An 82,519-nucleotide genomic window follows, 5' to 3' on the forward strand; every position below is an offset into this window, starting at 1 on the left:
CCCCAGCTGGGATTAGAGCCGGGCGGTTGTTTTGCGCATCAGCGCGGTTGAAGCAATGGGCTGCGTAGCGGAGCCCGTAGGGCGTAGCGAAGCAGTCCATTGCTTATTCAGTTCGGCGGCGAACGCCGCCGGTGTTGCGTAGCCAAGGGACGAGTGCGGTCTCTCGCGGTTGTAGTCCTCGACCCAGGCAGCGATCTCGACCCGGGCATGGGCAAGGCTCATGAACAGGGTCTCGTTCAGCAGCTCGTCGCGCATGCGGCCGTTGAAGCTCTCGACGTAGCCATTCTGCATCGGCTTGCCCGGAGCGATGTAATGCCACTCCATGCCGATCTCGCCGCACCATGCGAGCACGGCATTGCTGGTAAGCTCGGTGCCATTGTCGCTGACGATCATGCCCGGCTTGCCGCGCTGGGCGATCAGCTGGGTCAGCTCGCGCACGACACGGTGCCCGGAGATCGAGGTGTCCGGCACCGCTGCCAGGCACTCTCTGGTCACATCATCGACAACGTTGAGCACGCGGAACCGCCTGCCAGAAGCTATCTGGTCATGAACAAAGTCCAGGCTCCAGCGCTGGTTCGGCAGCGCCAGCACCGGAGCAGGTGCTCTGGTGCCGACAGCACGCTTGCGGCTGCGTCGTCGCCTCACCGCCAGACCTTCCTCCTTGTAAAGCCGCTGGGTCTTCTTCCGGTTGATCGTCACGCCCTCCCGACGCAGCAGGATATGTAAACGGCGATAGCCGAACCGGCGGCGCTGGTTGGCCAGCCCACGCAGCTTCTCGCGCAGATCGGCATCATCGTCCCGTGTGGAACGGTAGCGCACGCTCTTGCGATCAGCATCGATGACACGGCACGCCCGCCGCTCGCTCATCCCATGACACGCCTGGAGATGAGCGACCGCTTCCCGCTTAGCGGCGGGCGTCACCACTTTTTTGAGAGCAAATCCTTCAGCGCCACGTTGTCCAGCATCGTGTCGGCCAGCAGCCGCTTGAGCTTCGCGTTCTCGCTCTCAAGTTCCCGCAGCCGCCGGGCCTCGGATACCTCCAGCCCGCCATACTTGGCCTTCCAGTTGTAGATCGTCGCTTCAGACACCCCGTGCCGCCGGGCCAGATCAGCGGTCTTCGCCCCCGCCTCTGCCTCCTTCAGCACCCCAATGATCTGCTCTTCTGAAAACCTCTTGCGCTTCATCGTCTGTCCTTCCTTCAGGCCAGACTCTAATCGAGCGTGGAGGAAAATCAGGGGGTCACGTCACTGCGCGACATTCCCGCAGCGCGCCCCTTCACAGTAATTGGCCCAAGCCGCCATAAGCTCGCGGCGTTTTTCCAGCATAGTTCCACGTTGATATGCGGCAACGGTCTTGTCGCTCACCACGTGCGCCAGCGCCGCCTCTGCCAGATCGGAAGGCCAGTTGGTTTGCTCGGCAACCCAATCGCGGAAGGTAGAGCGGAAGCCGTGCGCGGTAACGTTCAGCCCCATGTCGCGGAGCGCCTTTGTCAGCGTCATGTCGGAGAGGGGCTTGCCGCGCTTCTGGCCCGGAAAAACAAGGTCGGTGTATTCGCGGCGATGCGCTTTCATCCGCTCGAAAAGCGCCACCGCTTGCGGGGAGAGCGGCACCACGTGTTCGCGTCCTGCCTTCATCCGCTCGGCTGGCACCGTCCACGTTGCCGCATCCAGATCAAGCTCGCCCCAAGTCATCATCCGCACCTCGCCCGAACGTGCGGCAGTCAGGATAACAGCTTCGAGTGCCAGCCGCCCCATGCTTTCGGATTCCCGTAATTTACGCGTAAATACGGGAAGCTCGGCATAGGGGAGCGCGGCATGGTGCTTGGGCTTGGCGCGCTGCCTTGGGAGCGCCTTGTCGATCACAGGCAAGGCCAGCCCGCTTGTCCGGTAGCCCTTGGCGACTGCCCAATCGATCACGGCATTGATACGCTGGCGCAGCCGCCGTGCGGTTTCCGGCTTTTCCAGCCATATCGCCGCGAGGCAGTCGCGCACCGCTGCCGCGTCGACGTCCGCCACCGAACGATTGCCGAAAGCAGGCACCGCATAGGTTTCGAGCGTGTTGAGCCATTGCGCCGCGTGCTTGGCATTTTTCCAGCTCGGCGCGTTCTCGGCATGAACCGTTTTTACGGCTGCGGAAAACGTGGGAATGCCCGCCGCCTTGGCGCGCTCTGCAACCGGATCGATCCCAATCTCGATTTGCTGGCGCACCTCTGCCGCACGCTCGCGGGCAAGCTTGAGCGGGACTTTGCTGGCGCTGCCTAGGCCAATGTCGCGCCGCCGCCCGTCTTTTTGGACACGGACAATCCAGCTCTTGCTGCCGCCCTTGCCGACAATAAGGCCAAGCCCCTCGCCATCCCAATAGCGCCCCGGCTCTTTGAGCTTGGCGATACCTGTTGCCGTGAGCTTACCCATCGCCACTTTCCCCACACTATTTCCCACAACGTAACGCGGATTGCGGGGAACGGCAAGGGCCAGCCGGGAACGTCAGCTTTGCTATTTCTCTCTATTTTAGAGGGCTTGCACGGCTGGCGAGGTCCGGCTGGGATTGGGTAGGTGGCGGAGCAGGAGGGATTCGAACCCTCGATACGGTTTTGCCGTATACACACTTTCCAGGCGTGCGCCTTCGACCACTCGGCCACTGCTCCGCTGCACGTTCTTGTTGCGCTACCGCTCGGCTGCCTGCGCGCCTTTTGGCGCGCTGCCGCTTGGTTGCTGGAGCGCCCAAGAAGGGCAAGGCTGCGCCGATAGCGGTGAATGGCCCCCTTCGCAAGGCGACAGGTTTGGCAGTGCACCGGAATTGTGGTACGAGACTCGCGGTGGTCAGCGCTGCGCGGATCCGGCATTCCCTGCGAACGCTGCCTCAAGAACCCCTTTCCGCCCCCCAAAACGCGTGGAAAGGGGTTTTTGCGTGGCGCCCCTTGTTTTTTCTCAAGCGCCGGCGGGCGCATCCGCCCTTGGCTTACGCGCCATGAGGCGCGGCGGGCAGTTGCCCTCGCGGCCATGCGGCCCGGGCCATCGCTTTCATTCTGGCTATGGCTTTGCTTGGCTGGCACTATGCCCGCATGAACAGAGCCTTCCTCGCCGCTGCGACGGCCCTCACCCTCACCCTGCCCGCTGTCGCTCAGGACGAGCCCTTGCCCTCAAGTAGCGAAGCGGTAGGGCAACCAAAGACTCCCGCGCCAGCGCCATCGGAGATCGTCGCCGCCGCGCCCAAGAGCGATTGGGTGGCGATTCCGGCGGAGGATCTGCTGGTGATGACCCTCGCGCCGGATGCCGAAGGCAAGCCGCGCACGGTGGTGATCCAGCTGATGCCCGCGCCCTTCTCGCAAGGCTGGGTCCACAACATCCGCCTGCTCGCACGCGCCAAGTGGTATGACGGCATCTCGGTCAACCGGGTGCAGGACAATTACGTCACCCAGTGGGGCGATCCCAATTACGACAACCCGGAAGCGACGGGGAAGCCCAAGCCCTTGCCGCAAGGGCTGAAGGTGATGGGGGAAGCGGAGTATGTGACGCATGATTGGTGTGGTCATCACGTTTGCCCACCACTGCCGCCCGTTGGTGCGGACGATACCAAGCAAGACGACACATATGGAAACGCCGGCATCGTGCGGGGCTGGCCGCTCTCTAGCCAGCAGGGAATGTCAGGGGTCTGGCCTGTCCATTGCTACGGCATGGTCGGCGTCGGACGGAACTACTCGCCCGACACCGGCTCGGGCGCGGAACTCTACACCGTGATCGGCCATGCCCCGCGCCATCTCGATCGCAACATTGCGCTGGTCGGGCGGGTGATCGAGGGGATGGAACACCTCTCGAGCCTGCCGCGCGGGTCGGGCGATCTCGGCTTTTACACCGCGGAGGAAGCGGGCAAGCGCACGCCGATCCTGACGGTGCGGGTCGCGAGCGATCTTCCCGCGAGCGAACAACCGAGATTTGAATATCTCTCGACCGAAAGCGCAATCTTCGCCCGCTACGCCGAAGCCATCGCCAACCGCCGCGATCCGTTCTTCATCGTGCCCGCCGGCGGCGCGGACATCTGCAACATCCGCGTGCCGGTGCGGCGGGTGACGGACGGGGGCTGAGCCTACTGCCGGTCCGCCTGTGCTACCGCGTCGCTGGCGCGCAGGGCCGATATGATGCGGTTGAGGTGGGCCGCATCCTCGACCTCGACCTCGATATTATAGGTCACAAAGGGGTGGTCGATCTGGGCCTGGATCAGGGTAATGATGTTGGCCTTGTTCTGTGCGAAGATCCCCGCCATTTCCGCGAGCGTGCCCAGCCGGTCGTAGATCGTCACCGACAGCTGCCCCGCTGCCCCTACCGAACGGTTGCCCCAGGCAAGATCGATCCAGTCGCTGTCCACCCCGTTCGCCAGTTCCATGCAGTCGATCGCATGGACCAGCACCGGCTCGCCCTTGCGGCGGATGCCGACGATGCGATCGCCGGGCACCGGGTGGCAGCACGGGGCGAGCTCGAAGGCGACCCCGGGCGTCAGGCCGCGGATCGAGATTGCCCGTTCACGCCGTTCCCAGTGTTCATCCGCGGCAATGCTCGCGGTGCAGCCGGGCACCAGCGCCTCCATCACCTCGCGATCGGAGATCTTGGCCGCGCCGATGGCGTACATCAGCTCATCCGGTTCCTCCATGCCAAGCCGGTGCACCGCTGCGCGGATCGCCTTCTTGCCGATCCGCGCGGGCACGCGCGCGGCGATCTCGTCGAACAGTTTGGCCCCGATCTCGGCCACCTCGGCGCGCTCCTTCATTCGCACCGCCCGGCGGATCGCGGCGCGCGCCTTGCCCGTAACCACGAAAGACAGCCATGACAGCTGTGGCGAGGCGTGGGGGTTCTTGATGATTTCCACGACATCGCCATTGTTGAGCGGTGTCCTGAGCGGCATGTGACGCCCGTTGATCTTCACACCCGCCGTCTGGCTACCGAGGTTGGTGTGGACTGCGAAGGCAAAGTCCACCGCGGTCGCGCCCTTGGGTAGCTGGAACAGCGCGCCCTTGGGCGTGAAGGCGAAGATCCTGTCCTGATAGATCGCCAGCCGCGTGTGCTCGAGCAGCTCCTCGGCATCGTGGCTGGCATCGACGATCTCGATCAGGTCGCGCAGCCAGCCGACCGCGCCATCGGGCTTGTCGCCCTGCTTGTAGGCCCAGTGGGCGGCGAGGCCGAATTCATTGGTGCGGTGCATCTCGCGGGTGCGGATCTGCACTTCGACCCGCATCGAATTCTCGTACATCAGCGAGGTGTGCAAGGAACGGTAGCCGTTCGATTTGGGGGTCGAGATGTAGTCCTTGAATTTGCCCGGCAGGAACTGCCAGGTGGTGTGGAGGATGCCGAGCGCGCGGTAACAATCCTCAACGGTATCGGTCAGCACGCGGAAGGCCATGATATCGGTCACCTGCTCGAAGCTGACGTGGCGTTCGGCCATCTTGCGCCAGATCGAATAGGGGTGTTTCTCGCGACCAGACACCTCGACCTTGAGCCCGGCCTCGGCAAGGCGCTGCTTGATCTTGAGCGCGATGGCATCGACTTGCCCGCCGTCTTGACTTCGCAGTTGTTCAAGCCGGCCGGTGATGGTGGCATAGGCCTCCGGCTCCAGCTCGCGGAAGGCGAGCGCCTGCATCTCGCGCATGTATTCGTACATCCCCACGCGTTCGGCGAGGGGGGCGTAGATATCCATCGTCTCGCGGGCGATGCGCTGGCGCTTTTCGGGTGACTTGATGAAATGCAGCGTGCGCATGTTGTGCAGCCGGTCGGCGAGCTTGACCAGCAGCACGCGGATATCTTCCGACATCGCCAGCAGGAACTTGCGCAGGTTCTCCGCCGCGCGCTCGTTCTCGGGCATGGTCTCGATCTTGGAGAGCTTGGTGACACCATCCACCAGCCGCGCGACCTCGGGGCCGAAATGGGCCTCGATGTCTTCGATCGTGGCGAGCGTGTCTTCGACCGTGTCGTGGAGCAGCGCGGTGATGATGGTCGCCTGATCGAGCTTGAGGTCGGTCATCAGGCCCGCGACTTCGACGGGGTGGGAGAAATAGGGATCGCCGCTCGCACGCTTTTGGCTGCCGTGCTTCTGCACGGTATAGACGTAAGCGCGGTTGAGCATCGCCTCGTCGGCGGCAGGGTCGTATTCGAGGACCTTCTCGACGAGTTCGTATTGGCGCAGCATTACGGGTGAATATGAGCGCCAGAGCACCATGCCGCAAGTGCGAAGAAGGGCGCGGCCCTCCGCGTCAGGGCCAGATTGCGCGCGGCGGAAGGCTCATCAGGATCGCATCGATATTGCCGCCGGTCTTGAGGCCGAAGATCGTGCCGCGGTCATAGACCAGATTGAACTCGGCATAGCGGCCCCGGTATTCCAGCATCTGCGCTTCGTCCGCCGCATCGAAGGGTGTGTGCATGCGCCGCCTGACGATCGCCGGGAAGACGTCGAGGAACTTCCTGCCGATGTCGCGGATGAAGGCAAAATTGCGATCGAAGCCGGCGTCATCGGCGCATTCGAGGTGATCGCAGAATATCCCGCCGACCCCGCGATGCACCTTGCGGTGCGGGATGTAGAAATACTCCTGCGCCCACTTCGAATAGCGTTCATAATAGGTCTCGTCGTGCGGATCGCAGGCGGCCTGCATCGCGGCATGGAATTCGGCGGTGTCCTCGGCATAGGGGATCGGCGGATTGAGATCCGCCCCGCCGCCGAACCAGGCCTTGGTGGTGGTGAGAAAGCGGGTGTTCATGTGCACGGCCGGCACGTGCGGATTGGCCATGTGCGCCACCAGGCTGATCCCAGTCGCGGCAAAGCCGGGGTTGTCCGCGCTCGCCCCGTTGATCGAGCCGGCAAATTCCTTGGCGAAGTTGCCGCGCACGGTCGAGACATTGACCCCGACCTTCTCGAACACCTTGCCCTTCATCAGCCCCTGAACGCCGCCGCCAGGATCGGGATTGCCTTGCTCCTCGCGCTCCCACGGGATGTAGGTGAAGCGGGCGTCAGAGCCTGCCTCGCGCTCGATACGCTCGAATTCAGCGCAAATTTGGTCGCGCAGGTCTTCAAACCACGCCCGCGCGCGGCCCGTATGTGGTGTCCAGTCCGTCATACATCCCCGTCCGTCATTTGCCCGCAGCATAGGCGATGAAGCGCACCGCACAAGGCCCGCCCCGGCATTGCCAAAGCGAATCTTTGCAGGCAATGAGCCAGGCATGGTTCGCGCTATGTTCTTTCCCTTCGCCTTTGCCGGACACGAGCTGGCGCTCGGGCAAGGCCGCGCGCTCTACTGGCCGGCCGAGCGCACGCTGCTGGTGGCCGATCTGCATCTGGAGAAGGCGAGCTGGTTTGCCGCGCGCGGCCAGATGCTCCCGCCCTATGACAGCCGCGATAGTCTCGAACGGCTGGCCGAGGCGGTGCGGCTAACCGGCGCACGGCGGGTGATCACGCTGGGCGATAATTTCCACGATGCTGCCGGCGCGCTCAGGCTCGATCCACACTCCGCCGGGATGCTCGAGGCGCTCACGCGGGCGCTCGATTGGGTATGGATCACCGGCAACCACGACGAGGAACTGCCCAAGGGCTTCGGCGGGACGATCGTGCCCGAGCTAGAACTGGGCGGCGTTGTCCTGCGCCATGAAGCCCGCGCCGGAGAGACCGCGCCCGAGCTTTCGGGCCACTACCATCCCAAATTGCGGGTCAACCTCAGGAACCGCCATATCGCGCGTCCCTGCGCGGTCATCGGCAGCAGCGACAACGGGGCCGAGCGCATGATCCTGCCCGCTTTCGGCAGCCTCACCGGCGGGCTCGATGCCGCCCATCCCGAAATCCTCGGTGCGCTGCAACCCGCGCGCACGATCGCGGCGCTGATGCCCGCCAAAGGCCGCATCGCCCGCTTCCCGCTGTGGCAGGCAAGCGCCTGACAAGCGGGCCGCCTCACAGCCCTTCCCTAGGCGAAGGCCCCCTCTGCCGTGCCCCTGGTGCGCGAGGTCGGTGAAGTGGCCGAAAAACCGGGGGGCGCTAGTGCCCCGCCCGGACCGTCTGCAGGAAGTCGCGCACCTGTTCGCTGAGGTGCGAGGCCTGGGCTTCAAGCTCGTTGGCGCTGAGCAGCACCTGCGAGGCCGCCGCGCCCGTCGAGAGCGACAGCTGGCGCACGTCCTCGATATGCGTGCTCACCTTCTCGGTCGCGCGGGCGGCAAGGTCGATGCTCTGGGCCAGATCACGCCCCGCCACGGACTGCTGATCGACCGCGGTGGCGATCGAGACGGCGGTGCTCTCCAACTCGCGCACCTGTCCTGCGATCGCCCGCAGCGCCTTGACACTGGCGCCGGTGCTGGTCTGCATCGCGCGGATCTGTTCGGCGACCTTTTCGGTTGCGCGGCTGGTTTGCATCGCCAGTTCCTTGACCTCGCTTGCAACCACCGCGAAGCCGCGGCCCGCTTCGCCGCCGCGGGCCGCTTCGATGCTGGCGTTGAGCGCGAGCAGGTTGGTGCGCTGGGCGATCGTCTGAATCAGCTCGACGATCTGGCCCACTTCCTCGGCCGAGGCGGCAAGCGCGGTGATCGTCTCGTCCGCCTCTCCGGTCGCCGCGGCGGCGAGACGGGCGAGCTCGCTCGACGAGGCCGCCTGACGGCTGATTTCGCTGATCGAGAGTGCGAATTCGTCGCTCGCGGCTGCCGCGGCGGTCGCCCCGGCATTGGCCTCTTCGATCGAAGCGGCAACGTCGCTGGTGCGGCGGCTGGCTTCTTCGGCGCTCTTGGCCATGCGCGTGGCGGTGGTGTGGAGCTGGCTCGATGCCGCGGCCACGCCGCCGACAACTTCGCCGACCGTGCGTTCGAACTGGCGCGCAACCTCGTCGAGCAGCGCAGCCTTCTTGGCCTCGGCTTCAAGCCGTTCGCGCTCGCGTTCCTGCTGCATCAGCAATTCCTGTTCGGCCCGCTCCGAGCGTTCGCGTGCGCGATCTTCCATCCACTTGTTGGCGCGCTTGAACAGTTCGAGCGCGCGAACCATCTGGCCCACTTCGTCCTCGCGCTCCGCACCGGCGATGGTGAAATTGCGATCGCCTTCGGACAATTGGTTCATGGCGCCGGCGATTTCGACGATCTTGCGCGAGAAATCGTGCGACAAGTAGGCCATGCCCAGCAGCAGGACGCTCGCGGCGAAGGCGGCGAGCACGGCGAGGATCAGCACCATGTTGAAGAAATAGGCGATGCCGCTGGCTTCGCGGGCTTGCGCGTGCTGCGCGAGATCGGTGGCGAGCCGGCCCGCCTCGTTCACCAGCCTCTCGCCCGCTGCCGCGAGTGTGGCGGCTGCGGCGTTGGCATTGCCGCCGCTGCGCACGGTTTCGGCGGCGCGGTCGGCCTCGCTGCGGAAAGCGGCGAGCTGGGCGGCGAGGGTCGCCACGCGCGGCTCCATTCCGGGTACATGCGCGCCGAGCGCGGCATCGAGCGTGGCGATCTGCGCGGCCAGCGCCGCCTCGCTCGCGCGCTGGCTCTCACGCAGGCGCGCGGAACGGTCATAGAGCGCCCGCACGGCGTGATAGCGCAGCTCGCCCGAGGCGGTTTCGAGCGCGCCCGCGGCGACCACGGCTTCCTGCACCCGCGCCGTGGCGTTGTAGCGCTTCCACAGATCGGTCAGACCGAGCCCGAGCACCAGCGTCATCAGCGTGCCGACCGCGAAGAAGGTGCCGAAAATGGCGTTGATCTTGTTCGACAGGGAAAGATTGCGGAACCACGCGAGCCGTTCGAGCAGGCTGATGCGCGCAGGTTCGCGGCTCGTCTGGGCCGGGCCCGACGTGACGGCACCCTCGCTCTCGAAATCGGCTCTGAGGTCGCGGACGAAGTCAGGCACCGCGTGTTCCTCGCGCCGTTCCTGCAGTGTCATCATGTTCATGCCACAATCCCCCGGTGCGTGTTTGCAAGCTTTCGTAAAGGATAATCCTTGCCGAAAGCTTGATTGACGAAGGCGATCGGACACCGCTTTGCGCGAGCAGCAGGCCGCTCTAGCCCGCCCGCACCCGCATCAGGAAAGCCTGCAACTGCTGGCGCAGGCTTGCGGCTTGGGTTTCGAGGCCGGTGGCGCTGGCGAGCACCTGGCCGGCCGCGGAACCGGTCGAGAGCGTCGCCTGACGCACCTGCGCGATATGGCCGGAGGCGCGTTGCGTGCCGCGTGCGGCAAGATCGATACTGCGCGCCAGATCCTGTCCGGCGATCGACTGCTGGTCGACCGCGCTGGCGATGGCAACCGCGGTGGTTTCGAGCTGCGCAATCTGTTCCGCGATCGTCCGCAGCGCCGACGCGCTGGCACCGGTGGTGGCCTGCATTGCGCGGACCTGTTCGGCGATCTTCTCGGTTGCGCGGCTGGTCTGGTTGGCGAGTTCCTTGACCTCGCTGGCGACCACCGCGAAGCCACGGCCCGCTTCGCCGCCGCGGGCGGCCTCGATGCTGGCGTTGAGCGCGAGGAGGTTGGTGCGCCTGGCAATCGAATTGATCAGCTCGACGATCTCGCCGACCTGCTGCGCCGAGGTGGTGAGCGCGCCGATGGTGCTGTCGGCCTGGCGGGCCGAACGCGTCGCCTCGCGTGCCAATTCGGCCGAGTCTGCGGCCTGCCGGCTGATCTCGCCGATCGACATGGCAAATTCATCGCTCGCCGAAGCCGCGGCGGTGGCGCCAAGACCGGCTTCCTCCATCGCGCCCGCTGCCTCGCCGGTAAGGCGGCTGGTGTCCTCGGCGGTGGCGGTCATCAGCTGGGCGGTTGCCTGCAACTGGCTGGCAGCGGCGGCGACATTGGTGACGACATCGCCGACGGAGCGTTCCAGCCGGTCGGCAAGATCGCGCAGCATCCGCTCGCGTTCACGCTGCGCGTCCTGCTGTTGCTGCTGGAGCCGGGTCTGCGCGTCGCGTTCCGCGCGCGCGCGTTCGGCGCGTTCGCGGCTGAGGCGTTCGAGGCGCAGGCCGGCGCGGTGGAACACCTCGAGCGCGCGCGCCATCTCGCCGATCTCGTCCTGGCGGGTGATGCCGGTGATTTCGATCCGCTTCGCCCCGGCGGCCAGCTGGGTCATCTGTTCGGCCATCGACCTCAGCAGCCCGCCGACGGTATGGTTGACATAGCGCTGCGCCATCAGGGTGATCAGGATCAGCGCTGCCGCGATGCCGATCCATATGAGCAGCAGGGCAAGGATGAGGTCAGCTTGGGCATGCGCGCCGGCATCGGCGTCCTTGCCCAGCAGGTCGGCCAATTCGCGGCCTGCCGCGAACACCGCGCCGCCCGTCGCGGTCACCTCGCGCGCGCGGGCCTCGCGCAGTTGCGGATTCCCGGCATCGCGCTCGAACGCGGCGATCTGGCGGTGAAAATCGGCCACACCCTCGCGAATCACGGCAAGCCGATCATAGGCGGGGATGTTGTCTTCGCGCAGCGCGTCCGAAAGGCGGGCGATGACGCGTTCGGCGGCGGCGAGGTGATCGCGCGCCGCGCTGCCGCGCGCCCCTGGCCTGCCGGTCACCAGCATTTCGGCATGACGCTGGCTTTCGCTGAGATGGGTGACCAGCCGCTCGGCTTCGAGCGCGTGATCAAGGATCAGGTTGATCCGTTGCGCGCGGCTGCCGAGTTCGATGAATCCGCCGATCGCGAAAAGTCCGGCAGCGAGCGCGAAGCCCAGACCGAGCATGAAGAAGCAGGAGATCTTGCCGCTGATCGAGAGTCGCTCGAACCAGCGCCGCAGCCCCCCCCCATGCTGCCGGTCTGCGCCGCCCTCGTCGGGACAGCCTGAGTCCCGGCGCGTTCGGCCGCAAGGTCGAGGGAAATATCCTCCATCGCGCTCACGCGGCTGCCTCTCCCGCGCGCTTGGCGTTCTGCTCAGCGATCAGGCGGTCGATCTCGGCGGCGGGCAGCGCGCGGTGATAGAGCCAGCCCTGGATCTGGTCGCAGCCGGCCATGCGCACCAGCTCGGCCTGCGCCTCGGTTTCGACCCCTTCGGCGGTCACGCTCATGTTCAGCGCACGGGCGAGCGCGATGCTGGAGAGCATCATCGCGCGGCTGCCCTCATCGCCGCTCGCCAGTTCGATCAGGCTGCGGTCGAGCTTGAGCTTTTCGAAGCTGAAGCGCCGCAGGAAGCCGATTGAAGCATAGCCGGTGCCGAAATCGTCGAGCGCGATACGCACGCCGAAGGCACGGATTACATCGAGCGTGCGTTCGGCCACCACCGGATCGAGCACCAGGCAGGTCTCGGTCACTTCCAGTTCGAGCCGGTGCGGGGGAAAGCCGGTTTCTTCCAGCACCTCGCCCAGCTTGATCGGAAACTCCGGATTGCGCAGCTGCGCGGCGGAGATGTTCACCGACAGGGTCATGTCGTCCCACCGCAGCGCATCGCACACCGCCTGACGCAGCACCCATTGACCGAGCGGGTTGATCAGCCCCGAATCCTCGGCCACCGGAATGAAGACGTTGGGGCCAAGCGGCATACGTTCGCCGCGCGGCCAGCGCAGCAGCGCCTCGACCGCGACGATCCGCCCGTCCTCGGCATCGACCAGCGGCTGGTAGGCGAGCGCAAATTCGCCTGCGGCAATGGCGGTGCGGATCTCGTCTTCGATCTCGCGCACGCGCTCGCGGCTTCGGTCGAAGGTTTCGTTGAACCAGGTGCAGCGCATCTTGCCACCGCGCTTGGACATGTACATCGCCACGTCGCTGCGGCGCAGCAACTCGGACGAGGGCACGCGGTGTTCAGCGGTGCTGCGAGCAAGGCCGATACTGGCTCCGACCGCGATTTGCCTGCCGGCCACCGTCACCGGCGTGGCCAGCCGCTCGAGCAGCGTGCGGCACATGCCTTCAAGGATCGTCCCGGCGACCTTGCCGCCCAACACCGCTGCGAATTCGTCGCCGCCGAGCCGGTAGCAGCGCGCCTCGTTGCCGCAGGCCTCGACCAGCATCTGCGCACAATGCTCGATCAGCTGGTCGCCAAGGGCGTGGCCGTAATGGTCGTTGACCTGCTTGAAGCTGTCGAGATCGATCAGCGCCAGCGCCACTTCCTCGCCGCTTTCCGCGAGGCGTTCGACATCCACGTGCAGCGCACAGCGATTGGGCAGCCGGGTGAGTGTATCCCTCAGACTGAGCGATTCCAGCTCGCGGAGATTGGCGACTGCGCTGCGGCCAAGCAGGATCAGGAGCGCCGAATAGACCAGGATCGTGGCGGTGAGCAGCGGCGCGGGGCTGACAATCGCCAGACGATGATTGAGGCTCACCGCCAGCACCGCAACCCCGGTGATTACGCAGGCGAGCGCCAAGGGCACCAGCACGAGGCCCACAGGCGTGAGACGCAGCGGTTTGGCGGTGTGCGACAAGCTCTGTTTTCCCTTTTCGGCCCACAGCCGGTGCCACGGGCGAGGCTTGCTGCGGATCGTAAAGGGCGGCGGCTAATGAAGGGTAAAGCCAGACACCGATCGCTTCCCATTGCGGCCCCTTCGCCGCGCAGGAAAGGGGTTAACCGACCAGCAGCTGGCGCGCTTCGCTGTCCGCCGCGATCGGCTCGAAGAAGCTTGCGCGCCGCGGCGAGGGGCTGAAGTGGTGGGTCTGGCCGACCACGGTCTCGCCCGCGCCGAGCATCAGGAAGCCGTCAGGCGCAACCGCGCTGGCAAGCCGATCGAAGGCGGCTGCGCGGGTGGCGCGATCGAAATAGAGCAGCACGTTGCGGCACAGCACCAGATCGAAGGGCTCGCGCCCGGGCGGCGGGCCGAGCACGTTGTGCTGGCGGAATTGCGCCATCCGGCGGATGTCCTCGCGTATCAGCCAACCGCTTGATATTTCCTCGAAATGGCGCAGCATCTGGGTGACCCCGAGCCCGCGCTGCACCTCGAATTGGCTGTATAGGCCGCTGCGCGCTGCATTGATCGCGCGCTGCGACACGTCGGTGCCGATCAGCTCGATGCGCCAGCCCGCCCAGCGTTCCTTCTGGTCGGCAAACACCATCGCCAGCGAATAGACTTCCTGTCCGGTCGAGCAGCCCGCCAACCAGATCGACAGCCGCTTGGTGCCCGCGCGGCGGCGCGCGAGTTCGGGCAGGATATCCTGGGGAAGCTGATCGAAGGTCGGCTTGTCGCGGAAGAAATAGGTTTCGTTGTTGAGCAGCGCCTCGACCACCTCCTGCGACAGGTCGCGGCCGTCCGAGCCGGCGCGCGGCGAGGCCAGCAGGCAAACCAGCTGGTCGATATTGCTGATGCCGTGTTCGCGGAAGATCCCCGCCAGCGCCGAATTGACACGCCAGCGGCGGCTTTCGGTGAGGTGCTGGCCGGTGCGCGCGGCAAGCAGATCGGCGATGATCTGGTGCGAGGCTTCGCTGGTTTCCACGCCGCGCGCCTCAGCCTTGCCGCATGAGCGGGATGCTGGGCTGCGCCATGATGGCTTCGCCCAGCGTCATGGGATCGGCGATGAGGCTGGCAAGACCAGCCCTGGCGACGGCGCCGGGCATGCCCCATACCGCGCTGCTGGCCGCGTCCTGCGCGTAGATCGTGCCGCCTGCGCTGACCAGTTCCTGCGCGCCGATCACACCGTCGCGGCCCATACCCGACAGGATCACCCCGAGCGCGCGGCCCTCGCAGGCGACTGCGAGGCTGGAGAGCATCGGATCGATCGAGGGCAGGCAGCCGCTGGGAGCCGGATCGCGGCAGATCTGCGCGATCAGTCGCTCGCCGCTGCGGCGCACCAGAAGGTGGCCGTCTCCGGGCGCGATCATGACACGGCCCGGGCGGATTCCCATGCCGTGGGCGGCGATATCTGCGGGCCGACGGCAGGAGGTCTCGATCTGCCGCGCAAACACCGGGATGAAGGAGGAGGGCAGGTGCTGGGTGATCAGGATCGGCAGGTCGAAGCCAGGCTCCATCGCTCGCAGCATCAGCCCGAGCGCATGGATCCCGCCGGTCGAGGCGCCGATCGCGATCACCTCGGTGCAGCGCGGGCGCAGGCTGGCCCTGGCGCGCACGAAGGCGCGTTCGGGCGGCGGCGCGACCAGCGGTGCAGAATCGAGGAAGCGGCTGCCGAGCGCGCGAATCTTGCCCAGCAACTGGGCGCGGTAGTCCTCGGTAAAGCCGCCCGGAAGCGGTTTGAGCAGGGTGTCGGCGGCCCCCATCTGCAGCGCGGCAAGCGTGTGTTCGGCACCGTCGGTGGTCAGCGAGGATACGACCAGCACCTGCGGGTGGGCGGGGGTCGCGAGAATCGCGGGCAGGGCATCAAGCCCGCCCATGCCGGGCATTTCGAGATCGAGCAGCACCACATCGGCCGGCTCTGCGGCGAGCTGGGCGATCGCGCGTTCCGCGCTGCTGGCGGTTCCGGCGATCACCAGTGCCGGATCGCTTTCGACCATGCGCCGGAAGATCGTGCGCACGGTGAGCGAATCATCGACGATCATCACCCGGATCGCATGCTTGCCGATGCGTCCGGAGGTCACAGCATGAGGGCGCCGGTCGCAGTTCACGCCAAGCCGACGAGCTGGAGCTTGATCTGGAGGGTTTCGTGATCGAACGGCTTCATCACATATTCGTCCGCTCCTGCCTCGATTGCCTGACGGATATGCGCGACATCGTTCTCGGTGGTGCAGAACACCACCTTGGGCTTGTCGCCGTCGGGGCGCTGGCGCAGGTGCATGAGGAACTCGATTCCCGTCATCACCGGCATGTTCCAGTCGAGCAGCACCACATCGGGCATCGCCGCTGCGCAGGCGTCGAGCGCTTCCTTGCCGTTCTCCGCCTCGTGGACCGCAAAGCCGAGCGTTTCGAGGATATGCCGTGAAACCTTGCGGATCACCCGCGAATCATCGACGATCAGGCACGTTTTCATGGCATTTCCCGCGTTGGACCGCACACGAGCCTAGAACCATCTGGTAAGCATAGGATTAAGCCGCCGCCTCGCTTTCGGCGCGTGCCGCCTCGGGCCCGGCGATCAGTGCGGCGAGATCGATCAGCAGGGCGGGGCCGGCCATGGTCTCGATCATGCCCCGCGCCACGCGCGACCATTCAGGGCCGAAGCCGCCCGGCACCTGCCCGGCGGCGCCGGTGGCGGTGGTGATGTCTTCGATCGCATCGACCAGCAGCGCATAGGAATGGCCCCCGCTGGCGACCACGGCGGCGCGCCCATCGGTGGGCGCATCCTGCGCGCCAAAGCCGAGCGCGCGGCGGCAGTCGATCACGGTCAGGGTCTGGCTGCGCAGCGCGGTGATGCCCGCGATAAAGTCGGGCGCGCGCGGCACCGGAGTGATGGCGCCGATCTCGATCACCGATTTGACATCATGCGCCGTGAGCGCGCAGCGCCGCCCGGCGATCTGGATGATCACCAGCAGCTCGCTCATGGCCGCAACCCTCCTGCCAGCCGCCCTTGGCGGGCCGCGGCGAGTGCGGCCAGCAGCCCGTCGCGATCGTAGCGGTAGATGGTATCCTTGCTGCCGCCCGCATCGGGATGATCGCGCAGGCGGATCACTGGGCCGGCCGGCATGCGCCCGAGCGCCGCGGCCGCTTCGAACACGTCCTCCGGCAGGATCGTGACGACATCGCTCTCGGTGCTGTCGCAGGCGACGATATCATAGCCGGCCGCCGTGACCAGCGGGGCAAGGATGGTGCGCGCCCAGTCGCTGTCGGGCAGCGCGCAGCGCGGCCGGTGCGCCGGGAGCGGGGCCTCGCCGTGGCGGGCGAAAAGTTCGTGCGCGTCGATCAGCGCGACCGGCTGGCCGCCGACCAGCGTCATCGCCTCGATCAGCGGGTCTTCGGGCACGGCCACCAGCGCCTCGGTCAGTTCCACCGCATCCTCGACCGTGCGCACCGCATAAAGCAGTTCGCAGGTCCCGTCGCCGAGCCGCAGCAGGCGCAGCTTGTCGGCGATGAGCGGCGTGTCGGGCAGGCCGACCAGCGGCAGGATCCTCCCGTCGATCACCACCCGCGGGCGCGGCGCGGAGCGATCGATGGCGGCGGCAACCGCGGTCTCGATGCGCTGCACCAATTCGAGCCGCACCGCCATGCGCCGGCCGGCAAAGTCGGTGAATAGCATCGCCCGCGGTGCCGCAGCGAGCGGCCCGGCAGCATCCTCGTCTTGCCGCTCGAGCACACGGCTGCGGCCATCCGCCACCAGCTCGTGCAGCGCGGCGATGTTGGTAACGTCGAGCAGCAGCACCGGCTGGCCATCGTCGAGCAGCGTCGAGCCGGCATAGAGCCCGGACTTCATCACTGCCGGTGCGAGCGGTTTGACCACCAGATCGCCGTGGCTGTGGATGCGTTCCACCACCAGCGCGAACAGATCGCCGCTTGCCAGCCGCAGCAGCACCAGCGTGAGGTCGCCGTGCGCATCGCTGCCCGCGATGCCGAGCACCTCGGCCAGCATCAGGCAGCGAATGCGCTTGCCGCGGAAGGTGATCAGCGCGCTCTCGCCCATGCGGGTGAGTTCGAGCGCCGCGGGCGAGGCCTGGACGATTTCCTCGATATAGCCTTGCGGGATGGCGAAGCGCTGGGTGCCGACTTCGACGGTGAGGCCGGCAATGATGCTGAGCGTGAGCGGGATCTGGAGCGTGAACTGGGTGCCTTCGCCCGGCACGCTCGATACCTTGATGCTGCCGCCGACCTTTTCGAGGTTCTGGCGCACCACATCCAGCCCGACCCCGCGCCCGGAGACGGCGCTGACCGCCTCGGCGGTCGAGAAGCCCGGTTCGAAGATCAGGTTGACCAGCTTGTCGCGGCTCATCGCGGCGCGCTCGGCAGGGGTAATGAGGCCCGTGGCGATGGCCTTGGCGGCGATCCGCTCCTCGTCGAGCCCGCGACCGTCGTCGCGGATGACGATGGCGATGGTGTTGCCCGACTGGCGGGCGGCAATCGCCAGCAGGCCGATTTCGCGCTTGCCCGCGGCAAGGCGCGCAGCGGGGGCTTCGATGCCGTGGTCGATCGCGTTGCGGATGAGATGGGTGAGCGGATCGCGGATGGTCTCGATCATCTCGCGATCGAGTTCGACATCGCCGCCGTCGAGATCGACCATCACCTGCTTGCCGAGTTCGGCGGACAGATCGCGCACCAGGCGCGGCAGCGCGCCGAACAAGGTCTCGATCCGCTGCATCCGCATCCGCGTTATCGCATCGCGCACGCCGGCAAGGATCGCCGAGAGCCGTTCGAACGGGCCGTCGATGGTCGGCTGGTTGCCCGCCTGCCGCAACCGGTGGGCGAGATCGTTGCGCGCCAGCACCATGTCGGACACGCCGCTCATCACCCGGTCGAGCAGTTCGACCGGCAGGCGGATGGTGCGCTGGGCGCTGAAGCTGTCGCTGCGGCGGGTGGCCCAGCCGCCGCCGTCTTCGCCGCGTTCGACCAGCACGCTGGCCGGCGGGTGGCGCGGGTTTGCCGCGGCGTCGGCCGCCTCGGGCGCGGCGTCGAGCGCGGCGATCAGCGCCGCGTCATCGGCTTCGGGAAAGTCTTCGCCCGCCTCGATCGCATCGACCATCGCCGCGATTCGGTCGATGATCGCGAGCACGGCGGACACCAAGGCCCGATTGGGTTCGCGCCGTCCGGCGCGGCAATCGGCAAGCGCGTCCTCAGCTGCGTGGGACAGGGCGGCAAGGCGCGGAAAATCGAAGAAGCCACAATTGCCCTTCACCGTGTGCACGAAGCGGAAGATCGCATCGATGCGTGCCCGGTCGTCCGGGTCAGCCTCCCAGGCGACGATCTCGCCACCGGAAGCCTCCAGCATCTCGCGGGTCTCGGCGATGAAATCCGCCAGCAGATCGTCCATCAGGTCGCGCGCCCCTTTGCCTTGCGCGGTGCTTTATGGGGCAGCTTGGTTAATGAACGCCTAGCGCGCCGCCCATGCCGGCTGCGGTTTCAGGAAGATATGGCGCACCAGCACCAGAGCCGAAACCGCCCCGAACAGGTTGGCGGCGAGTTCCGCGGCGTAGATCGCAGCCGAACCCATGCCCGGCTGGAGCAGCAGCGCGACCGGCAGCATCACCAGGAACACCCGCGCCACCGACTGCATCAGCGCAAGCCCCGCGCGGTCGACCGCGTTCATGATTCCATTGCCAACGATCAGCAACCCGAACCCGGCATAGCCCCAGGCGGCGATCTTGAGGTAGAGCGCGAATTGCGCGACCACGGCGCGATCGTTGGTAAAGGCCTGCGCGAAACGCTCTCCGAAAGCAGCCATGGCAAGCGCCACGCCAAGGCCCCAGATCACGCAGAACCCCGCCGCGTAGAGCGCCGCCTCACGCGCCCGATCATAGCGGCCAGCGCCCCAGTTCTGCCCGACGATCGCCCCGATCGCCCCAGACAGGCCGAGCAAGGGCACGATCACGAAGCTCTGCAACCGCCCCGCCGCCCCGAACCCCGCCACCGCCGCCTTGCCCTCCAATGCGACCAGCGCAGTCAGGATCGACAGGCCGAGCGGGTTGATCGCGTTGGAAAAGGCCGCCGGCAGGCCGACGCGTGTGATCGCCCGCGCCTGTTCGATAAGGTTGCAGTCCTTTAGCAGCGCGAGGTTGAGGGGCAGCGATGTGCCGCGCAGCAGCAGCATGGCCACCAGCACGCCAAGGCCCCAGCCGATCACCGTGGCATAGGCCGAGCCAGCAATGCCGAAGCCTGCGAAACCGCCAAGCATGCCTGGGGTTCCGGTGACCAGGATCGGGTTGAGGGCACAGTTGGCGGCGGCATAGGCGATGCTGACCGTGCTGGTGCGTTTGGCCTCGCCCTGTCCGCGCAGCACGCCGTTGAAGCCCATGATCGCGAGGCTGAGCGGAAAGCCGCAGGCATAGGGTGTCATGTAGGCGCGGATCAGCGGCATCAGCTCTGCCGGCGCGTTCATCGCGGTGAAGATCGGATCGATCGCAAGCCATAGCGACAGGCCCATCAGCATGCCGACAAGCGTGGCAAAGACGATCCCGAAATTGGCGCGGCGCGCGGCCTTGGCCGGATCGCCTTCCCCCAGCGCGCGGGCGACCACCGAATTGATCCCCACCATCACCCCCACGCCCAGCGAGGTGCTGGCGACCGCGACGGGGAAGATGAAGCTAATCGCGGCGAGCGGCGCGCTGCCGAGCTGGCCGATGAAATAGGCATCGACGATCCCGATCGACATGATTGCCGCCACCCCGATCACCGCCGGCAAGGTCTGGCTGACGAGGTGTCCAGGGATTGATCCGTTGACCAGTCTGGGAAGGCTTTGCTCGCGCGCGTTCATCGGTCTTGCGGGCGTAGCGGGGCCCCGCGCGACTTGCAAAGCATTCCCGCCGCGTGCGATAGCAAACCGCGAAGGCAAATGGAGAGGAACGGTCGATGGCGACGCAGCTCAAACCCGGTATCGAATGCAGCAAGCAGGAGTGGCAGGCGCGGCTCGACCTCGCCGCCTGCTACCGCATCTTCGACCATCTCGGCTGGTCGGAGTCGATCTACAACCACATCTCGCTCAAGGTGCCGGGGGAAAGCGATACCTTCCTCATCAACCCTTTCGGCCTGCTCTATTCCGAAGTCACCGCCTCCAACCTCGTCAAGATCGATGTCGAGGGCAACAATGTCGGCGGCTCGCCCTACATGGTGAACAAGGCCGGTTTCACCCAGCACGCCTATTTCCACAAGCATCTGGGCGATCGGGCGAACGCGATCTGCCATGTCCACACCACCGCGACCATGGCCGTGGCCAGCCACAAGGACGGGCTGCTGCCGATCAATTTCTATGCCTGCAATTTCCATGGCCAGATCGGCTATCACGATTTCGAGGGCGTGACCGTGCGCGCAGAGGAAGGCGAGCGGCTGGTCAAGAACCTCGGCAATCACAGCATCCTGATGCTGCGCAACCACGGCCCGGTGGTGATGGACCGCACCATCCAGGGGATGTTCGTCAAGATGTGGGCGCTCCAGCGCGCCTGCGAGATCCAGGTGGCGACGCTGGGCATGGGCGAGCCGATCCTGATTGCGCAGGACGTGATCGATGTTCACCAGCGCGACCTTGCGGTGATGAGCGGGCAGGGCGGTGCGGGCCTGTTCGACTTCGAGGCGTGGAAGCGCCGCATCGACAAGATCGACGACAGCTGGCGCAGCTAGGCCGCCCGGAGCCGCCATGTCGCGCATGACCGTCAACGAGCGGCCGGTCGAGTTCGATCTCGATCCCCGGATGCCGGTGCTCTACGCGCTGCGCGAGGCGATGAACCTCACCGGCACCAAGGCCTGCGGAGGCGGCGAATGCGGCGGCGCATGCATGGTGCTGGTCGACGGGGTGGCGCTGCGGTCATGCAAGATCACCTTGGCCGAAGCCGAGGGGCGGGTCATCACCACCATCGAAGGGCTGAGCCGTGATCGCTCGCATCCGGTGCAGCAGGCGATGGTGGCCGAACAGGCGATCCAGTGCGGCTATTGCACTCCGGGCATCGTCATCGCGGCGGCCGCGCTGATCCAGCGCAATCCTGCCCCGACCCGCGAAGAGATCCTTGCTGCAATCCCCAATATCTGCCGCTGCGGGGTCTATCCGCGGCTGGTGCGCGCGGTCGAAAGGGCGGGGCGCGTGGCCCAGCGCCGCGAGAGTATCAGCGCCGCGCCGGCCCCCGGCATCAGCCCCGAAGACGCGGCGCAGGCCGTGCCTGCGCTGCGCGTGCCCGAGACCGATTAGGTATCAGAACCTCCCCGTGATCGTGAACCGCGCATTGAGCGGCGGGGCCACGGTCAGCTCGTCGGCCGAGTGGGCGTTGGGGAAGTAGAGCGTGTCGAACAGGTTCTCGACATTGATCTGGAAGCGCAGATTGTCGTTCAGCGCGTAGGAGACCGCCATGTCCACCCGCGCATAGGCGGGCAGGGTGACGGTATTGGCGTTGTCGGCGAAGCTTTCGTCCTGCGCGGTCAGGCCGAGCCCGAAGCCGAGCTTATCGGTCGCCTGGAAGGTGTTCCAGAGCGAGAACATGTGTTCGGGCAGCTCACGCAGGCGGCGCCCCGTTGGCCCGGTGCGGCTCTGTTGCTCGCCATCGAGGTAGGAATAGCCTGCCGAGAGGAACCACCAATCCGCCACCTGTCCCTGCAGCTGCGCCTCGAACCCGCGGATCTTGCTGTCGATCACGTCGAGCGTGTCGGGGTTGTTGTCGGCTGGCTGGGGCGAGGACTGCTCGATCTGGAAAAGGGCGCCCGTCAGCGCGAGGCCGGGGCGGATGTCCCACTTCACCCCCGCTTCGAGGTTGGAGAAGGTGTCCGGATCGAGCGCATCGTTGGGCGGGTTGATGTCGGCGAACTGGTCACCCGAGCGCGGCAGGAAGGTTTCCGAATAGCTGGTGTAGAGCGACAGGTTCTCCTGCGGCTTGATGATGAGGCCAAGGCGGGGGCTGATCTCCTCGTCCCTGCGGCTGCGCACCACGCCGGTGCGCTTGTCGAGCACGGTGATCTCGAAGCTGTCGTAGCGCGCGCCGAGCACCAGGCGCAGCCAATCGGCGATCTTCATCTCGTCCTGGATATAGGCCGAAAGGACGGTGAGATCGGCCTCGGTGTCATCGTTGAGCGCGGTAAAGGCGAAGCGGGTGGTGCGGCCATCGGCGAGCGTGCCGATCCCGCCCCGCATCGGGAAAGGACGCAGCGCGGAGAAAAATTCCACGTCCGCGCGCCGGCCATCGGCCACGGCAGTGTCGAACACCGCGTTGAAGCGATCATTGTCGTTGCGGGTGTCGATGAACTCGCCGCCCACGATCAGCGTATGGCCGATCCCGCCGGTTGCGAATTCGCCGACGAGATTGCCCGACAGGATCAGGTTCCTGCGCTGGTTGTTGTCGATATAGCCGTCGATCGCCACGACATTGGTGGCCGGATTGTAGCCGACCGGGAAATAGTTGGCATAGGTCTTGGCATAATCGCCATAGGAGGCGGTGAGGTTGGCCTTGACGCTTTCCGAGAAGCGGTGCTGGAGCGTGCCGCGCAGCACGTGCGCTTCGAAGGTGGCGTAGTTGTTCTCGGGATCGGCAAAGGTGATGCGTCGCAATGCGCGCACCGGTTTGCCGTTGTCGTCGGTCGGGATGCCGCGGTCGATGAAGCGTTCGTGATCGAGATATTCGTAGGCGAGATCGATGATCGTGCGGCTGCCCAGTTCCACCCGCAGGGTCGGGTTGATGCTGATCTGCTCGCCGTCGAACAGGTCGCGGTGGTTGTCGAGATGCTCGTAGGCGGCGTTGATCCGCAGCGCGGCGCTGTCGCCGAGCGCGACGTTGAGATCGCCCCACACGTCATAGGCGCCGATGCTGCCGGCCGAGGCGCGCAAACCGGCGAAGGTCTTGCCGACGACGCCCTTCTTGGTCACGCGGTTGAGCACGCCGCCGGTGCCGCCGCGTCCGAACAGCAGCGCGTTGGGGCCGCGCAGGATCTCGACCTGTTCGAGATTGTAGAGCCCGCGATAATATTCGACGTCGTCGCGCACCCCGTCGACGAAGAAGTCCGCGGTCGAGCGCACGCCGCGGAACACCACCGCATCGCGGTGGCCCTCGCCCTGCGAGGAGGTGACGCCGGGGGTGTAGGCGACGATATCGGCGACGCTGTCGAACCCCTGGCGGATGATCTGGTCGGCGGTGGTGATGCTCAGCGACTGGGGAACGTCGATGATCGGGGTCGGGGTCTTGGTGGCGTTGATCTGGTTTGCATAGAGCACTTCGCCGGTGACGACGATGTTCGGACTTTCCATGCCCGCCGCATCACCCGCTTCGGCAGTGGCCGCAGCGTCGGCCGGGGCGGTGCTTTCCGCGGAGGTTGCCGCGAGGGCGGGGCAGGCGATCGTGGCAGCGCCAAGCATCAGCGCCGTCCGGGTAAGAGGCAGAATCATGAGGGACCTTTCGTCTTGGTCCGGGCCAGCTATTGCAACTTACTTGCAAATGCAAGACCCGTGCGGCGGCGAAATGGATAATCATCAAGCTGTAGCATTTGCGCCGCACATCCCCTATCCGCGCCGGGCGCAGCAGCAATTTCAGGAGCGCGGCATGAAGGTGACGATCTGGCACAATCCGGCCTGTGGCACGTCGAGGAAGACGCTGGCGATCCTCGAAAGCCTGAGCGGTGTCGAACTGACGGTGATCGAATATCTGAAACAGCCGCCAAGCGCCGCGAAGCTCGCCCAGCTCTACCGCGATGCTGGGATCACGCCCCAGCAAGGCCTGCGTCTGCGTGGCACCGACGCGGCGGAACGCGGGCTACCGGATGCGGATGATGCCACGGTGCTGGCGGCCATGGTCGCCGAGCCGCGGCTGATCGAACGCCCTCTGGTGGAGACCGAGAAGGGCGTGCGCCTCTGCCGCCCGCAGGACAAGGTGCTGGAGATTCTCTAGTTTTGCTGGCCCGCCTGCGTGGGCCCGCACTCGACGCTGTTTCAGGCCCTCCGGGCTTGAGCGCCTGCGGCACGCGCGGGTGCGCTCGCCGCCCTCTGGCCGTGCAGGTGAGGAAATTGCACGCCGGAGGATTTGCGCACATCACGCATGCGTCAGCTCCCGGTCAGCCTGCAACCCGAACCATCCGTGCACCAGCACAAGCGCGCACAGCGCCACGATCAGGCCGAAGCCCAGCCAGTCGGAATGGCCGTAGAGCCAGACGCCCAGCGCGGGCGCGTAGATATAGCTTGCGCCTGCCAGCGAGGCGACGATACCGCTCGCCTGTCCCTGCTCGGCACGGGTGACCGCGAGCGAGGTGCCGGCCGTTGTCCCCGGGCGGAACAGGCCGAACCCCAGCGAGGCAATCGCATAGCCCAGCGCGATCAGGTGCAGATCCCCCGCCAGCGCCAACACCACCGTGCCCAGTGCCGCGGCGGCGATGCCCCACAGCGTCGCCGCGCGCGGGCCGAGATGAAAGCGCGGGATCAGGCCCCATTGCGCAAGCAGCGTCGCGATCGCCCCGCTCATCAGCACGAGGCCCACCGGCCCCGCGCCTTCGGCGGGGCTGTCGCGCAGGGCCAGCCGGTCGAGCACCAGAAAGCCCGAAATCCCCAGCACCATCGCCTGCGCATGGCCGCCGAAGAACCCTGCGAAGACCCACGGCCTAATGCGCGGATCGCGCCATGAGAGCCGCGGCGGCGGGCCCGCGATTGCAAGCGCATCCTCGCTCTCGCTCGTCTCCTGCGGGTCGAGCGGCGCGCCCGAACCGCTCGACGAATAGGCCACCGCCTGGCCGCGCGCGGCAAAACGCGGCTCGTCGTCGGGCAGGCGCAGGCGCAGCAGCGCGAGCGCGACCGCGCCGATGACGGCAAAGCACAGGAACGGCCCGGTCAGCCCGATCCCGAGGAAGGGCAGCACCATTAGCGGCGCCAGCGCGGGGCCGATCACCGTGCCCAGCCCAAAACTCGATGCGATCAGTGAAAGCGCCTGGGTGCGCTCGGCCCGCGGCGTGCGCGCGGCAACATAGGCCTGCACCGCCGGCGGCGCGGCGCTGCCGAACCCGCCATAAAGGCTGCGTGCGGCAGCAAAGGCGACCAGCGTCCACAGTGCGCTCATCCAGCCCGCCAGCCCCGCCCACAGCGCCCCGCCGCACAGGATGAAGGAAGCGATGAAGCCTGCCAGCCCCACCGCCATCATCGCCTTGCGCCCGCGCCGGTCCGAGCGCCGCGCCCAGAGCGGCGCGCACACCACCCAGAGCAGCGCCGACCAGCTATAGGCAAGGCTGATCCACACGTCCTCGACCCCCAGCGCCGTGCCGATCGAGGGCATCACCGATTGCATCGCGGTGTTGCCGGCGGCGGTTACCAGCATCACCATGAACAACAGCGCCATGCGCGCCGGCGGGATCGCGCGCGCCGCAGCGGCCTGTCCCGCCGGTTCGCGGTGGGGATCGGTCTCGGCCATCGGCGGGCTGTGTCTGCCCTATTCGAAGGTTTCGGCCAGCCGCTCGGGCGCAGCGCCGGCAAGCTGGCGATGAACCGCGGCCAGCACGACGAGGAAGATCACCGTGATGATCGCATTCACCAGCGCGTTCACCGCGGCGATGCCGATGCGGGCCACCTCGCCGCCTGCGGCCGAGAGGATCAGCGTCAGTATGCCCTGCACCAGCGCGCCGATGATCACGATCACCACGAAGAGCAGCACGAAAAAGGCGAAAATGCGCAAACTGTTGCCCTTGGTCAGCCGCCATGAACGGGCGATGGCAGCAACCGGATTGCGCTCTTCATCAATGGCGATGACAGGCGCGATCAGCGAGAACTTCACCGCCACGTAGATTACCAGCACCACCAGCGCGAGGCCTGCAATCGCCACCACCACCGGCGGCGCGAGCGCGGCCAGCAGCGCCAGCGGCACACCGATCGCCACCCCTGCGGCGAGCGCGCTCAGCAACTGCGCGGCGATATAGGAGGGGATGCTCCGCACGCCCTTGCCCAGCGCCTCGCCCACGGTCGGATGGCCGCGATCGGTCAGCAGCGCGAGCAGGCTCATCGAGCCGATGAAGCCGGCGATGCTGATCGCCACCAGCGCCGGCCAGCTATCGGCATAGAGCGCGGCGAACTGATCCATCGCCTGCTGCATCGCCGCCTGCGGATCGCCGCTCTGGCCCGGGCCGGAAACCGGCAGCGTGGCGCCGACCTCGGGCATCATCAGCCCGGCGGCGAACGAGGGCAGGAAGAAGAACAGCCCCGCCAGCGCCGAGATCGTGTCCTTGTTGGCTCCGATCAGCGCGGTCGCCTGGGTCCAGGCCTTCCCCATGTCGAGCTTTGCATTTGCCATGTCCGTCCGATCCCCGACGCTATGTGACGATGCTCCTGCAATCGCCTCTTGCCATCCAGGCTCAATGCCCCCACCGAGGCGGCATGGCAAGCACTGCTCCCAAGACTGTCAGACCTGCGCCTCCCGAATGGCGGCGCGAGAGTGCGCCGGTGCCCTATGCCGAAGCGCTGGCGGCGATGGAGGCGCGCAATCAGGCGGTTGCGGCGGGCGAAGCGGCGGAGCTGGTCTGGCTGCTCGAACACCCGCCGGTTTATACCGCGGGCACCAGTGCCGACCCTGCCGAACTGGTCGATCCGCGCTTCGAGGTGGTCGAGGCCGGGCGCGGCGGGCGCTATACCTATCACGGCCCCGGCCAGCGCATCGGTTACCTGGTGCTCGATCTCAACCAGCGGGGCAAGGACGTGCGCTGCTTCGTTCACGCGATCGAGGGCTGGGTGATCGCCGCGCTGGCGCGCTTCGGGGTCGAAAGCTGGCGGGCGGAAGGCCGCGTCGGCATTTGGACCCGCGACAGCGACGGCAGCGAGGCCAAGATCGGCGCGATCGGGGTGCGCGTGCGGCGCTGGGTGACGATGCATGGCTTCTCGGTCAACCTTGATCCCGACCTTTCCCATTTCGGCGGGATCGTGCCTTGCGGCATTGCCGAATACGGTGTCACCAGCCTCGCGAAGCTCGGCCTGAAGGTCTCGGCGGAGGCATGGGATGCGGCGCTGGCCGCGACCTCGGAGGATTTCCTTGACGCGCTCGACGCGGCGGCGAAAAGAGCGTGCCGATGAACCGCGCTGCCTTTCATGCCGTCCTCCTCCTGCTGCTTTGCACCGCCTGCACCGGGGAGGCAGGCGCGCCTGCCGAGCGCGGCGGCAAGGCCGCGGGCGAGGTGCTGGGTGGATCGATCTCGGATGCGATGATCCCGCTCGAACAGCTCGATTCGCAAGCTCCCCTTGCCCCGCGCCAGGGGCCGGCTCCGGCCGATCTCGATGCCGAGCAGCCGGTGGTCACCCCGGTCGAGGGGGTGGAGGGCGCGGCGCCGCAAAGCGAAGGGGCCGAAGCACCCCCCGCCGCCCCGGCCCCTGATGCGTCCGAATAAAACCCGGGCTTACCCTGCTGCCTCGGCCCGTTCCTCGGCGAGGGTCGGGTAATCGACATAGCCTTCGGGGATCGGGAAGTACCAGCTCTTGGGCACGTCCTTGTTGGGGTTCCAGTGGGCCCCGGCCGCGATCCGCTTTTCGAGATCGGGGTTGGAGATGTAGGGCCGCCCGAAGCTGACCGCATCGCACTTGCCGCTGGTCACGTCCGCTTCCGCCTGCTCGGCGGTGTAGTCGGAGTTGAGAATCAGCTTGCCGGTGTAGATCTGGCGGATCAGCGGGCTTTGCTTGGGCACGTCGGTTCGCCCGAAGGTGCCTTCCGGCACGGGTTCGCGCAGTTCGACGAAAGCGAGGCCCAGTTCCTCGCACACCTTGGCCGCCGCGCCGAAGGTCGCAGGCGGGTTGCTGTCATCGGTCCCTTGCGAATCCCCATTGGGCGAGAGGCGGATGCCGACCCGGTCCGCGCCCCACACGTCGATCAGCGCTTCCAAGACTTCGCGCATGAAGCGGGTGCGGTTTTCGGGGCTGCCGCCATATTCGTCGGTGCGCAGGTTGGTCTTGTCGCGCAGGAACTGGTCGACAAGGTAGCCATTGGCGCCGTGAAGCTGCACCCCGTCGAAACCCGCCTTCTTGGCGTTCTCGGCGGCGCGGCGGTAATCGGCGATGGTGCGCTTGATGTCCGCATGGGTCATTTCGCGCGCTAGGGCATAGGGGTGCTTGCCGCTCGGCGTGTGCGCCTCGCCCGGCGCCTGCGTGGCGCTGGCCGAGAAGGGTGGCTCGCCGTTCAGGAAATAAGGATGGACGAGGCGCCCCATGTGCCAGAGCTGCATGACGATGAGGCCGCCTTCCTCGTGCACCGCCGCGGTGGTGGCCTTCCAAGCCTCGGTCTGTTCGTCCGTCCAGATTCCGGGAGCCGAAGGCCAGCCGAGTCCCTCACGGCTGATCCCGGTCGCTTCGGTGAGGATCATGCCCGCGCCGGCGCGCTGGCGATAATAGAGCGCCATCAAATCGTTCGGGACGAACATCGGATCGGCGGCGCGCCCGCGGGTCAGCGGCGCCATGAAGATGCGGTTCCTGGCATGGAGCGCGCCCATCCGGAGCGGCTGAAACAGGGCACCATAACTTGGGGTGTCGTGCATATGTGGGTAATCCTCTCGATCGGGTTGCGTTTGGCTATCCACTTGGGGGCGGCAAGGCTAGGGCGCAAGCATGGAAAATGAGGGTGCGCCCCAAGAGAAACTTGTTCCCGCCGAAGCGCGCCCGGCGGCGTGGCTGCTGTTGCTCGCGCTGCTGGGCGGCAATGTCGCGCTGGCGATCGGGCCGTGGTTCGTGCGGGTGGCCGATACCGGGCCGGTTGCGGCCGGGTTCTGGCGACTGTTTCTGGCGCTTCCGTTCATGGCGGTGCTGGCCCGGGCGAATGGCCAGCGGCTGACGGGCATCCCGGCGCCAACCCTGGCGCTGGTGGCGCTGGGCGCGGTGACCTTCGCGCTCGATCTTGCTAGCTGGCACATCGGCATCGGCATGACGCGGCTCGGCAATGCCACATTGTTCGGCAATGCCGGGTCGATCGTGCTCTTGTTCTGGGGGGTCATCGTCCATCGGATGCTGCCCGGCAGGCTGGAGTGGCTGGCGATCGTCTTCGCGCTGGCGGGCGCGGCGATCCTGATGGGGCGCAGCCTCGAGATTTCGCAAGAGACGCTGATCGGCGATCTGTTCAGTGTCGCAGCCGGGCTGCTTTATGCGGTCTATCTGCTGACGCTCCAGAACGCGCGCGGGGCGTTCGGATCGTGGAGCCTGCTGGTGTGGGTGAGCATCTTCGGCGCGCCGGTGCTGCTGGTGATTGCCTTGGCTCTGGGCGAGCCGGTGTGGCCCGGAGACTGGGGGCCGGTGATCGGGCTGTTCATTCTCAGCCAGCTGGTGGGGCAGGGGCTGATGGTGTTCGCGCTCAAATATTACCCGCCGCTGGTGGTGGGCCTTGCCCTGCTGACCCAGCCCGCGGTCGCCTCGGTCTACGGCTGGCTGGCGTTTGGGGAAGTGCTCTCGGGGCTGGATATCGTGGGCATGCTGCTGGTGGGCGCGGCGCTGGCGGTGTCGCGGGCGAGGGCGACCTAGCGTCAATCTTCACCCCGGCCAAAGCGGGGGCCTCGGGCGGGCGCCCCTCAATCCCCGCTAAACCGCACCTTCCCCAGATCGCCCATGCCCACGGTCCCGCTCGCCATTTCCAGCATCCGATCGAGGCTGCGCTTGGCCTTCAGGCGGATGCCTTCGTCTATTTCGATCTGCGGCTGCAAATCGCGCAGCGCCACATAGAGCTTTTCCATCGTGTTCAGCGCCATGTAGGGGCAGATGTTGCACGAACAGTTCCCGTCCGCCCCCGGCGCGCCGATGAAGGTCTTGTTCGGCAGCGCCTTTTCCATCTGGTGGATGATGTGCGGCTCGGTCGCCACGATCAGGGTGTCGCCCGGGAAGGTCTTGGCGAAGGCGAGGATGCCGCTGGTCGAGCCGACATAGTCCGCATGGTCGATGATCGTCGGCGGGCATTCGGGGTGCGCGGCAATCGGCGCGCCGGGATATTGCTCCTTGAGCTTGAGCAGTTCGGTTTCGCTGAAAGCCTCGTGGACGATGCACACGCCGGGCCACAGCAGCATGTCGCGGTTGAACTTGCGCGCGAGGTAGCCGCCAAGGTGCCGGTCAGGGCCGAAGATGATCTTCTGTTCGGGCGGGATCTGGGCAAGGATTGTCTCGGCGGAGGAGGAGGTGACGATGATGTCGGAGAGCGCCTTCACCTCGGTCGAACAATTGATGTAGGTCAGCGCGATGTGATCGGGATGGGCCTCGCGAAAAGCGCGGAACTTCTCGGGCGGGCAGCTGTCTTCAAGGCTGCACCCGGCGTCCATGTCGGGCAGGATCACGGTCTTGTGGGGTGAGAGGATCTTGGCGGTATCGGCCATGAACTTGACCCCGCAGAAGGCGATCACGTCGGCATCGGTCGCCGCTGCCTTGCGGCTGAGTTCGAGGCTGTCGCCCACGAAGTCGGCAATGTCCTGAATGTCGGGCGTCTGGTAATAATGCGCGAGGATCACCGCGTTGCGCTCTTTGCGCAAACGGTCAATCTCGGCCAGCAGATCGGCGCCGGCGGGGACTTTGGTGACTTGGTTCATGGGGCGGTTCCCGGATTGGACTGGCTGGTGGATATAGAGGGCGACGACTGGTTAGGCCACCCGCCAGACTGCATCCTGCTGACGAACCATGCCGCGCCTTTCCAGATCGAGCAGATGCGCGGTGACGCTCATCTCGGCCGCTCCGATCAGGCGCGGGTCGAGGCCCTTGTACATCTCGGGGATGAAGCCGCTGACGGGACGCGCGGCCTCGCCTAGCAGGCGCAGGATCTGGTTTTCGCGCTGGCGGCGGTGGCCGATCATCCCGCGCACCAGCTGGCGGGGCCTTTCGATCGCCGCGCCGTGGGCCGAGTGATAGCGCACATCATCGCGCGCCAGCAGCTTTTCGAGGCTCGCCATGTAATCGCCCATGTCACCATCGGGTGGCACGACGACGCTGGTCGACCAGCCCATCACGTGATCGCCGGTGAACAGTGCGCCCGATTCCTCCAGCGCATAGCACAGGTGGTTCGAGGTATGGCCCGGCGTGGCGACGGCGGTGAGCGTCCAGCCGGTGCCGCGCATCCCTTCGCCATCCAGCAGAACGCGGTCGGGCGCATAGGTGGTGTCGAAGGCCTCGTCCGAACGCGGCAGGTCGGATGACAGAACCAGCGGCGCGCAGCCGACGATCGGCGCACCCGTCCGCACCGCCAGCGGGGCAGCGGCGGGCGAGTGATCGCGGTGGGTGTGGGTGCACATGATCGCAAGCACGCGGCGTCCGGCAATCGCGGCAAGGATCGCTGCGATATGCGCTTCATCCGCCGGGCCCGGATCGATTACCGCGCAGTCCGGCCCGCGCGCCTCGCCCACCACATAGGTCTGGGTTCCGGTGAAGGTGTAGGGCGAAGGGTTGGGCGCCAGCACGCGGCGCACCAGCGGCTCGACATCTTCGGCAAGGCCGGTGGGCCAAGGTTGTGGGGGGATGGTGACCATGGCCTTGCATATGCGGCGAGGCGTGGCAGAAGTCACCCCCGAGAGAGGATAGGTCATGTCCGATTACATTCTGGTGCTCGACGAGGGCACCACCTCTACCCGCGCGATGCTGTTCGCCGCCGATGGCGTGTTTGTTGCGAGCGCGCAGGCCCCGCTCACCCAGCACTATCCGCAGGCCGGCTGGGTCGAGCATGATCCGCAGGAAATCTGGGAGAAGTCGCTGGCCTGTGCGCTGGAGGTCATCCCAAAGGTGGGCGGCGCGGCGGCGGTAGCCTGTATCGGCATCACCAACCAGCGCGAGACCGTGGTGGCATGGGATCGCAATACCGGCCAGCCGCTGACCCGTGCGATCGTCTGGCAGGATCGCCGCACCGAGCCGCTCTGCGCGGCGCTGCGCGCGGGCGGGCACGAGGCCGCGGTGCAGCAGCGCACCGGATTGCTGCTCGATCCCTATTTCTCCGGCACCAAGATGCGCTGGATGCTCGATAATGTGCCGGACGTGAAGGCAGCGGCCGAGAAGGGCACGCTTGCCTTGGGCACGGTGGAAAGCTGGCTCATCTTCAAGCTCACCGGCGGCGCGGCGCATGTCACCGATGCCTCCAATGCCAGCCGCACGTTGTTGATGGGGCTGGAGGATACGCAGTTCAACGAGGGCCTGTGCGATCTGATCGGCGTGCCGCTGGCGGCGCTGCCGGGGGTGACCGACATGGCCGGGCCGCTCGCCATGACCGCTCCGGCGCTGTTCGGGCGGGCGATCCCGATCACCGGGCTGGCGGGGGACCAGCAGGCCGCGACCATCGGCCAGGGCTGTCTTGCGCCCGGCCAGACCAAGGCGACCTATGGCACCGGGGCCTTCGTGCTGACCTGCCAGGGGAGCCGCGTGCCGCGCTCGGCCAATCGCCTTCTGGGGACGGTGCTGACCCAGATCGAGGGCCAGCGCAGCTACGCCATCGAAGGCTCGGTCTTCGTCGCGGGCAGTCTGGTGCAGTGGCTGCGGGATTCGCTCGGGATTGTCGATCTTGCCGAGGAGACCGAGACCCTCGCGCGCACTATCCCTGACAGCGGCGGGGTGGTGATCGTGCCGGCGCTCTCGGGCCTCGGCGCGCCGCATTGGCGGGCCGAGGCGCGCGGGGTGATCGCGGGTCTGAGCTTTGCCAGCGGCAAGGCGCACCTCGCCCGTGCGGCGCTGGAGGCGATGGCGCACCAGACCCATGATCTCGCCACCGCCTTCGCCGCGGATGGGGCGGCGTGGCAGACGCTCAGGATCGACGGCGGGATGTCGGCCAACAACTGGATGGCGCAGGATCTGGCCGATATGCTCGGCGTTCCGGTCGAACGGCCGGCCTTCGTCGAAACCACTGCGCTGGGTGCAGCGATGCTGGCGGCGACGGGGGCTGGGCTCTACCCCGGCCTCGATGCGGCAGCAAAGGCGATGCGCGGCGCGCTGACGCGGTTCGATCCGGCGATGCCGGCGGGCGTGCGCGAGGAGCGGTTGAGCCGTTGGCGCAAGGCGCTGGCGGCGGCTTGATCCTCGATCGCGCCAACGCGCGATGCAGACCCCGCCCACCCAAGGTGGCTGTTTAACCCAAACGCCCGAATTCGCGCCCGATGCGTTCCTGGAAGGCGCGCGCCGGGGAGGCCATTTCGAAGTGCTGGCGCCAGGCCTCGTCGAGTCGGGCGATGCGCCGGTGGAGACGCTCGGTCTCGGCGATCAACGCGCGGGTTTCCGGTTCGAGCAGCGCCAGCTGCTTCTCGTCCGCGCCGCGATCGGGCGGCAGCGCGCCGTGCAGGCGCACCCGGTTCTCCGAAAGCTCGCCCGAGAACAGTGCGCGCTGGTTGAGCAGCCATGCCAGCACGTGCATCATCCGGGTGGTGGCCTTGAGCCCCTCGGTCGAAAGCGCGAGACGCACGAAGGCATCCTCGCCGGTCACCGGCTCGCGGGTGCCGGCGGTGAACACCGCGCGCACCTCGTCGGCCAGCACCAGCGCTTCGGTGTAGAGCGCCTCGATGATCGGGCGAGAGAGACTGGAAGTCCGGGCCATGGTGCGCCGCAGATTAGGCCCCTGCCGCCCGGCCCGCCACCGGCACATGGTTACTTTCCAAGCAATTTTTTCGCCTTTGTCCCGACCGGGAACAGTTTTGCGCGCGGCGCATCGATTGGTCGGGCAAGCCGTGCCATGACCGCGACGAACCGCCGGATCAGGCAATGATGTCCGGCAGCAGCGTGTCCTCGATAATCGCGATCTGGTCCTTCAGGCGCAGCTTGCGCTTCTTCAGACGCGCGATCTGGAGCTGGTCGGCAAAGCCGTTCTGGCGCGCGGCTTCGCTCAGCGCGGTGATCGCGGCATCGAGGTCGCGATGCTCGGTCCTGAGCAATTCGAGCTTTTTGCGCAGCTCCTGCTCGGTCATGCCTGCCTGGGTTCCCTTCTCGTGCCGTCGCCGACCGTGCCTCCCCAGCCCCGCTACGCGTTCCAGCGCGATTCGATAAGATGGGCGTTCGCATTTTTTCGCGATGCGCCGCGGACCGGCGGGCGATGGCCGGGGCACGCTTCGTCGCAGGCGGTGATGCACCGGACGGTTTGTGATGCGCAAGGGCCTTGCATCGCACGCGGCTTGCGGTTTCAATGAGGGCTGCGGCTCGGCCGCATCCAGACCGAGTCGCCTTCACGGGGCAGCCCCCCGCGCAGACAGGAGAACTCGTATGGCTTCGACCGCAGTGTCTTCCCACATCCACGCCCTTCAGGCCAAGCATGCCGAGCTTGACGCGCGGCTGCACGCCGAACTGGCCCGGCCCGTGCCCGACACCGCGACGATCCAGACGCTCAAGAAGCAGAAGCTGCGGTTGAAGGAAGAAATTGCCGGCTACTGACGAGGCCGCATCCGCCGCGACGGTTGCAGGTTGGCCGCTGCGGCCTTAAGCCTTGGCGGCCATGAGTGCCGCCGCAGCCGCCCGCAAGATTCTCACCCGCCTCACCGAAGTCATGGCTTCGCGTTTGCACGCGCAGGCCAAGCTTGATCAGGTGGTCGAGATCATCGGTGAATGCTTGTCGAGCGAGGTGTGCTCGATCTACCTCCTGCGCGAGGGGATGCTGGAGCTGTTCGCCACCCGCGGCCTCAACCAGAGCGCGGTGCACGTCACCCGCATGGCGATCGGCGAGGGGCTGACCGGGGCGATCGCGCAGAAGGTGGAGACGCTTAACCTTGCCGAGGCCAAGGCCCACCCCGATTTCCAGTATCGCCCCGAAACCGGCGAGGAAAAGTTCCACTCCTTCGCCGGGGTGCCAATCGTCTATCGCGAACGCGCGGTGGGGGTGCTGTGCGTCCAGCACGTCGAGCCGCGCCGCTACGAGGATGTCGAGATCGAGGCGCTGCAGACCACCGCGATGGTGCTCAGCGAACTGATCGTCAATGCCGAGCTGGTCGATGAGGAGGAAGCCCGCGGGCTGACCGCCGAAATGACGGGGCCGCAGCAGCTCACTGGCCTCACGCTGGTCAAGGGGTTGGGCGCGGGCGTGGCCGTCTATCACCAGCCGCGGGTCGAGATCACGCAGGTCATGGCCGAGGACATCGAGGCCGAGCGCCAGCGCGTTTACCGCGCCTTCGACAAGATGCGCGAGCAGATCGACAACCTCGCCAGCCAGGCCGAGTTCGGCGTGGGCGGCGAGCACGAGGAAGTGCTCGAGACCTACAAGATGTTCGCCTATGACGAGGGCTGGTCGCGGCGCATCAACGAGGCGATCGATTCCGGCCTGACAGCCGAGGCGGCAATCGAGCGGGTGCAGCAGCACACCCGGATGCGGATGCGCGAGATCGACGATCCGCTGCTGGCCGACCGGATGCACGATCTGGAGGACTTGGCCAACCGCCTGCTGCGCATCGTCTCCGGGCAGGTCGGCACCGCTGCCTCGCAGGGCCTGCGCAAGGACACGATCCTGATCGCGCGCAATCTCGGCCCGGCCGAACTGCTTGAATATGACAAGCGCCGGCTCAAGGGCGTGATCCTCGAAGAAGGCTCGCTCACCGCGCACGTGGTGATCGTCGCGCGGGCGATGAACGTGCCGGTGCTCGGCCGCGTGAAAGGCGTGCGCACCACGATCCGCGAGGGTGACGAGATCCTGCTCGATGCCACCGCCGGCCAAGCGATCATCCGCCCGCTCCCGCAGGTCGCCGAAGCCTTCCATGCCCGTTTTGCCAAGAGCCGCGAGAAGCAGGCGGCCTATGCGCGCCTGCGCGATGTCGAGCCTTTCACCCGCTGCGGCACGCGCATCCAGGTGATGATGAATGCCGGCCTGCGCGACGATATGTCGATGCTGGCGATGACCGGCGCGGACGGGGTGGGACTGTTCCGCACCGAGTTCCAGTTCCTCGTCTCGGCCACCCTGCCGCAGCGCGAGCGCCAGACCAGGCTCTATCGCGACGTGCTCGATGCCGCGGGGGACAAGCCGGTGATCTTTCGCACGGTCGATATCGGCGGCGACAAGTCGGTGCCCTACCTCGCCTCGGAAATCGCGGTGCAGGACGAAAACCCGGCGATGGGCTGGCGCGCGCTGCGCCTCGCGCTCGAGCGCGAAGGTTTGATGAAGGTGCAGGCACGCGCACTTCTCGAAGCGGCGGCGGGGCGTTCGCTCTATGTGATGTTCCCGATGGTGTCCGAGCCGTGGGAGTTCGACGCGGCCAAGGCGGTGTTCGACGAGCAGCTCGCCTTCTTGCGGGCGCAGAAGAAGCTGCTGCCCGAACGCATCCACTTCGGCGCGATGCTCGAAGTGCCCGCGCTCGCCGAGGTGCTCGACATGCTGCTGCCGCGCCTGAGCTTCCTGTCGATCGGCACCAACGATCTCACCCAGTTCCTGTTCGCCGCCGACCGCGCCAACCCCAAGCTGGCGGAACGCTACGACTGGCTCAGCCCCTCGATCCTCAGGTTCCTGCGCCGCGTCATCCAGGCGAGCATCGGCAGCGGCGTGGAGATCGGGGTGTGCGGCGAGATGGGCGGGCGGCGGCTGGAGGCACTGGCGCTGATGGGCATCGGCTATCGCCGCCTGTCGATCACGCCCGCCGCGGTCGGCCCGATCAAGGAGCTGGTGCGCAAGGTCGATCTCGCCGAGCTTTCGGCAGCGATGACCGGCTGGCTGGCCGAGCCGCGGGGCGATCTGCGCGCACAACTGGCCGCCTGGGCCGATGCGCGCGACATCGAGTATGATTGATCGCGCGCCAGCGGCAGCTTGCGCCATGCCGTGCGTTGGATCGGTTGCCTCGTCACGCATGCGCTTGACAGCCCCCGCTGCGACAGGCTGATTGGCGTTCAAGCGCAATTCACGAAGATCGTCACAAAAGCCTCGCAAACAGGCGCGGACTCGGGTCATGGACAGCGAACAGGATAGCGGCACGGATAGCGTGCAGGACGTGGCTTATGCCGGTGCCGGCGCGCGGCTGCGGGCGGCGCGCGAGGCGCGGCGGATCGAACTCGCCCAGATTGCTCTCGAAACCCGCATTCCGCTGCGCCACCTCGAGGCGATCGAGGCTGGCGACTTCGCCAGCCTGCCCTCGCGCACCTACGCCATCGGCTTCAGCCGCTCTTTCGCCAAGGCGGTGGGGCTGCATGAGGGGGCGATCATCGAAGCCGTGCGCGCCGAACTGGCCGATGGGCAGCGGCGCCACGCGACCGCGAATTCGGCGATGGAGCCGGGCGATCCGGCCAAGCTGCCCTCGGCCGGCCTTGCCTGGTTCGGGGCCTTTGCCGCGCTGGTGCTGGCGGTGGGGCTGATTGCCTTCTTCTCGACCCGCTTTGGCGCCGGCACCGGCCCTGCGCCGCTGACTGCGCCACCTGCGCCCGCGCCGCTCGCAACCGCCACGCCGCAGGCCGCCACTCCCGCCAGCGCCGAGCCGGTGGTGCTGACCGCGCTCGCCGACGTGTGGCTGCGGGTTTACGAGGAAGGCGGCGCGCCGTTAATCGAAAAGCAACTGGTGAAGGACGAAAGCTTCACCATCCCGGCCAGCGCCGCCAATCCCCGCCTCAACACCGGGCGGCCCGATCTGCTGGCGATCACGGTCGGCGGCAAGCCGGTTCCGGCCTTGTCGGACAGGCCCATGCTGCTTTCGGGCGTGCCGGTTTCGGCCGCCGCCCTGCTCGCACGCGCTGCTCCTGCGCCCGGCGCTTCACCTGGTCCCGCGTCCGGAGCGGCGGTCACTCCGCGCGCGCCGGTCCGCCGCGACCTTCCGGCCACACCCGCTCCGGCCACGCGCGCAGCCGCCGCGCCCGCCGGGGTCGAGACGGTCCCTGAACCTGCCGCCGAAACCCCGCCAGCCGCCGCCGGCGCGAACGAGGCCCCGCAAGGCTGAGGAGCGCTGCACTGCCCGCGGTGCGGGGTTTTCCGGTTGATTAGGGGTTTCTCACTCTCGACTTGACGGCGCCAAGGATGCAGGAAAAGCGTCCGCTTTCGTCTGCCCCGTGCCAGAACGGGACGGCGATCAGCTTGCGTACCATGGCATCGTCAGGGAGCCCGCCGATCATGATCACCACCCCCCCGATCCATCATCCCCGCACCATCGGCCTGCGAATCATGCGGATGATGCTTGCCGCCGCGGCGCTCGGCACGCTGCCGGTCGCCGCCGGCGCGCAGGACGCCGCCGGGCAGGAAGCGCGCTTGCGCAAGATCGAAGCCGAAGTGCGGGCGCTCCAGCGCAAGGTGTTCCCCGGCGGGGACGGGCGCTTCTTCGAACCGCAGATCGCCCCCGGCACCACTGCCCCGGCCAATGGCGGACAGGTGATGGGCGTGATCCCGCCCGCAACCACCGCGGTCAGCGACATTCTGGTGCGCCTCGATGCGCTCGAAACCCAGCTTCAAAGCCTGACCGCGCGCTCGGAGGAGCAGGCCAACACCCTCGCCCAGCTCGAACGGCGCCTCGCCGCGCTCGAAGCCGCTGCAGCTCCGTCGGTGGCGGCACCGACGGTCGCCGCGGCCGCGCCTGCAACCACCGCGTCGCCCCCTGCGGCCCAGCCCGCGGCCCGTCCGGCCCCGCCCGCCACGCGCCCGGCGACGACCGCACCGGCCACCGCCGCTGCGACCACGCCCGCGCGCCCCGCGCCGGCCGCTGCCTCGCCCAGTGCCGAGCGGCTTGCCGCCGTGCAGGCGATCACCAAGCCGCAAACCGCCGATCCGGGGGATGACGAATATTCCTACGGCTTCCGCCTGTGGAATGCCGGGTTCTATCCCGAAGCGCGCCAGCAGCTCACCAGGTTCGTCGAGCAATATCCCAACCACGCGCGGATCAGCTACGGGCGCAACCTGCTCGGCCGCGCCTTCCTCGACGACAAGCTGCCCGAAGAGGCGGCGCGCTGGTTCCTCAAGAACTACCAGGCCGACAAGAACGGTGCGCGCGCGCCGGACAGCCTGCTCTATCTCGGCAAGGCGATGATCGCGCTGAAGGATACCAAGCGTGCCTGCATCGCGCTGGCCGAATTCGCCGAGACCTATCCGCTGATCGCATCGGGCCGGCTGGCGAGCGAATATCAGGCCGCCCGCGCCAGCGTGACGTGCAACTGAGCCAGCAGGCGCGCTTCGCCGCCAGTCTGGCGGCTTTGTGGCCGGAAGAGGACCGCACCGGTCCGCTCGGTCTTGCGGTCTCGGGCGGGCCGGACAGCCTTGCGCTGATGCTGCTCGCCCACGCTGCGCTGCCGGGAAGGATCGCGGTCGTGAGCATCGACCATGGCCTGCGCCCCGAAGCGGCTGGCGAGGTCGCGCTGGTCGAGCGGCTGGCGGGCGAGCGCGGGATTCCCTTCACCGCGCTGAGCCTGACCCCGCAACCCGGCAACCTCCAAGCCCAGGCGCGCGCCGGGCGCTATGCCGCCTTGGCGGGGTGGGCGCAGGCGCGCGGGCTGGGGGCGGTCGCCACCGCGCACCATGCCGATGATCAGGCCGAAACCCTGCTGATGCGCCTCAACCGTGGGAGCGGGCTGGCGGGCCTTGCCGGGGTGCGCGCGGTCTCGCGGATCGCGGGCAGCCAGGTGCCGCTGCTGCGCCCGCTGCTCTCCTGGCGCAAGGCCGAGCTTGAGGCGCTGGTCGCCGCCGCCGGGATTGTCGCCGTGCGCGATCCTTCCAACGCGAACCCCGATTTCGAGCGAGCCGCGATCCGCATGGCGCTGGCCGAGGCCGACTGGCTCGATCCCGCCCAGCTCGCCATCAGCGCCGCGCATATCGCCGAAGCTTGGCAGGCGATCCAGTGGTATGCCGAATGCGAATGGGAAGAGATGGTGGTGCGCGACGAGACCGCGCCGACCGGGCTGGGCTTTGCCTATTGCGCCAATGGCCCGCGGGTGGTGGCGATCGAGACGATCATCCGGATCATCCGCGAACTCGGCGGCCACGCCACCCGCGCCGAGGCCGCACGCGCCTGGGACCGGCTGTGGCGCGGCGAAAACGCCTCGCTCGGCGGGGTGCTGGCGGTACCGGGGGTGGAGAAGGTCGAGAAGATCGGCGTGCCGATGCGCGTCTGGCGTTTCCGGCCTGAGCCGCCGCGCGGGAAGGCGAATTAGCCTGTGCCGGCGCCACCCCGACGGGGGCGTTACAGCACCCTGTCGCCGACCCCGATCATCCGGCCGCGGGTGATGATCACCTTGTCACCCCGGTCCGCCGCGGCGAACAGCTTGGCGGCGAATGCGTCCGGCACCCCGATGCAGCCGTGGCTGGCATAGCCATTCAGCACCGGCGAGCCGTGGATCGCGATCCCGTCCCAGGTCAGCCGCAGGGTGAAGGGCATCGGCGCGTTGCCGTATTTTTCCGAGACGTTGTTGCGTTCCTTGGTCAGGATCGGGAAGATGCCGGTTGGCGTGCGGTGCTTGCGGGTGCCGAGCAGGGCGACGGCGGTGCCGATCTCGTGTCCGTCGCGGAAGACGCTGATGACGCGCGCCTCCAGATCGACGGTGATGACAAGCTTGCCGCCGCGCGGTGCGGCGCTTTCGTCCCAGAACCAGTCGCCATAGCGGATCGTGCCCGCGATCGGCAGGATCGACTTGATCACGAAAGGATCGGTGCTGGCGCGCGTGAGCGCGCTTGGAGCGGGGGCGGCTTGGTCGAGGGGTTCGGCCGGGATCATCCGCGCCGCCGGGCCGCGCGGGGCTTCGATGACGGGCGCGGCTGGGGGCGCGGTGTAGGTCACCGCGTCATCCCCGCTGAGCGCCGGCAGGCCGGCATAGGTCAGCGCCGGTTCGTCGCCTGTGCTCGGCGCGATCAGCGGGGCGCTATCGAGATCGGGATCGATCCGCTCGAGGGCCTGATCGGCGCGGGCGGCGACGCGCTGCGCGGCTTCGGCCGCCTCGTCAGCCGCCGGTTGGGCCAGCAGCGGCGCACAGGACGCAGCGAGCGCGACAAAGGCGATGGGAAGAACGAGCGAGCGGATCATGAGCAGGATTATGCCGCAGGCGGAAAAGGCTTTCCAGCGGTTAACCATCCGGCGTCCCTCGCGGGGACGATGGCGGGCGCGGGGTTAACGCTTTTTTGCGCCCTCAGGCGCCGGGCGCGGGCCGTCCGGCCCGCTTGGCTACGCGCCATAAGGCGCGGCGCGCGTTCGCGCTTGCGGCGCTGCGCGCCGGATCAGCGCGCCGGGTGCTCCCTTGCAGCAACGTCGCTTCGCTTTCCTACACGCGCGCTTGCAGCCTATCCTGCGAGTTGCCCGCTCTTTGCCATCGTCGTTATCTCACCGCCCTTGCGGCCCGCCCGCCGCCGCTTAGCCTTTGCGCGCGCGGAGAAATCTGTCCGTCCGGCTGCGGTTCGTTCTGAAAATGAGGTCAATTCAATGCAATAGGCCGGAAACACAAAGGTGACGCGGTGTCACCTTTGTCACCTTTGACATTTTCGCAAAGCCGGGCCTTATTTTTGTGCGATGACGCCGAAGAGGTCGTGCGCGTCGGCGTCCTCGATGCGGACCTTGACGATATCGCCCGGCGCGAGGCTTTCCGGCACGTTGCGCAGATGGACCGCGCCGTCGATCTCGGGCGCGTCGGCCTGGCTGCGGCCGGTCGCGCCGATATCGCCGTCCTCGTCGGGCGCGCCCACCTCGTCGATGATGACGGGGAGCGTGCGGCCCACTTTCGCCGCAAGCTTGGCGGCGCTGATCCGCTCGGTCACTTCCATGATCCGGGCGTAGCGTTCTTCCTTCACGTCTTCCGGCACGGGATCGGGCAGGGCGTTGGCCGCGGCGCCTTCGACCGGCTCGAAGCGGAAGGCGCCGACGCGGTCAAGCTGGGCTTCCTCCAGCCAGTCGAGCAGGTAGCGGAAGTCCTCCTCGGTCTCGCCGGGGAAGCCGACCACGAAGCTGGAGCGGATCGCGATATCGGGGCAGATTTCGCGCCAGGACTTGAGCCGTTCCAGCACCTTGGCCTCGTTGGCGGGCCGGCGCATCAGCTTGAGCACCTTGGGGCTGGCGTGCTGGAAGGGAATGTCGAGATAGGGGGTGAGCAGCCCCTCGGCCATCAGGGGCACGACCTGATCGACGTGCGGGTAGGGATAGACATAGTGCAGGCGCACCCACGGCGTCTGGCCTTGGGGCGTCTTCAGCCGGCCCAGCTCGCGGGCGAGGTCGGTCATGTGGGCGCGGACGGGGTGGCCTTTCCAGTCGCGGCTCTCGTGACGGATGTCGACCCCATAGGCGCTGGTGTCCTGCGAGATGATGAGCAGTTCCCTGGTGCCCGCCGCGACCAGCTTCTCTGCCTCGCGCAGCACGGCATCGACCCGGCGGCTGGCGAGCTTGCCGCGCAGCGACGGGATGATGCAGAAAGCGCAGGAGTGATTGCAGCCCTCGGAAATCTTGAGGTAGCTGTAATGCCTCGGGGTCAGCTTGATATCGGGCTGCGGGATGAGGTCCACGAACGGGCCTTGCGAGGGCGGAGCGTGGGTGTGGACCGCTTCGACCACCTGTTCGTATTGGTGCGCGCCGGTGATCGCGAGCACCTGCGGATGCGCGGCGCGGATCGCATCGGCCTGCTCGCCCATGCACCCCGTCACGATCACCCGGCCGTTTTCGGCGATCGCCTCGCCGATCGCGGCGAGGCTTTCCTCCTTGGCGGAATCGAGGAAGCCGCAGGTGTTGACCAACACCACGTCGGCCCCGGCATAGTCTTGGGCAAAGGCATAGCCATCGGCGCGCAGGCGGGTGAGGATGCGCTCGGAATCGACCAGCGCCTTGGGGCAGCCGAGGCTGACCATGCCGATCTTCTTCTGGCCCGGGAGGATCGTGGGGGTATTCATCGCGGCGCGCCCCCTACACTGTGCGCGGCGCGAGCGCTAGGCTTGACGGCGAACTCACGGCAGGGGCATGACGCAGGGCATGATCGCAAAGCTCTTCACCGACCACCCGCGGTCCATTGGCGAGACCTATGGCCAGCACGCGCGTACCGCCTTCAGCTTCGGCTGGCGCATGATCACCGGCGGGCTGGCGTGCATGGTCCATGCCGTGGTGCCGGGCCTGTTCGTCAAGACCGCGAGCCGCACCGTGGTGCAGCTCGATGCCGAAATGCGGGGCCGCAAGGCCACCCCGGCCGAGGAAGAATTCGCCTACGTGATCTAGGCGCGCGCTCTGTCCTACGCCTCCGGCTTGGGTTAAACGCGCATACATGCGGATCACGATCACCAAGGGTGCCTCAGCCGACACCATCGCGATCGAGCGCGCCGACGGCTCGCGCGCGACTTTCGGTTTCCCGAAGAAGGGGCCCTACCCGCACGACGCCTACCACTTTTTCATCGAGCGCGAACTCGGCATGGCGGCGGGGTTCTGGGGTCTGGTCGCAGGTGGCATGGCGCCTGATGCAGTGCAGGCATTGACGCTCGCTGGCGGCCATGCCAGCGCCAAACGGGCGGAACGGCCCGACCCGGCAATCGTCGAACTGATCCAGGCCGAGCGCCTCGTCGAATGTTTCGAGGCGGCGAGCTGGGGCGGCGGCGCGGATGACGCCAGCATCCTCGCCATGGCCGAACCCGGCTGGGCGGCCAGTCATGTCCTTCCGCCCGCGGGTGTAACAGAGAAATTGGGCGCCATCCGTGCAAGGCTCGACCCCTTCCTCGCCGAATGGAGGGCGCTGCCCGAAGGCGGGGCGCTGAACCTCGAATGGCCCGACAATCTGGAGACCCGCGCATGAATGACTTTGCCCTGTGGCCGGTGCTGGCGGGAACCGGAGCGTTCTTTGCCGTGGGCGCCCTATGGTATGGCCTGATCTTCCCCAAGGCGTGGCAAGGCGCGGCCGGGCTGAGCGATGCGGACTTCGCGCGCGGCAACCGGGGGGTGATCTTCGGCCTGACATTCGCCTTCGAGATGCTGATCGCGATGGTGTTGTGGCACCTCGTCGCCCGCACCGATCCGGCGCCTCACGTGGTGATGATGATGGCGACCGGCTTTGCCCTGGGGGTGATGATCCCGGCGGTGGGGATCAGCTATCTCTCCCTCAGGAAGAGCCTGATGCACTTCCTGATCGATGCCGGCCATTTCCTGTTCGGCATGGCGGCAATGGGCGCGGTGTTCGTCTGGTTCAGGCGCTAGGCGCGGCGTCGTTCGTGGCGGTCGGGATGATTTCGACCACCACATCGCCCGGCTGGAGGGCCTTGCACCCGTCCTCCCAGAACCCGATCGCCTGGCCATTGCGATAGACCCTGAGGCCCTGTCCGCCGCTGGCCAGTTCGGTGATCGGCTTGCCGCATTCGGCCTCGGTGATGACCCGCTCGACCAGTTGCACCCGCCCACCGACACTGGCAAGGTCGGCGAGATAATCGGCGATGTGCGCGCCCTTCACGCTGCCTGCCAGCAGCAGGCCGGTGAACCGCACGGGATTGATGACGTTGTTCGCACCCGCCTGCCGCGCCAGCAGTTCGTTGTCCTCGGCCCGGACTACCACGGTGATCGGCACCCTGGGGGCGAGATGGCGGACCGTGAGCACGATCAGGATCGAGGTATCGTCGCGCCCGGCGCTGACCAGCACGCTCGACGCCTCGGCGATCCGCACCGCCTTGAGCGTTTCGTCACGCGTGGCATCGGCGGCCATGACGTTGACCCCGAGCTTTTCCGCCTCGGCGAGGCGATCATCCGACGGGTCGATCACCACGATGGTGCGCGGATCGACCCCGCGCTCGATCAGCTCACCCACGCTCTGCGCGCCGGAAACGCCGTAGCCCAGCACCACCACATGGCCGGTGAGCTGTTCCTGGATGCGTGCCATGCGCCATTTCTCCCAGCTGCGCTTGATCACGAAATCATAGGCCGCGCCCACGAAGATGAACAGGATCGCGATCCGCACCGGGGTGACGATCACCGCTTCGATCAGCCGCGCACGGTCTGACACCGGGGCGATGTCGCCAAAGCCGGTGGTGGTGATGCTGATCATGGTGAAATAGACAACATCAAGGAAGCTGACGACGCCGTCATGCCCATCCTTCAGCCCGGCGCGATCCCACCAGTGGATCAGGATCACCATCATGATCAAACCGAAGGCGAGGCCCATCCGGATACCCAGATCGCCCCATACGGGAATCTTGACGGCGCGGCGCAGCGGCTGGAACTGCTCGGCGAGCCGCGGCTTGCGGCGGAAGGGGTTGGCGGGGCCGCCGCGCCTGGCCATCAGCCGCCGAACCGTTCGGCCAGGATGCCGATGGTCGAATAGTGGGTGAGATCGAGCTGCAAGGGCGTCACCGCGACAAAGCCGTCCTCGATCGCCTCCAGATCGGTGCCGTGATCGAGGGTGTGCTCGATCGGGTCGAGCCCGAACCAGTAATAGCGGTAGCCGCGCGGATCGCGGCCCTCGACGATGGTGCCGCGAGAATAGTCATGGAAGCCCTGCCGCACGACGCGGATGCCCTTGACCTGCTCGGCCGGCAATGCAGGGAAGTTGACATTGATCAGCGTACGCTCGGCCATCGGCGCGTCCAACAGCGGCGCAAGCACCTTGGCCCCCCATTCGCGCGCCGCGCCGAAGGGGACATCGTCGCCCATGCCTTCGCGGGCATAGACCTGACTGAAGGCGATTGCGCGGATGCCCGCCAGCGCGCCCTCGATCGCAGCCGAGACCGTGCCCGAATAGGTGATATCGTCGGCCAGATTCGCCCCGCGATTGACGCCCGAGAGGATCAGGTCGGGGGGCTCGGGCATGACAGTGCGCAGCGCCATCATCACGCTGTCGGTTGGCGTGCCTGTGACGGCGAAGCGGCGTTCGCCCAGTTTCTGCAGCCGGACAGGGCGCGTCAGCGTGAGCGAGTGGCCCGCACCGGACTGCTCTTCGGATGGCGCACAGATCCAGATATCGTCGGAGAACTGGCGGGCGATATGCTCCATCACCTTGAGGCCCGGGGCGTGGACGCCATCGTCATTGGTCAGGAGGATGCGCATCAGCCGAGCGGTTCCAAGCGGGTGAGGCCACCCATATAGGGCCGCAATACTTCGGGCATGGTGACCGATCCGTCGGCATTCTGGTAATTCTCGAGCACCGCCACCAGCGTGCGCCCGACCGCGAGGCCGGAGCCGTTGAGGGTGTGGACGAACTCGGTCTTTTTCTCGCCCGCCACGCGGTAGCGCGTGTTCATGCGGCGGGCCTGAAAATCGCCGGTGTTGGAGCACGAGCTGATCTCGCGATAGGCACCCTGGCCGGGGAGCCAGACTTCGAGGTCATAGGTCTTGCGCGCGCCGAAGCCCATGTCGCCGGTGCACAGCAGCACCTTGCGATAGGGCAGGTTGAGCCGTTCTAGGATGGTCTCGGCGGCGCGGACCATGCGCTGGTGCTCGGCCTCTGAGTCTTCAGGACGCACGATGCTGACCAGCTCGCACTTCTCGAACTGGTGCTGGCGGATGAACCCGCGCGTGTCGCGCCCTGCCGCCCCCGCTTCGGAGCGGAAGCACAGGGTGAGCGCGGTCAGGCGGATGGGGAGCGCGGCTTCGTCGAGCAGCTCGCCCATGACGCTGGCGGTGAGCGAGACTTCGCTGGTGGGGATGAGCCAGCGGCCGCTCGTCGTGCAGAAGCTATCCTCGGCAAACTTGGGCAGCTTGTCGGTGCCGTACATCGCATCCTCGCCGACCAGCACTGGCGGGTTGCATTCGGCATAGCCATGCTCGCTGGTTTGCACGTCGAGCATGAACTGGCCGAGCGCGCGGTGGAGCCTTGCCATGCCGCCGCGCAGGAAGGTGAAGCGCGCGCCCGAGAGCCTTGCGCCGGTCTCGAAATCCATGCCGAGCGCGGGGGCGATGTCGGCGTGTTCGCGCGGTGCGAAGTCGAAGACGCGCTTCTCGCCCCATTCGCTCATCACCCGGTTGTCCTCCTCGCCCGCGCCGTCGGGCACGTCCGCGCCCGGCAGGTTGGGGATGATTTCGAGCGCGGCCTTGAGCTGGCCGGCCAACGCGTCCGCGCGGGCTTCGAGCGCCGGCATCTGCTCCTTGAGCGCGGCGACCTCGGCCTTGAGCGCCTCGGCCCCTTCGCGATCGCCTTTGGCCATCGCCGCGCCGATCAGCTTGCTGGCCTCGTTGCGGCGGCTTTGCGCAACCTGCACCGCGGTCACCGCCGCGCGCCGTTCCTCGTCGAGCGCGACCAGGCTGGCGGCCAGCGGCTCCAGCCCGCGGCGGGCGAGGCCTGCGTCAAAGGCTTCGGGATTGTCTCGGATCAGGCGAATGTCGTGCATGGGCTGGGCCTATGCCCGCTTGCCTCCCGCAAGGAAAGAGGGCGCGGGAATGCCGAAGGCCACCGAACCAATTTTTCGCGCGCAGAGGCGGATAGCCACCGCGTGCCGCCGACCCGGCACCAATTCTCCGCCCCTGCGCTTCTGCGCGTGACCAGGATGGCAATGCCGCGGGCGCGGCGTGATCAGGGACAGGAAAGAGGGAAAGGGCGGCGGGTGTGCCTTGCAAGGCCGCCGCCCCTCCACCGGGCAGAGCGGATCAGAAGTTGATCTGCGCAGTCACGAAGATCCGGCGCGGATCGCCGTAGAATCCGGTCAGCGTGCCTTCGCGGCCGAGCGTCGGGACGAAGGGCGCACCGCCTACGCCGCCTGCGACGAAGTTGTAGCCGGCGACGATATACTCCTTGTCGAACAGGTTCTTGCCGTGCAGCCCAATCGAATAGAGCCCGCTCTCGGGGGTATAGACCACACTCGCATCGACCAGCACGAAGCCGTCCTGATCGAGGAAGGGGTTGGGCACTTCGAACTGGCTCGCATCCGAACGCAGCGAGGCAAGGCCGATGAAGTCCATCATCCCGCCCGCCACCGGCAGGCCCAAGTTGAAGCCCATATGCGCGGTGATGTCGGGGGTGTTCTGGAACACGCGGCTGTCGGCCACGTCATTGCCGAAAGCGTCGATGAAGGTGTTGAACTTGGCATCGAGCACGCCCAGCGACCAGTTGATGCTGAAGCGGCTGCCTTCGCCGGCAAAGTCCTTGCCGACCAGCGCGGAGCCCTCGAACTCGATGCCGTTGACGTCGGCATCCGCGGCGTTGGAGGTGATCCCGATGAAGCTTTCGTTCACCCCGTCGCCATTGGCATCAAAGCCGACCGAGCCGGGGATCTGCACGTCGGTGTATTGCGCGAGGAACCCGGCAAGGCTGATATTGACGCGGTTGTCGAGCAGCGAGGCCTTCCAGCCGAGTTCGAAGCTGTCGACCTTTTCCGGGGCGAAGGCCATGAAGTCGAACACCTCGTCCGGCGTGCAGGCGCCGCCGCGCGGATTGCGGCACGCGGTGGTCTGGCCGCGCGGGTCGAAGCCGCCGCCCTTGAAGCCCTGCGAATAGGTGAAATAGATGTTGTGATCGGCGTTCGGCTGCCAGCTGATCGAGGCGCGCGGGTTGAAGTCTTCGAAGGTGGCGCTGCCGTCGAAATCACTTGTCACCGCAATCGGCACGCCGGTTCCGCCGAACAGGTTGGAGAAACCGCCGAGGAAGGTCGTGCGCAGCACGCGGCTCGCGCGCTTGTCGTTGGTGTAGCGTCCGCCCAGCGATAGGCTGATGGTGTTGGTCAGATCATAGGTGAAGTCGCCGAACACCGACCAGGTCTTGGTGTTGACATCGCCCAGCGTCTGCGCGGTGAGCCCATTCAGCGTGGTGAACAACGCAACGTCGAAGGCGGTGAAGGCATTGGCGTCGAGATAGTAGAAGCCAAGGACGCCCGAGAGCTTGTCGCCTTCGTAGAGGAGCTGGAATTCCTGGCTCAGCTGGTCGTTCTCGTAGATCGCCGGCACGTCGACATCGACCGCGGGAAGGCTGTCGAAGTCGATCGGAGTGGTCGAACGGTCTTCGCGGTAGCCGGTGATCGACTTCAAGGTCAGCGTGTCGGAAAGGGCGATCGCAATGTTGAGCGCGCCGCCATAGGCCTCGACTTCCTGATCGACGATGTTGAGGCCGGCGCGGGTGTCGAACACGTCATCCAGCACCGGCGCGCCGCTCCGCAGGCCGGGGATGAAGCGGTGGCCCTGACGCGCCTCGGAGTTGTCCTTTACGTAATCGCCCGAGAGGCGGAGCGAGAAGGCGCCGCTTTCGAATTCGATCGTGCCGCGCGCGGCCCACACGTCCTTGTTGTAGTTCTCGGTGCCGAGCGTGAGGTTGTCGCCGAAGCCCCCGCGCGAAAGCCGTGCGCCGCTCGCCCCGATCTTGAGGCTGTCGGTGATCGGCGTCGAGACGCTGACGATCAGGTCGGCCTGATCATAGGAACCGTAGGTGCCGCGGATCTTCACGCTCAAATCGTCGGGCAGCGCGGCGGTCACATACTTGATCGCGCCGCCGATGGTGTTGCGCCCGTAAAGCGTGCCCTGCGGCCCGCGCAGCACTTCGATGCGCTCGACGTCGTAGATATCGAGCACCGCGGCCTGCGGGCGGTTGAGATAGACATCGTCGATGTAAAGGCCCACGCCCGCCTCGAAGCCGGCGACCGGATCCTGCTGGCCGACGCCGCGGATAAAGGCGGTGAGGGTGGTGTTGGTGCCGCGGCTCACTTCGAGGGTGATGTTGGGCACCTGCTGGGCGATCTGGGTGAGATCCTGAACGCCCTGCTGGATCAGCGCATCGCCCGATAGCGCGGTGACCGACAGCGGGACGTCGATCAGTCGCTCCTCGCGGCGGCGGGCGGTGACGATGATCACGCCCTCATCGGTCTCGTTCGCCTCGGCGGCTGCATCATCCGCGATGTCCTGGGCGGCGACCGGCGCAGCAAAGGCGGCAAGTCCGGCGGAGCTGGCAAGCAGCAGCGCACGGGTGCAGAATGTCTTGATCATTGGCTCTGTTCCTCTCCTGGCCTTTTGTGTCGCCTTGATATTGAAAGTTGAACCACCTTTCAAGTTTAGACTTGTGCATTGCCCTTGCGCGGCTTACCGAAAGCGTGGAGGGAGTAGCTGATGGGCAACAGTCCGGCCACCGTGACCAAAGGCGAAACTATCGCGTGCAATGATGCCAAGGCTCCGCGCACCGAGCGTGGGCGGCGGACTTTGCGCAAGCTGCTTGACGCGGCGGCGGTGGAGTTCGGCGAAAAGGGCTTCCACGAGGCCTCGGTCAGCTCGATCACGCGCCGTGCAGGAGTGGCGCTGGGCAGCTTCTACACCTATTTCGACAGCAAGGATGCGCTCTTCCGTGCGTTGGTCGCCGACATGAGCGAAAAGGTGCGCACCAGCGCCCGCTCGGCGCTGCATGATGGCATGGACGCGCTCGAGATCGAGCGGGCGGCGCTGGCAGCGTTCCTGCGCTTTGCTGCCGAGCACAAGGAAATCTACCGCATCATCGACGAGGCGGAATTCGTCGATCCGGCGAGCTATCGCCAGCACTACGAGACCATCGCCGCGCGCATCACCGATCGCCTTGCAGCCGGTGTCGCGGCCGGCAAATTCCGCGAGGGGCTGGGTGAGCTGGAGGCCTGGGCGCTGATGGGCATGAATGTCTTTGTCGGCCTGCGCTATGTGGTGTGGGGCGGGGCGGAGAAGACGCCAGACGAGGTCGCTGCCAGGGTGAATCGCCTGCTCGCCGAGGGTGTGCTCAAACACTAAACAGCTGAAAGCATGGGAATACGTGCGCCCGGCCGGGCGCGCTGTTGCACGCCCTGTTGCATTTATTGCGAACGATTCCCATTCGCACGGGTATTGACTCGCATTCGCAATAAGGCCAGAAGCGCGGTGTTTCTCCCTTCACAGCAGGAAGCGTCCCCGCGTGTCTCCGATCCACCGCCTTGCCTTTTCTGTAGCTCCCCTTGCGCTTTTCGCGGCCCCCGCGGCTGCCGAAAGTCTGGCCGCCAATGCCGATGCTGCCGAAGCTGAAGGCCAGCAGCAGACGGGCCGCATCACCGTCACCGCCACCCGCGCCCCGGTGCTGCAGGAAGAAGCCCCGGCCACCGTCACCATCATCACCGACGAGCAGATTGCCGACCAACTCGCCACCGACATCAAGGACCTTGTGCGCTTCGAGCCGGGCGTCACTGTCCGGCGCGCCCCGGCGCGCTTCGGCGCGGCGATCGGCGCGACCGGTCGCGCCCGCAACGAGGGCTTCAACATCCGCGGCATCGGCGGCAACCGCGTGCTGATCCAGGTCGACGGCATTCGCAGCCCTCAGGGCTTCAGCTTCGGCCCGCAGGATGCCGGGCGCGGCGCCTTCACCGATGTGAGCCTTGTGAAGCAGGTCGAGATTCTGCGCGGACCGGCCTCGGCGCTCTACGGTTCGGACGGGCTGGCCGGCGCGGTCAGCTTTGTCACCGCCGATCCGGTCGATCTCGTCAAGCAGGAAAGCTTCGGCGGCTTCGTCACCTCGCAATATTCGAGCGAGGACAATGAATTCGCCCACACCGCGACGCTCGCGGGACAGGCCGGCGATCTCTCGGCGATGATTGCCTATACAAGGCGCGACTTCGAGGCGCTGGAGAATCGCGGCACCAATATCGGCACCGGCCCCACCCGCACCGCGCCCAATCCGCAGGACGGCAGCAGCGATGCGGTGCTCGCCAAGCTGGTGTGGGACAATGGCCCGCACCGCATCCGGCTGACCGGTGAATGGCTCGATGCCGCGGTCGAGACCGAGGTGCTGAGCGGCCTCGGCCCGGCCTTCACCTTCGGTCCGCGCCCGGTGTGGACGGTCGACGCGCTGAACGCGCGCGACACCAACACCCGCAAGCGCGTCTCGCTCGACTGGACCTATGACGGTTCGCCCGGTGATGCGATCGAATATGCCTTCCTCTCCGCCTACTGGCAGGATGCAGAAGACCGCCAGTTCGCCTTCGAAGAGCGTACCAGCCTCACCGCCACGCCCGCGCCCGATCGCGAGCGACTGAACACCTTCGAAAACCGCGTCTATGGCGTTGTCGGCGAGGTTCGGACCGGCTTCGATCTGAGCGGGATGGCGCACCGCATCGCGCTGGGCGGCGATGTCAGCTGGACCCGGCAGGAAGGCCTGCGCGACGGCACTTTTCCGGGCCGCGGCGAAAGCTTCCCCACCCGCGCCTTTCCGGTCACCGACTTCACGCTGGGCGGCATCTTCCTCGCTGACGAGATCACCCTGTTCGACGGCGCACTGACGCTGTTCCCGGCGCTCCGGTTCGATTTCTACGATCTCAACCCGACCGACGATCCGCTGCTGACCACCTTCACCCCGCAAGGCCAGAGCGACAGCCGCCTCAGCCCCAAGTTCGGCGCGACGCTGAAGCTGGCCCCCGAGGTTTTCCTTTTCGGCAATTATGCGCAGGGCTTCCTCGCGCCGACGCCGAGCCAGGTGAACAATTTCTTCGAATTCATCGCGGGCGGCTACACCTCGATCCCCAACCCCGATCTGCGCCCCGAAACCAGCAAGAGCTGGGAGGTGGGGGCACGCTATGTCGGCGACATCTTCTCTCTGCAGGTCAGCGGCTTTCGCGGCGACTATGACAACTTCATCAGCCAGCAGGTGGTGAGCGGCGGCTTCACCCCGCAGAACCCGGCGATCTTCCAGTTCGTCAATTTCAACGCCGTGGAGATCGAAGGGCTGGAGGCCCGCGCCGAGATGAAGCTCGACAGCGGCTGGAACGCCCGCCTCGCGCTCGCCTATGCCAATGGCGACATCATCAATCCCGGCGGCGCGCGGGTGCCGCTGGACACGATCGATCCGTTCAATGTCGTCGCCGGCTTCGGCTATCGCGATCCGGAAGGGCGGTTCGGGGGCGAGCTGATCGTCACCCACAACGGCCGCAAGGAGGCGGGCGAAGTCGAACGCGCGGCCGATGGCAGCGAATTGTTCGTCCGGCCCGAAGCCTCGACCATCCTCGATCTCACCGCCTTCGTGGCCGTCACCGAGCGGCTCAAGCTGCGCGCCGGCCTCTTCAACCTGACCAACGAGAAATATGCGCTGTGGTCCGACGTGCGGGGCCTGCGGGTCGCCGATGCCGGCATCCTCGACGCCTTCACCCGTCCGGGCCGCAATCTCAGCGTTTCGGCCAGTTTCCGGTTCTGACCACCCTTGGAGGACACCATGAAGACCCGACGCAATACGGCTTTGGCCAAGACCCCTTTTTTCACGTGCCTCGCTGCGCTCGCGCTGGCTGCCGTGCCCGCCGCTCCGGCCCTTGCCGACGGCCCGATCGTCCAGAGCGCCGAGGCGGCCAAGGCTGCCTTCGCGGAAGACCGCAAGAGCATCCTTGCCATGGCCGGTGACTTCAAGGTGACCTTCGACATGCAGGAATCGACCCCCTGGATGGAAGGCTACACGCCCTTGGAGCGCAAGATTTCGGGCGGTTACGAGAGTGTCCGCGTGATCGAGGACACCGGCACCCGTATCGTCCTCCAGCACCTGCTGGTCACTGGCGACGAGGCCAACCCCTATGTCGTCAAGCACTGGCGGCAGGACTGGGAGTATCAGCCGGCAAAAATCCTGGTGTTCAAGGGGGGCGATAGCTGGGAATGGCAGGACGTCCCCGAGAAGATGCGCGCCGGGCGCTGGTCGCAGACCGTCTGGCAGGTCGATGACAGCCCGCGCTATGCCGGATGGGGCGAATGGGAGACCGTCCACGGCATCCGCCGCTGGCGTTCGAACTGGACCGCACGCCCGCTTGCCCGCCGCGATGCGATCCGCAATCCCGTCTATGATCACTATATCGGCATCAACCGCCACCAGCTGACCCCGACCGGCTGGATCCATTGGCAGGACAACACCAAGATGGTCACCCCTGCCGATGGTGGCGCGGCGAAGCCGGTGGTGCAGGAATATGTGCTCAACACCTATGAGCGCTTCAACGGTTATAATGTCGCGGCGGCAGAGGCTTACTGGGCGAAGACCAAAGACTATTGGGCCGCAGTGCGAGACAAGTGGGACGAGGTCGCCGCCGCGAATGGCGGTATCCGCATCGCCCAGGAAGCCAGCGCTGGCACCAGCATCGCCGAACAGCTGCTGAGTCTCGCCGACGCGATCAAGGACGGCAAGGATACCCCTGAAGCCGCAAGCGCCAAGGCGCTGGCGCTGATTGCGGAAGGCACCTCCGGCAAGGGCGGCTGAGCCGCTCTTGTCCCCGGGCCGGCAGGCGCGTGTCCTCTCGCCTGCCGGCCTGCTTGCTGGCCCTATTCCCCGGCGCTAGAGCGGTGGCCATGCTGCTTGTCATCAATGCCATCGAGGATGCCGGACACCTCGCCGCGCTGGCCGAGCGGATTGCGCTGCTCGAATGGCGCGACGGGCGCGAGACGGCAGGTGCGGTGGCGCGCGAGGTCAAGCGCAACCTGCAAGCCGCGATGGAGAGCACCGCCGGGCGGCGGCTCGCCGACGAGCTGCTGTCGGTGATTGCCGAGAACCATGTCCTCAAGGCCGCTGCGCAGCCGCGCCGCTTCTCACCGCTGATCATCAGCAAGACCTCAAATGGCGGGCATTACGGCCCGCATGTCGATAACGCGCTGATGGGCAAGGGGACGGGCCGGGTGCGGACCGATCTGTCCTTCACCCTGTTCCTCACGCCCCCTGGCGAATACGACGGCGGCGAGCTGGTGGTTCACGCCGCCGGCATGAGGCAGGAGGTGAAGGGCGAGGCGGGGCATCTGGTGCTCTACCCCTCGGGCACCATCCACGAGGTGCGTCCGGTGACGCGCGGGGAGCGGATCGTGTGCATCGGCTGGATCGAGAGTATGATCCCCGATGGCCTGCGGCGCGAGATGTTGTTCGATCTGGAAAACTTGCGCGCATCGCTGCGGCGTCAGCTGCCCAGCCAGTCAGCCGAGCTACTGACGCTCGACAAGACCATCGCCAATCTGCTGCGGATGTGGGCGAACCCCTGACGCCCTTGGGGCCGGGGCGCGCTTGGCCTTGAGCGTGAAGTAGAGGATCAGGCTCACCCCGATCACGCTCGGACCGGCCCAGATTGCCGGGTTGAACACGTGCTCGGGCACGAGCCGGATCAGCCCGACCGAGAGGAAAGCGGTGTAGGCCGAGATGCCCATGCCGATCAACGCGCGGAAATGTTCGCCGATATGTGTGCCGCGCGGAAAGTCCGTGGCCCGCCAGATAAAGCGCTGCTGGATAGCCATCGCGACGATGCCGATGACAGCGACCAGCACCATCAGCGGGTGGCTGACCCGTGCGCCATAGATGCCGCACCACGCGCCCGAGACAACCACCGCCGCGATCACCGCCTGATAGCGGATCGCCCGCAAGGCGCGGCGGTTGCGGGCATGCTTCACCACCGCAAGGCCATAGTCGACAAAGCCCATGGTGAGCGCACCGAGATAGAGCATCATCCACCCGAACAGCCCATCGAACAGCGCGCGGTCGGTGACTTCGGGATGGCGGACTTCCGGCCCGTAGAGCGAGAGCAGCGCCATGGCGATGGCAAGGCCGCCCGCGCCGAGAAAGCCATAGCAGGCGGTCTTGCCCCACTTGCGGTGGTTGGCGGCGCCCTTGCGGGTGACGATCGGCCCCCAGAATGCCGTAAGCCCCACCGCGCCGGTGACGACATGCAGCAGCACGAGCGCATGGAACAGCGTCATGCCCGCGAGCATGACACAACTCTTGTCAGTCCGCTAGAACACTCACCGCACCCGCGAGGGCGCGACCAGCACCGCGTTGGCGATCATCAGGTCCAGCCCGTCAAGAAAGCCGCGGGTCGAGGGATCATGTGCAAAGCCGATCACCAGTCCGCGCCCGGTGGGCTGCGCCATGAGGTAGGGCTTGTAGGCCATCTGTCGCCGGTTCTCGTCCCACACATAGCCGCTGGCAACGAGGTTGCCGGGCGCGGCGAAGCGCACCGCGTTGACACCCTTGTCGCGCCCGAGCGGGGTGAAGATTTGCGTCCCTGCCGCGAGGACGACCGCGCCGTCGTCATAGCCTGCGGAGAGAAAATGATCGGGCTCGCCGACGACATTGAGCAGCGCGCCCGGTAGCGTGTCGGGCAGGGCTGCGGGATCCTTGATCGCCTCGCGGTATTCGCTGTCATTGGTGATCGCGACCGCTTCGGCGAGATCGTCCTTGGCCTCTTCGGCCTTACCTGGATCGCGGCCGAGTGCGGCCTCGCGCTTGACTGCAAGGAGCGCATCCTTGCCGCTGCTGAAAGTCTCGAGACTGTCGCCGATGACGACCAGCACCCCGCCGCGCTGAACGAAGGCGCGCAAGCCCCGCTGGCCCGACTCGCCAAGCTGCGCGGAGGGATTGCCCTCGGGCACCAGCACCACATCATAGTCCGACAGATCGGCGCGGGCGAGGCGGGCGGTGCGGATCGGGGTCACCGGCAGGCCGAGGCGTTGTTCGAGCACATAACGCATCGAACCGGCGCTAAGCTGCGATATGCCATCGTCCCACGCAATGGCGATACGCGGCAGGGTCAGACGGGCGAAGCTCTCGCTGCCGAGGTTGGGGCCGCGATCGACCCAGCCCGATTCGAGTGCCACGGTCTGCGCGCCGACCTCACGGGCCAGTTCGGCGAGGCGGGCCATCCTGGCGGGCGTATTGCTGCCAGCCGGGAACACCACGGTGCCGCGCGGGAACTCGCGTCCGGCGGTGGCGAAGGCCTTGTCGGTCACCCGCCCTTCGATCCCTTCGCGCAGCGCGAGCGTGACGAGGCGGGCCTGGCCACTGTCGGTCCAAGGCACGGCTAGGGCAAAGCTGCCCGTCCCTTCGGTCAGCGGCGCAATGGGGGTGTCGGCAGCCAGTTGCGTGCCGGTTGCTGGAGCATTGCATAAAGTCACCGCGGTGCCCGACATCAGCCCGACAGACCATGCGGTTACATCATAAAGTTCGTGCGGCAGATCCTGCGTGCGGCGCCGTTCCTGCTCTGCAAGAAAATCGGCCGGCAGCGGGGTGTCGCGGTCGAGCAGGCTCCTGACAAGGCGCGCGGCCGGCTGGGCCTGCGGAACAGCGAGGAATCCCCGCGGATAGCTCTTGCCGCAGGCGCTCACCGGCCCCTCGCGGCGCAGCACGGTGATGCCCTGCGCCGCAAGACGGCGGCCGAGGTTCTCGGCATTCCAGCGCCGCTTGGACAGGTCGATCAGATAGGTGCCGCGACCGGCTGCGCCGGCAGCGTTGGCAGCACGATATTGGGCGAAGTCGGCAAGGAAGCGCTGCGGGTTCTCGGCAACCGCGCCTGCGGTTGCGAGGCTGGCGATGAAGTGGTTCATCACCCCGTCGGCATAGGTCAGCGTGGTGCCGTCGCGCCGTTCGAACACGAGGCCCCGTGCCGAGCCCTGTTCGTAGGTCGCTCCGATCGCGCCCTGATGCGCGTTCCAGGTGTCGCCATAACCGGGGTAGAAAAGGTCATAGACCTCGCGGGTGAAATAGGGCTCGCCGCGCGCATCGAAAGCGGCCGCGTTGGCACGGCCGATCAGCTCGTAGGCGCGGATCTGTGCGGGGGTCAGATTGGGGCTGAAGGGCTGGGCGGCGGGGCTGAAGAAATAGGTCTCGTCCCCGCCCATCTCGTGCAGGTCGATCACCACCACCGGGTTCCATTCGCGGATCGCGGCGATTTTGCCGCGGGTCTCAGGCTGGCTGAGGGTGAACCAGTCGCGGTTGAGATCGAACATGTAATGATTGACTCGCCCGCTCGGCCAGGGCTCGTCATGCTCGGCTGCCTGGCGGTCGGCGGATGGAGCGATCCCGCTGGCGGCGAGGAAATTGTTGACGAAGCGGGCCCGCCCGTCGGGGTTCTGCATCGGATCGATCACCACAATGGTTTCGCGCATGATCCGCGCCGCGCGGGGATCGTCCTGCGCCGCGAGCAGGTGATAGGCGGTCATCAGCGCGGCGTCGGTCGAGGAAATCTCGTTGCCGTGGACGCCGTAAGCCAACCAGATCACCGGCAGGGCCGCCCCGTTCGAGGCGCGTCCTGCGGCGATATTGGCAAGGTCGGCGCGGATCGCGTCGAGCCGGGCGATGTTTTCAGGGTTCGAGATGACGACATAATAAAGCGGGCGGCCCTCCCAGCTGGTCGCATATTGCACCAGCCGGGTGCGGTCAGGCGCGGCTTCGGCAAGGGCCGTCAGGTAGGAATAGGTCTGATCGGGCGAGGTGATGCGGGTGCCGGGCGCGTGGCCGACGGTTGCGGTCAAGGTCGGGATCGCGGGATCGAAGGTGCCTTCGATGAAAGACTGCGCCTGCGCCGGCAGGCTCGCCCACAGCGCCGCGCCGACCAACGCCGCCAGCACCGACCGCCACCGACCCCACAACCTGTTGCGCATGAAAATTCCCCGTCTCGACCGGCAGGATGCCGTTTCCCGGCCTTGCCGCGAAGTCGTCTGCCCGGTCAAGCCGCGAGACGTTTCTGGCCGCGCGCATGCAGCGGCAGAACTCACCATGTCGAAGGGCAGCAGTCGCACGGTTGGCGCAATTGCGCGAGAAGTTCGCGCATTGGTCGAGTAGTGCCGAGGTCATTCGGATGCCGGTTTCGCCAAGCTGGCGACCGGCCAGCTGACGATCTGGTTCCCAGAAGGCAAACCCTACAGCTTCTGCGGCGTGCCGGCCCATATCTGGGAAGGCCTCTGCAACGCCAGCTCGAAGGGTCGCTACTACAACCGGCACATCGAAGGCCGTTATCCGTGCTAAAACAGGGCGCGAACCTGTGGGTCGGTGATGTACGGGATTTGTACGGATTTTGCCTGCACCGGCCTGCATTTTCGCGCAATGTTCCGCATCAAGCAGACCTACCATCTTTCCCGCCGAAGCTAAAAGCCTCTGAAACCTTGGGAAAAATGGTGGGCGCGACAGGGATTGAACCTGTGACCCCACCCGTGTGAAGGGTGTGCTCTACCGCTGAGCTACGCGCCCGTCCGGATGAGGGCCTCTGCCCCGGACAGGGGCGGGCCATTACTGTGCTCGGCTGCGTTTGGCAAGCGCCCGCAAGCCATCGCGAAGAGACTTTTCCGCGCGCACTCAATCGGCCATGAGGAGGCGGACCAGCGCGGCCATGCCGCTCGCCGGAGCGCGGGCGGCAGCTTTCGCCACGGGGGCGCGGGACGGACATTCAAGGCAATAGGCCTGCACACCGGTGCCGCGTGCGAACCACCCGGCATCATGCACCAGCCGTGCGGCCAGTTCGTTCTGCCGACGCGCAATCAGGGCGAAAGGATCGCCGCCCGCCAGCTTGGCAGACGCGCTTTCCTGCTTTGCGAGCAACCGCCGGATCAGCGGATCGAAATTCTCGCCCTCCTCGCCGAGGAACACGGGATGCCACTCGCCTTTCTTCAGGCCGGCCTTTGCTGCGGCCCATTCGAGCGCGTCTTCGAGTCCGCCGAACTGGTCGACAAGGCCCATCTGCCGTGCCGCGCCCCCGTCCCACACGCGTCCTTGGGCCAAGGTGTCGACTTTGGCGACGGTCATTTTGCGCGCCCGGGCGACCCGGATCAGAAAATCGCGGTAGGTCGCGCTGACACCTGCCTGCAACACTGCCTCGATCTCGGGCGAGAAGCCGCCGAGAATATCGGGCTGCCCCGAAAGCGGGGTGGTTTTGTAGCCGTCGGCGTTGACCCCGATCTTGGCTGCGGCTTGTTCGAAGGTCGGCACCACCGCGAACACCCCGATCGAGCCGGTGATAGTCTCGGGTTGAGCGAAGATTCGGTCGGACGCGGTCGCCACCCAGTAGCCGCCGCTGGCCGCAATATTGGCGAAGGATACGACGACCGGGATCTTGCGGTCACGGAATCGCTGGATCGCCAGGCGCATTTCCTCCGCCGCGATGGCCGAGCCGCCGGGCGAATCGACCCGCACCACCAGCGCGGCCAGATCATCGTCGAGCGCCTGATCGAGCAGGTCGGCGATGCGTCGGCCGCCGGCAGTGCCCGGCCCGGCATCGCCATCGACAATCTCCCCCGCGATGGTCACCACGCCGATCGCCTTGCCCGAACGCTCTGGGCCAAGATCGGCGAGGAAGGCGTTCAGATCGCTCGCGGCGAATGCGCCGGGCGTGTCGTCCGCACTGTCCTTGCCCGCGATTTCTGCGACCCGGGCGCCGAACTGCGCGCGGTCCCCCAGCCTGTCAACCAGCCCGGCCTTGAGCGCCGCATCGGCCAGATCGCCACCCCCGGCTGCGATGAAGCCCGCCGTATCGCCGGTGACCCCTGCCAGATCGGCCTTGGGGCGCGCCCTTTTCACATTGGCTTGCCACTCCGACCACAGCGCGTTGTAAACGCCCGCGATGCTCTCGCGCGCCTCGTCCGACATCGAACTGCGCGAATAGGGCTCGACCGCCGACTTGAACTGGCCTGCGCGGTAAATGTGGGCATTGACCCCGATCCTTTGCAGCAGATCGGCGAAATAAAGATTGTTGCCACCCGGCCCGGTGACCAGCGCCACGCCTTGCGGATCGAGCCACACCTCGCTCGCATGGGCGGCCAGCAGCATGTGGTCATCGGCATAACCGAGCGCGAAGGTCAGCACCGGCTTCTTGGCCTTGCGGACACGGTCCATCGCCTCGCCGATTTCGGTGAGGTGCACCTGCCCGCCACCGGTAAAGGTGGTGAGATCGAGCACCACGGCCTTGATCCGATCGTCGGTGGCCGCCGCATCGAGCGCGCGCACCAGATCGCGCGCGCGATACTCCTCGACCGGGGCGGCGCCCGACAACAGCGCCTCGATCGGATCGAGCATCGACTTTTCCTCGACGATGCGGCCCGAAAGCTCGATCAGCAGCGCGCCTTCGCGCACTTGGCCGGGGTGAGGGCGGGCCGAGAGGATGGCGAATAGTGCAACGAAGAACAGCAGCAAGAACAACAGGACAAGCCCGTCCTTGATCCCGACGAGGATTTTCCAGACCTTGGCCACGAAACTCATAAAAACTGCCTCTTTTGCGTCGCTGCCGCCATGTCGCCATCGTCTAGGTGCTTTAAGCGCCAACTTCCATTGGAAAGCTTACGCCACGGGTTGAGCGGCGGTTGCGGCTCGACTAAGGGCGTGGCTTTAATGGCTACTACCGATCTTTCCGCGTCTTCGGGCCGCTTTCCGACGGGACGCATGGCCTTTCCGCACCGCGATCTCACCGGCATCGGTCAGTTGCAGCGCCATGAAATACTCTATCTGCTGGATCAGGCTGAACAGTGGGTCGCGCTCAACCGGCAGAGCGCCAAGCACAGCGATCTGCTGGCGGGCCTGACCATCATCAACGCCTTTTTCGAGAATTCGACCCGCACGCTGCTGTCCTTCGAAATCGCGGGCAAGCGGCTGGGTGCCGACGTGGTCAACATGCACGCCGCGCAAAGCTCGGTGAAGAAGGGCGAGACGCTGATCGACACCGCGATCACGCTCAACGCCATGCGCGCCGATGCGATCGTGATCCGGCATGGTTCCTCGGGCGCGACCGGGCTGATCGCCGACAAGGTCGATTGCCCGGTGCTCAATGCCGGCGACGGCAGCCACGAACACCCGACCCAGGCGCTGCTCGACGCGCTGACCTTGCGCCACGCTCTGGCCGAGCGCGGCGAGGGGACGGAGGACTTCACCGGTCTCAAGGTGGTGATCTGCGGCGATATCCTGCACAGCCGCGTGGCACGTTCGAACATCCTATGCCTCACCGCGCTGGGGGCCGATGTGCGCGTTTGCGCGCCGCCGGCGCTGATGCCGGACGGGATCGAAGCGATGGGGGTGCGTGCCTTCTACCGGTTTGACGAGGCGCTCGATGGGGCGGACGTGGTGATGATGCTGCGGCTGCAATCGGAACGGATGAGCGGGCAGTTCATCCCCTCCGCGCGCGAATATCGGCATCTCTACGGCTTGACGCGGGAGCGTTTGGCGTTGGCCCGTCCGGATGCGCTGGTGATGCATCCGGGGCCGATGAACCGCGGGGTCGAGATCGATAGCGAGGTTGCCGACATGGTGGGCCGCTCGCTGATCACCCGGCAGGTGGAGATGGGCGTGGCGATTCGCATGGCCTGTCTCGATATTCTCACCCGCGAGGCGCGCGGGCTGGAGGGCTGGGCATGAAGCAGTCGCGGCCGCTTACCATCACCAATGCCAAGCTGGTCACACCCGACGGGATCGTGGCGGGCGCTGTGCGTTGCGCCGACGGCCTGGTCGTCGCGATCGGCCCTGATGTGAGCGCGCGGGAAGGCGACGAAGTCGTCAATGCGCACGGCAAGCTCGTCGCCCCCGGGCTCGTCGATCTGGGCGTGTTCGCGGTGGACAAGCCGGCATTCCATTTCGGCGGCATCACCCGCGCGGCGTTGATGCCCGATCAAGCCCCGCCGCTCGATCTGCCGAGCCGCGTGGGCTTCATCGCCAAGAGCGGAAAGCCCGATCTGTGGGTCCATCCGCTCGCCGCCGCGACCCGCGGCCTGGAGGGCCGCGAACTGGCTGAACTCGCGCTGATGCAGGAGGCAGGGGCCAAGGGAATCGCCACGGGCCGGCGCTGGATCGCCGATTCGGGGGTGATGCTGCGCCTGCTGCGCTATGCCGCGATGCTCGATCTGGTGGTTGTGACCCATGCCGAGGATGCGGGCCTTGCCGCAGATGCGGTGGCGACAGCGGGCGAAATCGCCACCCGGCTAGGCCTGCCTGCCGCCCCGGCGCAGGCCGAGGCGCTGGCGATTGCCCGCGATCTGGCGCTGGCCGAACTGGCGGGCGCGCGCCTCCATTTCCGGCAGGTCACCACCGCTGCTGGGTTCGACCTCGTCCGGGGCGCGAAGGCACGCGGGGTCAAGGTCACCTGCGGTATCACGCCCGCGCATTTCATGCTGTCAGATCTGGCGATCGTCGATTACCGCACCTTCGCCCGCCTTTCGCCCCCGTTGCGCTGTGAGGCTGATCGTCAGGCGGCGCTGGCAGCGATCGGCGACGGCACGGTCGATGTCATCGCCAGCGGCCACGATCCGCGTGGGCCGGAGGACAAGCGTCTGCCTTTCGCCGATGCCGCGTCGGGCATGGCCGGGGCCGAGACGCTGCTCGCCATGACATTGGGGCTGGTGCGCGACGGTGTGATCGACACGGCCCGCGCCTTCGATCTGCTCGCCCGCAACCCCGCCCGCCTGCTCGGTGTTCCGGCAGGAGAGCTTTCGGCTGGTTTGGAGGCTGACCTTGCGCTGATCGATCCCGATGCGCCGTGGATCATCGATCGCCGCAAGATGGAGGCGACTGCCGATAACACCCCCTTCGACCGTCAGGGCGCGCAAGGCCGTGTGCTGGGCCTGTGGAAGGGCGGCGTCCGGCTGTCAGCCTGAACCCCGCCAGCAAATAGCCCCAGGAGAGCCGTGGCGCGCCGGGGGCTTTTTGCTGCGCCAACCGCAGGAAGGAAGGACTCTCTAGCGCGTGCGGGCCGCGAGGCGCACGCCGCGATCGACCGCACCCGGGGGCGGGGTGGTTCCGGCATAGGCAAAGCAGCCGCGACCGGCCGACCTGACGGTGCCGCACATCGCCTTGGCGCTCATCGCGCCGAAACCGGCAGCCGCCACGCGCCAGAAGGTGCGGCCGTTCACCACCGCCTCGGTGATGACGACATCGTGATCCCTGAGCTGCGGGAACTTACCCTTGAGCACGGTCCAGCCGCGCTCGGCCTCGATCTTGCTGTCATAGGCCCCCAGCTGGACGAGGTGGGTGTTGGCGCTCTTGTCGCTCGCTACCGGGGCGGCAGGCGTGCCGGTCATGCGGCGCTGCGAGCTGGCGGCCAAACGGCGGCCGCCGCGCGGCGCGGCGCGTTCGGCACGGGTGGGGAGCTGCTGCACCACCGGGTTGGAAACGAAGCGCACGCCCTCGGCATTCGCCGGGCTTGCCGCGGGCGCGGCGAAGGCCTCCGCAAAGCTCTGCCGCGAGCTTGCGACCGCCGGCTGCGGGGCAGCAGCGGGCTCGGAGGGCGCGGCCTCGGCCATCACCGGCATCTCGCCCTGCGCGGCGGCCTCGGCCACCATCACGTCCTGCGCCGGGAAATTGGCCAGCGCGAGGCGCTGCGGCTGCCCTGCATCCATGCGCGGGGTCACCTGCAACATCGCCGCGACGCGCTGCTGGAAATGTTCGGGCGCGGACATCGCCGCCCATTCGGCGAGGCGCGTGTCGAGCTGGTCGGCGGGCACGTCCTCGGCTGCCATCACTCGCGCCGCGCGCCAGTTGCCGGCGAGCGCGTAGGTGTAGGCGAGGTTCTGGCGCAGCTTGGGGGTTGCCTCGTCGCTGGCGCGCACCGCGTTGGTGAGCACGTGGATACCGCGTTCCGGCTGGCCGGCGAGGGCATAGGCGAGGCCGAGATCGGCGGGATCGATCAGTTTGGCATAGTCGTCGAGCACCTGCACCGCCGCCCTGCCTTCGCCCAGTGCGATCTTGGCCAGTGCGAAGCTCAGCACGGTGCGCGCGTCCTCATTGCCGAGTTCGAGCGCGTCGTTGAAGGTTGTCGCAGCCGACTGGAAGCGGCCTGCTTCGAGATAGGCGGCACCGAGCAGCGCGCGAAATCCGGGGTTGCGCGGCTCTGCCAGCACGGCGGCCTCGGCATGGGCGATGGCTTTGTCGGCCTGGCCCTTCTGCAACGCCACCTGCGCACTGGAGAACGACACCTCGGCGCGCGGCGCGACCGAGGTCGAGCAGCCTGCGAGCGCGAGGCCCGCCAGCGCTGTGGTGACAGCGAGGGCGAGGCGCGGCGCGGTGAAGCCGGTCTTGGTGCTGCGGTCCATGGTCATAATCCCCCTGTTGATCCTCTCGGTCGCGATGGTGGTGGGTGTCAGTGGCGTTTGAGGTGAGCGGCGATCACGTCGAGTTCGTCGAATTCAGCAAGCATGGCGTCGAGTGCCTCGGTCACCAGCGCCTGCGCGCTCACACCCTGCATGGTCGCGGCAAGGCGCAGCTTGAGATGGCGCTCGGGATCGAGCCGCAAGGTGAAGGCGGCGCGGCGTTCGGCCACCGGGGCGAGGGTGCGGGCCGATCTGCGGGCTGGTGTGCGGGGCGTGCGGCGCACCTTTGCCGAACCGACGCCGGGCGATGGCGGCGGGGCGAGCGGCGCATGGTCCGCAGCCGCGCAATCATCCGCGTACCCCTCTTCCTCTGCCGCTTGCGCCACCCCGGCGGCGTATTCTGGGCCGGTCATCGCCGCATCGGCCAGCACGCGCTCTTCAAGGCGGCGCCGCTGACGGCGCACGATCGGGCTGTGCGCCGAGACAGCCTCGGCGGGGGTGACAGCCGCGCTGATCGGCACGACGACATCGGCACCGGCTCCGCTTTCGCTGCTGCTCTCGCTATCGCCCATGTCATTCCAGCCGAGATCCTCGAGCTGTTCTTCTGCCAGCGCGGCGATTTGCGTCTCGTCGACCATCAGCGGGGCGACCTGCGGACGCATCGCGGGCTTGGCGCCGCCCTTGCGGGCCAGCAAGGTGGGGCCGAGAGAGGCAAAACCGGAATCGGACATCGCCCTGTTTCCCCTTGGGGTTGCCTACTGCGCTACCCGGCGACCAAAGCCGCCAGCCGGACGCGGCACACCGCCCATCGGCTGGCCGATACCGTTCGGGACCGGAGCAAACACGGTGCGACGGAAATTCTTTTCGAGCCGGTCGGCGATGTATCGCCACAGCGCGCCGATCTCGGCCGCCGAGCGGCCTTCAGGGTCGACTTCCATCACCGTACGGCCGTCGATCATCGAGGCCGCGAAATCGGTGCGGTGGTGGAGCGTGATCGGCGCGACGGTGCCATGCTGCGACAGCGCCACAGCGGCTTCCGAGGTGATCTTGGCCTTGGGCGTGGCGGCGTTGACGACGAACACCAGCGGCTTGCCCGCGCGTTCGCACAGGTCGACCGTGGCGCCCACCGCACGCAGATCGTGCGGGCTGGGACGGGTCGGCACCACGATCAGCTCGGCGACCGAGATCACCGACTGGATCGCCATGGTGATGGCCGGCGGGGTGTCAATGACCGCCAGCTTGAAACCTTGCTGGCGCAGCACCTGAAGATCGTTTGCGAGGCGCGAGACCGTGGTCTGGGCGAAGGCGGGATACTCCGCTTCGCGCTCGTTCCACCAGTCAGCCAGCGAACCCTGCGGATCGATGTCGATCAACACGACCGGGCCGGCGCCCGCGCGCTGGGCCTGGACGGCCAGATGTCCGGACAGGGTCGTCTTGCCCGATCCGCCTTTCTGCGATGCCAAAGCGAGTACACGCAACGCCTGGGTCCCCCTGGATTGATGCCGCCTCGTGCCGCCCCATTGCGACCCCGATTTGCGACCGGATGGGCACGGGATCGCAGGATACCCCTAATTTTGGGTTAACAGGCCGTAGCCAAACGCTTTGTCGAGGCGACCGGGGGTGGTTTGCTGCCGCGGATCCGCGGCCTCACGGGATCAGGTGATGCTCAACAAGGATTTGCTAACCGTATCGTGCTTAGAAGAGCGCGGCTTGAAACCTGACAGGATGACGCGAGGCCTTATGGCTTGGACCATTGCAGGAACCCGGACGGGCATCGTTGCGGCGCTGCTGGCGTTGCTTGCCGCGGCTCCGGCTGGCGCGGACGTGAAGGCCGGAGTCGATGCGTGGAGCGAGGGCGATTATGCCCGCGCCGTGACCGAGTGGCAGGGCCCTGCCGCCCAGGGTGATCCTGACGCGCTATTCAATCTGGCGCAGGCCTACCGCCTGGGGCGCGGCGTCCCGGCGAACACGGCCAAGGCGCGCCAGCTGTACGAGGAGGCGGCGCAGCGCGGCCATGTCAAGGCGGCCGACAATTACGGGCTGATGCTGTTCCAGGAAGGCGAGCAGGAAAAGGCCATGCCCTTGATTCGCGCGGCGGCCGAACGCGGCGATCCGCGTGCCCAATACGTGCTGGGCCTGTCGCACTTCAACGCCGACTATGCCCCGCGTGACTGGGTCCGCGCCTATGCGCTGATCACGCTGGCGCAGGGCCAGGGCCTGCCGCAGGCGAAGGAAGCGATCACGCAGATGGATCGCTATGTGCCGCTGGTGCAGCGGCAGCAGGCGCAGTCATTGGCTCGCCAGATCGAGGCCGACGCCAAGGCCCGGCGCAGCACCGAACTGGCCGCGCTTGAACTCGGAACCGCGACCCCTGCCGCGCCAGCCGCAGTCCCCGTGGCCCCGCAACCGAGCCAGGCAGCCAGATCGACAGCCGCGCCGGTACCTGCTGCGGTGCCGGCCCGCGACGAGGGGCCGGCGGTGCGCACCGGCGGAACCTGGCGGGTGCAGCTCGGCTCCTTCGGCGTGCCGGCCAACGCCGATCGCATGTGGGCCGCGCTATCGGGCAATCCCGTGCTGGCCGGGACGAGGAAGACCATCATTCCCAGCGGCCGGCTGAACCGGCTGCTGGCGGCCGGTTTTGCCACCGAGGCTGACGCCGCGCGCGCCTGTTCCCGGCTCAAGGCGCAGGGGCAGGCCTGTCTGGTTGCGGGCCAGGAGTGATTTTCGGCCAAGCGGGTGACACGGTTCGATAAGCCGCCCGCGACGATACTTCTTCATCGCCTGCGCCTTTGCTAGGCTGGCCGCGCCACAAAAGGGGACAACCGGCTATGGACGGGACCATCGGCGTTCGCGCCGCGCATGACGGTGCCGGCCAAGCTGCGGCGGCCATCGCGCCTGTGGCTGCATCCGCACGGATCGACACGCTCGATTTCATTCGCGGCCTTGCGGTGATGGGAATTCTTGCCGCCAATATCGTTGCCTTCGGGCAGCCGATGGAAGCCTATCTGTATCCCGCCGCGTTCAAAACCGATCCGGGCGATCCGGGCGGGTGGATGTGGATCGGCCAGTTCATCCTGATCGACGGGAAGATGCGCGGCCTGTTCACGCTGCTGTTCGGGGCCGGGATGTGGCTGTTCATGGAAAAGGCCTGGGCCAAGGGCGCAACCCGGGGGCTTCAGGCGTGGCGGCTGGCCATCCTGGCCCTGTTCGGGATGATCCACTTCTTCTTCATCTGGCCCGGTGATATCCTGTTCCTCTACGCGCTCTTCGGCCTGATTGCGCTCGCCGCTCTCCAGTGGCGCCCGAAGACCCAGTTCAGCCTGGGCGTGACGGGCTATTTGCTCGGGGCATTCTTGCTGGGAGCCTGGCTGACGATGCCTTGGCTTGTCTTCGACACCCCCTTGGGTCAGTCCACCCCCGAATTCGCCGAACAGCGTGCCGGCCTGAGGGTGGAGATGGAAAATGCCCTCGCCCGGGGCAAGGTGCCCGATGCGGCGATGGCGGCGGGCGATTACGCGATGCTGGTGAGGCACCGCCTGACCGAGCAGTGGTACGAGCCCTTGACCAACGCCGCGCTGTTTGGGTTCGAGACCCTGCCGCTGATGCTGATTGGCATGGCACTCTACCGTCAGGGTTTCTTCAGCGGCGGGATTCCGCGGGCGCGGCTGTTGCGCTGGGGCTGGAGCGGACTGATCGCCGGTGCGCTGGCGCATCTGGCGATCGGTCTGGTGGTGCAGGCGGGCGGGTTCAGCTATTATGGAACGCTCGCTGGCTTCGTCGGCTGGTCGATGTTGCCGCGCCTGTGGATGGTGCTGGGCCTCGCCGCGCTTCTGGTGGCCTATGCGCCCTCGGCGACCGGCTGGCTCGGTGACCGCATCCGCGCCGCGGGCCGCGTGGCCTTCACCAACTATCTCGGCACCTCGATCGCGATGATGTTCGTTTTCCACGGCTGGGCGCTCGGGCTGTTCGGGCAGTTGAACCGCCCCCAGCTCTATATCGTGGTGGTGCTGGCGTGGATCGCGATGCTGGCATGGTCGAAGCCTTGGCTCGACCGCTTCCATTACGGTCCGCTCGAATGGCTGTGGCGCTGCCTGACATATCGGCGGTTGTTCCCCGTGCGCAGATGATTTTCCTACTTGTTATTGAGAGTAGTTCGCATATCTTGGCTGCCGCAAACGCTTCGCAAGAAAGATTCGCGCGCCCATGTACATCTGCATCTGCAACGCCATCCGTGAGATTGATTTGCGAAAGGCGGCTCTGGCCTGCGATGGCGATGCCGAAGCGACCTATGCCTGCCTCGGCAAGCGCCCCAATTGCGGCCAATGTCTTGAAGAAGCGCAGGAAATCATCGACGCGGAACGAGCTGCCGCCAAGTGCGAGGAATTCGCAGTATAAGCGCCGCGAGACGCGATTGCGAATATCTCGCAAACCGCTGATTCGTAAAGAAATTTCCCTGATGCACCTTGCGGATATGGCCCGGTAGCGTCTATCTACCAGGCAATGCCGCCAACCGGCTTTGACATTTCGCAAGGAGCTTTCCGATGAAGGGCGACCCGAAGGTCATCGACTATCTCAATCAGGCGCTCACCAACGAGCTGACCGCCATCAATCAATACTGGCTCCATTACCGGGTGCTCGACAACTGGGGCCTGAAAAAGCTGGCCGCCTACGAGCGCAAGGAATCGATCGAGGAAATGGAGCACGCCGACAAGCTGGCCGAGCGCATCCTGTTTTTGGAAGCGCTGCCCAACTTTCAAGCGATCCACAAGCTCAAGGTGGGCGAGACGGTCGAGGAAGTGCTCAAGGCCGACATGGCGCTCGAGAACGAGGCGATCCCGCTCCTGCGCGATGCAATCGAACATTGCGAAAGCGTGCGCGACTATGTCAGCCGCGATCTTTTTGCCTACATCCTCACGAACGAGGAAGATCACGTCGATTTCATCGAAACCCAGTTCGAGCTGATCAAACGCATGGGGCTGCAGAACTACTGCCAGCTGCAAAGCGCACCCGCAGGCGATTGCTGACCGGCGTCACTCCTTCGCAGGCTGGGCGCTGCGTGCGGCCAGCCGCGTCTCCATCAGGAAGAAGCCCAGCCCCGTCACCAGCAGCACCATCGTGAGCACCCAGAGCGCGGCGATCACCGTGCCGATCTGTGCGGCGATGTAGGCCGAGATGAACAGCAGGCCGATCACGAGGCTGATGATGACGGCCGCCGCGGTCGAGAAGAAAATCGCGCCCTGCGCCAGCTTGCGCCGCTGTTTGAGCCACACCAGTTCGGCCGCGCGCCAGCTGTCAGGCTGTTCCCCGCGGGCGCGCGCATCCTCGATCTTCTCGACCCGCTGGGCGATCCAGATCATCCGGCTCATCACCACGTTCATGATCGCTCCGATACCCGAGAGCAGGAAGGCAGGCGCGAGGCTCAGCTGCACCACTTGCTGCACCCTCGGAGTGGATGCGGTGCGCTCGATGATCTCGAAGGCGAAGGGCGTTTTATGCGCGGCCTCGAAAGCGGCGGCGGCAAGCAGATCGAGCAGCATCGCGGCGCTAGTCCTTGGCGTAGGGGTTCTTGTTGGTTTTGAGCGTCACGCGCACCGGCACCGCCTCGAAGCCGAGCTTGGCGCGGATGCCGTTGACAAGGTAACGCTCATAGCTCTTGGGCAGCAGGTCGAGCCGGGTGCCGAAGATCACGAAGCGCGGCGGACGGGTGCCCGCCTGGGTGATGTAACGCAGCTTGATGCGCTTGCCGCCGGGGGCGGGGGGCGGGTTGGCTTCGAGCGCGTCGTCGAACCAGCGGTTCAAGGCCGCAGTCGGCACGCGCTTCGACCATGCCTCGCGCAGTTCGAAGGCGGCACCGATCATCTGGTCGAGCCCTTTGCCGGTCTTGGCTGACACGGCGAACAGCGGCAGGCCGCGCACCTGCGCCAGGCCATCATCGAGCGCGGCGCGGATGCCGTTGAACAGCTTGCTCGCGTCCTCGGCCACATCCCACTTGTTGATCGCCACCATCAGCGCCCGGCCCTCTTCGAGCACCAGCGACGCGATCTTCAAGTCCTGGTGCTCAAGCCCCTGCGTCGCGTCGAGCAGCAGCACCACGACTTCGGCGAAGTCCACCGCCCGACGGGCATCGGCGACCGAGAGCTTTTCGAGCTTTTCGGTGACATTGCGCTTCTTGCGCATGCCCGCCGTGTCGATCAGCCGGACATCGCGGGTCTTGCCCGACTTGGGATCGGTCCACTGCCAGTCGATTGCGATCGAATCGCGGGTGATACCGGCCTCCGGCCCGGTCAGTAGGCGCTCTTCGCCGAGCAGCCGGTTGATGAGGGTGGATTTGCCGGCATTGGGCCGGCCGACGATCGCGAGCTTTAGTGGCACGTGATGGCGCTCCTCCCCTTCCGGCGCGCCCATCTCGGCGCGCAGCGCGTCCTGTGCTGCCTCCCAGGCTTGCGCCTTGGCACCGATGATCGGCCACAGTCCGCCGAACAGATCGGCGATGCCCTCGCCATGCTCGGCCGACATGGCCAGCGGTTCGCCAAGGCCGAGTGCATAGGCTTCCATTGCCCCGCTTTCTCCGGCTGCGCCCTCGGCCTTGTTGGCAACGACGACCACCGGCACGTCCTGTTCGCGCAGGTAGCGGGCGATTTCCTCGTCGAGCGGGGTAAGGCCGGCGCGCGCGTCGACCACGAAGATCGCCGCGTCCGCCCCCGCAAGGCTCGCCTCGGTCTGCTTGCGCATCCGCCCGGGCAGCGAGAGTTCGTCCTCGTCCTCCCAGCCGGCGGTATCGACCACGGTGAAGTGTAGCCCGGCGATCACCGCATCGCCCATCCGGCGGTCGCGCGTCACCCCGGGTTGATCGTCGACCAGCGCGAGTTTCTTGCCCACCAGCCGGTTGAACAGGGTGGACTTGCCGACATTGGGACGGCCGATGATGACGACTTCGGGCTTCTTGGGGAGCGACATGATGCCGCCCAAGTGGGCGCAAACGCCTCTTTTGGCAAGCTTGGCCCTCGGCTCAGCCCTTCTGGGCGACCGGCGGGTTCTCGCCCAGATCTTCGTACCACGCCTCGACCGGGCCGGTGAGCTTGATCGTTAGCGGCTGGCCTTTGCGGTCCACCGTCTTGCCGGCCTGGACACGCACCCAGCCTTCGGAGATCGAATATTCCTCGACATCGGTGCGCACCCGGCCCCGGAAGCGAATGCCGACACCGCGCCGGAGCTTCTCCGCATCGAAGAACGGACTGCGCGGATTGACCGACAAGTGATCGGGCGGAACGTCCGGGCCGGCGCTGGCGGGGGCGGTTGCAGGGGTCTCTTCAGTCATGGCCGCGCCCTTAATCCGGCTTTGCACGCCCGACAAGCGTGTTGCGCTTGCCCTTTTGGCTTGCGGGGGATAAGGGCACGCGCTGATACGCGCGGGGGGCCATGCTTCCCGCGCCGCTTCGTTCGGGCATGCGGGCGTGGCGAAATTGGTAGACGCACCAGATTTAGGTTCTGGCATCGCAAGATGTGGGGGTTCGAGTCCCTTCGCCCGCACCAATTCGCCCCCAGCCTGTCCCGGCCTTTCGGAATTCTATCATAGAAGGCTTCAGACCAGTTCCCATGCACACCAAGCAGACCGTCAACGAAGGGCTCAAGCGCGCCTATCTGATCACGATTCCGGCTGCCGATCTCACCGCAAGGATCGATGCCGAGATCAAGAAGGTGGCGCCGCAGGTGCGGATGCCCGGCTTCCGTCCGGGCAAGGTGCCGGCCAATCTCGTCAAGAAGATGCATGGCGAAGCCCTGCACGGTCAGGTGGTGAACGACACCATCCGCGAATCGGTCGAAAAGCTGCTGCGTGACGAAGGGCTGCGCCCGGCGATGCAGCCGGAAGTGGGCCTCAACCCGGACTACGCGCAGGGCAAGGACGCCGAGATCACCGTCAGCCTCGAGGTGTTGCCGGCGATCGAAACGCCCAGCATCGACGGTCTGAAGCTCGAAAAGCTGGTCGTGCCGGTCACCGAAGCGCAGGTCGACGAAGCGCTCGCCAACATCGCCCGCCAGAACAAGAGCTACAAGGACGCGCCCAAGACCAGGAAGGCCGCCGAGGGCGATCAGCTGATCATCGATTTCGTCGGCAAGATCGACGGCGTCGAGTTCGAGGGCGGCAAGGCCGAAGACGCGGCGCTGGTGCTCGGCTCGGGCACCTTCATCCCCGGCTTCGAAGACAGCCTCAAGGGCGTGAAGGCCGGTCAGGAAAAGACCATCACCGTCACCTTCCCGGAAAACTACCAGGCCAAGCATCTCGCCGGCAAGCAGGCGACCTTCGACGTCACCGTGAAGGCGGTGAAGGTCGAGACCGAGACGACCGTGGATGAGGAGTTCGCCAAGAGCCTCGGACTCGACAGCCTCGAGAAGCTGCGCGAGATCATGAAGGCACAGCTCGAGCAGCAGACCGCCGGTCTCACCCGCACCCAGATGAAGCGCGCGCTGCTCGATCAGCTCGCCGCGGGCCACAGCTTCGAAGTGCCCGGCACCATGGTGGAGGCCGAATTCCGGCAGATCTGGGCCCAGCTCCAGCAGGAAGCTGCGCGCGAGGACGATCCGGCCGCTGCGCTCAAGCAGATCGAGGATGAAAAGGACGAATACCGCGCGATCGCCGAGCGCCGCGTGCGTCTGGGTCTGCTGCTTTCGGAAATCGGCCAGGCCAACGGCGTGGAGGTGACGCAGCAGGAAATGACGATGCTGGTTCAGCAGGCGGCAATGCAGTACCGCGCCGAGGATCGCGAGCGCTTCGTGCAATATATCCAGTCCGATCCGATGGCCGCCGCCCAGCTGCGCGCTCCGCTCTACGAGGACAAGGTCGTCGATTTCCTGTTCGAAAAGGCCGAAGTCACCGAACGTGAGGTGACCATGGACGAACTTCAGGCGGCCATCGAGGCCGACGCGACCGTCGATGCCGCTGCGGCCAAGAAGGCGCCCGCCAAGAAGAAGGCCCCGGCCAAGAAGAAGGCCGAAGCCAAGGCCGAGGTAGCCCCCTCTGCGGAAGCCCCCGCCGAGGATAAGCCCGCGGCGAAGAAATCGCCTGCCAAGAAGGCTTCGCCCAAGAAGGTTGAAGCTTCCGAGGAAAAGCCCGCCGCCAAGAAGGCCCCGGCCAAGAAGGCAACGGCGAAGAAGTAATCTCGACCAGGCGCTGCGGCTTACCGTTCGGTCGCGCGCCACGGCCGGAATTTGGGCGCGGGCAGCTTGGCTGTCCGCGCCCTTTCGTAGGCTGCGCCCGCCTTCAGCACGGCGTGATCGTCCCATTTGGCGCCGAGGATGCTGAGACCCACCGGCAGGCCCTCGATCGTACCCATCGGCACGGTGAGGTGCGGGTAGCCGGCGATTGCCGCCGGGCCGCCGAAGCCGATCGAAGCGTTGTAATTGTCGCCGTTGATGAGATCGCTGGCCCAGCTCGGCCCGTTCGTCGGGGCGATAAGGAACTGCACCTTGTTGTCGGCCAGCAGCTTGTCGAGCGTTTCCGGCCCCGCGATCCTGAGCGCGTTGGTGCGTGCGGCCTCATAGGCGGCGCGATCGGTGGAGCTTTCGGCCAGTTCGAACAACTCCTGCCCAAACCAGCGCAGCTCCTCGTCCGCGTGGGCCTTGTTGAAAGCGATGATGTCCGCGAGGCTGCGCGGTGTCGGCCCGGCCCTGAAGGCGGGGATCGCGCCGAGATATTTGCCGAGCTCCTCGCGCAGCTCGAACATCATCACGGTGAAGCTGTCGCGATACATCGTCTGGTCGGGCGTGAAGCTTATGTCGATCAGCACCGCTCCGGCGCGTTCGAGATCCTTGAGCGCGCCATCGAACACGCTGGCGAGATCGGCGCGGTTGCCGATCTGGTCGCGCAACACGCCTATCCGCACACCCTGTAGCGAGTAGGTGTCGAGCCCCTCGGTATAGTCCTTCACCCGTTTCGCCGCGAGAGTCGCCGGATCGGCCTTGTCGGGGCCGGCGATCGCGCCGAGCAGCAGCGCCGCGTCCCGCACGGTGCGGGTCATCGGTCCGGCCGTGTCCTGCGTCGAGGAGATCGGCACCACATGGGTGCGGCTGACGATCCCGACGCTGGGCTTGAAGCCGACGATGCCGTTGATGCTGGCCGGGCAGGTGATCGATCCGTTGGTCTCTGTTCCGATCGCGCCCCAGGCAAAGCCTGCCGCCACTGCCGCAGCGCTGCCGGACGAGGAGCCACAGGCATTGCGGTCGATCGCGTAGGGGTTACGGGTCAGCCCGCCGACGGCGCTCCACCCGCTGGTTGATCTATCCGAGCGGATATTGGCCCATTCGCTGAGGTTGGTCTTGCCCAGCACCACCCCGCCGGCTGCCCGCAGATTGGCGATCAGCGGCGCATCGCGCCCGGTCATGTTGTCTTTCAGGGCCAGGCTGCCCGCAGTGGTGGCAAATTCGCGGGTTTCGATATTGTCCTTCACCAGCACGGTGCGCCCGTGCAGCGGCCCGGTATGGGCGAGCTGACGCGCCTTGACCGGGGCGGTCGGATCATAGTCGATGACTGCATTGAGGCGCGGCCCGTTATCGTCGAGCGCCTGAATGCGCAGGACATATTCGTCCACCGCAAGCAGCTCGCTCATCGCTTCGCGGTCGGGCATCGTCTCGCCAGGCCGGGGCGAGGCTTGCGCAAAGGCTGCGGCCGAGGTGGTCAAAAGGACGGCAGCGAGCGTGCCTCGCGCAAGGGTGAGCGTCATCATTGCCCGCAGGTTTGCCCGCTTTTTGCAGCAATGCAAGGCGCCTGATTGCCCGACAGCAGCGCGCAATTCACAGGCGAAACGGTAAACGTCCTTGAAATTGCCCCGCTGCCTCCGACATAGCCTTGGCGACAAGTCACGAAGGATACCCATCTCCCATGATCGATGTGCTCGGCAACCACGGCGAAACCTATGGCGCGCAAGGCCAGTTCACGCGCGATCCCCTGACCGGCGCGCTGGTGCCGGTGGTGGTTGAGCAGACCAGCCGGGGCGAACGCAGCTTCGACATCTTCAGCCGCCTGCTGCGCGAACGCATCGTGTTCGTGACCGGTCAGATCGAGGACACCATGGCGAGCCTGATCATCGCCCAGCTGCTGTTCCTCGAAAGCGAAAACCCCTCCAAGCCGATCGCGATGTACATCAACTCGCCCGGCGGGGTGGTGACGGCGGGCCTCGCGATCTTCGACACCATGCAGTACATCAAGCCGCGCGTGTCGACCGTATGCATCGGGCAGGCTGCCTCGATGGGCAGCTTCCTGCTGGCTGCGGGCGAGCCGGGGATGCGCATTGCGCTGCCCAACGCGCGGATCATGATCCACCAGCCTTCGGGCGGGGCGCGCGGGATGGCCTCGGACATCGAGATCCAGGCGCGCGAGATCCTGCGCATCCGCAGCCGGATGAACGATCTTTACGTCAAGTTCACCGGCCGTAGCCTCGAGGAAATCGAAAAGGCAATGGACCGCGACACCTTCCTCGAAGCCGAGGAGGCCAAGGCCTTCGGCCTGGTCGACAAGGTGTTCGAGACCAGGCCCGACAACGAGGAAACCGGCCAGGAGGGCGGTTCGGGCGGGGCCCCTGAGTAAGGCCATCGCCCCGCACTTGCCCCGCGGCGGAACAGCAACCCGATACCCAGGTGTTTCCCGCTATTTCGTGGCCCCAAGCTCCGCCCCGGAGCGATTAAAACCTTCGCCATGTGTTGATTCATCCGGCGCCATGGATACATTTGCCGAATCCGTTCGTGCCATAGCAATGCTATCGTCCGCGGATTCGAGGACACAGGAATGACAAAATTGAGCGGATCCGACAGCAAGAGCACCCTCTACTGCAGCTTCTGCGGAAAGTCCCAGCACGAGGTGCGCAAGCTCATCGCCGGCCCCACGGTGTTCATCTGCGATGAATGCGTCGAGCTGTGCAACGACATCATCCGTGAGGAAACAAAGGCGGGGATCGCCGGCAAGAAGGAAGGCGAGATCCCCACGCCGATGGACATCTTCACCACTCTGAACGATTACGTGATCGGTCAGGACCGGGCGAAGCGGGTGCTCGCGGTCGCGGTGCACAACCACTACAAGCGCTTAAAGCACAGCGGCAAGGCGGGCGATGTCGAGCTTGCCAAGTCGAATATCCTGCTGATCGGGCCGACCGGTTCGGGCAAGACCCTGCTTGCCCAGACGCTGGCGCGCACCTTCGATGTGCCCTTCACCATGGCCGATGCCACCACGTTGACGGAAGCGGGTTACGTGGGCGAGGATGTGGAGAACATCATCCTCAAGCTGCTTCAGGCATCCGATTACAATGTCGAGAAGGCCCAGCACGGGATCGTCTATATCGACGAGATCGACAAGATCAGCCGCAAAGCAGAAAACCCTTCGATCACCCGCGACGTTTCGGGCGAGGGCGTGCAGCAGGCGCTTCTCAAGCTGATGGAAGGCACCACCGCCTCGGTGCCGCCGCAGGGCGGGCGCAAGCATCCGCAGCAGGAATTCCTCCAGGTCGACACGACCAACATCCTGTTCATCTGCGGCGGGGCCTTTGCCGGGCTCGACAAGATCATCGCTGACCGCCTCCAGAAGCGCAGTATCGGCTTCGGCGCGCATGTCGCCGATCCCGACAAGCGCCGGGTGGGTGAACTGCTCGAAAAGAGCGAGCCGGAAGATCTGCTCAAGTTCGGCCTGATCCCCGAATTCGTCGGTCGTCTGCCGGTGATCGCGACGCTGCACGATCTCGACATTCCGGCGCTGGTGACGATCCTCAAGGAGCCGAAGAACGCGCTGGTCAAGCAGTACCGCAAGCTGTTCGAGCTTGAAGATGTGGAGCTTACCTTCACCGACGACGCGCTCCAGGCGATCGCCGAGCGCGCGATCAAGCGCAAGACCGGTGCGCGGGGCCTGCGCTCGATCGTCGAAGGCCTGCTGCTCGACACGATGTTCGATCTGCCCGACATGGAAGGCGTGACCGAAATCGTGATCGACCGCGAAGTGGTCGAGGGCAAGAAGGAACCGGTCCGCGTGATCGGCGGCGAAGAGAAGAAGGAAGTGGCGGCCTGATCCTTCGCGGCGCCTCCGCCCTGGCGGCTGGGTGCACTGCTGTTCAGGCCTCCGCCGACAGAGTCAGACCTTGAACTGAAAAGCCGACGCCGCCGAAGTGAAACGCCCGTTCGGACAAGCGGTCCATCGGTGGGAATGCGTGGCTCGTATGCGGCTGCGAGGACGGAGCAAGCATCGTCATCGTCTCGGCCGAGGGCAATCCCGCCTCACCCTTGGTCTTCTCGTTCCTCCGGGATTTGCGGGGTCAGCATCACCTGAGAGGCGAGGGCAATGGTGACGAGATCGGATCCAAGGCAGATCTCGACGCGCTCAGCGCATGGAGCCGCAAAGATATTGAGCAGGCACGCAAGCGCGCAATAGCCGCGACCGCTGCCGCAATGGGAGCGCCAACCCCCTAGTCTCGCTGACCGACCCCCTCAACCAATCAAAAAAAAGCCCCGTCCGGCGCTGGAGGAACGCCGGACGGGGTCGCAAGCAGCACCGCCCCTCGGGGTGGAGGGGATGGGGAAACAGGGGGCGGTGCTAGCCGTTGAGCGCTCTCGATCAGGCAGGCAGGAACACGCCATCGGTAACGTGGATTACCCCGTTCGAGGCCATCACGTCGGCCTGGGTCACGGTGGTTTTGCCGCCCTTGGCATCGCTGATCACGACCTTGCCGCCATCAAGCATCGCAGTTAGCGTGCCGCCCTGCAACGTGGTGAGGGTGGCCTTGCCGCCATTGGCGTTGATCAGCTTGACGAGGTCACCCGCAGTCACCTTGCCGGCGACCGCGTGATAGGTGAGGATCGCGGTCAGCGTGCCCTTGTTCTCCGGCTTTACCAGCGTTTCGACCGTGCCGGCGGGAAGCTTGGCAAAGGCCGCGTCGGTCGGCGCGAAGATGGTGAAGGGGCCGGGGCTCGACAAGGTTTCGACGAGGCCCGCGGCTTTGACAGCGGCGACGAGCGTGTTGTGCGCGCCGGTGCTCACAGCGGTTTCGACGATGTTCGGTGCCGCCTTGGCTTCCATTTGGTTGTCGGCCAGCGCGGGCATGGCGACAAGGCCGGTCATCGCGGCGAGCGCGGCAGCGATGATCGCTGTGAGGGTGGTCTTGGGGGTCACAGGGGGTTCTCCTCTTGGGGGTGCGTCACGACTGCAAGCTCTCCCGCTTGCCTAGACAGCTACGCAGCACCGCGAGCCGAGGATGCACATTTTTTGCTAATGCGGATGAATTGCCGTTAACGCAGGGTGAAGCGAGGGCGCGTCGGGGTCCCGGCTCGGCCATCCGGCTCAGACGGTGGTGAAGGCGCCGCTGGCCACCACTGGGCCGGCATCCACGCCTTCGGGCTTGCCGCCCAGGGGTTCACGGGTGAGTATCAGCCGCGATCCGTCATGCAGCGCGGCGACGACGTCCCGTGGCAGCGTCATGCTGCGCACCTTGCCCGGCACAACCACGCCGAGGGACATTGCCGCCCCGCCGTTTTCGGGCACCAGCCACAATTGGTGATCGTGCACCCCATCGGGGGTGAGACCGATTGCGGCGACCAGCATCTTCCCGCTTTCCGGGATATAGGTCACATCGAGCCGCAGCCCGGTGTCACCGATCGGCACGGTTGCCACCATCGGCGCCGCCTCAGCCAGCTGGGCCGGTGCGGTGCCGGGAGCGGTCAAAGGCGTCTTGTCCGGGGCAAAGGCGAACAGGGCCAGGGCCACGGCCGCCGCTGCCGAAGTCAGTCCGGCGGTCCATTGCCAGCGCCGCAGCCGCGCCTTCAGCGCGGCCACCTCGCCGGGCGTCGCCGCCCCAGCCGCTTCGCCAGCCGGCATTCCGATGCGTGCGGCGATCGCGTCCCATACATGCGCGCCTGGCTCTGCTGCTCCGGCCATTTCGTCGGTCCACGGCGCGAACCAGTTGTCCCACCAGTCCTTGCGCCAGGCGAAGTCCGGATCGGTCGCGTATTTGCCGCGCGCGGCGAGCAGTTCCTCGCCTTCGAGCAGGCCAAGCGCCCATTCGGCGGCGAAAGTGGGATCGTCGCGCATCGGCTCGGACCCGCTGTCTTCGGGCCGGCTCATGCCGCCTCGCTCGCTTCCAGGCACGCGCGCAGGCGTTGCAGCCCGCGGCGGATCCAGCTTTTCATCGTGCCGAGCGGAACCCCGGCCTGCTCGGCCAGCTGGGCGTAGGTCTTGCCGTCGAAAAACGCGGCGCGGATATGGCTCTGGGTGCGCTGATCCAGCCCGGCGATGCACTTGTGGATCTGCGCGGTCCGCTCGGCATCGACCAGCAGCGCGTCTGCCAGCGGGCTTTCGTCGGGCAGCGGGGCGGCTTCCTCGATATCCACCGCGCTGCCGCGCACCTTGCCCGTGCGCAGCCGGTCGATCGCGCGGTTACGGGCAAAGGTCGCCAGCCACGAAATCGGGCTTGCCCGCGCGGGATCATAGCGGTCGGCCCGCTGCCAGAGATTGACATAGACGTCCTGCAAGGCGTCCTCGGCTTCCTTCCTGTCGCCCAAGATACGCAGGATGATGCCGAAGAGCTTCACCCGCGTGAGGCGATAGATTTCTTCGAGCGCCGCCTGATCGCCCGCGGCAAGGCGCTCCATCGCCTCGTGCAGCGCCGCGCGCGCCTTGTCGCTGCTGGGGCGCGGGCGGGCGGCCATCAGCCAAGCGCCTCGCAGGACGGCTGGCAGGCAGTCTCCCCGCTTTCGATCTGGAGGGTCGCGTGGTTCACCCCGAAACGGGTGCGCAGGCTTGCGGCGATCTCGTGCATGAAGGCGTCGGAAGCGGGGCGCTGCGGCATCACCAGATGGGCAGTGAGCGCGGTTTCGGTGGTCGACATCGGCCAGACGTGGAGATCATGGACCGCCGCCACGCCCTCGAAGCCGGCGAGATGGCGGCGCACCTCGCCAAGGTCGATGTTCGCGGGCGCGGCGTTGAGGCTCATCGCCACGGTGTCGCGCGCCAGACCCCATGTGCTCCAGCCGATCACCGCAACGATCGCGAGGCTCACCGCAGCATCGATCCAGACGCGCCCGGTCAAGAGGATCGCCGCCCCTGCCAGAACCACGCCAAACGAGACCGCGGCATCGGCGGCCATGTGCAGATAGGCACCGCGGATGTTGAGATCCTCCTGACTGCGCATGAACAGCATGGCAGTCAACGCGTTGATCGCGATCCCGATCCCGGCGACCGCCATCATCGCCGTGGCTTGCGGTGCCTGCGGCGTGGTGAGGCGGTGGAAGGTCTCGAACAAGATCGCCGTGATCGTCACCGCCAGCAACAGCGTATTGGCGAGCGCGGCGAGGATGGTCGATGACTTGTAGCCATAGGTGAAGCGCCCGGACGGTGGCCGGCGTGCCGCAATCGCGGCGATCCATGCCAGCGCGAGGGCCAGCACGTCGGACAGATTGTGCCCGGCATCGGCGACCAGCGCCATCGAATCGTAGAGCAAGCCCGCCACCGCCTCGACCACGACGAAGCCGGTGTTGAGGACGATGCCGACCACAAAGGCGCGGCCGAAATCGGCGGGGGCGTGGTGGTGCTGGCCCCCATTCGTGTGCCCGTGGCCATCATCGTGGTTATGAGCGTGCGCGCGATCCATTGCGGGTCTAGTTGTAGACGCAGGCATCGAGCCCGTCACGCCTGACGATGCCGATCCGGCCTTCGATGCGGTTGCCGTGGCGCGCGAGCCACCCGCGCGGGCCTTTCACCGCACGCTTCTTGGGGCTGGGCAGGGCGGCGGCCATGCGGCTGGCCTCGTCGGCGGAAAGGCGCGCGGCGGATTTGCCGAAATAGCGCTGCGCCCCGGCCTCGGCGCCATAGGTGCCGATCCCGGTTTCGGCGACGTTGAGATAGACTTCCATGATCCGCCGCTTGCCCCACACCGCCTCGATCCAGAAGGTGAACCAGGCTTCCAGACCTTTCCGGAAGAACCCGCCGCCCTGCCACAGGAACACGTTCTTGGCGGTTTGCTGGCTGATGGTCGATCCGCCGCGGATACGTCCTCCGTTCTCGGCGGCCTCCATGTTCTCCCGCATCGCCTGCTCGATCGCTTCGGTGTCGAAGCCGAAATGCTGGCAGAAGCGCGAATCTTCTGCCGCGATCACCGCGTCGACCAGATTGCGGTCGATATTGTCGAGGCTTTCCCAGTCCTTGGTGATACCGTTTGCGTCCATCAGCATGGTCGCGGTGACGGGGACGGGGAGCCATTTGGACACCTCGAAGAACCTGCTGTTTTCGGCCTGATGAGGGCGCGGATGGTCTGATCGCGGTCTTTTGTGCGTGAAGGCTGGCCTTTTCGGCCTGGTTTCCGCGGTTTTCGGGGCCTGAGTGCCGCTCAGCAGTCCGTTTTCGCGCTATGCAGGCGCACCTTGCCCCTCGAGCCAGGCGAGGCGCTGGAAGTTATAGGCAAGGTTGGCCATGCCGATCTTGATCCGGGCTCTGGCGATGCCGATGGTGCGGATGAACAGCCCCATGCGGTGCTTCTGACATGCGAACACGTGCTCGACCGCCGAGCGCACAGCGGAGCGCTTGGCATTGGCTCTGGCGATGTGTTTGGGCAGCGGCCGACGCGGCGTGCGCTTCTGGTGGATGTGGCTCTTGAACATGCCCCGCTCGAGGAACGCCTCGTTCTTCTTCGAGCGATAAGCGGTGTCCGCCCATACGCCCGAACCGGTATTCTGCTTGCTGATGAGGT

General features: G+C 66.5%; 74 protein-coding genes and 3 tRNA genes. 32 read left to right on the forward strand and 45 right to left on the reverse strand.

Going from position 1 to position 82,519, the window contains the following annotated elements; all coding sequences use genetic code 11:
- Window positions 1-12: 12 nt before the first annotated feature.
- The 3 genes from BZF61_RS13665 to BZF61_RS13675 all read right to left on the reverse strand — a co-directional run bounded on the left by BZF61_RS13665 (window position 13) and on the right by BZF61_RS13675 (window position 2,644).
- Window positions 13-1,184, reverse strand: a protein-coding gene (locus BZF61_RS13665; RefSeq protein WP_143737079.1) for an IS3 family transposase whose coding sequence is annotated in 2 segments (ribosomal slippage) — window positions 13-932 and window positions 932-1,184 — 1,173 coding nt in all. Because the reading frame shifts where the segments join, the coding sequence is not laid out codon by codon here.
- A gap of 60 nt (window positions 1,185-1,244) precedes the next feature.
- On the reverse strand, window positions 1,245-2,411 hold the full coding sequence (locus tag BZF61_RS13670; protein WP_086619956.1) for a tyrosine-type recombinase/integrase: 1,167 nt from the start codon (window positions 2,409-2,411) through the stop codon (window positions 1,245-1,247).
- 142 nt (window positions 2,412-2,553) lie between these two features.
- Window positions 2,554-2,644, reverse strand: a tRNA-Ser gene (locus BZF61_RS13675).
- 417 nt (window positions 2,645-3,061) lie between these two features.
- Between BZF61_RS13675 and BZF61_RS13680 the strand changes: the two genes are divergently transcribed.
- The gene (locus BZF61_RS13680) at window positions 3,062-4,081 is read left to right on the forward strand and encodes a peptidylprolyl isomerase (protein WP_086620013.1); all 1,020 of its coding nucleotides are present in this window, start codon (window positions 3,062-3,064) and stop codon (window positions 4,079-4,081) included.
- Window positions 4,082-4,083: 2 nt separating this feature from the next.
- Here the strand turns inward: BZF61_RS13680 and BZF61_RS13685 are convergent, their stop codons facing one another.
- On the reverse strand, window positions 4,084-6,174 hold the full coding sequence (locus BZF61_RS13685; protein ID WP_086619957.1) for a RelA/SpoT family protein: 2,091 nt from the start codon (window positions 6,172-6,174) through the stop codon (window positions 4,084-4,086).
- Between the two features lie 64 nt (window positions 6,175-6,238).
- Complete coding sequence (gene hemF / locus BZF61_RS13690; RefSeq protein ID WP_086619958.1) at window positions 6,239-7,096, reverse strand: oxygen-dependent coproporphyrinogen oxidase; 858 nt, start codon at window positions 7,094-7,096, stop codon at window positions 6,239-6,241.
- Window positions 7,097-7,199: 103 nt separating this feature from the next.
- On the opposite strand from hemF, the gene pdeM reads away from it, so the two are divergent.
- Entirely contained in the window at window positions 7,200-7,907 is a 708-nt protein-coding gene (pdeM, locus tag BZF61_RS13695) for a ligase-associated DNA damage response endonuclease PdeM (protein ID WP_245804649.1), read from the forward strand.
- Between the two features lie 97 nt (window positions 7,908-8,004).
- Here pdeM and BZF61_RS13700 read toward each other — a convergent pair whose 3' ends face one another.
- The 9 genes from BZF61_RS13700 to BZF61_RS13740 form a co-directional block, all read right to left on the reverse strand.
- Window positions 8,005-9,870, reverse strand: a complete 1,866-nt coding sequence (locus tag BZF61_RS13700) for a methyl-accepting chemotaxis protein (RefSeq protein ID WP_245804650.1) — start codon at window positions 9,868-9,870, stop codon at window positions 8,005-8,007.
- 115 nt (window positions 9,871-9,985) lie between these two features.
- On the reverse strand, window positions 9,986-11,650 hold the full coding sequence (locus BZF61_RS13705; RefSeq protein WP_245804651.1) for a methyl-accepting chemotaxis protein: 1,665 nt from the start codon (window positions 11,648-11,650) through the stop codon (window positions 9,986-9,988).
- 151 nt (window positions 11,651-11,801) lie between these two features.
- On the reverse strand, window positions 11,802-13,319 hold the full coding sequence (locus tag BZF61_RS13710; protein WP_245804652.1) for a putative bifunctional diguanylate cyclase/phosphodiesterase: 1,518 nt from the start codon (window positions 13,317-13,319) through the stop codon (window positions 11,802-11,804).
- Between the two features lie 139 nt (window positions 13,320-13,458).
- A complete protein-coding gene (locus tag BZF61_RS13715) occupies window positions 13,459-14,322 on the reverse strand; it encodes a CheR family methyltransferase (RefSeq protein ID WP_086619960.1) in 864 nt (287 codons plus the stop codon).
- Between the two features lie 10 nt (window positions 14,323-14,332).
- Window positions 14,333-15,418, reverse strand: coding sequence for a chemotaxis-specific protein-glutamate methyltransferase CheB (cheB, locus tag BZF61_RS13720; protein WP_245804653.1), 1,086 nt, complete (start codon window positions 15,416-15,418; stop codon window positions 14,333-14,335).
- Between the two features lie 23 nt (window positions 15,419-15,441).
- Complete coding sequence (locus BZF61_RS13725; RefSeq protein ID WP_086619961.1) at window positions 15,442-15,807, reverse strand: response regulator; 366 nt, start codon at window positions 15,805-15,807, stop codon at window positions 15,442-15,444.
- 55 nt (window positions 15,808-15,862) lie between these two features.
- A complete protein-coding gene (locus BZF61_RS13730) occupies window positions 15,863-16,315 on the reverse strand; it encodes a chemotaxis protein CheW (RefSeq protein WP_086619962.1) in 453 nt (150 codons plus the stop codon).
- A complete protein-coding gene (locus tag BZF61_RS13735; protein ID WP_086619963.1) occupies window positions 16,312-18,729 on the reverse strand; it encodes a chemotaxis protein CheA in 2,418 nt (805 codons plus the stop codon). The genes BZF61_RS13730 and BZF61_RS13735 overlap by 4 nt, the downstream gene beginning before the upstream one ends.
- 60 nt (window positions 18,730-18,789) lie before the next feature.
- Window positions 18,790-20,169: an MATE family efflux transporter gene (locus tag BZF61_RS13740; protein ID WP_086619964.1), complete on the reverse strand. Its 1,380-nt coding sequence runs from the start codon at window positions 20,167-20,169 to the stop codon at window positions 18,790-18,792.
- 95 nt (window positions 20,170-20,264) lie between these two features.
- Between BZF61_RS13740 and BZF61_RS13745 the strand changes: the two genes are divergently transcribed.
- Window positions 20,265-21,029: a class II aldolase/adducin family protein gene (locus BZF61_RS13745; protein WP_086619965.1), complete on the forward strand. Its 765-nt coding sequence runs from the start codon at window positions 20,265-20,267 to the stop codon at window positions 21,027-21,029.
- A gap of 16 nt (window positions 21,030-21,045) precedes the next feature.
- Window positions 21,046-21,591, forward strand: a complete 546-nt coding sequence (locus BZF61_RS13750) for a (2Fe-2S)-binding protein (RefSeq protein WP_086619966.1) — start codon at window positions 21,046-21,048, stop codon at window positions 21,589-21,591.
- Window positions 21,592-21,594: 3 nt separating this feature from the next.
- Here the strand turns inward: BZF61_RS13750 and BZF61_RS13755 are convergent, their stop codons facing one another.
- Window positions 21,595-23,769, reverse strand: a complete 2,175-nt coding sequence (locus tag BZF61_RS13755) for a TonB-dependent receptor (protein WP_211276790.1) — start codon at window positions 23,767-23,769, stop codon at window positions 21,595-21,597.
- A gap of 154 nt (window positions 23,770-23,923) precedes the next feature.
- Here BZF61_RS13755 and arsC point away from each other — a divergent pair, with 154 nt between their 5' ends.
- Window positions 23,924-24,268, forward strand: a complete 345-nt coding sequence (gene arsC, locus BZF61_RS13760; RefSeq protein WP_086620019.1) for an arsenate reductase (glutaredoxin) — start codon at window positions 23,924-23,926, stop codon at window positions 24,266-24,268.
- Between the two features lie 141 nt (window positions 24,269-24,409).
- Here the strand turns inward: arsC and BZF61_RS13765 are convergent, their stop codons facing one another.
- Window positions 24,410-25,771: an MFS transporter gene (locus BZF61_RS13765; RefSeq protein WP_086619967.1), complete on the reverse strand. Its 1,362-nt coding sequence runs from the start codon at window positions 25,769-25,771 to the stop codon at window positions 24,410-24,412.
- 18 nt (window positions 25,772-25,789) lie between these two features.
- Window positions 25,790-26,644, reverse strand: coding sequence for a DUF7847 domain-containing protein (locus BZF61_RS13770; RefSeq protein ID WP_086619968.1), 855 nt, complete (start codon window positions 26,642-26,644; stop codon window positions 25,790-25,792).
- A gap of 83 nt (window positions 26,645-26,727) precedes the next feature.
- Here BZF61_RS13770 and lipB point away from each other — a divergent pair, with 83 nt between their 5' ends.
- Together lipB and BZF61_RS13780 are read left to right on the forward strand one after the other, a co-directional pair.
- Complete coding sequence (gene lipB / locus BZF61_RS13775; RefSeq protein ID WP_086619969.1) at window positions 26,728-27,417, forward strand: lipoyl(octanoyl) transferase LipB; 690 nt, start codon at window positions 26,728-26,730, stop codon at window positions 27,415-27,417.
- Window positions 27,414-27,728 carry a hypothetical protein gene (locus BZF61_RS13780; protein WP_143737081.1) on the forward strand — a complete coding sequence of 105 codons (315 nt, stop codon included), beginning with the start codon at window positions 27,414-27,416 and terminating at the stop codon, window positions 27,726-27,728. The genes lipB and BZF61_RS13780 overlap by 4 nt, the downstream gene beginning before the upstream one ends.
- Window positions 27,729-27,737: 9 nt before the next feature.
- Here BZF61_RS13780 and BZF61_RS13785 read toward each other — a convergent pair whose 3' ends face one another.
- Window positions 27,738-28,865: an alkene reductase gene (locus BZF61_RS13785; RefSeq protein ID WP_086619971.1), complete on the reverse strand. Its 1,128-nt coding sequence runs from the start codon at window positions 28,863-28,865 to the stop codon at window positions 27,738-27,740.
- A gap of 70 nt (window positions 28,866-28,935) precedes the next feature.
- Between BZF61_RS13785 and BZF61_RS13790 the strand changes: the two genes are divergently transcribed.
- The gene (locus BZF61_RS13790) at window positions 28,936-29,838 is read left to right on the forward strand and encodes a DMT family transporter (RefSeq protein WP_086619972.1); all 903 of its coding nucleotides are present in this window, start codon (window positions 28,936-28,938) and stop codon (window positions 29,836-29,838) included.
- 47 nt (window positions 29,839-29,885) lie between these two features.
- Here BZF61_RS13790 and nadA read toward each other — a convergent pair whose 3' ends face one another.
- The gene (nadA, locus tag BZF61_RS13795; RefSeq protein ID WP_086619973.1) at window positions 29,886-30,887 is read right to left on the reverse strand and encodes a quinolinate synthase NadA; all 1,002 of its coding nucleotides are present in this window, start codon (window positions 30,885-30,887) and stop codon (window positions 29,886-29,888) included.
- 51 nt (window positions 30,888-30,938) lie between these two features.
- Entirely contained in the window at window positions 30,939-31,817 is an 879-nt protein-coding gene (locus BZF61_RS13800) for an MBL fold metallo-hydrolase (RefSeq protein WP_086619974.1), read from the reverse strand.
- A gap of 55 nt (window positions 31,818-31,872) precedes the next feature.
- Here BZF61_RS13800 and glpK point away from each other — a divergent pair, with 55 nt between their 5' ends.
- Entirely contained in the window at window positions 31,873-33,345 is a 1,473-nt protein-coding gene (glpK, locus tag BZF61_RS13805; protein WP_086619975.1) for a glycerol kinase GlpK, read from the forward strand.
- Window positions 33,346-33,397: 52 nt separating this feature from the next.
- On the opposite strand, the gene BZF61_RS13810 is transcribed toward glpK, so the two are convergent.
- Together BZF61_RS13810 and BZF61_RS13815 are read right to left on the reverse strand one after the other, a co-directional pair.
- Complete coding sequence (locus BZF61_RS13810; protein ID WP_086620020.1) at window positions 33,398-33,859, reverse strand: DUF1465 family protein; 462 nt, start codon at window positions 33,857-33,859, stop codon at window positions 33,398-33,400.
- Window positions 33,860-34,016: 157 nt separating this feature from the next.
- On the reverse strand, window positions 34,017-34,226 hold the full coding sequence (locus BZF61_RS13815) for a YdcH family protein (RefSeq protein WP_086619976.1): 210 nt from the start codon (window positions 34,224-34,226) through the stop codon (window positions 34,017-34,019).
- 292 nt (window positions 34,227-34,518) lie between these two features.
- Between BZF61_RS13815 and BZF61_RS13820 the strand changes: the two genes are divergently transcribed.
- The 5 genes from BZF61_RS13820 (at window position 34,519) to tilS (ending at window position 40,347) form a co-directional block, all read left to right on the forward strand.
- Entirely contained in the window at window positions 34,519-34,686 is a 168-nt protein-coding gene (locus BZF61_RS13820; RefSeq protein ID WP_086619977.1) for a YdcH family protein, read from the forward strand.
- Between the two features lie 61 nt (window positions 34,687-34,747).
- The gene (gene ptsP / locus BZF61_RS13825; protein WP_086619978.1) at window positions 34,748-37,018 is read left to right on the forward strand and encodes a phosphoenolpyruvate--protein phosphotransferase; all 2,271 of its coding nucleotides are present in this window, start codon (window positions 34,748-34,750) and stop codon (window positions 37,016-37,018) included.
- Window positions 37,019-37,175: 157 nt separating this feature from the next.
- Complete coding sequence (locus tag BZF61_RS13830) at window positions 37,176-38,153, forward strand: helix-turn-helix domain-containing protein (protein WP_086619979.1); 978 nt, start codon at window positions 37,176-37,178, stop codon at window positions 38,151-38,153.
- 170 nt (window positions 38,154-38,323) lie between these two features.
- Window positions 38,324-39,358, forward strand: a complete 1,035-nt coding sequence (locus tag BZF61_RS13835; RefSeq protein WP_245804654.1) for a tetratricopeptide repeat protein — start codon at window positions 38,324-38,326, stop codon at window positions 39,356-39,358.
- Window positions 39,349-40,347, forward strand: coding sequence for a tRNA lysidine(34) synthetase TilS (tilS, locus tag BZF61_RS13840; protein ID WP_086619980.1), 999 nt, complete (start codon window positions 39,349-39,351; stop codon window positions 40,345-40,347). The genes BZF61_RS13835 and tilS overlap by 10 nt, the downstream gene beginning before the upstream one ends.
- 29 nt (window positions 40,348-40,376) lie before the next feature.
- Here the strand turns inward: tilS and BZF61_RS13845 are convergent, their stop codons facing one another.
- Both BZF61_RS13845 and rimO read right to left on the reverse strand, forming a co-directional pair.
- A complete protein-coding gene (locus tag BZF61_RS13845; RefSeq protein ID WP_086619981.1) occupies window positions 40,377-41,213 on the reverse strand; it encodes a L,D-transpeptidase family protein in 837 nt (278 codons plus the stop codon).
- A gap of 467 nt (window positions 41,214-41,680) precedes the next feature.
- Window positions 41,681-43,057, reverse strand: coding sequence for a 30S ribosomal protein S12 methylthiotransferase RimO (gene rimO / locus BZF61_RS13850; RefSeq protein ID WP_086619982.1), 1,377 nt, complete (start codon window positions 43,055-43,057; stop codon window positions 41,681-41,683).
- Window positions 43,058-43,136: 79 nt separating this feature from the next.
- Here rimO and BZF61_RS13855 point away from each other — a divergent pair, with 79 nt between their 5' ends.
- From BZF61_RS13855 to BZF61_RS13865, 3 genes are read left to right on the forward strand one after another with little or no spacing between them, the layout of a single operon-like run.
- Entirely contained in the window at window positions 43,137-43,376 is a 240-nt protein-coding gene (locus BZF61_RS13855) for a DUF6356 family protein (protein WP_086620022.1), read from the forward strand.
- A 46-nt stretch (window positions 43,377-43,422) separates the two neighbouring features.
- The gene (locus BZF61_RS13860) at window positions 43,423-43,944 is read left to right on the forward strand and encodes a hypothetical protein (protein ID WP_086619983.1); all 522 of its coding nucleotides are present in this window, start codon (window positions 43,423-43,425) and stop codon (window positions 43,942-43,944) included.
- A complete protein-coding gene (locus BZF61_RS13865; protein WP_086619984.1) occupies window positions 43,941-44,342 on the forward strand; it encodes a DUF1761 domain-containing protein in 402 nt (133 codons plus the stop codon). The genes BZF61_RS13860 and BZF61_RS13865 overlap by 4 nt, the downstream gene beginning before the upstream one ends.
- Here the strand turns inward: BZF61_RS13865 and BZF61_RS13870 are convergent.
- The 4 genes from BZF61_RS13870 to BZF61_RS13885 form a co-directional block, all read right to left on the reverse strand.
- Window positions 44,332-45,414, reverse strand: coding sequence for a potassium channel family protein (locus BZF61_RS13870; RefSeq protein WP_086619985.1), 1,083 nt, complete (start codon window positions 45,412-45,414; stop codon window positions 44,332-44,334). The two genes, BZF61_RS13865 and BZF61_RS13870, sit on opposite strands and share 11 nt — an antisense overlap.
- A complete protein-coding gene (surE, locus tag BZF61_RS13875) occupies window positions 45,414-46,178 on the reverse strand; it encodes a 5'/3'-nucleotidase SurE (RefSeq protein ID WP_086619986.1) in 765 nt (254 codons plus the stop codon). The genes BZF61_RS13870 and surE overlap by 1 nt, the downstream gene beginning before the upstream one ends.
- Window positions 46,178-47,458 carry a serine--tRNA ligase gene (gene serS, locus BZF61_RS13880; RefSeq protein WP_086619987.1) on the reverse strand — a complete coding sequence of 427 codons (1,281 nt, stop codon included), beginning with the start codon at window positions 47,456-47,458 and terminating at the stop codon, window positions 46,178-46,180. The genes surE and serS overlap by 1 nt, the downstream gene beginning before the upstream one ends.
- 256 nt (window positions 47,459-47,714) lie before the next feature.
- Complete coding sequence (locus BZF61_RS13885; protein WP_086619988.1) at window positions 47,715-50,036, reverse strand: TonB-dependent receptor; 2,322 nt, start codon at window positions 50,034-50,036, stop codon at window positions 47,715-47,717.
- 120 nt (window positions 50,037-50,156) lie between these two features.
- Between BZF61_RS13885 and BZF61_RS13890 the strand changes: the two genes are divergently transcribed.
- The 4 genes from BZF61_RS13890 to BZF61_RS13905 all read left to right on the forward strand — a co-directional run bounded on the left by BZF61_RS13890 (window position 50,157) and on the right by BZF61_RS13905 (window position 55,025).
- The gene (locus BZF61_RS13890; RefSeq protein WP_086619989.1) at window positions 50,157-50,798 is read left to right on the forward strand and encodes a TetR/AcrR family transcriptional regulator; all 642 of its coding nucleotides are present in this window, start codon (window positions 50,157-50,159) and stop codon (window positions 50,796-50,798) included.
- A 160-nt stretch (window positions 50,799-50,958) separates the two neighbouring features.
- Window positions 50,959-53,220 carry a TonB-dependent hemoglobin/transferrin/lactoferrin family receptor gene (locus BZF61_RS13895; protein ID WP_245804655.1) on the forward strand — a complete coding sequence of 754 codons (2,262 nt, stop codon included), beginning with the start codon at window positions 50,959-50,961 and terminating at the stop codon, window positions 53,218-53,220.
- Window positions 53,221-53,262: 42 nt separating this feature from the next.
- Window positions 53,263-54,258, forward strand: a complete 996-nt coding sequence (locus BZF61_RS13900) for a DUF6607 family protein (RefSeq protein ID WP_245804656.1) — start codon at window positions 53,263-53,265, stop codon at window positions 54,256-54,258.
- 89 nt (window positions 54,259-54,347) lie between these two features.
- Window positions 54,348-55,025, forward strand: a complete 678-nt coding sequence (locus tag BZF61_RS13905) for a Fe2+-dependent dioxygenase (RefSeq protein ID WP_086619991.1) — start codon at window positions 54,348-54,350, stop codon at window positions 55,023-55,025.
- Here BZF61_RS13905 and BZF61_RS13910 read toward each other — a convergent pair.
- Both BZF61_RS13910 and BZF61_RS13915 read right to left on the reverse strand, forming a co-directional pair.
- Window positions 54,969-55,745: a SemiSWEET family transporter gene (locus BZF61_RS13910; protein WP_086619992.1), complete on the reverse strand. Its 777-nt coding sequence runs from the start codon at window positions 55,743-55,745 to the stop codon at window positions 54,969-54,971. The two genes, BZF61_RS13905 and BZF61_RS13910, sit on opposite strands and share 57 nt — an antisense overlap.
- A 30-nt stretch (window positions 55,746-55,775) precedes the next feature.
- Window positions 55,776-58,412, reverse strand: coding sequence for a M14 family metallopeptidase (locus tag BZF61_RS13915; protein ID WP_086619993.1), 2,637 nt, complete (start codon window positions 58,410-58,412; stop codon window positions 55,776-55,778).
- Window positions 58,413-58,641: 229 nt separating this feature from the next.
- Here BZF61_RS13915 and BZF61_RS16110 point away from each other — a divergent pair, with 229 nt between their 5' ends.
- Window positions 58,642-58,776, forward strand: coding sequence for a KTSC domain-containing protein (locus BZF61_RS16110; RefSeq protein ID WP_425429635.1), 135 nt, complete (start codon window positions 58,642-58,644; stop codon window positions 58,774-58,776).
- 147 nt (window positions 58,777-58,923) lie between these two features.
- Here the strand turns inward: BZF61_RS16110 and BZF61_RS13925 are convergent.
- Both BZF61_RS13925 and sppA read right to left on the reverse strand, forming a co-directional pair.
- Window positions 58,924-58,998, reverse strand: a tRNA-Val gene (locus tag BZF61_RS13925).
- Between the two features lie 105 nt (window positions 58,999-59,103).
- Window positions 59,104-60,999, reverse strand: coding sequence for a signal peptide peptidase SppA (gene sppA, locus BZF61_RS13930; RefSeq protein ID WP_086619995.1), 1,896 nt, complete (start codon window positions 60,997-60,999; stop codon window positions 59,104-59,106).
- Between the two features lie 129 nt (window positions 61,000-61,128).
- Between sppA and BZF61_RS13935 the strand changes: the two genes are divergently transcribed.
- Window positions 61,129-62,145 (forward strand): aspartate carbamoyltransferase catalytic subunit, encoded by a 1,017-nt coding sequence (locus BZF61_RS13935; RefSeq protein WP_086619996.1) that lies wholly within the window; start codon window positions 61,129-61,131, stop codon window positions 62,143-62,145.
- Window positions 62,142-63,377: a dihydroorotase gene (locus BZF61_RS13940; RefSeq protein WP_086619997.1), complete on the forward strand. Its 1,236-nt coding sequence runs from the start codon at window positions 62,142-62,144 to the stop codon at window positions 63,375-63,377. The genes BZF61_RS13935 and BZF61_RS13940 overlap by 4 nt, the downstream gene beginning before the upstream one ends.
- 81 nt (window positions 63,378-63,458) lie before the next feature.
- Here the strand turns inward: BZF61_RS13940 and BZF61_RS13945 are convergent, their stop codons facing one another.
- Genes BZF61_RS13945 through BZF61_RS13955 form a run of 3 tightly spaced genes read right to left on the reverse strand, consistent with a single transcriptional unit; the run spans window position 63,459 to window position 66,286 of the window.
- Window positions 63,459-64,811 carry a tetratricopeptide repeat protein gene (locus BZF61_RS13945; RefSeq protein WP_158094106.1) on the reverse strand — a complete coding sequence of 451 codons (1,353 nt, stop codon included), beginning with the start codon at window positions 64,809-64,811 and terminating at the stop codon, window positions 63,459-63,461.
- Window positions 64,812-64,858: 47 nt separating this feature from the next.
- Complete coding sequence (locus tag BZF61_RS13950) at window positions 64,859-65,539, reverse strand: toxin-antitoxin system HicB family antitoxin (RefSeq protein ID WP_245804657.1); 681 nt, start codon at window positions 65,537-65,539, stop codon at window positions 64,859-64,861.
- 24 nt (window positions 65,540-65,563) lie between these two features.
- Complete coding sequence (locus BZF61_RS13955) at window positions 65,564-66,286, reverse strand: ParA family protein (RefSeq protein WP_086619999.1); 723 nt, start codon at window positions 66,284-66,286, stop codon at window positions 65,564-65,566.
- A gap of 262 nt (window positions 66,287-66,548) precedes the next feature.
- Between BZF61_RS13955 and BZF61_RS13960 the strand changes: the two genes are divergently transcribed.
- The 4 genes from BZF61_RS13960 (at window position 66,549) to bfr (ending at window position 69,832) form a co-directional block, all read left to right on the forward strand.
- The gene (locus BZF61_RS13960; RefSeq protein ID WP_086620000.1) at window positions 66,549-67,529 is read left to right on the forward strand and encodes an SPOR domain-containing protein; all 981 of its coding nucleotides are present in this window, start codon (window positions 66,549-66,551) and stop codon (window positions 67,527-67,529) included.
- 107 nt (window positions 67,530-67,636) lie between these two features.
- Window positions 67,637-68,935 carry a DUF418 domain-containing protein gene (locus tag BZF61_RS13965; protein ID WP_245804658.1) on the forward strand — a complete coding sequence of 433 codons (1,299 nt, stop codon included), beginning with the start codon at window positions 67,637-67,639 and terminating at the stop codon, window positions 68,933-68,935.
- Window positions 68,936-69,011: 76 nt separating this feature from the next.
- On the forward strand, window positions 69,012-69,203 hold the full coding sequence (locus BZF61_RS13970; protein ID WP_086620001.1) for a (2Fe-2S)-binding protein: 192 nt from the start codon (window positions 69,012-69,014) through the stop codon (window positions 69,201-69,203).
- A 146-nt stretch (window positions 69,204-69,349) separates the two neighbouring features.
- Window positions 69,350-69,832: a bacterioferritin gene (gene bfr / locus BZF61_RS13975; protein ID WP_086620002.1), complete on the forward strand. Its 483-nt coding sequence runs from the start codon at window positions 69,350-69,352 to the stop codon at window positions 69,830-69,832.
- 6 nt (window positions 69,833-69,838) lie between these two features.
- Here bfr and BZF61_RS13980 read toward each other — a convergent pair whose 3' ends face one another.
- From BZF61_RS13980 to BZF61_RS13990, 3 genes are read right to left on the reverse strand one after another with little or no spacing between them, the layout of a single operon-like run.
- Complete coding sequence (locus BZF61_RS13980; RefSeq protein WP_086620003.1) at window positions 69,839-70,345, reverse strand: DUF2721 domain-containing protein; 507 nt, start codon at window positions 70,343-70,345, stop codon at window positions 69,839-69,841.
- A 7-nt stretch (window positions 70,346-70,352) separates the two neighbouring features.
- On the reverse strand, window positions 70,353-71,765 hold the full coding sequence (der, locus tag BZF61_RS13985; protein WP_086620004.1) for a ribosome biogenesis GTPase Der: 1,413 nt from the start codon (window positions 71,763-71,765) through the stop codon (window positions 70,353-70,355).
- 52 nt (window positions 71,766-71,817) lie between these two features.
- Window positions 71,818-72,126 carry a DUF3297 family protein gene (locus tag BZF61_RS13990; protein WP_086620005.1) on the reverse strand — a complete coding sequence of 103 codons (309 nt, stop codon included), beginning with the start codon at window positions 72,124-72,126 and terminating at the stop codon, window positions 71,818-71,820.
- A gap of 130 nt (window positions 72,127-72,256) precedes the next feature.
- Here BZF61_RS13990 and BZF61_RS13995 point away from each other — a divergent pair.
- Together BZF61_RS13995 and tig are read left to right on the forward strand one after the other, a co-directional pair.
- Window positions 72,257-72,341: transfer RNA gene (locus tag BZF61_RS13995), tRNA-Leu, on the forward strand.
- A 63-nt stretch (window positions 72,342-72,404) separates the two neighbouring features.
- Window positions 72,405-73,964, forward strand: a complete 1,560-nt coding sequence (tig, locus tag BZF61_RS14000) for a trigger factor (RefSeq protein WP_086620006.1) — start codon at window positions 72,405-72,407, stop codon at window positions 73,962-73,964.
- A 20-nt stretch (window positions 73,965-73,984) separates the two neighbouring features.
- On the opposite strand, the gene BZF61_RS14005 is transcribed toward tig, so the two are convergent.
- Window positions 73,985-75,529: an amidase gene (locus tag BZF61_RS14005; protein ID WP_425429633.1), complete on the reverse strand. Its 1,545-nt coding sequence runs from the start codon at window positions 75,527-75,529 to the stop codon at window positions 73,985-73,987.
- Window positions 75,530-75,684: 155 nt separating this feature from the next.
- Here BZF61_RS14005 and clpP point away from each other — a divergent pair, with 155 nt between their 5' ends.
- Entirely contained in the window at window positions 75,685-76,389 is a 705-nt protein-coding gene (gene clpP / locus BZF61_RS14010) for an ATP-dependent Clp endopeptidase proteolytic subunit ClpP (protein ID WP_086620007.1), read from the forward strand.
- Between the two features lie 198 nt (window positions 76,390-76,587).
- Window positions 76,588-77,853, forward strand: a complete 1,266-nt coding sequence (gene clpX / locus BZF61_RS14015; protein WP_086620008.1) for an ATP-dependent Clp protease ATP-binding subunit ClpX — start codon at window positions 76,588-76,590, stop codon at window positions 77,851-77,853.
- A gap of 543 nt (window positions 77,854-78,396) precedes the next feature.
- Here the strand turns inward: clpX and BZF61_RS14020 are convergent.
- From BZF61_RS14020 to BZF61_RS14045, 6 genes are all read right to left on the reverse strand, one after another.
- Entirely contained in the window at window positions 78,397-78,951 is a 555-nt protein-coding gene (locus BZF61_RS14020; RefSeq protein WP_425429634.1) for a fasciclin domain-containing protein, read from the reverse strand.
- A 168-nt stretch (window positions 78,952-79,119) separates the two neighbouring features.
- The gene (locus BZF61_RS14025) at window positions 79,120-79,899 is read right to left on the reverse strand and encodes an anti-sigma factor (protein ID WP_086620009.1); all 780 of its coding nucleotides are present in this window, start codon (window positions 79,897-79,899) and stop codon (window positions 79,120-79,122) included.
- Window positions 79,896-80,483, reverse strand: coding sequence for a sigma-70 family RNA polymerase sigma factor (locus BZF61_RS14030; RefSeq protein WP_086620010.1), 588 nt, complete (start codon window positions 80,481-80,483; stop codon window positions 79,896-79,898). The genes BZF61_RS14025 and BZF61_RS14030 overlap by 4 nt, the downstream gene beginning before the upstream one ends.
- Window positions 80,483-81,424 carry a cation diffusion facilitator family transporter gene (locus tag BZF61_RS14035; protein ID WP_086620011.1) on the reverse strand — a complete coding sequence of 314 codons (942 nt, stop codon included), beginning with the start codon at window positions 81,422-81,424 and terminating at the stop codon, window positions 80,483-80,485. Before BZF61_RS14035 ends, BZF61_RS14030 begins: the two co-directional genes overlap by 1 nt.
- 7 nt (window positions 81,425-81,431) lie before the next feature.
- Entirely contained in the window at window positions 81,432-82,004 is a 573-nt protein-coding gene (gene mtgA, locus BZF61_RS14040; RefSeq protein ID WP_086620012.1) for a monofunctional biosynthetic peptidoglycan transglycosylase, read from the reverse strand.
- A 174-nt stretch (window positions 82,005-82,178) separates the two neighbouring features.
- Window positions 82,179-82,519: transposase (locus BZF61_RS14045; protein ID WP_143736936.1), on the reverse strand; the 341-nt coding region annotated here is incomplete at its 5' end.

The organism is Erythrobacter tepidarius (assembly GCF_002155695.1).
GTDB classification, from domain to species: Bacteria; Pseudomonadota; Alphaproteobacteria; order Sphingomonadales; family Sphingomonadaceae; genus Erythrobacter; species Erythrobacter tepidarius.

Bases quoted from the DNA above. Each gene is read 5' to 3' on its own strand.
- BZF61_RS13740 (WP_086619964.1), bottom strand. From the start codon at position 20,169: ATGAACGCGCGCGAGCAAAGCCTTCCCAGACTGGTCAACGGATCAATC.
- BZF61_RS13950 (WP_245804657.1), bottom strand. From the start codon at position 65,539: ATGTCCGATTCCGGTTTTGCCTCTCTCGGCCCCACCTTGCTGGCCCGC.
- nadA (WP_086619973.1), bottom strand. From the start codon at position 30,887: ATGAACCAAGTCACCAAAGTCCCCGCCGGCGCCGATCTGCTGGCCGAG.
- tig (WP_086620006.1), top strand. From the start codon at position 72,405: ATGCACACCAAGCAGACCGTCAACGAAGGGCTCAAGCGCGCCTATCTG.
- BZF61_RS14030 (WP_086620010.1), bottom strand. From the start codon at position 80,483: ATGGCCGCCCGCCCGCGCCCCAGCAGCGACAAGGCGCGCGCGGCGCTG.
- der (WP_086620004.1), bottom strand. From the start codon at position 71,765: ATGTCGCTCCCCAAGAAGCCCGAAGTCGTCATCATCGGCCGTCCCAAT.
- surE (WP_086619986.1), bottom strand. From the start codon at position 46,178: ATGCGCATCCTCCTGACCAATGACGATGGCGTCCACGCCCCGGGCCTC.
- BZF61_RS13940 (WP_086619997.1), top strand. From the start codon at position 62,142: ATGAAGCAGTCGCGGCCGCTTACCATCACCAATGCCAAGCTGGTCACA.
- BZF61_RS13725 (WP_086619961.1), bottom strand. From the start codon at position 15,807: ATGAAAACGTGCCTGATCGTCGATGATTCGCGGGTGATCCGCAAGGTT.
- BZF61_RS13905 (WP_086619991.1), top strand. From the start codon at position 54,348: ATGCTGCTTGTCATCAATGCCATCGAGGATGCCGGACACCTCGCCGCG.
- BZF61_RS13935 (WP_086619996.1), top strand. From the start codon at position 61,129: ATGGCTACTACCGATCTTTCCGCGTCTTCGGGCCGCTTTCCGACGGGA.
- hemF (WP_086619958.1), bottom strand. From the start codon at position 7,096: ATGACGGACTGGACACCACATACGGGCCGCGCGCGGGCGTGGTTTGAA.
- sppA (WP_086619995.1), bottom strand. From the start codon at position 60,999: ATGAGTTTCGTGGCCAAGGTCTGGAAAATCCTCGTCGGGATCAAGGAC.
- BZF61_RS13830 (WP_086619979.1), top strand. From the start codon at position 37,176: ATGGACAGCGAACAGGATAGCGGCACGGATAGCGTGCAGGACGTGGCT.
- BZF61_RS13770 (WP_086619968.1), bottom strand. From the start codon at position 26,644: ATGGCAAATGCAAAGCTCGACATGGGGAAGGCCTGGACCCAGGCGACC.
- BZF61_RS13960 (WP_086620000.1), top strand. From the start codon at position 66,549: ATGGCTTGGACCATTGCAGGAACCCGGACGGGCATCGTTGCGGCGCTG.
- glpK (WP_086619975.1), top strand. From the start codon at position 31,873: ATGTCCGATTACATTCTGGTGCTCGACGAGGGCACCACCTCTACCCGC.
- BZF61_RS13890 (WP_086619989.1), top strand. From the start codon at position 50,157: ATGGGCAACAGTCCGGCCACCGTGACCAAAGGCGAAACTATCGCGTGC.
- BZF61_RS13990 (WP_086620005.1), bottom strand. From the start codon at position 72,126: ATGACTGAAGAGACCCCTGCAACCGCCCCCGCCAGCGCCGGCCCGGAC.
- arsC (WP_086620019.1), top strand. From the start codon at position 23,924: ATGAAGGTGACGATCTGGCACAATCCGGCCTGTGGCACGTCGAGGAAG.
- BZF61_RS13915 (WP_086619993.1), bottom strand. From the start codon at position 58,412: ATGCGCAACAGGTTGTGGGGTCGGTGGCGGTCGGTGCTGGCGGCGTTG.
- lipB (WP_086619969.1), top strand. From the start codon at position 26,728: ATGGCAAGCACTGCTCCCAAGACTGTCAGACCTGCGCCTCCCGAATGG.
- BZF61_RS13820 (WP_086619977.1), top strand. From the start codon at position 34,519: ATGGCTTCGACCGCAGTGTCTTCCCACATCCACGCCCTTCAGGCCAAG.
- clpP (WP_086620007.1), top strand. From the start codon at position 75,685: ATGATCGATGTGCTCGGCAACCACGGCGAAACCTATGGCGCGCAAGGC.
- BZF61_RS13980 (WP_086620003.1), bottom strand. From the start codon at position 70,345: ATGCTGCTCGATCTGCTTGCCGCCGCCGCTTTCGAGGCCGCGCATAAA.
- pdeM (WP_245804649.1), top strand. From the start codon at position 7,200: ATGGTTCGCGCTATGTTCTTTCCCTTCGCCTTTGCCGGACACGAGCTG.
- BZF61_RS13945 (WP_158094106.1), bottom strand. From the start codon at position 64,811: ATGGACCGCAGCACCAAGACCGGCTTCACCGCGCCGCGCCTCGCCCTC.
- BZF61_RS14035 (WP_086620011.1), bottom strand. From the start codon at position 81,424: ATGGATCGCGCGCACGCTCATAACCACGATGATGGCCACGGGCACACG.
- BZF61_RS13705 (WP_245804651.1), bottom strand. From the start codon at position 11,650: ATGCTCGGTCTGGGCTTCGCGCTCGCTGCCGGACTTTTCGCGATCGGC.
- BZF61_RS13835 (WP_245804654.1), top strand. From the start codon at position 38,324: ATGATCACCACCCCCCCGATCCATCATCCCCGCACCATCGGCCTGCGA.
- BZF61_RS13790 (WP_086619972.1), top strand. From the start codon at position 28,936: ATGGAAAATGAGGGTGCGCCCCAAGAGAAACTTGTTCCCGCCGAAGCG.
- serS (WP_086619987.1), bottom strand. From the start codon at position 47,458: ATGCACGACATTCGCCTGATCCGAGACAATCCCGAAGCCTTTGACGCA.
- BZF61_RS13855 (WP_086620022.1), top strand. From the start codon at position 43,137: ATGATCGCAAAGCTCTTCACCGACCACCCGCGGTCCATTGGCGAGACC.
- BZF61_RS13735 (WP_086619963.1), bottom strand. From the start codon at position 18,729: ATGGACGATCTGCTGGCGGATTTCATCGCCGAGACCCGCGAGATGCTG.
- BZF61_RS13780 (WP_143737081.1), top strand. From the start codon at position 27,414: ATGAACCGCGCTGCCTTTCATGCCGTCCTCCTCCTGCTGCTTTGCACC.
- BZF61_RS14005 (WP_425429633.1), bottom strand. From the start codon at position 75,529: ATGATGACGCTCACCCTTGCGCGAGGCACGCTCGCTGCCGTCCTTTTG.
- BZF61_RS13860 (WP_086619983.1), top strand. From the start codon at position 43,423: ATGCGGATCACGATCACCAAGGGTGCCTCAGCCGACACCATCGCGATC.
- BZF61_RS13870 (WP_086619985.1), bottom strand. From the start codon at position 45,414: ATGGCCAGGCGCGGCGGCCCCGCCAACCCCTTCCGCCGCAAGCCGCGG.
- BZF61_RS13765 (WP_086619967.1), bottom strand. From the start codon at position 25,771: ATGGCCGAGACCGATCCCCACCGCGAACCGGCGGGACAGGCCGCTGCG.
- BZF61_RS13730 (WP_086619962.1), bottom strand. From the start codon at position 16,315: ATGAGCGAGCTGCTGGTGATCATCCAGATCGCCGGGCGGCGCTGCGCG.
- BZF61_RS13785 (WP_086619971.1), bottom strand. From the start codon at position 28,865: ATGCACGACACCCCAAGTTATGGTGCCCTGTTTCAGCCGCTCCGGATG.
- BZF61_RS13680 (WP_086620013.1), top strand. From the start codon at position 3,062: ATGAACAGAGCCTTCCTCGCCGCTGCGACGGCCCTCACCCTCACCCTG.
- rimO (WP_086619982.1), bottom strand. From the start codon at position 43,057: ATGAATACCCCCACGATCCTCCCGGGCCAGAAGAAGATCGGCATGGTC.
- BZF61_RS13970 (WP_086620001.1), top strand. From the start codon at position 69,012: ATGTACATCTGCATCTGCAACGCCATCCGTGAGATTGATTTGCGAAAG.
- BZF61_RS13745 (WP_086619965.1), top strand. From the start codon at position 20,265: ATGGCGACGCAGCTCAAACCCGGTATCGAATGCAGCAAGCAGGAGTGG.
- BZF61_RS13865 (WP_086619984.1), top strand. From the start codon at position 43,941: ATGAATGACTTTGCCCTGTGGCCGGTGCTGGCGGGAACCGGAGCGTTC.
- BZF61_RS13885 (WP_086619988.1), bottom strand. From the start codon at position 50,036: ATGATCAAGACATTCTGCACCCGTGCGCTGCTGCTTGCCAGCTCCGCC.
- BZF61_RS13965 (WP_245804658.1), top strand. From the start codon at position 67,637: ATGGACGGGACCATCGGCGTTCGCGCCGCGCATGACGGTGCCGGCCAA.
- BZF61_RS13700 (WP_245804650.1), bottom strand. From the start codon at position 9,870: ATGATGACACTGCAGGAACGGCGCGAGGAACACGCGGTGCCTGACTTC.
- BZF61_RS13815 (WP_086619976.1), bottom strand. From the start codon at position 34,226: ATGACCGAGCAGGAGCTGCGCAAAAAGCTCGAATTGCTCAGGACCGAG.
- BZF61_RS13750 (WP_086619966.1), top strand. From the start codon at position 21,046: ATGTCGCGCATGACCGTCAACGAGCGGCCGGTCGAGTTCGATCTCGAT.
- BZF61_RS13910 (WP_086619992.1), bottom strand. From the start codon at position 55,745: ATGCTCGCGGGCATGACGCTGTTCCATGCGCTCGTGCTGCTGCATGTC.
- BZF61_RS13755 (WP_211276790.1), bottom strand. From the start codon at position 23,769: ATGATTCTGCCTCTTACCCGGACGGCGCTGATGCTTGGCGCTGCCACG.
- BZF61_RS13845 (WP_086619981.1), bottom strand. From the start codon at position 41,213: ATGATCCGCTCGCTCGTTCTTCCCATCGCCTTTGTCGCGCTCGCTGCG.
- BZF61_RS13800 (WP_086619974.1), bottom strand. From the start codon at position 31,817: ATGGTCACCATCCCCCCACAACCTTGGCCCACCGGCCTTGCCGAAGAT.
- ptsP (WP_086619978.1), top strand. From the start codon at position 34,748: ATGAGTGCCGCCGCAGCCGCCCGCAAGATTCTCACCCGCCTCACCGAA.
- BZF61_RS14025 (WP_086620009.1), bottom strand. From the start codon at position 79,899: ATGAGCCGGCCCGAAGACAGCGGGTCCGAGCCGATGCGCGACGATCCC.
- BZF61_RS13670 (WP_086619956.1), bottom strand. From the start codon at position 2,411: ATGGGTAAGCTCACGGCAACAGGTATCGCCAAGCTCAAAGAGCCGGGG.
- BZF61_RS13685 (WP_086619957.1), bottom strand. From the start codon at position 6,174: ATGCTGCGCCAATACGAACTCGTCGAGAAGGTCCTCGAATACGACCCT.
- mtgA (WP_086620012.1), bottom strand. From the start codon at position 82,004: ATGCTGATGGACGCAAACGGTATCACCAAGGACTGGGAAAGCCTCGAC.
- bfr (WP_086620002.1), top strand. From the start codon at position 69,350: ATGAAGGGCGACCCGAAGGTCATCGACTATCTCAATCAGGCGCTCACC.
- BZF61_RS13810 (WP_086620020.1), bottom strand. From the start codon at position 33,859: ATGGCCCGGACTTCCAGTCTCTCTCGCCCGATCATCGAGGCGCTCTAC.
- clpX (WP_086620008.1), top strand. From the start codon at position 76,588: ATGACAAAATTGAGCGGATCCGACAGCAAGAGCACCCTCTACTGCAGC.